Origin of the sequence: Streptomyces sp. S.PNR 29, from assembly GCF_030386795.1 — a bacterium.
In the GTDB taxonomy this organism is placed as follows: Bacteria; Actinomycetota; Actinomycetes; order Streptomycetales; family Streptomycetaceae; genus Streptomyces.
The window spans coordinates 683,991-799,333 of record NZ_JANUQM010000003.1 but is presented as its reverse complement, the minus strand read 5'-3'; the positions used below and the strand labels follow the sequence as shown (position 1 = coordinate 799,333).

At 73.8% G+C, this 115,343-nt stretch carries 31 protein-coding genes (2 of these 31 cut by a window edge); 7 read left to right on the top strand and 24 right to left on the bottom strand.

Features of this window, described 5'->3' with window-relative positions; genetic code table 11:
• Positions 1–73, top strand: partial view of a response regulator transcription factor gene (locus NW895_RS12115; protein WP_289935429.1) — the end only. Its footprint begins 578 nt before the window's first position; the window shows 73 of its 651 coding nt (coding positions 579–651); its start codon lies off the left edge, out of view; it ends in the stop codon at positions 71–73.
• A gap of 18 nt (positions 74–91) precedes the next feature.
• On the opposite strand, the gene NW895_RS12110 is transcribed toward NW895_RS12115, so the two are convergent.
• The 13 genes from NW895_RS12110 to NW895_RS12050 all read right to left on the bottom strand — a co-directional run bounded on the left by NW895_RS12110 (position 92) and on the right by NW895_RS12050 (position 12,390).
• A complete protein-coding gene (locus NW895_RS12110) occupies positions 92–538 on the bottom strand; it encodes a DUF2550 domain-containing protein (RefSeq protein ID WP_289935428.1) in 447 nt (148 codons plus the stop codon).
• 128 nt (positions 539–666) lie between these two features.
• On the bottom strand, positions 667–1,044 hold the full coding sequence (locus NW895_RS12105; protein ID WP_289935427.1) for a F0F1 ATP synthase subunit epsilon: 378 nt from the start codon (positions 1,042–1,044) through the stop codon (positions 667–669).
• A 130-nt stretch (positions 1,045–1,174) separates the two neighbouring features.
• Positions 1,175–2,611, bottom strand: coding sequence for a F0F1 ATP synthase subunit beta (gene atpD, locus NW895_RS12100; RefSeq protein WP_289935426.1), 1,437 nt, complete (start codon positions 2,609–2,611; stop codon positions 1,175–1,177).
• On the bottom strand, positions 2,611–3,528 hold the full coding sequence (locus NW895_RS12095) for a F0F1 ATP synthase subunit gamma (RefSeq protein ID WP_289935425.1): 918 nt from the start codon (positions 3,526–3,528) through the stop codon (positions 2,611–2,613). The genes atpD and NW895_RS12095 overlap by 1 nt, the downstream gene beginning before the upstream one ends.
• 21 nt (positions 3,529–3,549) lie before the next feature.
• Complete coding sequence (gene atpA / locus NW895_RS12090) at positions 3,550–5,142, bottom strand: F0F1 ATP synthase subunit alpha (RefSeq protein WP_289935424.1); 1,593 nt, start codon at positions 5,140–5,142, stop codon at positions 3,550–3,552.
• 120 nt (positions 5,143–5,262) lie between these two features.
• Positions 5,263–6,078 carry a F0F1 ATP synthase subunit delta gene (locus NW895_RS12085; protein ID WP_289935423.1) on the bottom strand — a complete coding sequence of 272 codons (816 nt, stop codon included), beginning with the start codon at positions 6,076–6,078 and terminating at the stop codon, positions 5,263–5,265.
• The gene (locus NW895_RS12080) at positions 6,075–6,626 is read right to left on the bottom strand and encodes a F0F1 ATP synthase subunit B (RefSeq protein ID WP_289935422.1); all 552 of its coding nucleotides are present in this window, start codon (positions 6,624–6,626) and stop codon (positions 6,075–6,077) included. Before NW895_RS12080 ends, NW895_RS12085 begins: the two co-directional genes overlap by 4 nt.
• A 42-nt stretch (positions 6,627–6,668) precedes the next feature.
• Positions 6,669–6,917 (bottom strand): ATP synthase subunit C, encoded by a 249-nt coding sequence (locus NW895_RS12075; RefSeq protein ID WP_029382919.1) that lies wholly within the window; start codon positions 6,915–6,917, stop codon positions 6,669–6,671.
• A 74-nt stretch (positions 6,918–6,991) separates the two neighbouring features.
• Positions 6,992–7,786 carry a F0F1 ATP synthase subunit A gene (atpB, locus tag NW895_RS12070; RefSeq protein ID WP_289935528.1) on the bottom strand — a complete coding sequence of 265 codons (795 nt, stop codon included), beginning with the start codon at positions 7,784–7,786 and terminating at the stop codon, positions 6,992–6,994.
• Between the two features lie 237 nt (positions 7,787–8,023).
• The gene (locus NW895_RS12065) at positions 8,024–8,437 is read right to left on the bottom strand and encodes a hypothetical protein (protein ID WP_289935421.1); all 414 of its coding nucleotides are present in this window, start codon (positions 8,435–8,437) and stop codon (positions 8,024–8,026) included.
• A 314-nt stretch (positions 8,438–8,751) separates the two neighbouring features.
• The gene (locus NW895_RS12060; RefSeq protein WP_289935420.1) at positions 8,752–9,684 is read right to left on the bottom strand and encodes a 3-hydroxybutyryl-CoA dehydrogenase; all 933 of its coding nucleotides are present in this window, start codon (positions 9,682–9,684) and stop codon (positions 8,752–8,754) included.
• 798 nt (positions 9,685–10,482) lie between these two features.
• Complete coding sequence (ccrA, locus tag NW895_RS12055) at positions 10,483–11,826, bottom strand: crotonyl-CoA carboxylase/reductase (protein WP_289935419.1); 1,344 nt, start codon at positions 11,824–11,826, stop codon at positions 10,483–10,485.
• A 60-nt stretch (positions 11,827–11,886) separates the two neighbouring features.
• Positions 11,887–12,390 carry a hypothetical protein gene (locus tag NW895_RS12050; RefSeq protein ID WP_289935418.1) on the bottom strand — a complete coding sequence of 168 codons (504 nt, stop codon included), beginning with the start codon at positions 12,388–12,390 and terminating at the stop codon, positions 11,887–11,889.
• Positions 12,391–12,633: 243 nt separating this feature from the next.
• On the opposite strand from NW895_RS12050, the gene NW895_RS12045 reads away from it, so the two are divergent.
• The 3 genes from NW895_RS12045 (at position 12,634) to NW895_RS12035 (ending at position 31,396) form a co-directional block, all read left to right on the top strand.
• Positions 12,634–24,369, top strand: coding sequence for a type I polyketide synthase (locus NW895_RS12045; RefSeq protein WP_289935527.1), 11,736 nt, complete (start codon positions 12,634–12,636; stop codon positions 24,367–24,369).
• A 45-nt stretch (positions 24,370–24,414) separates the two neighbouring features.
• Positions 24,415–30,021, top strand: a complete 5,607-nt coding sequence (locus NW895_RS12040; protein ID WP_289935417.1) for a type I polyketide synthase — start codon at positions 24,415–24,417, stop codon at positions 30,019–30,021.
• A gap of 160 nt (positions 30,022–30,181) precedes the next feature.
• Positions 30,182–31,396, top strand: coding sequence for a cytochrome P450 (locus NW895_RS12035; protein WP_289935416.1), 1,215 nt, complete (start codon positions 30,182–30,184; stop codon positions 31,394–31,396).
• Between the two features lie 388 nt (positions 31,397–31,784).
• Here NW895_RS12035 and NW895_RS12030 read toward each other — a convergent pair whose 3' ends face one another.
• The 9 genes from NW895_RS12030 to NW895_RS11990 form a co-directional block, all read right to left on the bottom strand.
• Positions 31,785–42,635: a type I polyketide synthase gene (locus NW895_RS12030; RefSeq protein WP_289935415.1), complete on the bottom strand. Its 10,851-nt coding sequence runs from the start codon at positions 42,633–42,635 to the stop codon at positions 31,785–31,787.
• Positions 42,636–42,682: 47 nt separating this feature from the next.
• Positions 42,683–56,683, bottom strand: coding sequence for a type I polyketide synthase (locus NW895_RS12025; protein WP_289935414.1), 14,001 nt, complete (start codon positions 56,681–56,683; stop codon positions 42,683–42,685).
• Between the two features lie 145 nt (positions 56,684–56,828).
• Positions 56,829–68,594, bottom strand: coding sequence for a type I polyketide synthase (locus NW895_RS12020; protein WP_289935413.1), 11,766 nt, complete (start codon positions 68,592–68,594; stop codon positions 56,829–56,831).
• A gap of 5 nt (positions 68,595–68,599) precedes the next feature.
• Positions 68,600–82,924 (bottom strand): type I polyketide synthase, encoded by a 14,325-nt coding sequence (locus NW895_RS12015; RefSeq protein WP_289935526.1) that lies wholly within the window; start codon positions 82,922–82,924, stop codon positions 68,600–68,602.
• 22 nt (positions 82,925–82,946) lie between these two features.
• Positions 82,947–101,501, bottom strand: coding sequence for a type I polyketide synthase (locus NW895_RS12010; protein ID WP_289935412.1), 18,555 nt, complete (start codon positions 101,499–101,501; stop codon positions 82,947–82,949).
• A gap of 280 nt (positions 101,502–101,781) precedes the next feature.
• Complete coding sequence (locus NW895_RS12005; protein ID WP_289935411.1) at positions 101,782–102,978, bottom strand: cytochrome P450; 1,197 nt, start codon at positions 102,976–102,978, stop codon at positions 101,782–101,784.
• A 76-nt stretch (positions 102,979–103,054) separates the two neighbouring features.
• On the bottom strand, positions 103,055–105,883 hold the full coding sequence (locus NW895_RS12000) for a LuxR family transcriptional regulator (protein WP_289935410.1): 2,829 nt from the start codon (positions 105,881–105,883) through the stop codon (positions 103,055–103,057).
• Positions 105,884–106,022: 139 nt separating this feature from the next.
• Positions 106,023–108,824 (bottom strand): LuxR family transcriptional regulator, encoded by a 2,802-nt coding sequence (locus NW895_RS11995; protein WP_289935409.1) that lies wholly within the window; start codon positions 108,822–108,824, stop codon positions 106,023–106,025.
• Positions 108,825–109,268: 444 nt separating this feature from the next.
• Entirely contained in the window at positions 109,269–110,027 is a 759-nt protein-coding gene (locus tag NW895_RS11990; protein ID WP_289935408.1) for an alpha/beta fold hydrolase, read from the bottom strand.
• A gap of 421 nt (positions 110,028–110,448) precedes the next feature.
• Here NW895_RS11990 and NW895_RS11985 point away from each other — a divergent pair, with 421 nt between their 5' ends.
• Genes NW895_RS11985 through NW895_RS11975 form a run of 3 tightly spaced genes read left to right on the top strand, consistent with a single transcriptional unit; the run spans position 110,449 to position 112,918 of the window.
• Positions 110,449–111,369: a metallophosphoesterase gene (locus tag NW895_RS11985; RefSeq protein WP_289935407.1), complete on the top strand. Its 921-nt coding sequence runs from the start codon at positions 110,449–110,451 to the stop codon at positions 111,367–111,369.
• 44 nt (positions 111,370–111,413) lie between these two features.
• Positions 111,414–111,779, top strand: coding sequence for a hypothetical protein (locus tag NW895_RS11980; protein WP_289935406.1), 366 nt, complete (start codon positions 111,414–111,416; stop codon positions 111,777–111,779).
• A complete protein-coding gene (locus NW895_RS11975; protein ID WP_289935405.1) occupies positions 111,776–112,918 on the top strand; it encodes a methylmalonyl-CoA mutase family protein in 1,143 nt (380 codons plus the stop codon). The genes NW895_RS11980 and NW895_RS11975 overlap by 4 nt, the downstream gene beginning before the upstream one ends.
• An 11-nt stretch (positions 112,919–112,929) precedes the next feature.
• On the opposite strand, the gene NW895_RS11970 is transcribed toward NW895_RS11975, so the two are convergent.
• Positions 112,930–114,288 carry an MraY family glycosyltransferase gene (locus NW895_RS11970; protein ID WP_289935404.1) on the bottom strand — a complete coding sequence of 453 codons (1,359 nt, stop codon included), beginning with the start codon at positions 114,286–114,288 and terminating at the stop codon, positions 112,930–112,932.
• A 129-nt stretch (positions 114,289–114,417) separates the two neighbouring features.
• Positions 114,418–115,343 carry the 3' portion of a serine hydroxymethyltransferase gene (gene glyA, locus NW895_RS11965; RefSeq protein WP_289935403.1) on the bottom strand. It continues 313 nt past the right edge of the window, so only the last 926 of its 1,239 coding nucleotides appear in the window; its start codon lies beyond the right edge, outside the window — the gene reads right to left on this strand; its stop codon occupies positions 114,418–114,420.

The following is a 115,343-nucleotide window of genomic DNA, read 5'->3' as shown; positions in this document are numbered from 1 at the left end:
CCGGCTGCTGGGGAAGCTCGGGTTGCGCAGCCGGGTGCAAGCGGCCGTTCTGGCGCAGGAGCTGGGGATCTGAACCGACGAGTGCCTGTGGCTACGCCACGTTCACTCGTTGTCCGGGCGGCGCCGCCTCCAGCCAGGCGAGGAAACCGGTCAGCGCGTCCTCGCTCATGGCGAGCTCCAGGCGCGTGCCCCGGTGCAGACAGGCGAGGACGATGTGGTCGGACAGCAGCGCCAGCTCCTCCTCGCCCTCGGGGACGCGGCGGCCGGCCACCTCGATCGCGGAGCGCTCCAGGACGCGGCGCGGGCGCGGGGAGTAGGAGAAGACGCGGAACCACTCGACGCGGTCGCCGTTGTACCGGGCCACGCCGTACGCCCACCCTTTGCCGTTGGTGTCGCCCTCCTTGGGGGCGTCCCAGCGCAGGCTGCAGTCGAAGGTGCCGCCGGAACGCTGGATCAGCCTGCGGCGCAGGCCGAAGACGAAGAGGCCCACCACCACGAGGGCCACGACGATTCCGCACACAGTCAGAGCGAGGACCATCGACACCGACCTCCTCGTCTCCTAGGTAACGGAACGGAAAAAACACCCACATCCGGCTCAGCCGCGGCCGGGTCCGGATCACTCCGGTCCCAGCCGCGGCTGAGTGACGTCATAGCACAGCGCGAGGGTCAGTGCCCCGCGGTCGCCGCCCGCAGACGGACATCCGCGCGGCGCTGGGCCTCGGCGTCGTCCTCCGCCTTCGCGCGCTCCAGTTCCTGCTCCGCGCGCTGGACGTCGATCTCGTCCGACAGCTCGGCGATCTCGGCCAGCAGCGAAAGCTTGTTGTCCGCGAACGAGATGAAACCGCCGTGCACCGCGGCGACGACCGTTCCACCTTCACTCGTACGGATGGTCACGGGGCCCGACTCCAGCACACCGAGCAGCGGCTGGTGACCGGGCATGACGCCGATGTCGCCGGAGGTGGTGCGCGCGACGACCAGGGTGGCCTCGCCGGACCAGACCTGGCGGTCGGCGGCGACCAGCTCGACGTGCAGCTCAGCAGCCAAGGGTGGCTCCTCGGGTCACCACCCGGCGGGGTCACCGGGTGTTGGTTACAAGTCTAGTAGGCGTGCATGAGGGGGCGGGACGCGCCCGCCCCCTCAGATGTGAGCACGAGGCTCACCATGAGCACGAGGCTCAGGAGACGCCCAGCTCCTTCGCGTTCTTCTTCAGGTCCTCAAGACCACCGCACATGAAGAACGCCTGCTCCGGGAAGTGGTCGTACTCGCCGTCGCAGATCGCGTTGAACGCGGCGATCGACTCGTCCAGCGGCACGTCCGAACCGTCCACGCCGGTGAACTGCTTGGCGGCGTGGGTGTTCTGGGACAGGAAGCGCTCCACGCGACGGGCACGGTGGACGACGAGCTTGTCCTCCTCGCCGAGCTCGTCGATACCGAGGATCGCGATGATGTCCTGCAGGTCCTTGTACTTCTGCAGGATGTTCTTCACGCGCATCGCGGCGTTGTAGTGGTCCGCCGAGATGTACCGCGGGTCGAGGATCCGGGACGTGGAGTCCAGCGGGTCCACGGCCGGGTAGATGCCCTTCTCCGAGATCGGACGGGACAGAACCGTCGTCGCGTCGAGGTGGGCGAAGGTGGTGGCCGGGGCCGGGTCGGTCAGGTCGTCGGCGGGGACGTAGATCGCCTGCATCGAGGTGATCGAGTGACCGCGGGTCGAGGTGATGCGCTCCTGGAGGATGCCCATCTCGTCGGCCAGGTTCGGCTGGTAGCCCACCGCGGAGGGCATACGGCCGAGCAGGGTCGACACCTCGGAACCGGCCTGGGTGAAGCGGAAGATGTTGTCGATGAAGAACAGCACGTCCTGCTTCTGGACGTCGCGGAAGTACTCCGCCATCGTCAGGCCGGCCAGGGCCACGCGCAGACGGGTGCCCGGGGGCTCGTCCATCTGACCGAAGACCAGCGCGGTCTTGTCGAGGACGCCGGACTCCTCCATCTCCTGGATGAGGTCGTTGCCCTCACGGGTGCGCTCGCCGACGCCCGCGAAGACGGAGACGCCCTCGTGGAGGTTGGCGACACGCATGATCATTTCCTGGATCAGCACGGTCTTGCCGACACCGGCACCACCGAACAGACCGATCTTGCCGCCCTTGACGTACGGGGTGAGGAGGTCGACGACCTTCAGACCCGTCTCGAACATCTCGGTCTTCGACTCGAGCTGGTCGAACGCGGGGGCCTTGCGGTGGATGGACCAGCGCTCGCCGTCGTAGGACTCGTCGACGTTCAGCACCTCACCGAGGGTGTTGAACACCTTGCCCTTGGTGAAGTCGCCGACCGGGACGGTGATGCCCGCGCCGGTGTCGACGACCGTGGCCTGGCGGACCAGACCGTCGGTGGGCTGCATGGAGATCGCGCGGACCAGGCCGTCACCCAGGTGCTGGGCGACCTCAAGGGTCAGCGTCTTCTTCTCGCCCGCGTTCGCCGGGTCGGCGACCTCGACGTGCAGGGCGTTGTAGATGTCCGGCATCGCGTCGACGGGGAACTCCACGTCGACGACCGGGCCGATGACCCGCGCGACGCGGCCCGTCGCCGTGGCCGTCTCAACAGTGGTGGTCATTAGTAGTCACTCCCCGCGGTCGCGTCGGCCAGGGCGCTGGCGCCACCGACGATCTCGCTGATTTCCTGGGTGATTTCGGCCTGGCGGGCCTGGTTGGCAAGCCGGGTGAGGGTCTCGATGAGCTCTCCGGCGTTGTCGGTCGCCGACTTCATCGCGCGCCGCGTGGCGGCGTGCTTCGAAGCGGCCGACTGGAGCAGCGCGTTGTAGATGCGGCTCTCCACGTAGCGCGGCAGCAGGGCGTCGAGGACGTCCTCCGCCGACGGCTCGAAGTCGTACAGCGGGAGGATCTCGCCCTTGGGCTTGCCCTCGTCCGCCACCTCTTCGAGGCTGAGCGGGAGCAGGCGGGCCTCTACGGCCGTCTGCGTCATCATCGACACGAACTCGGTGTAGACGATGTGGAGCTCGTCCACGCCGCCTTCCGCCGTCTCCGTCTCGATGGCCTCGATCAGCGGCGCCGCGACCTTCTTGGCGTCCGCGTACGTGGGGTCGTCGGTGAAGCCGGTGAACGACTCCGCGACCTTGCGCTCACGGAAGTTGTAGTGGGCCACACCGCGCCGGCCGACGATGTACGAGTCGACCTGCTTGCCCTCGCTTTCGAGCCGCTCGGTCAGCCGCTCCGCCGTCTTGATGGCGTTGGAGTTGAAGGCGCCGGCCAGACCGCGGTCGCTCGTCAGGAGCAGGACCGCGGCACGGGTCGGGTTCTCCACCTCCGTGGTCAGCGGGTGCCGGGTGTTCGAACCGGTGGCGACCGCCGAGACCGCGCGGGTGAGCTCGGTCGCGTAGGGCGTGGAGGCCGCCACCTTGCGCTGCGCCTTGACGACGCGCGAGGCGGCGATCATCTCCATCGCCTTCGTGATCTTCTTGGTCGCGGTGACGGATCGGATGCGACGCTTGTAGACCCGGAGCTGGGCTCCCATGAGTCAGGTCCCTTCCTTACGTCACTTGGCGGCAGCGGCCGGAGCGTCCTCGCCGAGCAGCTTGCCGTCGGAGGTCTCGAACTGCTTCTTGAACTCCGCGACGGCGTCGGCGATCGCCTGGATGGTGTCGTCGGACATCTTGCCGCCCTCCTTGATGGAGGTCATGAGGCCCTGCTCCTTGCGGTGCAGGTACTCCAGCAGCTCCTTCTCGAAGCGGCGGATGTCGGCGACCGGGACCTCGTCCATCTTGCCGTTGGTGCCGGCCCAGATGGAGACGACCTGGTCCTCGGTGGCCATCGGCTCGTACTGCGGCTGCTTCAGCAGCTCGACCATGCGCTGACCGCGCTCCAGCTGCGCCTTCGACGCGGCGTCCAGGTCGGAACCGAAGGCGGCGAAGGCCTCCAGCTCACGGAACTGGGCGAGGTCCACACGCAGACGGCCGGAGACCTGGCGCATCGCCTTGTGCTGAGCGGAACCACCGACTCGGGAGACGGAGATACCGACGTTCAGCGCGGGGCGCTGACCGGCGTTGAACAGGTCCGACTCCAGGAAGCACTGGCCGTCGGTGATGGAGATGACGTTGGTCGGGATGAACGCCGAGACGTCGTTGGCCTTGGTCTCGACGATCGGCAGACCGGTCATCGAGCCGGCGCCCATGTCGTCGGAGAGCTTGGCGCAGCGCTCCAGCAGCCGGGAGTGCAGGTAGAAGACGTCACCCGGGTAGGCCTCACGGCCCGGCGGGCGGCGCAGCAGCAGGGACACGGCGCGGTAGGCGTCGGCCTGCTTCGACAGGTCGTCGAAGACGATCAGGACGTGCTTGCCCTGGTACATCCAGTGCTGGCCGATGGCCGAACCGGTGTACGGCGCGAGGAACTTGAAGCCGGCCGGGTCGGACGCCGGGGCGGCGACGATGGTCGTGTACTCCAGGGCGCCGTTCTCCTCCAGCGCGCGGCGCACGCCGGCGATGGTGGAGCCCTTCTGGCCGATGGCGACGTAGATGCAGCGGACCTGCTTGTTCGGGTCGCCGGTGCGCCAGTTGTCGCGCTGGTTGATGATCGTGTCGACGGCCAGGGCGGTCTTGCCGGTCTGGCGGTCACCGATGATCAGCTGACGCTGACCGCGGCCGATCGGGGTCATCGAGTCGACGGCCTTGTAGCCGCTCTCCATCGGCTCGTGCACCGACTTGCGCTGCATGACCGTGGGGGCCTGCAGCTCCAGCGCGCGGCGGCCGTCGGTCTCGATCTCGCCGAGGCCGTCGATCGGGTTGCCGAGGGGGTCGACCACGCGGCCGAGGTAGCCCTCGCCGACGGGGACCGACAGGACCTCGCCGGTGCGCTGCACCGGCTGACCCTCCTCGATGCCGCTGAACTCACCGAGGACGATGGCACCGATCTCGCGCTCCTCCAGGTTGAGGGCGAGGCCGAGGGTGCCGTCCTCGAACTTCAGCAGCTCGTTGGCCATGGTCGAGGGAAGACCCTCGACCTTCGCGATGCCGTCGCCGGCAAAGGTGACCGTACCGACCTCCTCGCGCGAGGCCGCGTCCGGCTGGTACGCCTGGACGAAGTTCTCCAGTGCGTCCCGGATCTCCTCCGGCCGGATCGTGAGCTCCGCCATCTGGGTTCCCTGCTCTCCTTGTTGGGCCCGAAGTTTCTTTGGGGGTCTGGGGGCGACCCCCAGGAATCCTCTGCACGGCCCAACCAGGGCCGTCGTAAGTACGTACTTGTTGAGTTGCTGCTAGCTCGCCAGTCGGCGGGCGGCGTCCTCGATGCGGTCCGCGACGGAGCCGTTGATGACCTCGTCACCGACCTGCACCCGGATCCCGCCGAGGACCTCGGGGTCCACGTCCAGGTTGAGGTGCATCTGGCGACCGAAGAGCTTCGCGAGGGCGGCGCCCAGGCGCTGCTTCTGCTGGTCGCTCAGCGGCACCGCCGAAGTGACGACGGCGACCATGCGGTCCCGGCGCTCGGCGGCGAGCTTGGACAGGGACTCGAGTCCCGCCTCCAGGCTACGTCCCCGCGGCGCGGTGACAAGGCGCGTCACCAGACGCTCGGTGGTCACCTTGGCCCGGCCGCCGAGCAGGCTGCGCAGCAGTTCGCCCTTGGCCGAGGTGGTGGCCTTGCGGTCGGTCAGCGCGGCGCGCAGCTCGGTGTTCGAGGTGACGATCCGGCCGAACCGGAAGAGCTCGTCCTCGACGTCGTCGAGCGTGCCCGCCTGCTGGGCGGCGGTGAGGTCGGCGAGGTTCGCCAGCTCCTCCAGCGCGTCCACCAGGTCGCGGGACTGCGACCAGCGGGAGCGCACCATGCCGGACACCAGGTCGGCGGTCGGGCCGCTGACCTGGGCACCGAGGAGCCGCTGCACCAGTTCGGCCTTGGCCTCACCGGCCTGCGCCGGGTCGGTGAGGACCCGACGCAGCGACACCTCGCGGTCGAGCAGCACGGTGACCGCGGCCAGCTGGTCGGCGAGCTGCGCCGCGTCCACGGACGTGGAGTCCGTCAGCGCGTCGAGACGCTCACGTGCGGCTGCCAGGGCCTCGCGGCTCGCTCCGTTCATCGGGCGGCCTCGGCCTTCTCCTCGAGCTCGTCAAGGAAACGGTCGATCACGCGGCTCTGGCGGGCGTGGTCCTCAAGGGACTCCCCGACGAGCTTGCCGGCCAGTTCGGTGGCGAGCTTGCCGACGTCCTGACGCAGCGCGGACGCGGCGGCCTTGCGGTCGGCCTCGATCTGGGCGTGACCAGCGGTGACGATCTCCTCACGCTGCCGCTGGCCCTCCGCCCGCATCTCGGCGATGAGGGCGGCACCCTGCTCCTGCGCCTCCTGACGCAGGCGCGCGGCCTCGTGCCGGGCCTCGGCGAGCTGGGCCTTGTACTGCTCCAGGACGCTCTGGGCCTCGGTCCGCGCGGCCTCGGCCTTCTCGATACCGCCTTCGATGGCCTCGCGCCGCTGCTCCAGAACCTTGTTGATGTTCGGAAGGAGCTTCTTGCCCAGGACGAAGAAGACGATCGCGAAGGCGATCAGGCCGATGACGAGCTCGGGGATCTCCGGGATGAGAGGGTTCTGGGGCTCTTCCTCGGCCGCCAGCTGTACCAGGGGCGAGATCACATCAGTTCCTTCCGTCGAAGTTTCTCGTCGGCCGGGACCGGATCAGGAAGGAACCGGGTAGACGAAGCCCATGACCAGACCGATCAGGGCCAGGGCCTCACAGAGCACGAAGCCGAGGATCTGGTTCTGACGGATGAGACCGGCGGCCTCGGGCTGCCGGGCGAGGGCCTGCGTACCGTTACCGAAGATGACACCCACGCCGATACCCGGGCCGATGGCGGCCAGGCCGTAGCCGATCGCGGCGAAGTTGCCCTGGATGTTGGTCGCGGCGAGGGTCTGGAGAGCGGACATGCCGTTTCTTCCTTCTTGTTCAACGGGCCGGTGGGGGTTGGCCACCGGACGTACAGGGGAGGTTTGGGTGGTGCTCAGTGGTGCTCGGCGAGCGCGCCCTGGATGTAGCTGCAGGACAGGAGGATGAAGACGTAGGCCTGAAGCGCCTGGATGAACAGCTCGAAGACCGTCATCACGAGGACCATCAGGAACGACACGGCCGAGTATGCGATACCGATGCCGTTCAGCAGGTACCAGGCACCGATGGTGAAGATGAGCAGCAGGACGTGCCCGGCGAACATGTTGGCGAAGAGTCGCACCGCGTGCGTGAAGGGCCGGATGAGCATGTTCGAGAGGAACTCGAAGAGCATGACGACCGGGAACACCGGGCCGAGCGACTTGTCGTAGGCGGTGATGTTCTTGAAGCCGCCGACGAAGCCGTGCCGCTTGAAGGTCAGGCTCACCCACAGGATGTAGACGATCGCGGCCAGGCCCGCCGGGAAGGCGATGACCGAGGTGGCCGGGAACTGGGCGACCGGAATGATCGACCACAGGTTCATGATCCAGATGAAGAAGAACAGCGAGACCATGAGCGGGACGTACTTCTCGCCCTCGCGCTTGCCGATCGTCTCGTAGACGACGCCGCGGCGGACGAAGTCGTAGCCCGCCTCACCGATCATCTGGAGCTTGCCGGGGATCAGCTTCGGCTTGTTGAAGGCCGCCCAGAAGAACCCGATGACGATGATCGTGCTCAGCAGGGACAGCAGGATCGGCTTGTTGAACTCGATCCCGCCGACGGTGAACATCGGCTCGAAGAGAAAGGAGTGCAGGCCGGGGGTCGGGAAACCGCACCCTTCGAAAATATGACAATCCGTCTCGAAGGCGAGCATCTTGGCGTCACTCACCGCGAGCTCCTTCAGCGTGGCGCATGGGTACGGCAACCTCGATGTGTCGGCGCGGTGTGCGACCGCGGAACGGCACTGGACTGGACTTGCGGATATGGGGGCGGCGACTGGGCTCCGAGCCGTGAGGCGTCACAGGCACGGCTGCCACCCACGCCAGCTCTGCCGCAGTTGTGGCGAGACCATAGCAAATGAGCGGAAGCCTCTTTACACCAGCCCTACGGGTCACGACGGTGTCCGGGCGGAATCCGGCTCCACGTAGAGGACCTTGGCCTTCATATGCGAACGCACCTGGGCCGCGATCCACACCAGGGTGGCGGCGAGCAGGGTGAAGGCGAAGCACTTCGGGTTGAAGGCGGACGTACTGCGCAGGGCGGTCAGGACGACCATCAGCAGCAGGATCTGCGTGGTGTAGACCAGCAGCCCCATCATTTGGAAGAGGTGGGGCAGAGTGCGTGCCGTCCGTTGCAGCACCACGAGGCCGCTGGTCATGAACAGCACGACGAGAAGAGCGCCGAAGGCAGCGCCGAGCGCACCCTTGCCGCCGGCCACGGCGGCACTGACTGCGACTCCCACCACGCCCGCGGCAGCGGTCGGCAGTGAGCAGTGCAGGAGCGTTCGGACGTCGTTGGACTGCATGGCGGCAGCTCCTCCGGCGAAGTCTGGGTGGGACGGTGCGGGTCGTCGATGGACGACAGTATCCCGAGAGTGAGGGCGCATCTCTCACCCGGGTGGCCGGTCGAACTGGGGCCACCCGTATAAATCCCGGGTACTCGTGAACCGTATCACAAACTATTTGATGCAGTCTTTACCCGGAAGGGTGCCGACCGTCACACGGACGGGTCACAGGACAGTACGGCTGGGTGACTTTCGGTCACAAGGGTGGTATACGCGCCAGACCATTGTCGAGCCGGGGGCCGCATTTGCGGGTCAATACGCTCAAACCGATGCGATCAATACGTGTAGAAGCCTTGGCCGGACTTACGCCCCAGCAGCCCGCCGTCGACCATGCGCGACAGCAGTGGCGGCACGGCGTACGTGGGCTCCCTGAACTCCTCGTACAGGGCCGTGCCGATGGCCGCGACGGTGTCCAGGCCGATGAGGTCCGCGAGCGCGAGGGGGCCCATGGGGTGGGAGCAGCCCAGGGTCATGGCCTTGTCGATGTCCTCGGCGGTGGCGAAGCCCGACTCGTGCATCCTGACGGCCGCCAGCAGGTACGGGATCAGCAGGGCGTTCACCACGAAGCCGGAGCGGTCGGCGGCCTGGACGACCTGCTTGCCGAGCACCGTGGTGGCGAACTCCGCGGCGATACGGCGGGTGCGGTCGTCGGTGAGCAGTGAGCCGACCACCTCCACCAGGGGCAGCACCGGGGCCGGGTTGAAGAAGTGCAGGCCCAGGACCTGGCCGGGGCGGCCGGTGGCGCGGGCCAGCCGCATGATCGACAGGGCGGAGGTGTTGGAGGCCAGGATCGCCTGCGGGTCCTCCACGATCTCGTCGAGGGTGCGGAAGAGGCGCAGCTTGGTGGGCTCGTGCTCGGGGGCCGCCTCCAGGACGAGCTGGCGGTCGCGCAGGTCGGCGAGGTCGGTGGTGAAAGTGACCCGTGCCAGGGCGGCGTCGCGCTCCGCCTCGGTGGCCTTGCCGCGGCGGACGCCGGCGGCGAGGGAGCGTTCCAGTCGCGCACGCCCGCGCGCGAGCCCCTCCGGTCCGGAAGCGGCGACCAGTACGTCGCGTCCGGCCCGGGCGCACACCTCGGCCAGTCCCGCGCCCATCACCCCGCACCCGACCACACCGACGCGCCGGATCGCCAGGGCCGCCGCGGTCTCCTCCGCCAGGGCGGGCTCCGCCGCCGGGTCGGGCGTCACGGAAACAGCCGTCGCTGTGCTCATCTCACATCTCCTTCGAACCGGTCCCGACCGACGGCGACCGTGACAGCACTCGGCTCCGTCGCCGAGCGACCGGTGACCTGGCTCGGCCGTGGTGGTGGTATGCGGGGGTGGTGGGGCGGAATGGGGCTACGGGGCCGGGGGACGGTCCTGTGGGCTGGCGGCGAGTAGCCGGCTGTGCGTAGCGGGGCTGGGCGGTCCGGTGGGACGGGGGTCCAGCCGTACGGTGGTGCGGCGGGGCGGTCCGGTGGGACGGGAGTCCAGCCGTACGGTGGTGCGGCGGATGGGCGCGACGGGGCCGGGGGTGGTCGGCGCGGGCTGCGGTGCACCGGTCGCCGGGCTCCCTGTCGGGGCCCGGCGCGGGCTGCCGGGGGCGCGGGTGCGCGGCTCGGCTCGGCTCCCGTCCGGGGGCGCCGGGCGCGGGCCGCCGGGGTCGTGCGGCTGGCCGGGGTCACCGGCGCTGACCGCTGGAGGCGTGACTGCACGGGACGGTCGGCAGGCCGTGAGGGCCGTCCGGCGCGGGCCGCTGAGGGCGCGCGTGCACCGCCGGGTCAGGCCCCCGTCGAGAGGCCGCCCAGCGGACCGCTGGGTCGCTCGTACGCCGCTCGGTCGGCCCCGTCAGAGGGCAGGCCGGCGCGGCGGTGCTGCGGCCGGGCGGCCGGCCGGGGTCGCCGGCGCGGGCCGCTGGGGGCGTGTGGGTGCACGGCCCGGTCGGCAGGCCGTGAGGGCCGTCCGGCGCGGCGGTGCTGCGGCCGGGCGGCCGGCCGGGGTCGCCGGTGGCAGCCGCTCGGGTGGTGCGGGTCAGGGGGTCGGGGTGAGGTCGCGCAGGAGGTTGAGACGGTCCTCGCCCACGCGGGCGCGTTGGGCGGGGTCGGTGACGCCCTGGCCGGGGCCGTCGGCCAGGCAGAGGACGCCGACCTTGCCGATGTGACGGTTGGTCTGGACGGAGCGGGCGGCCTCGGCGATCTCCGTGAGGGGGTAGACCGCGGAGAGGGTCGGCACGATCCGGCCGAGGGACACCAGCCGGTTCAGCTCCCACTGTTCCTGGAGGTTCGCGGCGTGGCTGCCGATGATGCGCTTCAGCTTCATCCACAGGTACCGGTTGTCGTACCCGTGCTGATAGCCCGAGCTGGAGCCGCAGGTCACCACCGTGCCGCCGCGGCGGACCACGAACACGGAGATCGGGAAGGTGGCCCGGCCCACGTGTTCGAAGACGATGTGCGGGTCCTCCCCCACCTCCCGGCGGATGATGCGGCCGAGCCGCTTGCCCGCCTCGATCACCGCCGCCGGGTCGTCCGCCGTGCGGTCGTCGACGCCGATCTCCGCACGGTCGATCACCACGTCACAGCCGAGCCGCCGAGCCGCCTCCGCCTTCTCGGGCGAGCTGACGACACCGACCGGAATGCCGCCGCCGTTCTTGACCAGCTGCACCGCGTAGGCGCCGAGGCCGCCGGCCGCACCCCAGATCAGCACGACGTCGCCCTGCTTGAGCCGCGCGCCCCGGTCGCTGACCAGCATCCGGTACGCGGTGCCCGCGCACAGCGGACTGCAGGCCGCCTCCTCCCAGGTGAGGTGGCCGGGCTTGGGGATCAGCTGGCTGGCCCGCACCACCGCGTAGTGGGCGAGGCCGCCGAAGTTGGTCTCGAAACCCCAGATGCGCTGCTCGGCGCCGAGCATCCCGTCGGCCTGCGTGGCCGCCTCCTGGTCGTCGACCTGGACGCAGCTGACCACCACATGGTCGCCGGTCTTCCAGTGCCGCACGCCGGACCCGGTGCGCACCACCACGCCGGCGCCGTCCGACCCCAGCACGTGGTACGGCAGGTCGTGCCGCGCCGCCCAGCCTCCCTGCGCGGCGAACTGCTGCAGGAAGCGGAAGGTGGGCAGCGGCTCGAAGATCGCCGACCACACGGTGTTGTAGTTGACGGCGCTGGCCATGACGGCCACCAGCACCTCGTCCGGCGCCAGTTCGGGCATCGGCACCGGCCCGACCCGCAGTGACTTGCGGACGTCCTTGTCCGCCACGCCCTGGAACATCTCCGCGTCCTCGGCGCGCAGATACGCCGCGGTGTATTCCGCGGGCAGCGCCAGGCGCTCAAGCTCCTGCGGGGGCGCGCCCGCCCGGACCGCTTCCGACAGAGAGGTCATGGTTCGCCTTTCCCGGGATTCGCACGGCCCGGTACAGGTCCGTGCGCCGCATTGTCGGGCCTAGTCGCGGTAGCAGTGCACTTCGTCGGCGGGAATCCAGTCGCCGTTCTCCTCGAACTTGATGAAACCGCGCTTGACGTAGTGCTTCTCGTCGACGATTTCATACCGTTCTTTGAGCAGGAAGGACTTCCCGAAGCCGACGCATTCGCCGGTGAAAGCGAGATAGCCGTCCTGCCAGCCCTCGGAGGTGAGGAGGGTACGGTTGCCCCAGTCGTCGTAGTAGTAGCCGGAGAATGCCGACTCCGACTCGACCCACTGGACGATGAAACGGCCCGTGAGGTCGTGCTCGGCCACCCGCTGCGTCATTTCGTAGGCATGCCCGGAGAAGGTCGACGCCGTGTTCCAGGAGGCGGTTCCCTTGGTGGGCGGGTCGGCGGTGAAGTTCGTCCACTCCGCGCGGAAGTCACCGAGCAGGAAATCAAGGTCGCGCATCTTTTCCGGCGCCGGCGGCTTGACGAATTCCTGCTCCGCGGAAGGTGCGGATTCCTGCTCGGAAACACTCATTGCGGGACTCACTCCGATTCTGGATGGCACACACGGGAATTCTCTGCATGCTATGCACGGCGCGACCCCTAACGCCAACCCCTATCGTCTCCCCATTCCCCGTGGCCGGGCTTCTGGGGTGGCTACGGGGACGCGGCTAGGGGCGATCAGCGCCTACCTTCGGCGCCGAAGGGCGCGGTATGCCAATCTCTCGGGCGGGTTCAGGTGACGAACGAAGCGCAGCTGGTTGATTACCTCAAGAAGATGGCAGCCGATCTGCGGCAGGCTCATCGGCGGATCAGGAAACTTGAGGCAGACGGCGCCGAGCCCATCGCCATCGTAGGAATGGCCTGCCGGCTGCCCGGCGGGGTCGGCTCCCCCGACGAGCTGTGGGATCTCGTGCTGCGCGGCGAGGACGCCATCACCGGTATGCCGACGGACCGCGGCTGGGACCTCGGCACGCTCTACGACCCGGATCCCGACCACTCCGGCACCTCCTATGCCATGGAGGGCGGGTTCGTCGCCGAAGCCACCGAGTTCGACGCCGAGTTCTTCGGTGTCTCTCCGCGCGAGGCCCTCGCGATGGACCCGCAGCAGCGGTTGCTGCTGCAGACGGCGTGGGAGGCGCTGGAGAACTCCGGGCTGGACCCGCGGTCCCTGGCCGGCTCGCGCACCGGTGTGTTCACCGGCCTGATGTACCACGACTACGCCACCGGTCCGGGCACGCTGCCCGACGAGGTCGAGGGCTATCTGAGCACGGGCACGGCCGCCAGCGTGGCCTCGGGGCGGATCTCGTACTTCCTCGGCCTGGAGGGTCCGGCCGTCACCATCGACACAGCCTGCTCGTCCTCGCTGGTCGCCCTGCACCTCGCGGTGCAGGCGCTGCGGGACGAGGAGTGCGATCTGGCGCTGGCGGGCGGCGCGACGGTCATGTCCACCCCCGCCACTTTCGTGGAGAACTCCCGGCAGCGCGGCCTCGCGCGCGACGGCAGGTGCAAGTCGTTCGCGGCCGCCGCCGACGGTGTCGGCTGGGGCGAGGGCTCCGCGCTGCTCGTCGTGGAACGGCTCTCGGACGCCCGGCGCAAGGGCCATCAGGTCCTGGCCGTGGTGCGGGGCAGCGCGGTGAACCAGGACGGCGCGTCCAACGGTCTCACCTCCCCCAACGGCCCTTCGCAGCAGCGGGTGATCCGGCAGGCCCTGGCCTCCGCCCGGCTCGGCTCCGCGGACGTCGACGTGGTCGAGGCGCACGGTACGGGCACGACCCTCGGCGACCCGATCGAGGCGCAGGCGCTGCTGGCCACCTACGGCCAGGACCGCCCCGCCGACCGCCCGCTGCGGCTCGGCTCGATCAAGTCGAACATCGGCCACACCCAGGCCGCCGCCGGCGCCGCCGGGGTCATCAAGATGATCCTGGCGATGCGGCACGAACAGCTGCCCCGGACGCTGCACGTCGACCGTCCCACCCCCGAGGTGGACTGGTCGGCGGGCGCGGTGGAGCTGCTGACCGAGAACCGCGCCTGGCCGCGCACCGACCGGCCCCGGCGGGCCGGGGTGTCCTCGTTCGGGATCAGCGGCACCAACGCGCACGTCATCCTGGAGGAACCGGAACCGGCCGACCTCGCCCCGCGGCAGGCGCCGGACGAGGACACGGGCGCCGCCGCACCCGTCGCGCTGCCGGTGGTGCCGGTGCTGCTGTCCGCGGCCACCGCCGGGGCGCTGCCGGCGCAGGCCGCCCGGCTGCACGCGCATCTGCTGGACCGGCCCGAGCTGGCGCCGGCCGACGTGGCGTGCGCGCTGGCGACCACCCGCACCGCGTTCGAGCACCGCGCGGTGCTGCCGGTCGAGGACCGCGCCGGCCTGCTGGCCGCCCTGGCCGAGCTGGCGGCGGGCGGCAGCCCGGCCGGGCTGGTGAGCGGGGTCGCCGACGAGGTGCGCAGCGCCCTGCTGTTCACCGGGCAGGGCGCCCAGCGGCCGGGCATGGGCCAGGAGTTGTACGAGACGTTCCCGGCGTTCGCGCGGGCTCTGGACGAGGTGTGCGACGAGCTGGACACGCGGCTGGACCGGCCGCTGCGTCCGCTGCTGTTCTCCGCCCCGGACAGCGACGGGGCGCGGCTGCTGGACCGGACGCTGTACACGCAGTCGGCGACGTTCGCGCTCGGGGTGGCGCTGTTCCGGCTGCTTCAGGAGTGGGGCGTGCGGCCGCGGCTGCTGTCCGGGCATTCGGTGGGTGAGCTGACCGCCGCCCATGTGTCGGGGCTGCTGTCCCTGTCCGACGCCTGTGAACTGGTCACCGCCCGGGGCCGGCTGATGCAGGAGCTGCCCGAGGGCGGCGCGATGGTGTCGGTGGCGGCGACCCGGGAGGAGGTGCTGCCGCTGCTGGCCGGCCACGAGCCGGTGGCCGGCATCGCGGCGGTCAACGGGCCGGGATCGGTGGTGGTGTCGGGCGACGAGGATGTGGTCTCGTCGATCGCGGCGCACTTCACCGAGCTGGGGCGCAGGACCCGGCGGCTGCCGGTGAGCCACGCCTTCCACTCCCCGCTGATGGATCCGGTGGTCGAGGAGCTGCGGCAGGTCGCCGGGCGGCTGTCGTTCGGCGAGCCGGTCATCCCGGTGGTCTCCAGCGTGACGGGCACCGTCCTCGAACCGGCCGACTGGGCGGACCCGGCGTACTGGGCGCGGCAGGTGCGGGAGCCGGTCCGCTTCCACGAGGTGGTGCGCACCCTCGCCGCCGAGGGCGTGAGCGTCTTCCTCGAACTGGGCGCCGACGCCGCGCTGACCTCCATGGTGGAGGAGACGCTGACGGCGGACGCCGGCGCTGCGGACGCCGTCGCCGTGCCCGCGCTGCGCCGGCAGCGCTCGGAGGTCCGCACGCTGACGGCCCTGCTGGCGCACGCGCACACGGCCGGGGTGGACATCGACTGGGCGGCGTTCTTCGGCTCCCGTCCGACGCGGGTGCCGCTGCCGACGTACGCCTTCCAGGGCACGCGGTACTGGCTGCGGGGCGTGCCCGGGACGGGTGATGTGGCCGCGGCGGGTCTGGTCCCCGCCGAGCACCCCTTGCTGGGCGCCACGGTGGTCCCCGCCGCCGAGGGCGGCCGGCTGTTCACGGGGCGGCTGTCCGCCGACAGTCATCCGTGGCTTGCGGACCACGCGATCGACGGCACGGTGCTGCTGCCCGGCACGGCCGTGGCGGAGCTGGCGCTGTGGGCGGGCGGGCACCTCGGGCTGGACCGGGTGGCGGACCTCACGCTGGAGGTGCCGCTCGTCCTGCCGGCCGAGGGCGGACTGCGTGTCCAGCTCACGGTGGGTGCCGAGAACGCGGCGGGCGAGCGCGAGTTCGGCCTGTACGCGCAGCCCGAGCAGTCCGCCGAGGACGTGTGGACGCGGCACGCCGACGGCGTCCTCACCGAGGCCCGCGGCCTGCCGGACGAGGATCTGTCGGCGTGGCCGCCCGCGGGTGCCGAGGAGGTGGACATCGCCGGTCTCTACGCGGACTTCGCGGCGGCCGGCTTCCACTACGGCCCGGTGTTCCAGGGGCTGCGCGCGGTGTGGCGGCTCGGCGAGGAGGTGTACGCCGAGGTGCGGCTGCCCGAGGCGTCCGCCGGTGACGCCGGGGAGTTCGGGCTGCATCCGGCTCTGGCCGACGCCGCGCTGCACGCGTCCGCCTTCGTGCCGGGCGAGTTCGGCCGGGAGCAGCAGGGCAGGCTGCCGTTCGCGTGGCGCGGGGTGTCCCTGCACGCGGCGGGTGCCGATCGGGTGCGGGTACGGCTGACCCCGACCGGCCCGGACACGCTGGCGCTGCTGTTCGCCGACACCGCCGGCCGGCCGGTGGCCACGGTGGACTCACTGGTGGTGCGGCCCGCCGCCCGGCCGACGGCGCCGGACACCGCCCGCGACGCGCTGCTCGTGCCCTCCTGGGTGCCGGTCGGCCAGGTGGCACCGGAGGGCCGCTGGGCCGTGCTGGGCGCGGGGCCGCTGGCGGACCTCGCCGGTGCGGAGCGGTACGACGATCTCGCCGGGCTGGGCGCCGCGGTGGACGCGGGCGGTGGCGTGCCGGAGTGCGTCGTCGTCCCGGCCGGGGTGTCCGACGGCTCCGCTGACGCCCGGGCCGCGCACGACGCCGCCGCGCGGGCCCTTCGGCTGCTGCGGTCGTGGCTGGCCGACGAGCGGTTCCGGACGGCCCGGCTGGTGATGGTGACGTCGAACGCGGTGGCCACCGAAGAGGGCGCGGCCCCCGATCCGGCGCAGGCGGCCGTGTGGGGTCTGCTCGGCTCGGCCGTCACCGAGAACCCGGGCCGGATCGCCGTCGTGGACCTCGACGGCGCCGCCGAGTCCCTGGCCGCGCTGCGTGCCGCGGTCGGAGCGGAGGAGCCACGAGTGGCCCTGCGGGCGGGCCGGGTCCTCGCGCCGCGGCTGACCCGGGCCACGGGCACGCGGCCGCAGCGGGGGATCGATCCGGACGGCACCGCCCTGATCACCGGCGGCACCGGCACCCTCGGTGCCCTCCTCGCCCGCCACCTCGTCCATCACCACCACGTCACCCGCCTCGTCCTGACCAGCAGGCGCGGCCTCGACGCGCCCGGCGCCCGGGAGCTGCGCGACGAGCTCACCGAAGCCGGCGCCGACGTCACCGTCGCCGCCTGCGACACCACCGACGCCGGGCAACTGGCCGGGCTCATCGACTCCATCCCCGCCGACCACCCCCTGACCACCGTCGTCCACACCGCGGGCATCCTCGACGACGCCACCACCACCAACCTCACGGACAGCCAGCTCCACACGGTCCTGAGCGCCAAGGCCGACACCGCCCACCATCTGCACACCCTCACCCGGCACCACCCGGTCACCGCCTTCGTGCTCTACTCCTCCGCCGCCGGACAACTGGGCGCCGCGGGACAGGCCAACTACGCCGCCGCCAACGCCTACCTGGACGCCCTCGCCCAGCACCGGCGTGCCGAGGGCCACCCCGCCATCTCTCTCGCCTGGGGCTTCTGGGCGGGGCCCAGCGGCATGACCGGCCACCTCGACGACGAGCAGACCCTGCGCCGCCTGGCCGAGGCGGGCATGCCGGCGATCTCCGAGGAGCAGGGCCTGGCCCTGTTCGACGCGGCGGTCGCGCTGGACGCGCCGGTCGTGGCGCCGTTGCCGCTGGACCTCGGCGCGCTGCGCTCCCAGGCGGCCGCGGGCACGCTGCCCGCGCTGTTCCGGGGCCTGGTGCGGATCCCGGTGCGGCGGGCGGCCGGCGCGGTCGAACCGGCCGGTGCGGGCTCGGCGTTCGCGGCCCGGCTGCGGGAGCTGCCGGAGCCGGAACGCGCGCGCGTCCTGCTGGACCTGGTCCGCTCCAGCGCGGCGACCGCGCTGGGCCATGCCACGCCCGACGCGCTGGACGCGAAGCGGACCTTCCGGGAGCTGGGCTTCGACTCCCTGGCCGCCATCGAACTGCGCAACGCGGTGGGTGCCGCGACCGGGCTGAGGCTGCCCGCGACCCTGGTCTTCGACCGTCCGACGCCGTCGGCGGTGGTGGACTTCCTGCTGGACGAGCTGCTCGGCCACGGGCCGGCGGTGGACGTGCCGCGGCCGGCCGCCGTGGAGTCCGGGGAGCCGATCGCCATCGTGGGCATGGCCTGCCGCTATCCCGGCGGGGTGGCCACGCCGGAGGAGCTGTGGGACCTGGTGGCGGCCGGCCGGGACGTCATCGCCGGCATGCCCGACGACCGCGGCTGGGACGTGGAGGAGCTGTACGACCCGGAAGGGACCAGGCCGGGCACGTCGTATGTGCGCGAGGGCGGGTTCCTGCTCGACGCGGCCGAGTTCGACCCGGAGTTCTTCGGTATCTCGCCCCGCGAGGCACTGGCCATGGACCCGCAGCAGCGGCTGCTCCTGGAGACGTCGTGGGAGGCGCTGGAGCGGGCCGGGATCGATCCGCGCGCGCTGCGCGGCAGCCGGACCGGGGTGTTCGCCGGCGTGATGTACCACGACTACGGCGCCGACCGTGACGGGCTGCCCGAGGAGGTCGAGGGGCTCATCGGGACCGGCTCGGCCGGCAGCGTGGCCTCGGGCCGTATCGCGTTCACGCTGGGTCTGGAAGGGCCCGCGGTCACCCTCGACACGGCGTGCTCCTCCTCCCTGGTGGCCCTGCATCTGGCGGTGCAGGCGCTGCGCAGCGGGGAGTGCGACCTGGCGCTGGCCGGCGGTGTGACCGTCATGTCCACCCCGGGCGTGTTCGTGGAGCTGTCCCGGCAGGGCGGGCTGTCCCCCGACGGCCGCTGCCGGTCCTTCGCGGCGGGCGCGGACGGCACGGGCTGGGGCGAGGGCGCCGGTCTGCTGCTGGTCGAGAGGCTGTCGGACGCCCGCCGCAACGGCCATCCGGTGCTGGCCGTGGTGCGCGGCAGCGCGGTCAACCAGGACGGCGCGTCCAACGGCCTGACCGCACCCAACGGCCCCGCCCAGCAGCGGGTCATCGAGCAGGCGCTGTCCGCCGCGCGGCTCGGCTTCGCGGACGTCGACGCGGTGGAGGCGCACGGTACCGGCACGACCCTGGGCGACCCGATCGAGGCGCAGGCGCTGCTGGCGACCTACGGCCGGGCGCGGACCGCCGAACAGCCGCTGTGGCTGGGCTCGGTCAAGTCCAACATGGGGCACACGCAGGCGGCGGCCGGTGCCGCGGGCATCATCAAGATGGTCATGGCGATGCGCCACGGGGTGCTGCCCAGGACCCTGCACGTGGACCAGCCGACACCCGAGGTCGACTGGTCCCCGGGCACGGTGGAACTGCTCGCCGAGCAGCAGCCGTGGCCGGACACGGGCCGTCCGCGCCGGGCCGGGGTGTCCTCCTTCGGGATCAGCGGCACCAACGCCCACGTCATCCTCGAACAGCCGCCGGCCGAGGAGCCGGCGGAGCCTTCCGGGCCGGTCCCGGGCGGGGTGCTGCCGTGGGTGGTCTCCGCGCACAGCCGGTCCGCGCTGTACGCCCAGGCCGAACGCCTCGTCGCCCATGTCACGGAGCGCCCGGGGCTGGCCCCGGCGGACGTCGCCGTCGCCCTGTCGGGCAGGGCCCGGCTGTCCCACCGCGCGGTGGTGCTGGGCGGCGACCGGGAGGAGCTGCTGGCGGGTGCGGCCGGGCTGGCGCGCCTGGCCGAGGAGCCGGACGGGGCGCTGCCGCCGGGCGTGGTGACGGGTTCGGTGCTCGGTGAGAGCCGTGTCGTCTTCGTCTTCCCGGGCCAGGGAGCGCAGTGGGCGGGCATGGCGGCCGAGCTGCTGGACTCCGAGCCCGTCTTCCGGGACCGGATGCTGGAGTGCGAGCGGGCGCTGAGCCCGTACGTCGACTGGTCGCTGCTCGCCGTGCTGCGGCAGGAGCCGGGCACGCCGCCGTGGGACCGGGTGGACGTGGTGCAGCCGGCGCTGTGGGCGGTGATGGTGTCGCTGGCCGCGCTGTGGCGGGCGTACGGCGTCGAACCGGAGGCCGTGATCGGCCACTCGCAGGGCGAGATCGCCGCCGCCTGTGTCTGTGGGGCCCTGGGTCTCGACGACGGTGCCCGGGTCGTCGCGCTGCGGGCCAAGGCGATCGGGTCGACGCTGGCCGGGCGGGGCGGCATGGTGTCGCTGGCGCTGCCCGCTGCGGCGGCGCGGGAGCTGATCGCCGGCTGGCCGGGGCGGATTTCGGTGGCCTCCGTGAACGGGCCGTCCAGCACCGTGGTGGCGGGCGAGCCGGACGCGCTGGACGAGCTGCTCGCCCGGTGCGACGGCGACGGCGTACGGGCCCGGCGCATCCCGGTGGACTACGCCTCGCACACCGCTCAGGTGGAGGCGATCGAGGCCGATCTGGCCGCCGCGCTGGAGGGGATCAGGCCGCGCTCGACGACCGTGCCGTTCTTCTCGACCCTCACCGGTGCCCTCTTGGACACCGCGGAGCTGGACGCCGGGTACTGGTACCGCAATCTGCGGCACACCGTGGAGTTCGAGGCGGCGACGCGCGCGGCGCTCGACCAGGGCTGCACGGTCTTCGCGGAGATCAGTCCGCATCCGGTGCTGGTGCCCTCGGTGCAGGACACCATCGACGCGGCGGGACGAACCGCGGTGGCGGTGGGTTCGCTGCGCAGGGACGACGGCGGCGCACGGCGCTGGCGCACCTCGGTGGCCGAACTGGATGTGCTGGGCGTCGAGGTCGACTGGTCGCCGGTGCTCACCGCACCCGGCTCCCGGCCGCCGGTGGATCTGCCCACCTATGCCTTCCAGCGCCGCCGGTTCTGGCTGGAGTCCCGCCGCGGCACGGGCGATCTGACGGCGACGGGGCTTCAGGCGGCGGACCATCCGCTGCTGGGCGCGGCCGTGGCGCTGGCGGGCGGCGAGGGCGTGCTGCTCACCGGCCGGCTCTCCGGGCGCAGTCATCCCTGGCTGCTCGACCACGCCGTCTCGGGCACGGCCCTGCTGCCGGGCACCGCCTTCGTGGACCTGGCGATCCGGGCGGGCGACCAGCTGGGCCTGCCGCATCTGGAGGAACTCACCCTGCACGCGCCGCTGCTGCTGGCCGACGGCGCCAAGGACGAGGTGACGGTGCAGGTCCGGGCCACACCGGACGGCGACTCGGGCCGCTGCACGGTCACCGTGCACTCCCGTACCGGGGAGGGCGGCTGGGTGCTGCACGCGTCCGGTGCCCTGAGCCGGGAGACGGCCGGGGAACCCTCGCCGGACACGGCCTGGCCGCCGGCCGGGGCGGAACCGGTGGCGGCGGAGGGCGTCTACGAGCAGCTCGCCGAGGGGGGTTACCACTACGGTCCGGCCTTCCGGGGCCTGCACGCGGTGTGGCGGCGCGGTGAGGAGTTGTTCGCCGAGATCCGGCTGCCGGAGTCCGAGCGGGAGGAGGCGGCGCGTTACGGCGTCCATCCCGCGCTGCTGGACGCCGCGCTGCACGCCATGGCGTTCGCCGCGGATGCGGAGACGGGGGTGCGGCTGCCGTTCTCCTGGACCGGGGTGCATCTGTACGCGACCGGGGCGACGACGGCGCGGGTGCGGCTGACCCCGTCCGGTGAGCAGCTGTCGGTGCTGCTCACCGACGAGGCCGGGGAGCCGGTGGTGTCGGTGCGGTCGCTGGTGACCCGGCCCGCCGACCTGGGCCGGCCGGCGAACGCGGCGCTGGAAGAGGCGCTGCTCCATCTTGACTGGGCCGTCGTGCCCGCCGAGGCCGAGGACGGCGAGCCGGACGGGTCGTACGCGATCGTCGGTGACGACCCGTTCGGGCTGGCCGGTGCGGACGCGGGCGCGGTGGTGGTGTCCGGCCTGGACGAACTGGCCGCCCGCGGCCCCGTCCCGGACACCGTGGTCCGCTGCCTGGCGCCCGCTGCGGCGGACGATCCCGCGGCGGCGGCGCACGCGGCGGCGCAGGAGACGCTCCGGTGGCTGCGTGCCTGGCTCGCCGACGACCGGTTCGCGGACTCGACGCTGGTGCTCGTGACCTCCGGCGCGGTCGCCGCGGGCGACGACGAGGACGTCACCGACCTCGGAAACTCGGCGAGCTGGGGTCTGGTGACCTCGGCGCAGACCGAGAACCCGGGGCGCCTGGCGCTGGTCGACCTGGACGGGCACGACGAGTCCCGGGAGGCGTTCGGGGCCGCGCTGCGGTGTGCCGAGCCCCGGGTCGCGGTCCGCGGCGGCACGGTCAGGGCGCCGCGGCTGGCGCGGGCCGGTTCGCATCCGGCGCTGCTGCCGCCGCCCGGGCCGGTGCCGTGGCGGCTGGAGAGCACCGGCCGCGGCACGATCGAGAACGTGGCGCTGGTGCCCTGCCCCGAGGTCCTGGACCCGCTGGGGCCGGGGCAGGTCCGGATCGCCGTGCACGCGGTCGGGCTGAACTTCCGGGACGTCATCGTCGCCCTCGGCATGGTCGAGGGGCAGAACGGCATCGGCGGCGACGTGGCCGGCACGGTCCTGGAGGTCGGGGCCGACGTGACCAACGTGGCCGTGGGCGACCGGGTGCTGGGCCTGTGCTCCGACTCCTTCGGCCCGGTCGCGGTGTGCGACCACCGGTTCCTGACGCCGATGCCGGACGACTGGTCCTTCGAGCAGGGGGCGACGGTCCCCATCACCCATCTCACCGCGTACTACGGCCTGGTGGACCTGGGCGGCGTTCAGCCCGGCGAATCGGTGCTGGTGCACGCGGCGGCGGGCGGCGTCGGTGTCGCGGCCGTGCAGCTGGCCCGCCATCTGGGGGCGGAGGTCTACGGCACCGCCAGTCCCGGGAAGTGGGGGACGCTGCGGGAGTACGGGCTCGACGACAAGCACATCGCCAACTCGCGGACCCTGGAGTTCGAGCAGGCGTTCCTGGAGTCGAGCGGCGGCCGCGGCATGGACGTCGTCCTGGACTGCCTGGCCGGTGAGTTCGTCGAGGCCGGGCTGCGGCTGCTGCCGCGGGGCGGCCGGTTCCTGGAGATGGGCAAGACCGACAAGCGTGACCCGGAGCAGGTCGCCGCGGATCATCCGGGCGTGCGCTACCAGGCGTACGACCTGCTGGAGGCCGGGCCGGACCGGATCCAGGAGATGCTGGTCGAGGTGATGGCCCTGTACCGCGAAGGGGCCCTGCGCCGGCCTCCGGTCACCGTCTACGACCTGCGCCGGGCGCGTGAGGCGATGCGGGACCTGAGCCAGGCCAAGCTGGTCGGCAAGGCCGTGCTCACCGTGCCGCGCGGGATCGATCCGGACGGCACCGCCCTGATCACCGGCGGCACCGGCACCCTCGGTGCCCTGCTCGCCCGCCACCTCGTCCATCACCACCATGTCAGCCGCCTCGTCCTGACCAGCAGGCGCGGCCCCGACGCCCCCGGCGCCCGGGAACTCCGCGACGAACTCAGCGCCGCCGGCGCCGACGTCACCGTCGCCGCCTGCGACACCGGCGATCCCACCGAGTTGGAGAGCCTGCTCGCCACCATCCCCTCCGAGCACCCCCTCACCACCGTCATCCACACCGCGGGCACCCTCGACGACGCCACCACCGCCAACCTCACCGACGCCCAGCTCCACACCGTGCTGCGTCCCAAGGTGGACGCCGCGACCCTGCTGCACCGCCTCACCCTCGACCACCCCGTCACCACCTTCGTCCTCTACTCATCGGCGGCCGGGCAGCTCGGCACCGCGGGCCAGGCCAACTACGCCGCCGCCAACACCTACCTCGACGCCCTCGCCCACCACCGCCGCGCCCACGGCCTCCCCGCCACCTCCCTCGCGTGGGGCTTCTGGGCCCAGCGCAGCGGCATGACCGGCCACCTCGACGACGACGACGTCCAGCGCATGGAGCGGGCGGGCATGCGGCCGCTGGACGACGAGGAGGGGCTGGCCCTGTTCGACCTGGCCGTCGGGGCGGACGTACCGCTTCAGGTGGTCACCCGGCTGACCGCGGCGGCCCTGCGCGGCGGGGCGGACAGCGTGCCGCACCTGTTCCGGGGGCTGGCGCAGGGCACCGCCCGGCGGGTGGTGCGGTCCGGTGGGGACGGCTCCGAGCTGCGGACCCGGCTGGCCGGGCTGCCGCCCGCGGAGCAGCGGCGCAGGCTGCTGGACCTGGTCCGGTCGAACGCGGCCACCGTGCTGGGCCATGGGTCGGCCGAGGCCGTCACGGCGGAGCAGTCCTTCAAGGATCTGGGCTTCGACTCGCTGACCGCCGTGGAGTTCCGCAACCGGCTCGGGGCGGCCACCGGGCTGCGGCTGCCGGCCACGCTCGTCTTCGAGCATCCGACACCGGCGGCGCTCGCCGGGGAGTTGCTGACGGAGCTCGCGCCGGCCGGGCTGTCGGGTGTCGAGGCGGCGCTGATGGAGGTGGACGCGCTGGAGACCGCGCTGGCCGAGATCGCGGCGGCCGACGGTGACCACGAGCGGGTCCTGCGGCGGCTGCGCGGGCTGGTGTCCAAGTGGAGCGCGCCGGAGAGCGAACCGGCCGCCGGGAACGGGCTCGACGACCTCGACACGGCCACCACCGACGACCTCTTCGACGCGATCGACCAGGGCTTCGGTCTCTGACCGGCGCCGATCGTCCCGGGAACATCACCAAGGAGCTGCTACCGAATGTCCGACGAGGAGAAGTATCGCGACTACCTCAAGCGAGCCGTCGCTGAGGCACGCGGACTGCAGCGCCGGCTGCGTGAGGTCGAGGACAAGGCGCGCGAGCCGATCGCGATCGTCGGCATGGCCTGCCGGTTCCCGGGCGGGGTCGAGACACCGGAGGACCTGTGGCACATGGTCTCGGAGGGGGTCGACGCGATCTCCGGCTTCCCCGCCGACCGCGGCTGGGACGTGGACGTGCTGTACCGCTCCGACGCCCAGGAGTCCGGTGCCTCCACCACGCTGGAGGGCGGCTTCCTTCAGGGCGCGGGCGACTTCGACGGGGACTTCTTCGGGATCTCGCCGCGTGAGGCGATCGCGACCGACCCTCAGCAACGGCTGCTCCTTGAGACCTCGTGGGAGGCGCTTGAGCGGTCCCGGATCGACCCGCGTTCCCTGCGCGGCAGCGCCACCGGGGTGTTCTACGGCGGCACGGGCGGGGACTTCGCCGGTCTGCTGGCCGCGTCGCCGCAGGCCCTGGACGGCTACATGCTGACCGGCACGTCCAGCAGCGTGCTCTCGGGCCGGGTGGCGTATCTGCTGGGCCTGGAGGGCCCGGCGGTGACGGTGGACACCGCCTGTTCGTCCTCGCTGGTCTCCGTGCACCTGGCGGTGCAGGCGCTGCGCAAGGACGAGATATCGCTGGCGCTGGCCGGTGGTGTGTCGGTGCTGGCGACCCCGGGTGCCTTCCCCGAGTTCTCCCGCCAGGGCGGTCTGGCCTCCGACGGCCGGTGCAAGGCGTTCGCGGCCTCGGCTGACGGCACCGGCTGGGGCGAGGGCGTCGGCGTCCTCGTGCTGGAACGGCTCTCCGACGCGCTGCGCGCCGGACGCAGGGTGCTCGCCGTGGTCCGGGAGAGCGGGATCAACCAGGACGGGGCCAGCAACGGCCTGACCGCGCCCAGCGGCCCCGCGCAGCGCCGGCTCATCCTGCGCACCCTCGACAGCGCCGGTCTCGCCACCGATGACGTCGACCTGGTCGAGGCGCACGGCACCGGCACGAAGCTCGGTGACCCGATCGAGGCCCGGGCGCTGCTGGCGACGTACGGCCAGGACCGCCCGGAGGGCCGGCCGCTGTGGCTCGGCTCGGTGAAGTCGAACATCGGCCACACCCAGTACGCGGCCGGAGTCAGCGGCGTGATCAAGACGGTGATGGCGCTGCGGCACGGAGTCATGCCGAAGACGCTGCACGTGGACGAGCCGACGCCGCACGTGGACTGGTCGGCGGGTGCGGTGGAACTGCTGACCGAGAACCGGCCCTGGCCCCGGACCGGCCGTCCTCGCCGGGCCGCCGTGTCCTCCTTCGGCGTCAGCGGGACCAACGCGCACATCATCCTCGAACAGGCCCCGGAGGAGGAGCCCGCACCGGAGGGCGCCGCGGAAGCTCCCGCGCCGGCCGGCTCGGTGCCCTGGGTGCTCTCCGGTCGGGGTGAGGCGGCGCTGCGTGCGCAGGCGGCACGGCTGCTGGACCGTCTCGCGCCGGATCCCGGCGTGTCGCCGCTGGACGTCGGGGTGTCGCTGGTCGGGACGCGGTCGGCGTTCGAGCAGCGTGCGGTGGTGCTGGGCGCGGACCGGGAGGAGTTGCTGGCCGGGGTGCGTGCGGTGGCGGAGGGCGCGCAGGCGTCCGGTGTGGTCACCGGGCGGGCCGCCGACTGCGGTGTCGTCTTCCTCTTCCCCGGTCAGGGGTCGCAGTGGGTCGGTATGGGGCGGGAGCTGTGGGAGTCCTCGCCGGTGTTCCGGGCCCGCATGGAGGAGTGCGCTCAGGCGCTGGCGCCGTTCGTGGACTGGTCGCTGAAGGACGTGGTGTTCCGCGACGCCGAGGACCCGTTGTGGGCGCGGGTGGATGTGGTGCAGCCGGTGTTGTGGGCGGTGATGGTGTCGCTGGCTGCGGTGTGGCGGTCGTTCGGGGTGGAGCCGGCGGCGGTGGTGGGTCACTCGCAGGGTGAGGTCGCCGCCGCCTGTGTGGCCGGTGGGTTGTCGTTGGAGGACGGGGCGCGGGTGGTCGCGGTGCGCTCGCGGCTGGTGCGGGAGAAGTTGTCGGGCCGGGGTGGGATGGGTTCAGTGGCGCTTCCGGTGGCTGAGGTGGAGGAGCGTCTGGCCCGGTTCGAGGGCCGGATCGGGGTGGCGGCGGTGAACGGACCGGCCTCGGTGGTGGTGTCCGGTGAGGTCGAGGCGCTGGACGCGCTGCTGGCGGAGTGCGAGGAGGCGGGGGTGCGGGCCCGTCGTATCGCGGTGGACTACGCCTCCCACTCGGCGCAGGTCGACGCGTTGAACGAGGATCTGCTGGCGGAGCTGGCCGAGTTGAAGCCGCGGTCGTCGTCGGTGGCGTTTCACTCCACGGTCACCGGAGGGCAGCTGGACACCGCCGGGCTCGACGCCGGCTACTGGCTGCGGAACATGCGGGAGACCGTCGCCTTCGAAGGCGCCGTACGCGCCACGATCGACGAGGGACACCGGATCCTGCTGGAGATCAGCCCGCACCCCGTGGTCGTCATGGCCGTGCAGGAGATCATCGACGATGCGGGAGTCGCGGCCCACGTCTCCGGCTCCGTGCGCCGCGACGACGGAGGCGCCGGACGGCTGCTGGCGTCGTTCGCCGAGGCGTATGTCGCGGGCGCGCCCGTCGACTGGGCGAAGGCCTTCGAGGGCACCGGCGCGCGGCCCGTGGACCTGCCCACCTACGCCTTCCAGCGGCAGCGGTACTGGCTGCGCCCGCCGGCCTCCGGCTCCGGCGACGTGACCGCCGCCGGTCTCAGCTCCCCCGGGCACCCGCTGCTCGGGGCCGCCGTGGAGCCCGCCGAGTCCGACAGCCTGGTTCTGACCGGGCGCCTGTCGCTGCGCGACCATCCGTGGCTGGCCGATCACCGCGTCATGGGCACGATCCCGTTGCCGGGAACCGCGTTCGTCGAGCTGGCGGTGGCCGCGGGCGACCTCGTCGAGTGCCCGCACGTCGAGGAACTGACCATGCAGGCGCCGCTCGCGCTTCCGGAGACCGGCAGCGTGGACCTGCAGCTCACGGTGGGCGCCCCCGACGAGAGCGGGCGCCGCGAGATCGGGTTCTTCGCCCGGGCGGACGACGGGATCTCGGCCGGCTCCTGGATCCGGCACGCCACGGGTGCGCTCGCCCCGGCCGCTCCCGGCCCCGAGGACGCCCCCGCGGCCTGGCCGCCGCACGGCGCCGAGCGCATCGACGTGAGCGAGCTGTACGAGCAGTTGGAGGACGGCCCGTTCGCCTACGGACCGGCCTTCCACGGCCTGCGCGCGGCCTGGTCCCGCGGCCGCGAGGTCTTCGCCGAGGTCCGCCTCCCCCAGGAGCTGCACGAGGCGGCGGGCGACTACCTTCTGCATCCCGCCCTGCTGGACGCGGCACTGCACGCGGTCGGCCTGGGCGAGCTGCTGGACACCGGCGGAGGGCCGCTGCGCCCCTTCGCCTGGAACGCGGTGTCCGTGCACGCCACCGGGGCCACCACGCTGCACGTGACCCTCTCCCCCGCCGGCGAGAACGCCGTCGCCCTGCACGCCGTGGACGGCACCGGCGCGCCGGTCGTCACGGTCGGATCGCTGCTGCTGCGGCCGGTCGACGTCACGGATCCGGGCGCCGGGCGACCCGCCACCCATCCCTCGCTGTTCAGCATGGAGTGGACGCCCGTCCCGCTGCCCGCCCCCGACGCCGCCCCCTGGGCCGTCCTGGGTGCGGACCTGGCCGGCGAACCGCTGGGGGCGGGCCCCGGCAGCGGGGCCGAGCACCATGCCGACCTGGCCGCGCTGGCCGCGTCACTGGACGCGGGCGGCCCCGTGCCGGCGTTCGTGGTCCTGGATCTGACGGCGGGTGACCCGGACGGCCGGGGGCACGCCGTGCTCGCCCGGGAACGTGCCGGTGCGGTGCTGGCGGCGGCACGCGCGTGGGTCTCCGAGGACCTCGACGAACGGCTCGCGACGGTGCCGCTGGTGGTGGCCACCGCGCACGCCGTGGGCACCTCGCCCGAGGACCCGGTGACCGGGCTCGGCTCCGCCGCGCTGTGGGGCCTGGTGCGCTCGATCCAGTCGGAGAACCCCGGTCGTTTCGTGCTGCTGGACCTCGACGGCGCCCCCGAGTCCGTGCGGGCGGTGCCGGGCGCGGTCGCGGCCCGGGAGGCCGAGATCGCCCTGCGGCGGGGTGCCGGGCTGGTGCCGCGGCTGGCCCGGACACCCGTCGCCGAGACCCCCGGTGACGTGCCCGGCACGGGACTGGACGCGCTCGACCCGGCGGGCACGGTGCTGGTGACGGGGGCGACCGGTGGCCTCGGCGCACTCGTCGCCACACGGCTGGCCGAGCGGCACGGCGTACGGCACCTGCTGCTGCTCAGCCGGCGGGGCCCGGACGCGGACGGGGCGGACGAACTGCTCGCGCGGCTCGGTGAGCTGGGGGCGACAGCGACCCTGGTGGCGTGCGACGCGGCGGACCGCGAGGCACTGGCGGCGGTGCTGGGCCGGATTCCCGCCGAGCACCCGCTGACCGCGGTGGTGCACTGCGCGGGGACCGCCGAGAACGCGCTGCTGGCCGCGCTGACTCCCGAGCTGATCGACCGGGTGTTCCGGCCCAAGGTGGACGCCGCGGTACATCTGCACGAGCTGACGGCGGGCCTGGACCTGTCCGCGTTCGTGCTGTTCTCCTCGATCGCGGGCACCCTCGGCGGCACCGGTCAGGGCAACTACGCGGCGGCCAACACCTTCCTCGACGCGCTCGCCCGGCACCGGCGCGGGCGTGGGCTGGCGGCCACGTCGCTCGCCTGGGGGCTGTGGGAGGCCGAGCGCGGCATGGGCGGCGGTCTCACCGAGGCGACCTCGGCGGGCACGCCCATGCGCGGTGTGTCCGCGCTGCCCTCCGAGGAGGGCCTGGAGCTGTTCGGCCTCGGCTGGCACAGCGCCGAGCCGGTGCTCTTCCCGGCACGGCTGAACGGCGCCGCGCTGCGCGCGCAGGCCGCCGCCGGCTCGCTGCCGCCGGTGCTGCGCGGCCTGTTCCGCGTGCCGAGCCGACGGTCGGCGCAGGCCGGGAGCCAGGACGCGGGCAGCCGGCTGCGGCGCAGGCTCGCGGAGATGACGCCCGCCGAGCGGCAGGAGACCCTGCACGCGCTGGTGCGCGAGCGGATCGCCGAGGTGCTCGGGCACGGCTCCCCCGACGGGATCGAGACGGACCGGCCCTTCCGTGACCTCGGTTTCACCTCGCTGACCGCGGTGGAGCTGCGCAACCAGCTCAACGCGGCGACCGGTCTGCGCCTGCCCGTCAGCCTGGTCTTCGACTATCCGACGCTGGGTGCGCTGGTGGCGCTGCTGGTGGGCAGGTTGTGCCCGGACGACGCGGCGGAGGGGGCGGGGACGCCCGAGGGCGACCGGGAGGCGGCCGTGCGGCGCACCCTGATGTCCATCCCGCTGGACCGGCTGCGGGAGCACGGCCTCCTGGACACGCTGCTCGCCCTGGCGGGCGACGGACCGGAGGCGAAGCCGAAGCCGTCCGACCGCAGCGAGGAGATCAAGTCCATGGATGTGGCCGCGTTGCTGGAAATGGCCAGGAACACCAGCACCACCACGCAGTGACCGGGCGCCCTGCTCGGGCCGTGGGCGGGTGGGTCCGCGTCACGGCGAGTGGGGCGCCATAGGGGGCGGGTGTAGGGGCTGGGCGTGCATAGCCTGCGAGAAACCCGGCCGATCCGTCCCTTGGTCGTTCAGGAACCCTCACGAATCTGGAGAGCATGTCATGGCCGAAGCGCCTTCCGAGCCCGTAGCCTTCCCTTTCCCCGATCCGCCCTCGGTTCGCGAGCTTCCGCCTGAGCTGGCCGAGATCCGGGACGGCGAGGCCGTGGTGGAGGTGAAGTTCCCCGACGGCATCTCCGGCTGGATGGTGACCAAGCACGCCGATGTCCGCAAGGTGCTCGTCGACTCCCGGTTCAGCAGCAAGGTCATGGCCAGCGCGGCCGCGGCCATGTCGGAGACCGAGACCGGCAAGCTGATGAACGAGTCGCTCGTCGGCATGGACCCGCCGGAGCACACCCGGCTGCGCAAGCTGGTCACCAAGGCGTTCACCGCGCGGAACGTGGAGCAACTGCGGCCGCGTATCGCGGAGATGGTCGCCGAGCTCCTCGACGAGATGGAGACCATGCCCCGCCCGGTGGACCTGGTCAAGGCCTTCTCCGTGCCGCTGCCGGTCCGGGTGATCTGCGAACTCCTCGGGGTGCCGGCCGAGGACCAGGACACGTTCCACGCCTGGTCCAACTCGCTGCTCGGCGACTGGAGCCAGGTCGTGGAGAAGGAGGCCGCGACCGTCGCCCTGGTGAAGTACTTCGGTGAACTCATCGCCGGCAAGCGGGAGAAGCCCGCCGATGACCTGATCACCGCGCTGATCAGGGTGAGCGAGGAGGACCCCTCGCTCACCGACCGCGAGATCATCGCGCTGAGCATCGGCATCCTGAGCGCGGGCCATGAGACGACGGCCAACCAGATCAGCATGTTCCTGGTGCACCTGCTGCACCACCGCGACCAGCTGGAGGAGCTGCGCGCGAACCCCGACGGCATTCCGCGGGCCGTCGACGAGCTGCTGCGCTTCGTGCCCCTCACCACGACCGGCGGCATCATCCCCCGGCTCACCACCGCGGAGGTGGAGCTGAGCAACGGCACGGTGCTGCCCGCCGGGGCCGTGGTGCTGCCCGCGGTCGCCGCCGCCAACCGTGACCCCGAGGTCTTCGAGGACGGGGACCGGCTGGACCTGGCTCGTGAGCACAACCCGCACCTGGCCTTCGGTGCCGGCATCCACTACTGCCTGGGTGCCCAGCTGGCCCGCATCGAGCTGCAGGAGGCCTTCAAGGCGATCCTGGAGCGGATGCCGTCGGTGCGGCTCGCGGTGCCCGAGCCGGAGCTCCGGCTCAAGTCCGCCTCGATCATCCGCGGCCTCGAAAGCCTCCCCATCACCTGGTGACCGCCCCCAGCGGCGAAGGGCCCGGCAGGCCGATGAGCCTGCCGGGCCCTTTTGTATGTCCGCTTGTTTTGTATGTCCGCGCCGAGTCTGACGGTGTGAGCCGGCCGCCGCCGGGAGGGGATCGCCGTGTCATCGCCCATGGGCACAGACCGCGCCGCCCGGCGTCCGGCCGAGGCCCGGAACGATGCCCCTGACGGGCCCATGGCCACGCGGGCGAGCCGCTCGCCGCCCGCCCTCGACGGCGCCGCACGACGCGCCTCGCCGTACCGGACCCCGGCCCGCGTCCAGCGGTGAGCGGCGCGGGCCGCGGGCGGTGTCCTCCCCCGCGCGCGTGACGGGCCGTACTCCGCGGGTGCGGAGTACGGCCCGTCGGTGTGCGGTGTGCGGGTTACTGCGGGAGCTGGGTCAGCCACTTGTGTACGGCGGCCGCCGTCACGTCTCCGTGGCCTTCCAGCATGGTGTAGTGGTTGCCCGGTACGTCGATCGCGTCGTGGGGCAGCGGCCAGGCGGACTGCCACTGCTCGGCCGGCGGCTGCTCCTGCCCCGGTTCGACGCCGTAGCACTCCGAGGCGCGCACCAGCAGCGTCGGGGTGGAGATCTCCCTGGGCTGCCAGTGCTCGAACATTCCGAAGTACGCGGCCATCGCCGTCAGACGCGTCCCGGTCATCCGGCCGAAGTCCTTCTCCAGCTCGATGGCCTTCGACTCCATCACCGGGACGATGTACGAGGTGGCGTCGTAGCCCGCCAGGTAGCTGTCGATCAGCACCAGCCCCTGCGGTGCCCGGCCGCGCTCCTCCAGCCTGGACGTCACCTCGTGGGCGATCCGGCCTCCGGAGGAGCGCCCGGCCAGGACGAACGGCTCGTCCCCGACCAGGTCCTCGATGAGCCGTACGGCGAACTCCGCGGCCGCGTCCACGTCGGCGGCGACCGGCTGCCCGGTGACGAACCCGGGAAGCATCAGCGACCACACGTCCCGCACTCCGCGCAACGGCACGGCCATGCTGACCAGTTCCTGGTTGCTCGCCCACACCGACTGCGACGGGAACCCGATGATCTTGGGGTGCTGGTCTCCCTCACCGAGCCTGACCAGGGTCGGTGCGTTGCGCAGCTCGTCCGGGGTGGAGAAGCTCGTCCGCAGGTCGACCGAGTTGCGCAGCACGCTGTGTCCGAGGTCGAGCCGGCCCAGTTCGATGGAGCGCCGGTAGAGCGCCTCCACTCCGTTGATGACCGCGAGGTCGCTGACCGTGTCGTCGTCACTGGCGACGTCGGTGTCCTGGGCCTGAGCGGCCGCCGTGCCGGCCACCGCGGGCGCCGGCGCTGAGGCGGTGCCCAGCTGGCCGCTCAGTTCGGCGGCGAGGGCGGTGGGCGTCGGGTGGTCGAAGACGACCGTGGACGCCAGCCGCAGCCCGGTGCGCTCGTTGAGCCGGTTGCGCAGCTCGACCGAGGTGAGCGAGTCGAAGCCCAGCTCCACGAATCCGCTGTCGTCGTCGATCGCCTCGGCGCCACTGTGCCCGAGCACCTGGGCGACCTCGCCGCGGATCAGTTCGGTCAGGACGGCCAGCCGCTCGGGCTCGGCCGCCCGGGCCAGCCGCTCGTGCAGCTGGGAGGTGACCCGGGTGTCCGACCGGGTGGCCCGGCGGTGCGGGGCACGGACCAGCCCGCGCAGCAGCGGGGGTATCTGCTGCTCGCTGGCCGCCCGTGCGGCGGCGGTGTTCAGCCGCATCGGCACCAGGAGGGGATCGGTGCCCGCCGCGAGGGCCTGGTCGAAGGCCGCCATGCCGGACTCCGCGGTGAAGGGGCTGAGTCCGCCGCGGGCCATACGGGCGCGTTCGGCCCTGCCGAGGTCGGCGCCCATACCGCCGGTCTGCTCCCACCAGCCCCAGGCCAGTGCGGTGCCGGGCAGTCCGGCGTCGCGCCGGTGGGCGGCGAGGGCGTCCAGGAACGCGTTGGCGGCGGCGTAGTTGGCCTGCCCCTGGCTGCCCAGCAGCCCCGCGGCGGAGGAGAACAGGACGAACTCCCGCAGCGGTGCCCCCTCGGTCAGCTCGTGCAGGTGCCAGGCCGCGTCGGCCTTGGTCCGCAGCACCGTGTCGAGCTGTTCCGGGGTGAGCGACTCGACGGTGGCGTCGGCCAGAACGCCCGCGGTGTGGACGACTCCGGTCAGCGGACGGTCGGCCGGGATGTCCCGCAGCACCGCGGCGAGCGCTTCGCGGTCCGCGACGTCGCAGGCCACGATCCGTACGTCGGCGCCGAGTCCGGTCAGTTCGGCCAGCAGGCCGGCCGCGCCCGGCGCGTTCTCGCCGCTGCGGCTGGCCAGCACCAGGTGCCGTACTCCGTGGACGGCCACGAGGTGGCGTGCGGCGACGGCGCCCAGCGCCCCCGTGCCGCCGGTGATCAGCACGGTGCCGTCGGGCCCGAAGCCCGGGTCGGCCTGGGGGGCCGCGGTGTGCCGGGCCAGCCGGGGCACGCTCGCGGTGCCGGAGCGCAGAGCGAGCTGCGGTTCGCCGGTGGCGAGCGCCTTGGGCAGCGCCCGGTAGGTGTCCGCGTCGTCGTCGAGGTCGATCAGCACGATGCGGTCCGGGTGCTCCGACTGCGCCGCCCGCACCAGGCCCCAGACCGCCGCGGCCGCCGGATCGCCGGTACGGTCCGCGTCGGTGGCCGCGACCGCGCCCCGGGTCAGCAGCACCAGCCGGGACCCGGTGAGGCGGGCGTCCGCGAGCCAGTGGTGGAGCACCTCCAGCACCCGGCGCACGACGTCGTGGGTGGCCGCGACGATGCCGCCCTGGTCCCCGCCGAAGCAGCACATGGCCACCACCGCCGGGGCGGGCACGCCCGCTTCCAGACTGTCGGTCAGGGACTGCGGGTCGAGGTACGGGGTGCCGGTGAGGCCCGCCTCGACCAGGCGCGGACGGATCTCCAGCGGGTCGAATCCGAGCATCGCCCACTCTCCGGAGACCTCCTGCGCTCCCAGGGGCAGTGCGGTCCACTGCAGGTGGAACAGCGCGTCCTGGCGCGGCGCCGAGCCGGCGAACTGCTCCAGTGCGGGGTCGCGCATCGCCAGCGCATCGACCGTGGCGATCGGCAGGCCGGCGTCGTCGGTCACCACCACGGACACCTCGCTGCCGCGTCCGGTCGGGGCCAGGTGGACCCGTGCGACCGTGGCGTGGGTGGCGTGCAGCCGGACTCCGGTCCAGGCGAAGGGCATGCCCCCCTTGATCGGCTCGCGGTCGGCCGTGCGGCCCAGGACGCCGAGCGCCAGCGGCTGCAGGGCCGCGTCCAGCAGCGCCGGGTGCACGCCGAACCCGTCGTCCCCGTCACCCGCCTCCTCGGGGAGCCGGATCTCGGCGAACAGCTCACCCTCCCTGGTCCACAGGGCGCGCAGGCCCTGGAAGACGGGTCCGTAGGTGAAGCCGGCCTCGGCCATGGACGGGTAGAAGTCGTCGACCGCGATCTCCGTCGCGCCCGCGGGCGGCCATGCCGCCGGCTCGGCTTCGGGTTCCGCTCCCTTGTGTTCGCTCAGTACGCCGGTGGCGTTGCGCAGCCACGGCTGGTCGTCCCCCTCGTCGTCGGACCGCGAGTGGACGGTGATGCTCCGCCGGCCGGTCTCGTCGAGCCCGCCGACCACCACCTGGATGGCGCGCCCGCCCTGTTCGCCCAGGATCAGCGGGGCCTCCAGGGTGAGTTCCTCGATCCGTTCGCACCCCACCTGGCCGCCGGCGTGCAGCGCCAGCTCCACGAACGCGGTACCCGGCAGGAGGGCGGTGCCCAGCAGTGCGTGGTGGGCGATCCACGGCTGTGTCGCCAGGGAGAGGCGGCCGGTGAACAGGAAGCCGTCCGATTCGGGCAGCGGCACGCCGGCGCCGAGCAGCGGGTGTCCGGTCGCCGTGAGGCCGAGGGTGACGGGGTCACCGCTGCCGGTCGCGAGCGAGTCGAGCCAGTACCGCTTGTGCTGGAAGGCGTAGGTGGGCAGTTCCACCGTGCGGGCGCCCGTGCCGGCGAACAGCGCGGACCAGTCGACGGATGCGCCGGCCGCGTGGATCCGGCCGAGGGCGAGGGAGAGGCACTCCGCGTCGGGGCGTTCGGGGTGCAGGACAGGCACGCACACGGCCTGAGTCCCGGCGTGGTCGAGGACCTCCTCCACCATCGCGGTCAGCGGGCCCGACGGCCCCAGCTCCAGGAAGGTGTCCACACCCCGGCCCAGCGCGGTGGTGACGCAGTCGGCGAAGCGGACGGCCTCGCGGACCTGCCGTACCCAGTACCCGGGCGTGGTCAGCTCCGCGCCGGCGACCTCACCGGCCAGGTTCGACACGATGGGGATGCGTGGCGTACGGAACTCCACGGTCGCCAGCACCTGCTCGAACTCGGCGAGCATCGGCTCCATCCGCGCCGAGTGGAACGCGTGCGAGACCGTCAGCCGCTTGGTACGCCGCCCCTCCGCGGCCAGCTTCGCCGCCAGCTCCAGCACCGGCTCCTCGTCCCCGGACAGCACCAGCGACCGCGGCCCGTTCACCGCCGCCACCGACACCCCCTCCGGCAACTCCACCAGTTGGTCCTCGGCCACCTGCACCGCGACCATCGCCCCACCGGAAGGCAGCGCCTGCATCAGCCGGCCCCGCGCCGCCACCACCCGGCAGGCGTCCTCCAGCGACCACACCCCGGCCGCGTACGCCGCCGCCAGCTCACCGATGGAGTGACCCACCAGCACATCCGCCCGCACACCCCACGAGGCGACCAGCTCGAACAGCGCCACCTCCAGCGCGAACAACGCCGGCTGCGCCCATTCGGTGCGCTGAAGCACCGCGTCGTCACCGCCGAAGACGACCTCCTTCAACGGCCGCTCCAGCAGTACGTCCAACTGCCCGCACACCTCGTCGAAGGCGGCCGCGAACGCCGGGAACGCCTCGTACAGCTCCCGGCCCATCCCGGCGCGCTGCGCGCCCTGGCCGGTGAACAGCAGCGCCGCTCCCCCGTCACCGGCGACACCCCGCACCAGGCCCGGAGCGCTCGCGCCCTCGGCCAGCGCCTCCAGCCCGGCCAGCAACTCCTCGCGTTCCCGGCCGACCACGACCGCCCGGTGCTCCAGCACCGCACGCGTCCCGGCAAGCGACCACGCCACGTCCAGCGCGCCGAGGTCGGGCCGGCCGACGAGACGGTCCCGCAGTCGTGCGGCCTGGGCGCGCAGTGCCGCCTCACTGCGGCCGGAGATCACCCACGGTGTCACCGGCAGGGCCGCGGACGGCGTCGCCGGTCCGGTCCGGTCCTCCGCCGGAGCGGTCTCGGGGGGCTGTTCCAGGATGACGTGCGCGTTCGTCCCGCTGATCCCGAACGAGGACACGCCCGCTCGGCGCGGCCGTCCCGTCTCCGGCCACTCCCTGGCCTCGGTGAGCAGTTCGACCGCTCCCGCCGACCAGTCCACCTCCCGCGAGGGCGCGTCCACATGCAGCGTTCGCGGCATCAGTCCGTGCCGCAACGCCAGCACCGACTTGATCAGTCCGGCGACTCCTGCGGCGTACTGGGTGTGTCCGATGTTGGACTTCACCGATCCCAGCAGCAGCGGCCGGTCGTCCGGGCGGTCCTGGCCGTACGTCGCCAGCAGGGCCTGCGCCTCGATCGGGTCGCCCAGGCTGGTCCCGGTGCCGTGTGCCTCCACCATGTCCACGTCCGTCGGCGACAGCCCCGCCGACGCCAGCGCCTGACGGATCACCCGCTGCTGCGACGGACCGTTCGGCGCGGTCAGGCCGTTCGACGCGCCGTCGGAGTTGACCGCCGAGCCACGCACCACCGCCAGGACCGGGCGCCCGTCGCGCACCGCGTCCGACAGCCGTTGCACGGCCAGCACGCCGACGCCCTCTCCCCAGCCGGTGCCGTCCGCGCCGTCGGCGAACGCCTTGCACCGGCCGTCGGGAGCCAGACCGCCCTGCCGCTGGAACTCCACGAACGCGCCCGGCGTCGCCATCACGGTGACGCCGCCGGCGAGGGCCAGGTCGCACTCGCCGTTGCGGAGCGCCTGTGCCGCCAGATGCAGGGTCACGAGCGAGGAGGAGCAGGCCGTGTCCACGGTGACGGCGGGCCCTTCGAGGCCCAGCGCGTAGGCGACGCGGCCGGACATCACGCTGCCCGAGGCACCGGTGAGCGCGTATCCGCCGCCCGCCTCGGCCGAGTTCATCAGCACCGTCGTGTACTCCTGCGGGGTGCCGCCGACGAAGACGCCGGTACGGCTGCCGCGCAGGGCGACCGGATTGAATCCGGCGCGCTCCAGCGCCTCCCAGGACGTCTCAAGCAGCAGCCGCTGCTGCGGGTCCATCGCCAGCGCCTCACGCGGCGAGATCCCGAAGAACGCCGCGTCGAAGTCTCCGGCCTCCGCCAGGAAGGCGCCCTGCCGTGCTCCGCCGGACTCCTCCAGGAAGCTGTTCATGGCGAGTCCGTGCCAGCCCCGGTCGGCGGGGAAGTCCGTCATCTCGTCACGGCCTTCGACGAGGAGCTGCCACAGATCCTCGGGTCCGCGCACACCGCCGGGGAAACGGCAGGCCATGCCCACGATCACGATCGGGTCGTCGTCCGTCGCGCGCAGCACCGGCATCGCCGTTTCCGCGGCGCTGTCGAAGAGCTGCTCGTGGAGGTGGCCGGCGAGCCGGTGCGGTGTGGGATGGTCGAAGACGAGGGTGGCGGGCAGCCGCAGGCCGGTGGCCGTGTTGAGCCGGTTGCGCAGTTCCATCGCGGTCAGCGAGTCGAAGCCGAGGTCCCGGAACGGCTTCGCAGGGGTGATGTCGTCCGTCGTGCTGTGCGTGAGGACGGTCGCCGCCTCGGTGCGGACGAGTTCGAGCAGTCGGTCGTGCTGTTCGGGGACGGTGAGTGCGGCCAGGCTCTGGCGGAGGGCGGAGTCGGTGTCCGCTTCGCCGGTGGTGTCGTCGGATTCTTCGGCGAGTGCCCGCGCGGCCTCGGGAATGTCCTCGATCAACGGCCTGCGACGCGCCATGGCGTACCCGGGAGTGAACCTCCCCCAGTCCATGTCCGTCACCGTCAGCGCCGTCTCGTCCTGCTCCAGCGCCTGACGCAGCGCCTCCACCGCCAGTGCCGGCTCCATCGCCCGCACACCGCGACGCTCAAGCTGCTCGGCCGTGCTGTCCGTCGCCATGCCCGTGGCCTTCCAGCCACCCCACGACACCGACGTCGCCACCGCACCACGTGCCCGGCGCTCCCACGCCAGACCGTCCAGATAGGCGTTCGCCGCCGCGTACGCACCATTGCCCGCACTGCCCCACACCGCGGCGCCCGAGGAGAACAGCACGAACGCGTCCAGCTCCAGCCCGGCCGTCAGCTCGTCCAGGTGACGCGCGCCGAGGGTCTTCGCGGCCATCTGCGCATGCATGTCACGGGGGTCCAGCTCGTGGACAGTGCCGTAGCTGGCGACGCCGGCGGTGTGGAAGACGGCGGTCAGCGGATGCTCGGCCGGGATGTCCGCGATGACGCGGGCGAGGTCCTCCCGGTCGGTGACGTCACAGGCGACCACCGTCACCTCGGTGCCCAACCCGCGCAGTTCCTCGACCAGTTCGCCGACCCCGTCGGCCTCCGGGCCACGACGGCTCGTCAGCAGCAGACGGTCAACGCCCTCACCGGCCAGCCAGCGGGCGAGATGACCGCCGACACCGCCGGTGCCACCCGTGATCAGCACGGTGCCCTGCGGCTTGAACTCCCGCACCGGCACCGCACCCGCGCCCAGCGGCGCCCGCACCAGACGGCGCCCGTACACGCCCGAGGACCGCACCGCGACCTGGTCCTCGCCCTCACCGGCCGCCAGCACCGCCACCAGCGCGGACGACACCCGCGCATCCCACTCGACGGGAACGTCCACCAGACCGCCCCACACAGCGGGCAGCTCCAGACCGACGACCTGACCCCACGCCCACAACGACGTCTGCGCCGCGCGGACGGCATCGTCCGAACCCACGGCCGCGGCACCCCGCGTCAGCACCCACAGCGGCGCCGACAACCCGGCATCCCCATGCGCCTGCACCAGCGCGAGCGACGACGCCAACGCGGCGTCCTCGTCCCACGCCAGCAGCGACACGACACCCGCGATCTCACCCGCCCCGGCGAACCACTCCGCCAAAGCCCCACGATCCACAGGCGCGTCCAGCACCCGCACCTCGGCACCCGCCGCGGCCAGCGCCTGCGTGACCGGCTCCACCGGAGCCTCCGGACCGGAACCGACCACCAGCCACACACCACTCAGGGAAGCCGCCGACGGCACCGTCACCGAACGCCACACCGTCCGGTACCGCCACGAGTCGATGATCGTCTGCGTACGACGGCCGTTGCGCCAGGCCGACAACGCCGGAACCACCGACTCCCACGCCTCGGGGTCCGCCCCGTCGACGAGCGAGACCACGCTGTCGATGTCCGCGCGCTCCACCGCGACCCAGAACGCCGCATCCACCGGATCGGTCGTTCCACCGGCCTCCTGGCCGGGCTGCACGACGTCTTCGATCCAGTAGCGATCGTGCTGGAAGGCGTAGGTGGGAAGGTCCACCCGGCGGGCGCCGCTACCGGCGTACACCACCGACCAGTCCACCGGGACACCGGCGACGTACGCCTCGGCCAGCGATGCCAGCAGGCGCTGGACGCCGCCTTCGTCACGCCGCAGCGAACCCACGGCGGTCCCCGCGCCGTACACGCCCTCCAGGGTTTCCTGGACGGCCACGGTCAGGACCGGGTGGGGGCTGGACTCGACGAAGAAGTGGTGTTCCTGTTCGGCCAGCAGACGCGTCACCGGCTCGAAGTTGACCCGCTCACGCAGGTTCGTCACCCAGTACCGGGCATCCAGCCCGGCCGTGTCCAGCCGCTCACCGGTCACCGTCGAATAGAAGGCCACCGACGACGACTGCGGCTTCAACTCGGCCAGCTCCGCCAGCAGATCCTCGTTCAACGCGTCCACCTGCGCCGAGTGGGAGGCGTAGTCCACCGCGATACGACGGGCCCGCACCCCCGCCTCCTCGCACTCCGCCAACAGCGCGTCCAGCGCCTCGACCTCACCGGAGACCACCACCGAGGACGGCCCGTTCACCGCCGCCACCCCGATCCGGCCCTCGAACCGGGCCAGACGCTCCTCCACCTCAGCCACCGGAAGCGCCACCGAGACCATCCCGCCCCGGCCCGACAGCTTCTCCCGCACCAGCCGCGAGCGCACCGCGACCACCCGCGCACCGTCCTCCAACGACAACCCACCGGCCACACACGCGGCCGCCACCTCGCCCTGCGAGTGACCCACCACCGCGGCCGGCTCCACCCCGAACGACCGCCACACCGCAGCCAGCGACACCATCACCGCCCACAACACCGGCTGCACCACATCCACCCGCGCCCACAGCGGGTCCTCGGCGTCCCGGAACACCACGTCCTTCAGCGACCAGTCCACGAACGGCGCCAGCGCACGCTCACACGCCACCATCGACTCGGCGAACACCGGCGAGGCATCCCACAACTCCCGCCCCATACCGACCCACTGCGACCCCTGACCCGGGAACACGAACACCACGCCGTTCCCCACATCGCCGGTGCCCCGGACGAGGCCGGGGGCGTCGATGCCGTCGGCGAGGTCGGCGAGGGTGGTGGGCCGGTCCGCGTCCTGGTGGGTGAACAGCACCGCCCGATGGGCAAGGGCGGAGCGGCTCGTCAGCAGCGAGTAGCCGATGTCGGCGGTGCGGAAGCCGGGGTTCGCGTCGAGGTGTGCCTGGAGGCGTGCGGCCTGGGCACGCAGCGCGGCCTCGGTGTTTCCGGACAGCAGCCAGGGCAGCGGCACGGGCCGGACGGTGAACGGCGGCTCGGTGGTGTCCTCCGGCTGTGGCTCCGCGGCGTCGTCCGCCTCGGGGGCCTGCTCCAGGATGACGTGGGCGTTGGTGCCGCTGATCCCGAACGACGACACACCCACGCGGCGTGGGTGCCCCGTCTCCGGCCACTCCCGCGCCTCGGTCAGCAGTTCCACCGCACCCGCCGACCAGTCCACCTGCGTGCTGGGCTTGCCCACGTGCAGGGTCTTGGGCATGACGCCGTGCTGGAGTGCGAGGACGCTCTTGATCACGCCGGCGACCCCGGAAACCGCCTGGGTGTGCGCGATGTTGGACTTGAGCGAGCCCAGCCACAGCGGCCGGCCCTCGTGCCGGTCCTGGCCGTAGGTCGCCAGCAGCGCCTGCGCCTCGATCGGGTCGCCCAGCGTCGTACCGGTGCCGTGCGCCTCGACCATGTCGACGTCCGCCAGGGTCAGGCCGGCGTTGGCCACGGCGGCCCGGATCACCCGCTGCTGCGAGGGACCGTTCGGGGCGCTCAGCCCGTTCGACGCACCGTCCTGGTTCGCCGCCGAGCCACGGATGACCGCCAGCACGGGGTGACCGTTGCGGCGCGCGTCCGACAGGCGCTCCAGCAGGACCATGGCGACGCCCTCGCCCCAGCCGATGCCGTCGGCGTCGTCGGAGAAGGCCTTGCAGCGGCCGTCCGCGGCCAGGCCGCGCTGCCGGGCGAAGGTGACGAACGCCGACGAGGTGGCCATGACGGCGACGCCACCGGCGAGCGCCAGGGAACAGTCGCCCTGCCGGAGCGAGTGCACGGCGGAGTGCAGCGCGACGAGAGAGGACGAGCAGGCCGTGTCGATGGTCACCGCCGGGCCCTCCAGGCCCAGCACGTAGGACACGCGGCCGGACATGATGCTCGCGGAACCGCCCGTGATCGCGTACCCCTGGTCGGTCGGGGAGTTCATCAGCTTGACGGTGTGCTCGATGGCGGTGCCTCCGACGAACACGCCGGTGCGGCTGCCGCGCAGTGTGTGCGGGTCGATACCCGCGCGCTCCAGGGCCTCCCACGACGTCTCCAGCAGCAGCCGCTGCTGCGGGTCCATGGTCAGGGCCTCGCGGGGGGAGATCCCGAAGAAGGAGGCGTCGAAGGCGCCCGGATCGCGCAGGAACGCGCCCTCCCGGGTGTACGTCGTCCCCGGCCGGTCGGGGTCGCTGTCGAAGAGCGAGGACAGGTCCCATCCCCGGTCGTCGGGGAATTCGCTCACCCCGTCGACCTCATCGATCACCATCTGCCACAGCTGCTCGGGCGAGTCGACGCCGCCGGGCAGCCGGCAGGCCATTCCCACGATGGCAAGGGGCTCTCGCGCGCGGTCCTGACTGTCCTTGAGCTGCTGGCGGGTCTGCTGCAGTTCGGCCGTGACCCTGCGCAGATAGGTGCGGAGTTTGTCCTCAGTCATCGTGAAATTCCCACTCTGAAGCAGTTGAGAGCCCGGCTGGTACCTGTTCAGGACACGCCAAGGTCGCGGTCGATGAAGTCGAAGATCTCGTCGTCGGTGGCGGCTTCGAGATCGGTCGTCGTGGCGTCCTTCTCAGCGGTGCTGAGCTGGGTGATGAGGTCACGAAGGTGATCGACGATGTCCTCGCGTGCCTGCGGATCGGTGGCCACGCTGTCCAGCGCTTCGCCGATCCGCGTCAGCTCCCGCCTGATGTCGAGAACGTCGCTGATGCCCTGCTGCCCGTCCTCGGCGAGGTCGGTGTGCAGAAGGTCGGCGACGCGCTCGGAGTTGGGGTGGTCGAAGACGAGGGTGGCGGGCAGCCGCAGCCCGGTCGCCTTCTGCAGCCGGTTGCGCAGCTCCATCGCGGTCAGCGAGTCGAAGCCCAGGTCCTTGAACGGCCGGCTCGGCGTGATCTCCGCCGTGGACCCGTGCGCCAGCACCTGCGCGGCCTCCTGCCGCACCATCCCCAGCAGCAACGCCCGCTGCTCCGCCTCGGTCAGCCCCGCAAGCCGCTCCCGCAGCCCCGCACCGGCCGCCTCGTCCGCTGCCTCCGGCTCGGGGTCGGTCACGTCGCGCAGTGCCCGGGCGGCTTCGGGGACGTCCTCCAGCAGCGGCCGCCGCCGGGCCATCGCATACCCGGGGGTGAACAGCGCCCAGTCCATGTCGGCGACCGTCACCGACACCTCGTCCTGCTCCAGCACCTGACGCAGTGCTCGCACCGCCAGTGCCGGATCCAGCAACCGCACCCCGCGACGCGACAGCTGCGCCGCCGTCTCGCCCTCCGCCATGCCGGTGGCCTGCCAGCCACCCCACGACACCGAAGCCCCGGCGAGGCCCTGCGCCCGGCGCTCCCGCACCAGACCGTCCAGGAAACCGCCCGCAGCGGCGTTGGCCCCGTTGCCTCCGCTCCCCCACACGACCGCACCGGAGGAGAACACCACGAACGCGTCCAGCTCCAGCCCGGCCGTCAGCTCGTCCAGGTGACGGGCGCCGGCCACACGAGCCGACATCACTTCGCCGAAGTGTTCCGGAGTCGCTTCGGCGACCTGGGCGTAGCCCGAGGTGCCGGCGGTGTGGAAGACGGCGGTCAGCGGATGCTCGGCCGGGATGTCCGCGATCACCTGTGCTAGGGCTGCGCGGTCGGTGACGTCACAGGCGGCCACCGTCACCTCGGTGCCCAACGCCCGGAGTTCCTCGACCAGTTCACGTGCCCCGTCGGCCTCCGGGCCACGACGGCTCACCAGCAGCAGACGGTCAACACCCTCACCGGCCAGCCAGCGCGCGAGATGACCGCCGACACCGCCGGTGCCACCCGTGATCAGCACGGTGCCCTGCGGCTTGAACTCCCGCACCGGCACCGCACCCGCGCCCAGCGGCGCCCGCACCAGACGACGGGCGTACACGCCCGAGGACCGTACGGCGACCTGGTCCTCGCCGTCACCGGCCGCCAGCACCGCCACCAGCGCGGACGACACCCGCGCATCCCACTCGACGGGAACGTCCACCAGACCGCCCCACACAGCGGGCAGCTCCAGACCGGCCACCTGACCCCACGCCCACAGCGCCGACTGCCCAGCACGCACCACGTCCCCGGCACCCACCGCCGCCGCGCCCTGGGTCAGCACCCACACCGGCGCCGACAACCCGGCATCCGCGTGCGCCTGCACCAGCGCCAGCGACGACGCCAACGCGGCATCCTCGTCCCACGCCAGCAGCGACACCACACCCGCGATCTCACCCGCCCCGGCGAACCACTCCGCCAAAGCCCCACGATCCACAGGCGCATCCAGCACCCGCACCTCGGCACCCGCCCCGGCCAGCGCCTGAGTGACCCGCTCCACCGGAGCCTCCGGACCGGAACCGACCACCAGCCACACACCACTCAAGCGGGCCTGGAGGGACATGCCGTTGGCGCGCCATTCGGTGCGGTAGCGCCAGGAGTCGAGGGTCGTCTGCGACCGCCGGCCCTTGCGCCAGGCCGACAGCGCCGGCAGCCAGGCCTCGGCGGCCTCGATGGAGGCGGAGTCCATGCCGTCGGAGGCGTCGAGCACCTGGGCGAGATCCGCCAGGTCCTCCCGCTCGACGGCGTCCCAGAAGGCGGCATCCACCTCGTCCGTCGACGCGGTGTCGATCTCGCCGCCGATGGTGACGCCTTCGAGCCAGTAGCGCTGGTGCTGGAAGGCGTAGGTGGGCAGGTCCACCCGGCGGGCGCCGCTTCCGGCGAACGCCACCGACCAGTCCACCGGGACACCCGCGACGTACGCCTCGGCCAGCGACGCCAGGAGCCGCCGGGCACCGCCCTCCTCACGCCGCAGCGAACCCAGGGCCACGACCGGGCGGTCCGCCGCCTCGCCGGTCTCCGTCACCGCCACGGTGAGCACCGGGTGAGGGCTGGACTCGACGAAGACCCCGGCCCCCTTCTCCGCCAGCAGACGCGTGACCGGCTCGAAGTTGACCCGCTCACGCAGGTTCGTCACCCAGTACCGGGCATCCAGCCCGGCCGTGTCCAGCCGCTCACCGGTCACCGTCGAATAGAACGCCACCGACGACGACCGCGGCTTCAACTCGGCCAGCTCCGCCAGCAGATCCTCGTTCAACGCATCCACCTGCGCCGAGTGGGAGGCGTAGTCCACCGCGATACGACGGGCCCGCACCCCCGCCTCCTCGCACTCCACCAGCAGCGCGTCCAGCGCCTCGACCTCACCCGACACCACCACCGACGACGGCCCGTTCACCGCCGCCACCCCGATCCGGCCCTCGAACCGGGCCAAACGCTCCTCCACCTCAGCCACCGGAAGCGCCACCGAGACCATCCCGCCCCGGCCCGACAACTTCTCCCGCACCAGCCGCGAGCGCACCGCGACCACCCGCGCACCGTCCTCCAACGACAACCCACCAGCCACACACGCAGCAGCCACCTCACCCTGCGAGTGACCCACCACCGCCGCCGGCTCCACCCCGAACGACCGCCACACCGCAGCCAGCGACACCATCACCGCCCACAACACCGGCTGCACCACATCCACCCGCGCCCACAACGGGTCCTCCGCGTCCCGGAACACCACGTCCTTCAGCGACCAGTCCACGAACGGCGCCAGCGCACGCTCACACGCCACCATCGACTCCGCGAAGACCGGCGAGGCATCCCACAACTCCCGCCCCATACCGACCCACTGCGACCCCTGACCCGGGAACACGAACACGATGCGTCCGTGAGCCTCGGCCGTGCCCGCGATCACATCCGGGCTCGGCTCCTGGGCCGCCAAGGCGCGGACGCCCTCCGTCAGCGCCGCCAGGTCGCTGCCGACCACGACCGCGCGGTGCTCCAGGCCGGCGCGCGTCGTCGCGAGCGAGAACGCCACGTCGGCAGGGTCGAGGTCAGGTGTGCGCTCCACCAGGTCGCGCAGGCGCTGTGCCTGGCCGCGCAGGGCACCGCCGGATCGGGCGGAGATCACCCAGGGGACGACGGACGTCGCCAGTGCCGGGGTCGCCGGGCTGTCGGTGCCGGGCCGGGCCGGTGCCTCCTCGTCCGCCGGTGCCTCTTCGATGATCACGTGCGCGTTGGTGCCGCTGATTCCGAACGAGGAGACGCCCGCGCGGCGCGGCTGCTCCGTCTGGGGCCATTCCCGTGCGTCGGTCAGCAGCTCCACGTCACCCGCGGACCAGTCGACCTCGGGCGTCGGCTCGTCCACGTTGAGCGTCTTGGGCATCAGTCCGTTCCGCAACGCCAGTACGGACTTGATGACGCCCGCGACGCCGGCGGCGGCACCCGTGTGGCCGATGTTCGTCTTCACGGAGCCGAGCCACAGCGGCCGGTCGGCCGGGCGGTCCTGGCCGTAGGTGGCGAGCAGTGCCTGCGCCTCGATCGGGTCACCGAGCTTGGTGCCCGTGCCGTGCGCCTCGACCATGTCCACGTCCGCCGGCGTCAGGCCCGCGTTGGCCAGCGCGGCACGGATCACCCGCTGCTGCGACGGTCCGTTCGGGGCGCTCAGGCCGTTCGACGCACCGTCCTGGTTGATCGCCGAGCCACGGATCACCGCGAGCACCTCGTGACCGTTGCGGCGCGCGTCCGACAGGCGCTCCAGAACGATCATGCCGACGCCCTCGCCCCAGCCGATGCCGTCGGCCGCCGCCGCGAACGCCTTGGTACGTCCGTCCTGCGAGAGTCCGCCGAGCGTGTCGAACTCCGCGAACGCTCCCGGCGTGGCCATGAGGCCCACACCGCCGGTCAGCGCGAGGGAGCACTCCCCGTTGCGCAGCGCCTGGGCGGCGAGGTGCAGGGCGACCAGCGAGGACGAGCACGCCGTGTCCACGCTGACGGCGGGCCCTTCGAGGCCGAGGGAGTAGGAGATCCGCCCGGACATGACGCTTCCGGAGGATCCGGTGACGGCATAGCCCTGGCTGGTCGGCGAATTCATGAGCAGGGCGCCGTACTCGACCGCCGTACCGCCCACGAAGACGCCGGTGTCGCTGCCGCGCAGCGACTGCGGGTCGATGCCGGTCCGTTCCACGGCCTCCCACGAAGCCTCCAGCAGCAGTCGCTGCTGCGGGTCCATCGCCATGGCCTCACGCGGCGAGATCCCGAAGAAGCCGGCGTCGAAGTCGCCCGCCTCGTGCAGGAATCCGGCACGGCGGAGGCTGCCGAGGTTCCAGCGGTCCCAGCCTCGGTAGGAGGGGAAGTCGGACAGCCCCTCGCGGTTCTCCACCACCAGCTGCCACAGGTCCTCCGGGGAGGCCACCCCGCCCGAGTAACGGCAGGCCATGCCGACGATCGCGAGCGGCTCGTCGTCCGCGGCCCGGACGACCTCGGTGGGCCGTACGGCGTCGGCGTCGGTGCCGAGGAGTTCACCGCGCAGGAGGGCGGCGAGCTGTCGAGGGTTGGGGTAGTCGAAGACGAGGGTGGCGGGCAGCCGCAGTCCGGTCGCCTTCTGCAGCCGGTTGCGCAGCTCCATCGCGGTCAGCGAGTCGAAGCCGAGGTCCTTGAACGGCCGCTCGGGGGTGATCTCGGCGGTGGAGGAGTGAGCCAGGATGCCGGCGGCCTCGTCGCGCACGAGGTCCAGCAGCAGGTCGAGCTGTTCGGCCTGGCCGAGTGCCGCGAGCTCCGCCCGGAAGGCCGATCCGCCCGTGTCCTCGCCGGTGGTGTCGTCGGATTCTTCGGCGAGTGCCCGCGCGGCCTCGGGAATGTCCTCGATCAACGGCCTGCGACGCGCCATGGCGTACCCGGGAGTGAACCTCCCCCAGTCCATGTCCGTCACCGTCAGCGCCGTCTCGTCCTGCTCCAGCGCCTGACGCAGCGCCTCCACCGCCAGTGCCGGCTCCATCGCCCGCACACCGCGACGCTCAAGCTGCTCGGCCGTGCTGTCCGTCGCCATACCCGTGGCCTTCCAGCCACCCCACGACACCGACGTCGCCACCGCACCACGTGCCCGGCGCTCCCACGCCAGACCGTCCAGATAGGCGTTCGCCGCCGCGTACGCACCATTGCCCGCACTGCCCCACACCGCGGCGCCCGAGGAGAACAGCACGAACGCGTCCAGCTCCAGCCCGGCCGTCAGCTCGTCCAGGTGACGCGCGCCGAGGGTCTTCGCGGCCATCTGCGCATGCATGTCACGGGGGTCCAGCTCGTGGACAGTGCCGTAGCTGGCGACGCCGGCGGTGTGGAAGACGGCGGTCAGCGGATGCTCGGCCGGGATGTCCGCGATGACGCGGGCGAGGTCCTCCCGGTCGGTGACGTCACAGGCGACCACCGTCACCTCGGTGCCCAACCCGCGCAGTTCCTCGACCAGTTCGCCGACCCCGTCGGCCTCCGGGCCACGGCGGCTCGTCAGCAGCAGCCGGTCAACGCCCTCACCGGCCAGCCAGCGGGCGAGATGACCGCCGACACCGCCGGTGCCACCCGTGATGAGTACGGTGCCCTGCGGCTTGAACTCCCGCACCGGCACCGCACCCGCGCCCAGCGGCGCCCGCACCAGACGGCGCCCGTACACGCCCGAGGACCGCACCGCGACCTGGTCCTCGCCCTCACCGGCCGCGAGCACCGCCGCCAGCCACGACGCCGCCTTCTCGTCCCACACGTCGGGAACGTCCACCAGACCGCCCCACACAGCGGGCAGCTCCAGACCGGCCACCTGACCCCACGCCCACAGCGCCGACTGCCCAGCACGCACCACGTCCCCGGCACCCACCGCCGCCGCGCCCTGGGTCAGCACCCACACCGGCGCCGACAACCCGGCATCCGCGTGCGCCTGCACCAGCGCCAGCGACGACGCCAACGCGGCATCCTCGTCCCACGCCAGCAGCGACACCACACCGGCGATCTGACCCGCTTCGGCGAACCGCTCCGCCAAAGCCCCACGGTCCGCAGGCGCCGCCTCCAGCACGCGTACCTCGGCACCCGCCGACGCCAGCGCCTGAGTGACCTGCTCCAGGGGAGCGTCCTGGCCGGGGCTGACCACCAGCCACACACCACTCAGGGAAGCCGCCGACGGCACCGTCACCGAACGCCACAGAGTCCGGTAGCGCCAGGAATCCAGTACCGCTCGCTCCTGGCGCCCCTTGCGCCAAGCCGACAGCGCCGGGACGACGCTCTCCCAGGCCTGCTGGTCGACCCCGTCGACGAGCGAGGCCACGCTCTCGATGTCCGCGCGCTCGACGGCGCCCCAGAACGCCGCATCCACCGGGTCGGTCGTCCCACCGCTGTTCTGACCGGGCAGTACTGCGCCGTCGAGCCAGTAATGCTGGTGCTGGAAGGCGTAGGTGGGCAGGTCCACGGACCGGGCGCCGGTGCCGTCGTAGGCCTTGGCCCAGTCGACGGGCACCCCGGCGACGTATGCCTCGGCCAGCGAGGACAGCAGCCGCCGGGCGCCGCCCTCCTCGCGTCGCAGCGAACCCACGGCCACGACCGGGCGGTCCGCCGCCTCGCCGGTCTCCGTCACCGCGACCGTCAGGACCGGGTGGGGGCTGGATTCGACGAAGAAGTGGTGTTCCTGTTCGGCCAGCAGGCGCGTGACGGGCTCGAAGTTGACCCGCTCACGCAGGTTGGTCACCCAGTACCGGGCGTCCAGCCCGGCCGTGTCCAGCCGCTCACCGGTCACCGTCGAATAGAACGCCACCGACGACGACCGCGGCTTCAACTCGGCGAGCTCGGAGAGCAGTTCGTCGTTGAGAGCGTCGACCTGCGCCGAGTGGGAGGCGTAGTCCACCGCGATACGACGGGCCCGCACCCCCGCCTCCTCGCACTCCACCAGCAGCGCGTCCAGCGCCTCGACCTCACCCGAGACCACCACCGACGACGGACCATTCACCGCCGCCACCCCGACCCGGCCCTCGAACCGGGCCAGACGCTCCTCCACCTCAGCCACCGGAAGCGCCACCGAGACCATCCCACCCCGGCCCGACAGCTTCTCCCGCACCAGCCGCGAACGCACCGCGACCACCCGCGCACCGTCCTCCAACGACAACCCACCGGCCACACAGGCGGCGGCGACCTCACCCTGCGAGTGACCCACCACCGCCGCCGGCTCCACCCCGAACGACCGCCACACCGCAGCCAGCGACACCATCACCGCCCACAACACCGGCTGCACCACATCCACCCGCGCCCACAACGGGTCCTCGGCGTCCCGGAACACCACGTCCTTCAGCGACCAGTCCACGAACGGCGCCAGCGCACGCTCACACGCCACCATCGACTCGGCGAACACCGGCGAGGCATCCCACAACTCCCGCCCCATACCGACCCACTGCGACCCCTGACCCGGGAACACGAACACCACGCCGGATTGCACGGCGCGCCCGGTGACCATGCCGGACGCCTGCCCGCCTTCGGCCACCGCCCGCATCCCGGCCAGCAACTCCTCCCGGTCCGCGCCCAGCACCACCGCACGCTGCTCGAACGCCGATCGCGACCCCACCAGCGAGAAGCCCACGTCCAGCGGGCCCGCTTCCGGCCGCTGCGTCAGATGCTCCACCAGCCGCGTCGCCTGCGCCCGCAACGCGGTCTCCGAGCGGCCCGACACGACCCACGGCACCACCGGCGAGGACACCGGGGCCACGGATCCGTCCCGCTGCTCGACCACTGCCGCGGTCTGCGGAGCCTCCTCCAGAATCAGGTGCGCGTTCGTCCCGCTGATCCCGAACGAGGAGACGCCCACGCGGCGCGGCCGACCCGTCTGGGGCCACTCCCGTGCCTCGGTCAGCAGCTCCACCGCACCCGCCGACCAGTCGACCTCAGGCGTCGGCTCGTCGACATGCAGGGTCTTCGGCATCAGTCCGTTCCGCAGCGCCAGTACGGACTTGATGACGCCCGCGACACCGGCGGCGGCACCCGTGTGGCCGAAGTTGGACTTCACCGAGCCCAGCCACAGCGGCCGGCCCTCGTGCCGGTCCTGGCCGTAGGTCGCCAGCAGCGCCTGCGCCTCGATCGGGTCACCGAGCTTGGTGCCCGTGCCGTGCGCCTCGACCATGTCCACGTCCGCCGGCGTCAGGCCCGCGTTGGCCAGCGCCGTACGGATCACCCGCTGCTGCGACGGTCCGTTCGGGGCGCTCAGGCCGTTCGACGCACCGTCCTGGTTGATCGCCGAGCCACGGATCACCGCGAGCACCTCGTGACCGTTGCGGAGCGCGTCCGACAGGCGCTCCACGACGACCATGCCGACGCCCTCGCCCCAGCCGGTGCCGTCCGCCGAGGCCGCGAACGCCTTGCAGCGACCGTCACCGGCCATGCCGCCGAGCGTGTCGAACTCCGCGAAGGCACCCGGCGTGGCCATGATGGTCACGCCTCCCGCCAGCGCCAGGTCGCACTCGCCGTTGTGGAGGGACTGGGCGGCGAGGTGCAGGGCGACCAGCGAGGACGAGCACGCCGTGTCGACGGTCACCGCGGGGCCTTCGAGGCCCAGTACGTAGGAGACACGGCCGGACATGACACTGCCGAGCGCGCCGGTCATGCCGTAGCCGCCGCCCGCCTCGGAGGAGCCCATCAGCACCGCGGGATAGTCCTGCGGGCCGCCGCCGACGAAGACACCGGTGGCCGAGTTGCGCAGCGACTGCGGGTCGATGCCGGCCTTCTCCACGGCCTCCCACGACACCTCCAGCAGCAGCCGCTGCTGCGGGTCCATCGAGGTCGCCTCGCGCGGGGAGATGCCGAAGAAGGAGGCGTCGAAGTCACCGGCTCCCTGGAGGAATCCGGCCTGGTCGACCGCGGGCGCGCCCCAGCGCTCCCAGCCCCGGTCGGTGGGGAAGTCGGACAGTTCGTCCCGGCCTTCGGCCAGCACGCGCCACAGGCCTTCGGCGTCGAGCACGCCACCGGGGTAGCGGCAGGCCATGCCGACGATCGCGAGCGGTTCGTCGTCCGCGGGCCGGGCGGTGGGCACCACCGTGCCGGAACCCGGCTCGGTGTCGACGAGTTCGGCGCGCAGCATGGCGGCCAGTCGTTCCGGGTCGGGGTGGTCGAAGACGAGGGTGGCGGGCAGCCGCAGCCCGGTCGCCTTCTGCAGCCGGTTGCGCAGCTCCATCGCGGTCAGCGAGTCGAAGCCAAGGTCCTTGAACGGCCGGCTCGGCGTGATCTCCGCCGTGGACCCGTGCGCCAGCACCTGCGCGGCCTCCTGCCGCACCATCCCCAGCAGCAACGCCCGCTGCTCCGCCTCGGTCAGCCCCGCAAGCCGCTCCCGCAGCCCCGCACCGGCCGCTCCGGAGTCCTCCTCGTCCGCGAGCTCCCCGGCCTGCCGCAACGCCTGGGCGGCTTCGGGCACGTCCTCGATCAGCGGCCGCCGCCGCGCCATCGCATACCCGGGGGTGAACAGCGCCCAGTCCATGTCGGCGACCGTCACCGACACCTCGTCCTGCTCCAGCACCTGACGCAGTGCTCGCACCGCCAGTGCCGGATCCAGCAACCGCACCCCGCGACGCGACAGCTGCGCCGCCGTCTCGCCCTCCGCCATGCCGGTGGCCTGCCAGCCACCCCACGACACCGAAGCCCCGGCGAGGCCCTGCGCCCGGCGCTCCCGCACCAGACCGTCCAGGAAACCGCCCGCAGCGGCGTTGGCCCCGTTGCCTCCGCTCCCCCACACGGCCGCACCGGAGGAGAACACCACGAACGCGTCCAGCTCCAGCCCGGCCGTCAGCTCGTCCAGGTGACGGGCGCCGGCCACACGAGCCGACATCACTTCGCCGAAGTGTTCCGTGGTCGCTTCGGCGACCTGGGCGTATCCGGACAGGCCCGCGGCGTGGAAGACGGCGGTCAGCGGATGCTCGGCGGGAATGCCGGCGACCACCCGGGTCAGGGCTTCGCGGTCGGTCACGTCACACGCCGCGACCGTCACCTGCGCACCCGACTCCCGCAACTCCGCGACCAGCTCGGCCGCGCCCTCGGCGTCCTCACCGCGCCGGCTGACCAGCAGCAGATGCCCCACGCCCTCGCCCACCAGCCAGCGCGCCAGGTGCCCACCGAGACCACCCGTACCGCCAGTGATGAGTACGGTGCCCTGCGGCTTGAACTCCCGCACCGGCACCGCGCCCGCGCCCAGCGGCGCCCGCACCAGACGGCGCCCATAGACACCCGAGGACCGTACGGCGACCTGGTCCTCGCCCTCACCGGCCGCCAGCACCGCCGCCAGCCACGACCCCGCCTTCTCGTCCCACACGTCGGGAACGTCCACCAGACCGCCCCACACACCGGGCAGTTCCAGACCGACGACCTGACCCCACGCCCACAACGACGTCTGCGCCGCGCGGACGGCGTCGTCCGAACCCACGGCCGCCGCACCCTGAGTCAGGACCCATACCGGCGCCGACAGCCCGGCGTCCGCATGGGCCTGCACCAGCGCGAGCGACGACGACAGTGCCTCGTCCTCGTCCCACGCCAGCAGCGACACCACACCGGCGATCTCACCCGCCCCGGCGAACCATTCCGCCAAGGCCCCACGATCCGCAGGCGCCGCCTCCAGCACCCGTGCCTCGGCACCCGCCGACGCCAGCGCCTGAGTGACCTGCTCCACCGGAGCGCCCTTGCCGGGGCTGACCACCAGCCACCGGCCATTCAGTGAAACCGCCGACGGCACCGTCACCGAACGCCACACCGTCCGGTACCGCCACGAGTCGATGACCGTCTGCGTACGACGGCCGTTGCGCCAGGCCGACAGGGCCGGAAGCACCGACTCCCACACCTGCGCGTCCGCCCCGTCCACCAGCGAGGCCACACTCTCGACGTCCGCGCGCTCCACCGCACCCCAGAACGCCGCGTCCGCCGGATCGGACGAACCACCACCGCCCTGCCCCGGCAACACCACGTCGTCCAGCCAGTAGCGCTGATGCTGGAAGGCGTACGTCGGCAGAGCCACCCGGCGGGCGCCGCTCCCGGCGAACGTCACCGACCAGTCCACCGGGACACCGGCGACGTACGCCTCGGCCAGCGAGGTCAGGAACCGCTGAAGACCACCCTCCTCGCGTCGCAGCGAACCCACGGCCACGACCGGGCGGTCCGCCGCCTCGCCGGTCTCCGTCACCGCCACGGTGAGCACCGGGTGAGGGCTGGACTCGACGAAGACCCCGGCCCCCTTCTCCGCCAGCAGGCGCGTGACCGGCTCGAAGTTGACCCGCTCACGCAGGTTCGTCACCCAGTACCGGGCGTCCAGCCCGGCCGTGTCCAGCCGCTCACCGGTCACCGTCGAATAGAACGCCACCGACGACGACCGCGGCTTCAACTCGGCCAGCTCGGAGAGCAGTTCCTCGTTGAGAGCGTCGACCTGCGCCGAGTGGGAGGCGTAGTCCACCGCGATACGACGGGCCCGCACCCCCGCCTCCTCGCACTCCGCCAGCAGCGCGTCCAGCGCCTCGACCTCACCGGACACCACCACGGAGGACGGCCCGTTCACCGCCGCCACCCCGATCCGGCCTTCGAACCGGGCCAGCCGCTCTTCCACCGCCTCCACCGGAAGCGCCACCGAGACCATTCCGCCCCGGCCCGACAGCTTCTCCCGCACCAGCCGCGAGCGCACCGCGACCACCCGCGCACCGTCCTCCAACGACAACCCACCAGCCACACACGCAGCAGCCACCTCACCCTGCGAGTGACCCACCACCGCCGCCGGCTCCACCCCGAACGACCGCCACACCGCAGCCAGCGACACCATCACCGCCCACAACACCGGCTGCACCACATCCACCCGCGCCCACAACGGGTCCTCGGCGTCGCGGAACACCACGTCCTTCAGCGACCAGTCCACGAACGGCGCCAGCGCACGCTCACACGCCACCATCGACTCGGCGAAGACCGGCGAGGCATCCCACAACTCCCGCCCCATACCGACCCACTGCGACCCCTGACCCGGGAACACGAACACGATGCCGCCGCGGGCCTCGGCCGTGCCCGCGATCACATCCGGGCTCGGCTCCTGGGCCGCCAAGGCGCGGACGCCCTCCGTCAGCGCCGCCAGGTCGCTGCCGACCACGACCGCGCGCTGCTCGAACGCCGACCGTGTCCCGACCAGCGAGAAGCCCACGTCCTTCGGGCTCAGGCCGGGCTGCTGCGTGAGGTGGTCCAGCAGCCGTGCGGCCTGCTCGCGCAGCGCCGCCTCGTTCCGGCCGGTGACCACCCACGGCGTCACCGGCAGCTCCGCCGGCGCGTCCCCGTAGGCCTGTTCCTCCGGTGCGGCCTCGGGAGCCTGCTCCAGGATCACGTGGGCGTTCGTCCCGCTGATTCCGAACGAGGACACACCCACGCGGCGCGGCTGCCCTGTCTCCGGCCATTCCCGTGCCTCGGTCAGCAGCTCCACCGCACCCGCCGACCAGTCGACCTGCGGGGTCGGCTCGTCCACGTGCAGCGTCTTGGGCATGACGCCGTGCTGGAGCGCGAGGGTGGCCTTGATGACGCCGGAGATGCCGGCCGCGGCCTGAGTGTGGCCGATGTTGGACTTCAGGGTGCCGAGCCACAGCGGCCGGTCGGCCGGGCGGTCCTGGCCGTAGGTGGCGAGCAGCGCCTCGGCCTCGATGGGGTCGCCGAGTGTCGTGCCCGTGCCGTGCGCCTCCACCATGTCCACGTCCGCCGGCGTCAGGCCCGCGTTGGCCAGCGCGGCACGGATCACCCGCTGCTGCGACGGTCCGTTCGGCGCGCTCAGGCCGTTCGACGCACCGTCCTGGTTCACCGCCGAGCCACGGATCACCGCCAGCACGGGGTTGCCGTCCCGGAGCGCGTCGGAGAGGCGCTGGATGGCGACGACGCCCGCGCCCTCGCCCCAGCCGGTGCCGTCCGCCGAGGCCGCGAACGCCTTGCAGCGGCCGTCGCCGGCCGATCCGCCGGTCGCGGAGAACTCGGCGAAGATGGAGGGGGTGACCAGCACCAGGACGCCGCCCGCGAGGGCGAGGTCGCATTCGCCGGTGCGCAGCGACTTGATGGCGAGGTGCAGGGCGACGAGGGAGGAGGAGCACGCCGTGTCCACGGTCACCGCGGGGCCTTCCAGGCCCAGCACGTAGGACACGCGGCCGGAGAGCACGCTGCCCGGGGCGCCGGTGAGCGCGTAACCGCCCGCGGCTTCCTCCGAGTTCATCACCAGCGCGCCGTACTCCTGCGGGGCTCCGCCGATGAACACCCCGGTCCGGCTGCCCTTGAGCGTGCCGGGGTCGATACCGGCCCGTTCCAGTGCCTCCCAGGAGGTCTCCAGCAGCAGCCGCTGCTGCGGGTCCATCGCCCTGGCCTCACGCGGAGAGATGCGGAAGAAGGCGGGGTCGAAGTTCCCGGCGTCGTGGAGGAAGGCACCCGTCCGTGCGGTGGGCACGTCCCAGTTCTCCCAGCCGCGGTCGGTGGGGAAGTCGGACATGACGTCCCGGCCTTCGGAGACCAGCCGCCACAGGCCCTCGGTGTCGCGCACGCCGCCGGGGTAGCGGCAGCCGATGCCGACGATCGCGACGGGCTCCGAAGAGGCGGAGGCGAGTTGCTGGTTCTGCCGCCGCAGCCGCTCGTTCTCCAGCAGCGAGGCCCGCAGCGCGTCGACGACCTCCGACATGGAACTGCTCATGCTCAACTCCCACTCACGTGTTTCGTCAATGCGCGAAAGACAGGCCTGTTTGCAGGCTATGAGGCCGGGACCTGGATCCCGGCCCCAGTTCAGGACCACGAACACCCCTAAGTTCTGCGCCGGTGGTGCAGGTAGGGGCGGGGTTTCAGGACAGGCCGAACTCGTCGTCGAGCAGGGAGACGAGTTCCTCGGCGCTCACCGAGTCGAGGTCGACGTCCGTCGCCGACTGCTCCTCGCCGGTTTCCTCCAGCGTTGCCAGCAGCACCCGCAGCCGGGTCGCCATCGCCCCGCGGTCCTCGGTGCTGCCGGGCCCCATCGAGCGGACCGCGGTCTCCAGTTCGCGCAGGGCGAGCAGGGCCGGGTCGGTGGCGGTGACGGGGTCCAGCTCCATGCCGTCCAGCAGCCGCGCGGCCAGGGCCCGGGAGTTGGGGTGGTCGAACACCAGGGTCGCGGGAAGCCGTACCCCGGTGAGGGTGCTGAGGCGGTTGCGGAGGTCGACGGCCATGAGGGAGTCGAAACCGAGGCTCTTGAACGCCTTGGTGACCGGGACGGCGTCCGTGGACGGCAGGGCGAGCACCGAGGCGACCTCGGTCCTCACGAGGTTCTCCAGGGCGCCGATCCGGTCGTCGTGCGACAGGGGCCGCAGCCGCTCACGGAGCCCTGACAGGCCGGTGGCGGCCTCGTCGGCGCGGCGTCGGGGTGGGGGCACCAGGGCGCGCAGCGCGGCGGGCAGGGCCGCCCGGTCGGCCGTGGACAGCCCGCCCGGCTCGAACCGGAAGGGCAGCAGCACGGGTTCGCCGGTGGCGTGGGCCGCGTCGAACAGAGCCAGGCCTTCCTCCGGGGTGAGCGGCTGCATGCCCGAGCGTGCGATGCGCCGCAGGTCGGCGGCGGCCAGCTGGGCGGTCATGCCGGCGCTGCTCTCCCAGGGGCCCCAGGCGAGCGAGAGCGCGGGCAGGCCGTCCGCCCGGCGCTTCAGGCACAGGGCGTCCAGGTAGGCGTTGGCGGCGGCGTAGGCGGACTGGCCGCCGCCGCCGAGGGCTCCGGCGAGGGAGGAGCAGACGACGAAGGCGCCGAGGCCGAGGGGTGCGGTGAGGTCGTGCAGGTTCACCACGGCGTCGATCTTCGGCCGCAGGACGCGGTCGACCTGTTCGTCGGTGAGCGAGGCGAGCAGCCCGTCGTCGACGACGCCCGCGGCGTGCACGACGGCGGTCAGGGGTGCCGTCTCGGGGATCGTGTCGAGTACGGCGGCCAGGGCGTCCCGGTCGGCCGTGTCGCAGGCGGCGACCCGGACGTCGGCTCCCGCTTCGGCCAGTTCCCGGCGCAGGCCGGCCATGCCGGGCGCGTCCTCGCCGCGGCGGCCGAGCAGCAGCAGATGGCGTACGCCGTGCTGCTGGACGAGGTGCCGGGCGAGCAGCCCGCCGATCATGCCGCCCGCGCCGGTGACCAGGGTGGTGCCGTCGGCGGGCCACGGGCCGTCGGGCGCCGGGGCTTGGGCGGTGTGGCGGGACAGGACCGGTACGAGGGTCGCGTCGCCGCGGATCGCGAACTGGTCGGCTTCGGTGCCCTCGGCCCGGGCCAGTACCTGCGACCGGGTCAGGTCGTCGAGCGTGGTGCCGGTGTCGAGGTCGACCAGGAGCAGCCGGTCGGGGTGTTCGAGCTGGGCGCTGCGGGCCAGGCCCCACACCGCGCTGTGCGCCAGGTCCCGTACGCCGTCGCCGGGCCGGGCCTCGATGGCGCCGCGGGTGCACAGCACCAGCCGGCTCTTGACGAAGTGTTCGTCCTCCAGCCAGGTGCGCAGGGTGTCGAGGGCGGTGTGCACGGCGGTGCGTGCGGCGGCGGCGTCGATGCCGGTGGTGGGGGCGATCGGCAGGAGGACCTGGTCGGGTGCCGGGCCGCCGTCGGCGAGGTGCCGGCGCAGGGCGGCGAGGTCCGGGTAGTGGTCGATGTCGGGGCTCTGGGGTGCTTCGGGTCCCACCACGGCCCAGCGGACCGTCGGGGCGCCGGCGGCCTCCGGCCGGGCCGCGGGTGTCCAGTCCATGCGGAACAGGGACGAGGTCACGGACGTGCCCAGCTGGGCGCGGGAGACGGCGCGCAGGCTGAGTCCGCCCACGGACACGAGCGGCCGGCCGTCGCCGTCCCAGAGGGCGGCGGTCACCTCGTCGCCGCCGGCTGCGGCCGCGAGGCGGATCCGGCAGGTGGTGGCGCCCGGGGCCGGCACGGCGACGTTCCGCCAGGCGAACGGCAGGAACGGGCCGCTGCCGCGGTCGGCGGAGGGCAGGAACGCGAGGGTGTGCAGGGCGGCGTCGAGCAGCGCGGGGTGGACGCCGAAGGCCTTGGCGTCGTCGGCGGCCTGAGCGGGCAGCGCCACCTCGGCGTAGACCTCGTCGTCCAGCCGCCAGGCCGCGGTCAGGCCCTGGAACACCGGCCCGTAGGCGGTGCCGGCGGCGGCCAGGCCGTCGTAGAACTCGTCCAGCGGGACGGGTTCGGCGCCCTGCGGCGGCCACAGGGTGAGGGGGCCGGCCGGCTGGGGTGCGGGGCCGGCGGTGAGGAGTCCTTCGGCGTGCCGGGTCCACTCGGTGGTGCCGGCGGGGCGGGAGTAGACGGCGACCGGCCTGCGGTCCTCGTCCGTGGCCTCGCCGACGACGACCTGTACGGTGACGCCGCCGCGCTCGGGCAGGACGAGCGGGCTGTGGACGACGAGTTCGTCGACGTGGCCCGCGCCGAGGCGGTCGCCCGCCCACAGGGCCAGTTCGAGGAAGCCGGTGCCGGGGAAGAGGGCGGCGTCCAGGATCCGGTGGTCGGCCAGCCAGGGCTGCGCGGCGAGGGAGAGCTCGCCGGTGAACAGGGTGTCGCCGCCGGTGGCGGAGCGCACCATGGCGCCGATCAGGGGGTGTCCGGTGCCGTCCAGTCCGGCCGAGGACAGGTCGCCGCGTTCGGCGGTGGACTCGGCGGGCCAGTAGGCCGTCCGCTGGAAGGCGTACGTCGGCAGGTCCACCGGGCGGGCCCCGGTGCCTTCGAAGACGGCGTCCCAGTTCACGGCGGTGCCGTGCACATGGGCGCGGGCCAGGGCGGTGAGGAGGGTGTCCGGCTCCGCGCCGGTGCGCCGCAGCAGCGAGGTGCACACCCCGGCGGGGGCGGTGTCGAGGCAGTCCTCGGCCATCGTGGTGAGCGTCGCGTCCGGTCCCAGTTCCAGGAAGGAGGTGACGCCCGCCTCGGTGAGGGCCGCCACGCCGTCGGCGAAGCGGACGGTGTGCCGGGCGTGCCGCACCCAGTACTGCGGGTCGGCGTACTCGTCGGCGCCGAGGACGGCTCCGGTGAGGTTGGAGACGACGGGGATGCGGGGCGCGGCGAAGGACAGCCCGGCGACCAGTGCGGCGAACTCGTCGAGCATGGGGGCCATGAGCGGCGAGTGGAAGGCGTGGCTGACGCCGAGCCTGCGGGTGCGCCGGCCCTGTTCGGTGAAGTGCGTCTCGAGTGCGTCGACGGATGCGGCGGCGCCGGAGAACACCACACTGCGGGGGCCGTTGACGGCGGCGATGTCGACGGTGTCGGTGTGCTCGCCCAGCACGGCGGTGAGCGCCTCGGCGGCCTCTGTCTCCGCGGCCTGCACGGCCAGCATGGCTCCGCCGGCCGGCAGGGCCTGCATGAGGCGGCCGCGGGCGACCACGAGCCGGGCGGCGTCCGGGAGGTCGAGGACGCCTGCCGCGTGGGCGGCGGCGATCTCGCCGACGGAGTGCCCGAGGAGGTAGTCGGGGACGACGCCCCAGGACTCCAGCAGCCGGAACAGGGCCACTTCGAGGGCGAACAGGGCGGGCTGGGTGATCGAGGTCCGGTCGAGTTCGCCGGCCTCGGCGGTGAACACGGTCTCCCGCAGCGGCCTGCCGAGCAGGGGGTCGATGTGGGCGCAGACCTCGTCGAAGGCGCGGGCGAACGCGGGGAAGGCCGCGTACAGCTCGCGTCCCATGCCCGGCCGCTGGGAGCCCTGTCCGGCGAACAGCAGGGCGAGGCCGCCCTCGCCGGCGGTGCCGCGCAGCAGCCCGTCGGGAGCCTGACCGGCCGCGAACTCGGCGAGCCGGGCCAGGGCTTCGGCACGGTCGGTGACCGGCAGCGCGGCCCGGTGCTCCAGTGCGGTGCGCCGGGTGGCCAGGGTGTGGCCGATGTCGGTGACCGAGCCCTCCGGGTGCCGGCGCAGATGCGTCAGGAGGGTCTCCGCCTGGGCGCGCAGGGCGTGTTCGTCGTGCCCGGACAGCAGCCATGGGGTGACCGGCAGGGGCGCCTGGGGCGTGGCCGCGGGCTCCGGCTCGACGGCCTGTTCCAGGATGATGTGGGCGTTGGTGCCGCTGACGCCGAACGAGGAGACCCCGGCCCGGCGCGGGCGGCCGGTCTCGGGCCACGGCCGGGTCTCGGCGAGCAGTTCCACGGCGCCCGCGGACCAGTCGACGTGCGGGGTCGGCTCGTCGAGGTGGAGGGTCCGGGGCAGGACGCCGTGCCGCAGGGCCTGCACCATCTTGATCACTCCGCCGATGCCGGCGGCGGCCTGGCTGTGGCCGATGTTGGACTTCAGCGATCCGAGCAGCAGCGGCTCGGCCCCGTCGCGGTCACGGCCGTAGGTGGCGAGGACGGCCTGGGCCTCGATGGGGTCGCCGAGGGTGGTGCCCGTGCCGTGCGCCTCGACGGCGTCGACGTCGGCGGCGGTCAGTCCGGCCCGTTCGAGCGCCTTCCGGATCACCCGCTGCTGCGAGGGGCCGCTGGGCGCGGTCAGGCCGTTGGAGGCGCCGTCCTGGTTGATGGCGCTGCCCCGCAGGACGGCGAGCACGGGGTGCCCGTTGCGCCGGGCGTCGGAGAGCCGTTCGACCAGGACGACGCCGGTGCCCTCCGCCCAGCCGGTGCCGTCGGCCGCGGCGGCGAACGCCTTGCAGCGGCCGTCGGGCGCGAGACCGCCCTGCTTGGCGAAGTCGTCGAAGAGGAAGGGGCTGGTCATGACGGCGACACCGCCCGCGAGGGCGAGGTCGCAGTCGCCGTCGCGCAGCGCCTGGGCGGCGGTGTGCAGGGCGACCAGCGACGAGGAGCAGGCGGTGTCCACGGTCACGGCGGGGCCTTCCAGGCCCAGGACGTAGGCCACGCGGCCGGAGACCACGCTGGTGGCGGTCCCGGTGACGCCGTATCCGGCCAGGGCCTCGGAGCCGCGCCGGAAGAGGCTGGTGTAGCCGGAGGCGGCGGCGCCGACGAAGACACCCGTGCGGGTGCCGCGCAGCGTGCCGGGGGCGATACCGGCGCGTTCCAGGGCCTCCCAGGACGTCTCGAGGAGCAGCCGCTGCTGCGGGTCCATGGTCAGCGCCTCGCGGGGGGAGATCCCGAAGAACGCGGCGTCGAACTCGGCGACGCGGTCCAGGAATCCGCCCTGCTGCGGTACGGACCCGTCGGCGGGCGGCTCGCTGGTCCAGCCGCGGTCCGCGGGGAAGCCGGAGACGGCGTCCCGCTCGTCCAGGACGAAGTCCCACAGCTGGTCGGGCGAGGTGATGCCGCCGGGGTAGCGGCACGCCATGCCGACGATCACGAGGGGTTCGTCGTCGGTGCGGGGCGTGGCGGGGGTGGGCGCGGCGGCCGCGGGGCTCGCGGGCTCCTGGAGGTCGCCGAGGAGTTCGGCGGCGAGGAAGTCGGCCAGTGCGCCGGGGGTCGGGTGGTCGAAGACCACGGTGACCGGCAGCCGGAAGCCGACGGCGTTCGTCAGCCGGTTGCGGAACTCGACGGCGGTCAGCGAGTCGAAGCCCAGTTCGCGGAAGGGCGCCGTCGAGCCGACCGCGTCGGGGTCGGAGTGCCCGAGCACGGTGGCGGCGTGCGAGCGGACCAGCTGGAGCAGGATCCGCATGCGTTCGGTGCCGGTGAGCGGCACCAGCCGCTCCCGCAGCGAGCCGCCCTCGGCCTCGGCGGCCCGGCGGCCGGACCGGCGGGCCGGGGAGGGCACCAGGGCCCGCATGATGGGCGGGACGCGGCCGGAGGTTCCGGCGAGCGCGGCCGGGTTGAGCTTGGCGGGTACGAGCTGGGCCTGGTCGCCGCGGCACGCCAGGTCGAAGACGGCGAGGCCTTCCTCGCTGCTCATCGGGATGACGCCGCCGCGGCTCATGCGCTGCATGTCACGGTCGTCGAGGTGACCGGACATCTCGCTGCGCTGTTCCCAGAAGCCCCAGGCCAGGGAGAGGCCGGGCAGTCCCTGGGCGCGCCGGTGGGCGGCGAGGGCGTCCAGCATCACGTTGGCGGCCGCGTAGTTGCCCTGGCCGGGGGCGCCCATGGTGCCGGCCATGGAGGAGAACAGCACGAACGCGCTCAGGTCGAGGTCGCGGGTGAGCTCGTGCAGGTTCAGCGCGCCGGTCACCTTGGGACGCAGCACGGCCCTGGTCCGCTCGGCGGTGAGGGATTCGATCAGGCCGTCGTCCAGGGCGCCGGCGGTGTGCAGGACGGCGGTGAGCGGCTGTTCGGCGGGGATGCCCGCGAGGAGGGCGGCCACCTGGTCGCGGTCGGCGATGTCGCAAGCCGCGACGGTCACCCGGGCACCGGCCCGGGTCAGTTCCTCGGCGAGCTCCGTCGCGCCGGGGGCGTCCGGGCCGCGCCGGCTGGTCAGCAGGAGGCTGGTGACGCCGTGCCGGGTGACCAGGTGGCGGGCGAGCAGCGCGCCGAGGGTGCCGGTGCCGCCGGTGATCAGGACGGTGCCGTGCGCGGGGAACGGGTCGCCGGGGACGGTGAGCACGGCCTTGCCGATGAGGGCGGCCTGGCTCAGGGCCCGGAAGGCGGCGCGGGCCTCGCGGATGTCCCAGGTGTTGAGGTGCGGCGGGCGCAGGGTGCCGTCGGCGAACAGCGGGGTGAGCGTGGCCAGCATCTCGTGGATGCGGTCGAGGCCGGCTTCGGGCAGGTCGTAGGCCTGGTAGACGACGCCCGGGTGGGCGGCGGCGACCTGGTCGGGGTCGCGTTTGTCGGTCTTGCCCATCTCCAGGAAGTGTCCGCCGCGGGGCAGCAGCCTCAGGCCCGCGTCGACGAACTCCCCGGCCAGACAGTCCAGGACGACGTCCATGCCGCGCCCGTCGGTGGACTGCAGGAACCACTGTTCGAAGTCGAGGGTGCGGGAGTTGGCGATGTGCGCGGCGTCCAGTCCCCAGCCGCGCAGGGTGTCCCACTTGCCGGGGCTGGCGGTGGCGTAGACCTCGGCGCCGAGGTGGCGGGCCAGCTGGACGGCGGCGCTGCCGACACCGCCGGCCGCGGCGTGGATCAGCACGGACTGGCCGGGGCGCAGGCCGCCGAGGTCGACGAGTCCGTAGTAGGCGGTCAGGTAGGCGACGCAGACGGAGGCGGCCTCCTCGAAGGTCCAGCCGTCGGGTATGCGGTGCACGGTGCGTTCGTCGGCGACGGTCACCGGGCCGAAGACCTCGGTGGACAGGCCGAACACGCGGTCGCCGACCCGGTGGTGGGTGACGTCGGGGCCGACGGCGGTGATGACGCCGGCGATCTCGCCGCCCAGTCCGGTCAGTCCGGGCACCAGGTCGAGGGCGACGACCACGTCCTTGAAGTTGATGCCGGCGGCGCGGACGGCGATCCGCACCTCGCGCGGCTGGAGCGGTTCGAGGAGTTCCGGGCAGGGCAGCGCGGTCAGGCCCTCGATGGTGCCGGGCCTGGTGTTCTCCAGCCGCCAGGCGCTCTCCCCGGGCGGCGGCACGATCGCCGTGGCCGCGTCCCAGCGGGCCAGCCTCGGGGTGCGGGCCGCACCGGCCCGCAGGGCGATCTGCTCCTCGCCCGAGGCGAGGGCCGTGCCGAGCGCCGCCGCGGACTCGGCGGATTCGTCGAGGTCGACGACGCCGAAGCGGCCGGGGTGTTCGTTCTGCGCCGAGCGCAGCAGTCCCCACACACCGGCGGCGGCGAGGTCGGTGACGTCCTCACCGGCCGCGCTCGCCACGGCGCCGCGGGTGACCACGACGAGCCGGCTGTCGTCGAGGCGGCTGTCCGCGATCCACGTCTGCAGCAGGGCGAGGGTGTCGACGACGGTCTCGCCCGCGCCGCCCGCGGGTTCGCCGCCGCGGACGGGCAGCAGCGCGGTGACGGCGGTGCGGTCCGCGGCGACGCGCGCGGCGAGTTCCTCGATCCCGGCCACGGCCGTGGCGCCGGGCAGGGCGGCGCCGATCCCCAGCGGGTCGTCGCCGAGCACGACACAGCGGGGCGCGGTCTGCTGCTCGTCGGCGCGTACGGTCCTCCAGTCGAGCCGGTACAGCCCGTCGGTGCGTACGGTGCTCAGCGCGGCCTCGGTCATGCGGCGCACGACGAGGGAGTCGACCGACACGACGGGTTCGCCGGCCTCGTCCGCGAGGGTCACGGCGACCTCGTTCTCGCCGCGCCGGGACAGCCGTACGCGCAGCCGTGCGCAGCCGGTGGCGTGCAGCCGTACCCCGGTCCAGGAGAACGGCATGCCGACGCCGCCGCCGTCGTCGCCGTCCCAGGTGAACATGGCGTGCAGGGCGGCGTCGAAGAGCGCCGGGTGCAGGCCGAAACGCTCGGCGGCGGACGTCTCGCCGTCGGGCAGCGCCACCTCGGCGTACACCTCGCCGTCGAGGTGCCACACCTGGCGCAGGCCGCGGAACTCGGGACCGTACTGGTAGCCGGCCTCGGCCATGCGGTCGTACATCCCGGAGATGTCCACCGGCTCGGCGCCCTCGGGCGGCCAGGCCCCGGCGAGGGACTCGGGCTCCTCGCCGGATCCGGTGGTGAGGACACCCGAGGCGTGCCGGGTCCAGGGCGTGTCGGCGGCGGCGTCCTCCGGGCGGGAGTACACGCCGACCGCGCGCGCACCCGTCTCGTCGGCGGCCTCGACGTGCGCCTGCACGACCGTCGCGCCGGTGCCGGGCAGGACGAGCGGGGTGTGCAGGGTGAGTTCCTCGATGCGGCCGCAGCCGACCTGGTCGCCGGCGAGCACGGCCAGTTCCACGAAGCCGGTGCCGGGGAAGATCACCCGGTCGGACACGCCGTGCGCGGCGAGCCAGCTCTGGGTGTGCAGGGACAGCCGCCCGGTGAGCACGGCGCCGTCGCCGTCGGCCATCCGTACCAGGGCGCCGAGCAGCGGGTGGTCGACCGACGACAGGCCGACGGAGCCGACGTCGCCGGTGCGGGTCCCCGCCTCGACCCAGTACCGGGTGCGCTGGAAGGCGTAGGTGGGCAGGTCCACGGTGCGGGCGCCGGTGCCGGCGAACACCGTGGGCCAGTCGACGCGGATGCCGCCAAGGTGGGCCTTGGCCAGCGAGGTCAGCATCCGGCCGAGGCCGCCCTCGTCCCGCCGCAGGGACTCCACGACGACGCCGGGCACCCCGGTGGCGTCGACGGTCTGCTCGACGGCCATGGCCAGCACGGGGTGGGCGCTGGACTCGACGAAGGCGCTGTGTCCCTCGGCGAGCAGGGTGCGGACGACGGGTTCGAAGAGCACCGGCGCCCGCGTGTTGTCGTACCAGTAGTCGGCGTCCATGGTGGCGGTGTCCAGCAGGCCCCCGGTCACCGTGGAGTACAGCGGCACGGTGCCGGTGCGCGGCCGGACCGGCGCCAGCAGTTCCAGCAGCCGCTCGCGCAGCGGGTCGACGAGGGCGCAGTGCGTCGGCACGGTGGCGGCGACGATCCGGGCGCGGACGCCGTCGCGGGCGCACTCGTCGACGAACTCGGCGAGCGCGTCGTCGTCTCCGGCCACCGCGACGATCCGGGGGCCGTTGACGCCGGCGACGGACAGCCGGCCGTCCCAGCGCCGCAGCCGCTCGCGCACCTCGTCGGCGGGCAGCGCCACCGACGCGACGGCGCCCTTGCCGACCAGGGTCTCGGCCAGCAGTTGACTGCGCAGGCAGATCACCCGGGCCGCGTCCTGAAGGGTCAGCCCGCCCGCGACGTGGGCGGCGGCGATCTCGCCCTGGGAGCTGCCGACGACGGCGTCGGGCCGGACGCCGTAGGACTGCCACAGCTCGGCCAGCGACACCATGACGGTGAACAGCACGGGCTGGACGACCTCGATGCGGTCCATGGACGGGGCGCCGGGCTCGTCGCGCAGCACGTCGAGGACCTTGAAGTCGACGAACTCCTCGATGGCGGCGGCGCATTCGGCCGCCTTGGCGGCGAACACCGGCGAGGTGTCGAGGAGTTCCCGGGCCATGCCGGCCCACTGCGCGCCCTGGCCGGGGAAGACGAACACGACCTTGCCCTCGGCGGGGGTGCCGCGCAGTACCCCCTCGGCGGGGCGGTCGTCGGCGAGCGCGTCCAGGGCGGCGAGGAATCCGTCCCGGTCGGCGGCGAGTACGGCGGCCCGGTGCTCAAGACCGGTGCGGGTGGTGGCGAGCGAGAGCGCCACGTCGGCGTCGGCCGGTCCGGGGTGGGCCAGCAGGTGGGCGTGCAGGGCGCGGGCCTGGCCGCGCAGCGCGGGCTCGCTGCGCGCGGACAGCACCCACGGCAGCAGCGGCGGTACGGACGCCCCGGATGCCGCGGGTTCCTCGTCACCGGTCTTGGGGCGGGTGTCCTCGGGAGCCTCTTCGAGGATGACGTGCGCGTTGGTGCCGCTGATGCCGAAGGACGAGACGGCGGCCCGGCGGGGTGTGCCGGAGGCGGGCCAGTCGCGGGCCTCGTCGAGGAGTGCCACGGCGCCCGAGGACCAGTCGACGTTCGGGGTGGGTTCCTCGGCGTGCAGCGTCTTCGGCATCACGCCGTGCCGCAGGGCCTGCACCATCTTGATGACGCCGCCCACCCCGGCCGCGGCTCCGCTGTGGCCGATGTTGGACTTCAGCGAGCCCAGCCACAGCGGCCGGTCGGCGGGCCTGGCCTGGCCGTAGGTGGACAGCAGCGCGTCCGCCTCGATGGGGTCGCCGAGGCTGGTGCCGGTGCCATGCGCCTCGACGACGTCCACGTCGGCGGGGGTCAGGCCCGCGTTGGCGAGCGCCTGGCGGATGACCCGCTGCTGCGAGGGCCCGTTGGGCGCGGTCAGCCCGTTGGACGCGCCGTCCTGGTTGACGGCGCTGCCCCGCAGCACCGCGAGGACGCGGTGGCCGAGCCGGCGGGCGTCGGAGAGCCGCTCGACGGCGACGACGCCGACGCCCTCGCTCCAGCCGGCGCCGTCGGCCGCCGCCGAGAACGCCTTGGAGCGGCCGTCGGGGGCCAGGGCGCGCTGGCCGGACAGGGCCAGGTGGACGGCGGAGGTGGACAGCGTCGTCGCCCCGCCCGCCAGGGCGAGGTCGCACTCGCCGCCCCGCAGTGCCTGCACGGCGAGGTGCAGGGTCACCAGCGAGGAGGAGCAGGCGGTGTCGACGGTGACGGCGGGGCCCTCCAGGCCCAGGACGTAGGAGACACGGCCGGACAGGACGCTGTTGGAGGTGCCGGTGCCGCCGTAGGTGTCCAGCCCGTCCGGGGAGGCGGCGAGCAGGGTGCCGTAGTCCTGCTGGTTCAGTCCGGCGAACACGCCCGTACGGCTGCCGCGCAGCGCGTGGATGTCGAGGCCGGCCTGTTCCAGCGCTTCCCAGGAGGTCTCCAGCAGCAGGCGCTGCTGGGGGTCCATGGACTGTGCCTCGCGCGGGGAGATGCCGAAGAAGGCGGCGTCGAAGGAGGCGATGTCGTCGATGAACCCGCCGGCGCTGGCGTAGCAGGTGCCGGGGTGCTCGGGGTCGGGGTGGTAGAAGCCGTCCAGGTCCCAGCCCCGGTCGGTGGGGAAGGGCCCGATCGCGTCGGTCTCCTCGATCACGAGCCGCCACAGGTCCTCGGGGGAGCTGACCCCGCCGGGGAAGCGGCAGGCCATCCCGATGATGGCGATCGGCTCGGTGCTCTGCGCCTCCACGTCGGCCAGGCGCCGGCGCGTGCGGTGCAGGTCGGCGCTGACCCGCTTGAGGTAGTCACGCAGCTGCTGCTCGTTGGCCATCGGGCTCAGTCCTCTCCCAGTTCCGCGTTGATGAAGTCGAACAGCTCTTCATCCGTGGCGGAATCGAGCTTGCTGGTGATGTCGCCGTCGTCGGGGTGCGCGCTCCAGGCGGTGGCCAGGGCGCGCAGCCGGGCCGCGATCTGCTCGCGGGTGGCTGTGTCCGCCGGGGGTGCCGCGAGTGCGGCCTCCAGGTGGTCGAGCTGGGTGAGCACCGGCAGGGGTGCCCCGGCCACCGTCCGCAGGACCTTGCTCTGAAGGTGCTCGGCGAGCGCGGCCGCCGTGGGGTAGTCGAAGACCAGCGCGGCGGAGAGCTGGACGCCGGTCGCGGCGACCAGGTTGTTGCGCAGCTCCACCGCGGTGAGCGAGTCGAAGCCCAGCTCCCGGAAGGAGCGCTTGGCGTCGAGCGGGGTGTCGGCCCCGTAGTCCAGCACGGTGGCCACCTGCCGCTGGATCAGTTCCAGCAGCAGCTTCCGCCGGCCGCTCTCGGACTGCTCGGCCAGCCGCTGCGCGAAGGACTGTCCCGCCGTCTGCCCGGTGCCGGCCGCGGCGCGGCGCAGCGGCGTGGGCACCAGTGCGCGGAACGGGGCGGGCAGCGTGGCGTCGGCCGCCTTCCTGCGCAGGACGGCCGTGTCCAGGCCCATCGGCACCAGGGTGGCCGCGCCCGAGGTCCACGCCCGGTCGAACAGGGCGAGGCCCTGCCGCGGGGTGAGGGCGAGGACGCCCGCCTGGGCCATCCGGCGGCGGTCCACCTCGGACAGGCGCGCCGCCATGCCCGTGTCGGTCTCCCACAGGCCCCAGGCGAGCGAGGTCGCCGGGAGCCCGGCCGCCTGCCGGGTGTGCGCGAGCGCGTCCAGGAAGGCGTTGGCCGCCGCGTAGTTGGCCTGTCCGGCGCCGCCGAACACGCCGACGCCGGAGGAGAACAGCACGAAGTGGGTCAGCTCCAGGTGGGCGGTCAGCTCGTGCAGGTGGTGCGCGGCCTCGGCCTTGGGGCGCAGGACGGTGTCGACCCGTTCGGGGGTCAGGGTGGTGAGCACGCCGTCGTCCACGACTCCGGCGATGTGCACCACCGCGGTCACCGGATGCTCGGCCGGCACCTCGGCCAGGGCGGCTTCGAGGGCCGCGCGGTCGGCGATGTCGCAGGCCGTGAACGTCGCCTCGGTGCCGTACGCGGCCAGCTCACGGCCCAGTTCGGCCGCGCGGGGGTCGTCCGGGCCCTTCCGGCTGAGCAGCAGCAGCCTGCGCACGCCGTGTTCGGCCGCCAGATGCCGGACGATCTCGGTGCCGATGCCTCCGGTGGCGCCGGTGACCAGCACCGTGCCGTGCTCCTGCGCCCCGGGTGCGGGGGCCTGCGGCGGCTCGGTGACCCGGGCCAGCCGCGGCACGAGCAGCCGGCCGTCGCGGATCGCGAGGTGCGGCTCGGCCGCCGCCAGGGCGGTGCCGACGGCCGCCGCCAGCAGGTCGGCGTCCTCCTCCCGGCCGAGGTCGGCCAGGACGAACCGGTCGGGGTGCTCGGCCTGGGCGGAGAGCAGCAGTCCGCGGACCGCCGCCTGCGCCGGGTCGACGTCGGTGCCGTCGCCGGCGGACACGGCCGCCGTCGTGACGAAGACGATCCGGGTGCCGGTCAGCCGGGTGTCCGCGAGCAGTTCCCCGACCAGCTCCAGGGTGCGGTGCACGGTCCGTCGCGCGGACTCCACGGGGGCGCCGGGCTCCGTCTCCACGGGCAGGACGACGAGGCCGGGCCCGTCACCGCGGTCGGCCGCGCTGCCGAGGGACGCCAGGTCCGGGTGGGCGGCCACCTCGGCGCCCTCCGCCGCGAGGGCCTTGACGAGGCCGTCGGCGGCGGTGCCCACCACCGCCCAGCCCGGGTCCGGTGCGAGGGCCACGGCGTCCACCGGTGTCCAGGTCAGCCGGTACAGGGCGTCCGGTGCGGCGTCCGGTGCCGGGCGCACGGCCGCATCCCCGGCACGGACCTGGACCCGGTCCACCGAGAGGACCGGTTCGCCGTCCGCGTCCGTCAGCAGGGCGGTGACGGCGTCGGGGGCGCTCAGGCTCAGGTGGACGCGCAGCTCGGTGGCGCCGGTCGCGTACCGGGTCACCCCGGTGAAGTGGACGGGTTGGCCGGCCAGTTCGGCGATCAGCTCCGTCACTTCCGCCAGCAGCGCGGGGTGCACGCCGAACCGGTCGGCGTCCGCGGCGTCCCCTTCGGCCAGCGCGAGTTCGGCGAACAGCTCGTCCTCCCGGCGCCATACGAGGTCGGCGCCGACGGGCTCGGCACCGTCCGGCGGCCAGGCCGTGGTGCCGGACTCGGGCTGCGGCCGGGTGGAGGCGTCGCCGAGTACGCCGTGGGCGATCCGCGTCCAGGGGGCGTCGGCCGCTCCCTGCGGGCCGTCCACCGGGCCCAGGTGGAGCGTGAAGCCCCGGTTGCCGTCCTCGTCGGGCGCCGCCACGACCAGTTGCAGCGGCGCCTGGGGAGCGGACGGAACCGGCCCGGCGACCTCCAGTTCGGCGATCCGGTGGCAGCCGAGGCTCCCGCCCGCCCACAGCACCAGGTCGAGGATCTCGCCGCCGGACAGGGGCCGCTCGTCCGAGGCCCCGGGCAGGCTGCCGCTGAACAGGGACTCGCCCGTCCCCGGCAGCGTCACCGACGCCGTCAGCAGCGGGTGGCCGGTGCCCGCCAGGCCCGCCCCGGCCAGTGCCTCGGCACCGCCCGTCGGCGCGTCCAGCCAGTAGCGGCGGCGCTGGAAGGCGTAGGTGGGCAGGTCCACCCGGCGGGCGCCGGTGCCGCGGAAGAACGCGGCCCAGTCCACGCGTTCGGTGCGCACGTGGAGCCTGCCGAGCGCGGTGAGCAGGGTCCGTACCTGGTCGCGGTCGCGGCGCTGGGCGGCGATGCCGGTGGCCCGCTCCCCGGCCGACTCCTGCGCCATGGCGGTCAGGACGCCGTCCGGGCCCAGTTCCAGGAAGGTGGTCACGCCCTCGTCGAGCAGCGTGCGCACCCCGTCCGCGAACCGCACGGCCCGCCGCACCTGCCGCACCCAGTAAGCGGGGTCGCACAGTTCGGCGCCGGCCACCTCCCCGGTGAGGTCGGAGACGACGGGCAGCGCGGGCTCCGCGAAGGCGACCTGGCCGAGTTCCTGCTCGTACGCGGCGAGCATCGGCTCCATCAGCGGTGAGTGGAAGGCGTGGCTGACGGTGAGCCGCTTGGTGCGCAGCCCCGCCTCGGCGAGCCGGGCGCCGGCGGCCGTCACGGCCTCCTCGGCGCCGGACAGCACCAGCGACGCGGGGCCGTTGACCGCGGCGACGGCGACCTCGGCGAACGCGTCGCCGAGTACGGCGGACACCTCGTCCTCGGCCGCGGCGACCGACAGCATCGCGCCGCCTTCCGGCAGTTCCTGCATCAGCCGGGCGCGGGCGGCGACCACCCGGGCCGCGTCCGCGGTCGACCACACCCCGGCCACGTGCGCCGCGGCGAGCTCGCCGACGGAGTGACCGAGCAGGGCGTCGGGCCGTACACCCCAGTGCTCCAGCAGCCGGAACAGGGCCACCTCGACGGCGAACAGGCCGGTCTGGGTGTAGAGGGTCTGGTCGAGCAGCGCGGCCTCGTCCGTCCCGGGCTCGGCCCACAGCACCGTGCGCAGCGGGCGGGGCAGGTGCCGGTCGAGTTCCGCGCACACCTCGTCGAAGGCCGTGGCGAACGCGGGGAAGGCCTCGTACAGGTCGCGTCCCATGCCGGCGCGCTGGGCGCCCTGGCCGGTGAAGAGGAAAGCGAGGCCGCCCTCGGCCCGCTCCTCGGCGACCGCGCCCGTGGCCAGGTCGGCCAGGCTCCGCCGCAGTTCGTCCCGGTCCGCGGCGACGACGACCGCCGCCCGGTCCAGCACGCCGCGGGTCGTGGCCAGCGAGTAGGCGAGGTCGGTGACCGGGTGGTCCTCCCGGTCGAGGAGGGCGGTCAGGCGGGCGGCCTGGTCGCGCAGCGCGTCCTGGGTGCGGGCGGAGACGACGAGCGGTACGGGGTGCGCGACGCCCGGCGTCCCCTCGTCCCCGGCGGTGTCGCCGGGCACCGGCTCCTCGGGTGCCTCCTCCAGGACGACGTGCGCGTTGGTGCCGCTGATCCCGAACGCGGAGACCCCGGCGCGGCGCGGTTCCTCGCCCCGTGGCCACTGTTGTGCCTCGACGAGGAGTTCCACCGCTCCCGAGCTCCAGTCCACGTGCGGGCTGGGCTCGTCCACGTGCAGGGTGCGCGGCATCAGTTCGTGCCGCATGGCCTGCACCATCTTGATGACGCCGGCCATGCCGGCGGCGGCCTGCGTGTGCCCGATGTTCGACTTGACCGAGCCCAGGCGCAGCGGCCGGCCGGCCGGGCGGTCCTGGCCGTAGGTGGCGAGCAGCGCCTGTGCCTCGATCGGGTCGCCGAGCGTGGTGCCGGTGCCGTGCGCCTCGACGACGTCCACCGCCGAGGCGGGCAGGTCGGCGTTGACCAGGGCCTGCCGGATGACCCGCTCCTGGGAGGGGCCGTTGGGCGCGGTGATGCCGTTGGAGGCGCCGTCCTGGTTCACCGCGGAGCCGCGGATCAGCGCCAGCACGGGGTGTCCGCGCCGGCGGGCGTCGGACAGCCGCTCCACGAGCAGGACGCCGACGCCCTCGCCGAGGGAGAACCCGTCGGCGGCGGCGGCGAACGGCTTGCAGCGGCCGTTGGCGGCCAGTCCGCGCTGCCGGCTGAACGCCACGAAGGAGGTGGGGTCCGGCATGACGGTGGCGCCGCCCGCGATCGCGAGGTCGCACTCGCCGTCCCGCAGCGCCTGGGCGGCCAGGTGCAGGGCGACCAGCGAGGACGAGCAGGCCGTGTCCACGGTGAGCGCGGGGCCCTGCAGGCCGAGCGAGTACGAGATCCGGCCGGAGGCGAGGTTGGACGACGCGCTGACGAGGAAGCCCTCCATGCCGTCCGTGGAGCCGCGCAGCCGGGTGCCGTAGGCCTGGTCGGTCAGACCGACGTACACCCCGGTCCGGCTGCCCCGCAGGGACTTGGGGACGATGCCGGCGCGTTCCAGGACCTCCCAGGACGATTCGAGCAGCAGCCGGTGCTGCGGGTCCATGGCCTGTGCCTCGCGCGGCGAGATGCCGAAGAAGCCGGGGTCGAAGTCGCCCGCGTCGTGCAGGAATCCGCCGTGGTCCACATAGCTGGTGCCGGGCCGGTCGGGGTCGGCGTCCAGCAGCCGGCCGACCGGCCAGCCCCGGTCCGTGGGGAACGCGGTGATCAGGTCCTTCTCGTCGCGGACGGCGCGCCACAGTTCCTCGGCGGAGGAGATGTCGCCGGGGTAGCGGCAGGCCATGGCGACGATCGCGATCGGCTCGTCCTGGTCGACGCGTACGACGGTGGCGGGTGCGGTCTGCGGGGCGGTCTCCGGCTGGAGCCCGCGGTCCAGGAAGTCGGCGACCTCGGCGAGCGTGGGGTGGTCGAAGACGAGGGTGGCGGGCAGCCGCAGACCGGTCGCGGTGCTCAGCCTGTTGCGCAGTTCGACCGCGGTGAGTGAGTCGAAGCCCAGTTCCTTGAGCGCGCGGGCGGCGTCGACGGCCTGGGCGTCGTGGTGACCGAGTACGGCCGCGGCCTGCTCGCGCACCAGCTCGCGCAGCGCCGCCGAGCGCTGGGAGTCCGTCAGGCCGGCCAGCCGCCGGGCGAGCGGGGAGGCCGGATCGTCCGCCGCGGTGTCGTCGGCGGCCGGCTCGGGCCGGGCCTCGGGCAGTTCGGCCAGCAGCCGGCTGGGCCGTTCGAAGGTGAACTGCGGCGTGAACCGCTCCCAGTCGACGTCCACCAGCAGCAGCGAGGACTCGCCCTCGGCGAGCACCGCGGCGAGGGCGGAGACGGCGAGGTCCGGGTCGATGAGCGGCAGGCCCTTGCGGGCGAGAGTGTCGAAGATCGGGTCGTCGGCCATGCCGCCGCCCGCCCACGGCGCCCAGGCGAGGGACACCGTGTGCACGCCGGCCGCGCTGCGGTGCTCGGCGCGGGCGTCGAGGACACCGTTGGCGGCGGCGTAGACGCCGTGGTTGCCGGCGCCCCAGGAGGCGCTGATGGAGGAGAAGTAGACGACGGCGTCGAGCTGCGCGGGGTCCAGGGCCGCTTCCAGATGGGCGATGCCGCTCACCTTGGCGGCCATCGCCTCGGCCAGGTCGTCGAGCCCTGCCTCGGCCAGGGGGCCGAGTCCGCCGCCGGCGGCGGTGTGCACCACGGCGCCGATCGGGTCGCCGTCGCTCTGGGCCGCGGCGACCATCGCCGTCACCTGGTCCGGATCGGTGAGGTCGCAGGAGAGCAGGCTCACCCTGGCGCCGAGCGCGGTCAGTTCGGCGGCCAGTTCGTCCGCGCCGGGAGCGTTCGGGCCGCTCCGGCTGGTGAGGACCAGGTGTGCGGCGCCCTCGCGGGCGAGCCAGCGGGCGACCCGCCGGCCGAGCGCTCCGGTACCGCCCGTGACCAGCACGGTGCCGTGGGGCCGCCAGCCCGCGCCGGCCGCGGTGCGCGGGGTGGCGCGCAGCAGCCGGCGGCCGAACACGCCCGACGGGCGCAGCGCCACCTGGTCCTCGGCGTCCAGTCCCGTGAGGACCGCGGCGAGGCGGCTCGCCGTGTGCTCGTCGAAGGTGCCGGGGAGGTCCACCAGGCCGCCCCAGGTGTGCGGGAACTCCAGCGCCGCGACGCGGCCCAGGGCCCATACGGCCGCCTGCTCGGGGTGGGCGGGTCCGGCGTCGTCGTCGGTGGCGACGGCACCGTGGGTCAGGCACCACAGCGGCGCGGTGACCTCGGCGGTGGCGAGCGCCTGCAGCAGGGCGAGGGTGAGCGCCGTCCCGGCGGGAACGTCGGGCCGGTCCGGGTGCGGGGTGCCGTCGGTGGCGGTCAGCGAGACGACCCCGGCGGGCTCCCTGCCGTCGAGTGTGCCGCGGATCGCCGTGGCCAGGGCGGTGTGGTCCGCCGTGGTGTCGACGGCCAGCACCGCCAGGTCGTCCGCGAGGGCGCGCAGGGCCTCGGAGACGGCGGTGGCGACCGGGTCGTCCGTGACGCCGGCCGGCACCACGAGCAGCCAGGTGCCGGGCAGGGTGCGGGCCTCCGGCTCGGGCAGCCGCCGCCACTCGACGCGGTAGCGCCAGGAGTCGACGACGGCCTGTTCCCTGCGGCCGCGCCGCCAGGCGGACAGGGCCGGTACGACCGCCCGCAGCGGCTGTTCGTCGGCCATGCCGAGCGTGTCCGCCAAGGCGGGCAGGTCCTGCTGGTCCACGGCCTGCCAGAAGCGGTCGTCCTGCGGGTCCGCGGCCGTCGCCGGCCGGGGAGCCGGCCAGTAGCGGGTGCGCTGGAAGGGGTAGGTGGGCAGTTCCACGGGTGCGCCGCGGTCACCGTCGAAGGCGGGTGCCCAGTCGACGGGCACGCCGTGCACCCAGAGTTCGGCCAGGGCCGTGCGCACGCGCCGCAGCCCGCCCTCGTCACGGCGCAGCGTGCCGGTGACCACGGGGTCGGCGCCGGCCAGCTCGGCCGTCTCGGTGAGGGCGGCCTGGAGCACCGGGTGCGGGCTGACCTCGACGAAGACGTCGTAGCCCTGCTCGGCCAGGGCGGTGACGGACGGTTCGAGCAGGACGGGTTCGCGCAGGTTGCGGTACCAGTAGGCGGCGTCCAGGCCGGTGGGGTCCTGCCAGTTCGCGGTCACGGTGGAGAAGAACGGGATCCCGGCCGGGCCGGGGGTGACCGGGCCGAGGGCGGCCATGATCTCGTCCTCGATCCGCTCCACCTGCGCCGAGTGCGAGGCGTAGTCCACGTCGATGCGCCGGACCCGGACCTCCTGGGCGCGGGCGTGGGCCACGAGCTGGTCCAGCGCGTCCGGCTCACCGGAGAACACCACCGCGGAGGGCCCGTTGACGGCCGCCACGGAGACCCGTCCGTCCCAGCGGGGAAGCCACCGCTCGGCCTCGGCGAGCGGGATGCCGACGGAGACCATGCCGCCCTCGCCGATGAGCGCGCGGAGCGCCTGGGCGCGCAGCGCGACCACGCGGGCCGCGTCGTCCAGGGTCAGCGCCCCGGCCACGCAGGCCGCGGCGATCTCGCCCTGGGAGTGCCCGATCACCGCGGCGGGCTCCACCCCGTGGGAACGCCACAGTGCCGCCAGCGACACCATCACGGCGAACAGCACAGGCTGGACGACGTCGACCCGTTCCAGGACCTCACCGGAGCGTACGAGGTCGGTCACCGAGAAGCCGGTGTGGGGCGCGAGGGCGCGCTCGCACTCGGCCCAGCGGGCGGCGAACACCGGGGAAGTGTCCAGGAGTTCGGCCGCCATGCCGGGCCACTGCCCGCCCTGCCCGGGGAAGACGAAGACCGGGCCCCGGCCCGCCTGGCGGGCCACTCCGGTGACCGTGCCGTCGGCGGGGCTGCCCGCCGCGACGGCGCGCAGCGCCTCGGTGAGTTCGCCGTGTTCCGTGCCGAGCACGACGGCCCGGTGCTCGAAGGCCGAGCGGGACGTCAGCAGGGCGTGCCCGACACCGGCGACGGGCAGGTCCCGCTCGGCCAGGTGGGCGTCCAGGCGGGCGGCCTGCGCGCGCAGCGCCTCCGGGGTACGGGCGGACAGCAGCCACGGCACCACGGCTGCGGGAGCGGGCTCCGGCCGCGCGGTTTCGGCGGGGGCCGGGCCCTGTTCCAGGACGACGTGCGCGTTGGTGCCGCTGACGCCGAACGCCGACACGCCCGCGCGGCGCGGCCTGCCGTTCTCCGGCCAGTCACGGTTCTCGGTGAGCAGCCGGACCGTGCCCGCCGACCAGTCGACCTCGCCGGTCGGCTCGTCCACGTGCAGCGTGCGGGGCAGCACACCGTGCCGCATGGCCTGCACCATCTTGATGACACCGCCGACACCGGCCGCCGCGCCGCTGTGCCCGATGTTCGACTTCAGCGAGCCCAGCCACAGCGGCTGCTCCGCGGACCGGTCCCGTCCGTAGGTGGCCAGCAGCGCCTGGGCCTCGATCGGGTCGCCGAGGGTGGTGCCGGTGCCGTGCGCCTCCACGGCGTCCACGTCCGCGGCGGACAGTCCCGCGGTGGCCAGCGCCTGCCGGATCACCCGCTGCTGTGCCGGGCCGCTGGGGGCGGACAGCCCGTTGGAGGCTCCGTCGGAGTTGATGGCGGTGCCCCGGATCGTCGCCAGGACCCGGTGCCCGTTGCGCTGTGCGTCGGAGAGCCGCTCCACGATCAGGACGCCCGCGCCTTCGGCCCAGTTGGTGCCGTCGGCGCTCGCGGCGAACGCCTTGCAGCGGCCGTCGGCGGCCAGCCCGCTCTGCCGGCCGAAGTCGACGAACGCGCCGGGCGTGGAGATGACGGAGACGCCCGTGGCGAGCGCGAGGTCGCACTCGCCGCGGTGCAGGGCGCTGACCGCGGTGTGCAGGGCCACCAGCGACGAGGAGCACGCCGTGTCCACGGTGACCGCGGGCCCGTGCAGGCCGAGGGTGTAGGCGATGCGGCCGGAGATGACGCTGGTCGCGGTGCCGGTCGTCAGGTATCCGTCCGCCTCGGGCGCGCCGTCCAGGGCCGCGCCGTAGTCCGAGCCCGCGGCGCCGGCGAAGACTCCGGTGCGGCTGCCGCGCAGGCCGGCCGGGTCGAGGCCGGCGTTCTCCAGGGCTTCCCAGGACACTTCCAGCAGCAGCCGCTGCTGGGGGTCCATGGCGGTCGCCTCGCGGGGGGAGATGCCGAAGAAAGCCGCGTCGAAGTCGGCGGCGTCGGGCAGGAATCCGCCCTTCATGGCGAGGTCCGGCTCGGCCCGGCGCAGGGCGGGCAGGTCCCAGCCCCGGTCGGCGGGGAAGTCCCCGACGCCGTCGCGTCCCGAGTGGACCAGGTCCCACAGGCCGTCGGGGTCGTGGACGCCGCCGGGGTAGCGGCAGGCCATGCCGATGATGGCGATCGGGTCGTCGTGGTCGGCCGTGGGCGCCGTGTCGTCCTCGTCCTGGCTCGCCCCGGACAGTTCGGCCATCAGGTGCGCGGCGACCGCCTGCACGGTGGGGTGGTCGAAGACGAGGGTCGCCGGGAGCCGCAGCCCCGTCTCGGCGGCGATCCGGTCCCGGAACCGTACGGCCGCCAGGGATTCGAAGCCGAGGTCGCGGAACGGCAGGGCGGGATCGATGGCGTCGGCGGACGCGTGGCCGAGTACGGCGGCGGCCTGGGCCCGCACGAGTTCCAGCAGGTCGTGTTCCTGGTCGGCGGAGTGCGGCAGGGCCGCCTCGGCCGCCCGGGGGGCGGGCAGGGCCCGGACGGCGGGCAGGTCGGCGACGAGCGGGCGGGGGCCGCGGCCGGTGAGGACCGGGTGGAACAGCGTCCAGTCGATGTCGGCGATCGCGCAGACCGCGTCGTCGGCGTCGAGGGACGCCGTCAGCGCGGACATCGCCAGCCGTGCGGGCATCGGCAGCAGGCCGGGAACCGCCGGGTTCCCGGTGTCCGTGGCGGTCGCCCAGGGGCCCCACCCGACGCAGGTGCCGGTGCGGCCGTCGAGCGCGCGGCGCCCGGCCAGGGACTCCAGGGCCGCGTGCGCGACGGTGTGCACGACGTCCTCGGTGCCGCCCCAGGTACCGGCGACGGTGGACAGCAGCAGGAAGGCGTCCAGGTCCGCGTCCAGGAACAGCTCCTGGAGCCGGACGACGGAGCGCAGCCGGTCCCGCACCGCGCGGGCGAGGTCGGCGGGGCTGAGCTCGTCCACCGTGGAGGGGCCCGCCGGGTCGATGCCGCTGAGGTGCACCACGGCGGTCACCGACGCGGGGTCCACCGGCGGCTGCCCGCCGTCCGGGTCCCATGCGGTGAGGGTGCAGGGGCCGCCCGCCGCGTCCAGGACGGCGGCGTCGGGCAGGGCCGCACCCGGGCGGTGCGCCAGCAGCAGCTCGCGGGCACCGTCGGCGGACAGGAACCGCAGCAGGTCCGGCGTCACGTCGGCGACATCGCCGGTGACCAGGACGGTCCCCGCGGTGCGCCACTCACGGGCGGGCCGGGGTCGCTGGGCCGGCAGCAGCTTGCGGGCGAACACCCCGCCGGGCCGTACGGCGAGTTCGTCGCGGTCGCCGGGTGCGGCCAGCGCGGCCGCCAGCAGGCGCAGCGAGCGGGCGTCGAGGTCGGCCGGCAGGTCCACCACGCCGCCCGCGCCGGGCAGGACCCGGCCGAGCCCCCACAGGGCGGCCTGCGCGGCTCCGGGCGCCGGCTCGGCGTCGACGGAGACGGCGGCCCTGGTCGCGTACCACACCGGGGCGCTCACGTCGGTGTCGGCGAGCGCCTGACGCAGGGTCAGGGCCGCTTCCAGCGGGTCGCCGGACTCCGCGGGCAGCACGAGGACGCCCGCCAGGCCGGCGGGCAGCGTCGCGCGCAGCCGCTCCGCGAGGGCGGCCCGGTCCTCGGTGGGCCCGGCGGTCAGCAGGACCGCCCCCTCCCCCAGGGCTTCGGCCACGGTGGCGCCGTCGCCGTCCTCCGGGGCGACGACCAGCCAGGGGCCGGCCGGGCGGGCGTCGGGGTCGAGGGAGGTGTCGGGCGTCCAGCGGACCCGGTAGCGCACACGTGCGGTCTCGTCGGCCGGTTCGGTGGTGCGCGGTGCCGTGGGGGTGGCGGGCAGCCAGTAGCGCTCGTGCTGGAAGGCGTAGGTGGGCAACTCGGTGCGGGCCCCGCCGCGTGCCGCCAGCATGGTGTCCCAGTCGACGCCGACGCCGTGCACGTGCAGTTCGGCCAGCGCGGTGAGAACCGTGTCCGGCTCGGGCCGGTCGTGCTGCAGGGTGGGCACCAGGGCCATGTCGCGGCCCTGCTCGCCGAGGCCGTCGCGTGCCATGGCGATGAGCGCTCCGCCGGGCCCCAGTTCCAGGCAGGCGGTGACCGACCGTGCGCCGAGCCAGCGGATGCCGTCGTGGAAGCGCACGGTCTCGCGGACCTGCCGGACCCAGTACTCCGGCCAGCTGATCGACGCGGGGTCGAGGGGGGCGCCGGTCAGGTTGGACACCATGGGGATGCGGGGCTCTTGGTGCCGCAGCCCCTCGGCCACCTCGCGCAGCGGCTCCAGCATCGGCTCCATGTGGACGGAGTGCGCGGCGTGGCTGATGGGCAGCTTGCGGGTCTTGTGTCCGCGCTCCTCACAGAGTTCCCGGACCCGTTCGACGGCGTCGGCGTCGCCGGAGACGACCACGGCGCGGGGCCCGTTCACCACGGCGATGGTCGCCCGGTCGCCGACGTCGGAGTCGGCGATGGCGGCGGCCAGTTCCGCCTCGGACGCCTCGACGGCGACCATCGCGCCGTCGGTGCGCAGGGTCTGTACCAGCCGGCCGCGCGCCGCCACGAGGGTGCAGGCGTCGTCCAGGGAGAGCACTCCGGCGCAGTGCGCCGCGGCCAGTTCGCCGGTGGAGTGCCCGAGGACGTAGTCGGGGGTGACGCCGGCGTGTTCGACGAGCCGGAACAGCGCCACCTCCAGCGCGAACACCGCGGGAAGCGCGTACCCGGTCTGCTCGATCAGCGGCAGCCCGTCCACGACGCGTCCGTCGAGGATGTCGTCGAGCGGGTGGGCGAGTTGCGGGTCGAGCCGCTCGCGCACCTCGTCGAAGGCGCGGGCGAACACGGGGAAGGTGTCGTACAGTTCCCGCCCGATCCCCGCCCGCTGCGAGCCCTGCCCGGTGAACAGAAAGGCGACCGGCCCGGCCGGTGCGGTCCGGCCGCGTACCACGCGGGGGTCCGCCTGGCCCGCGCCGAGCGCTGCCAGGCCGGCGAGGAGTTCGTCGCGGCCGGAGCCGAGGACGACGGCGCGGTGCGCGAGCCGGGCGCGGCCGGACGCCAGGGACCGGGCGACGTCCAGGGGACGCTGCTCCGCGTCCGCGGCCACGTGCCCGTGCAGCCGCCGGGCCTGGGCGCGCAGCGCGGCCTCGCTCGCGGCCGACAGGGTCCACGGGACGGCGGCCGACGGCGAGGGGTCGGGCTCCGGCCCGTCCGCGCTGTCCCGTCCGCTCGTCTCGGGGTCGTGTTCGAGGACGACGTGCGCGTTGGTGCCGCTGATACCGAAGGAGGAGACGGCCGAGCGGCGCGGCCGTCCCGTCCGCGGCCACTGCCGCTCCTCGGTCAGCAGCCGTACGTCACCCGCCGACCAGTCGACCTGCCCGGTGGGCTCGTCCACGTGCAGGGTGCGCGGCAGCAGTCCGTGCCGCATCGCCTGCACCATCTTGATGACACCGGCCATGCCGGCGGCGGCCTGGGTGTGCCCGATGTTCGACTTGACGGAGCCGAGCCACAGGGGCTCGTCACCGGCCCGGTCCTGGCCGTAGGTGGCCAGCAGCGCCTGCGCCTCGATCGGGTCGCCGAGCGCGGTGCCGGTGCCGTGGGCCTCCACGGCGTCGACCTGGCCGACGCCGAGCTGGGCGTCGGCGAGCGCCTTGCGGATGACGCGGCGCTGGGCGGGGCCGTTGGGGGCCGACAGGCCGTTGGAGGCTCCGTCCTGGTTGACGGCGGAGCCGCGTACGGTGGCCAGGACGGGCAGGCCCTGCTCGCGTGCGGTGGACAGCGGCTGGAGGAGGAGCACGCCGACGCCCTCGCCCCACCCGGTGCCGTCCGCGGCGGCGGCGAAGGCCTTGCAGCGGCCGTCACCGGCCATGCCTCCCTGCTCGGCCATCTCCGCGAACAGGGTGGGCTCCGCCATCACCGCGGCGCCGCCGACGAGGGCGAACGAGCATTCACCGGCGCGCAGGGAGCGCACCGCGAGGTGCAGCGCGACCAGCGAGGACGAGCAGGCCGTGTCGATGGTGATCGCGGGCCCCTGCAGACCGAGCGAGTAGGCGATCCGGCCGGAGGCGACACTGCTGGTCGTGCCGGTCAGGACCAGTCCCCTGACCTCGTCGAGCAGTTCGTCGTCGCGGGGGCCGTACTTCTGGTCGGCCATGCCGATGAACACGCCGCCGTCGGCGCCCCGCACCGAGGTGGGGTCGACGCCGGCCCGCTCCAGGGTCTCCCAGGCGGTCTCAAGCAGCAGCCGCTGCTGCGGGTCCATCGCCAGCGCCTCACGCGGCGAGATCCCGAACAGGCCCGCGTCGAAGTCGCCCGCGTCGTACAGGAATCCGCCGGCCCGCCGGAAGTTCCCGCGCAGCTGGTCGGTGTGCCAGCCGCGGTCGGTGGGGAACGCCGAGATGGCGTCGCCGCCCAGGCGCACGAACTCCCACAGGTCCTCCGGGGACGTGATGCCTCCGGGGAAGCGGCAGCCCATCGCCACGACGGCGATCGGTTCGGCGCTGCCCGACTCCAGCTCGTGGACCCGCTGCCGGGTCCGCTTGAGGTCCGCGGTGACCCGCTTGAGGTAGTCGACGAGCTTGTCGTCACTGACCACTGCGATCAACTCCGTACGTGTACTAGGCGAGATCGCCGAATTCGCTGTCGATGAAGGCGAGGACTTCCGCCGCCGAGGCGGTTTCGAGGGAGGTTTCCTCGGTGCCGGAGTCGGCGGCCGCCGGGCCCGTCTCCAGATGGCGCAGGATGCGGCGCAGCCGCGTGACGACCTCCTCGTGGTGCCCGGTGTCGCCGGAGGCCAGAGCCTCCACGCCGGCTTCGAGCCGGTCGAGTTCGCCCATGACCCGGAGCACCGGGTCCCGCTCCGGCGGGGCGGCGAGTTCCAGGAGGTGTCCGGCGAGCGCGGCCGGTGTCGGATGGTCGAAGACGAGGGTCGCGGGGACGGCCAGCGCGGTCGCCGTGCGCAGGTGGTTGCGCAGCTCGACCGCGGTGAGCGAGTCGAACCCGAGGGCCTTGAACGCCTGGTCGGGGTCGATCTCGTCGGCCGAGCCGTGGCCCAGTACGGCCGCGGTGTGCCGGCGCACCAGGTCCAGGACGTGCCGCTGCCGCTCCGGGGCGGCCAGTCCTTCGAGCCGCTCGGCCAGCGTCGTGGCCCCGGACGGTCCCGGCGCGGTCGTCGTGTCCGGGGCCGCGGCCGGCCGGACGCGGACGAGTTCCCGCAGGAGCGCGGGCACCGGCTCGTGCGCGTACCGGGCCCGCAGCCCGGCCAGGTCCAGGCGCGCCGGGGTGAGCGCGGCCAGGCCGGTGAGCCGCGCGGTGTCGAACAGCGCGAGGCCGTGCGCGGAGCTGAGCGGCGCGATGCCGGAGCGGCTCATCCGCTGCCGGTCGCGGTCCCGCAGCCGGCCGGTCATACCGCTGGCCTGCTCCCACAGCCCCCAGGCGAGGCTGGTGGCGGGCAGCCCCTGGGCGTGCCGGTGTTCGGCGAGCGCGTCGAGGAAGGCGTTGGCCGCGGCGTAGTTGCCCTGTCCGGCCGCGCCCAGGGTGGCCGAGGCGGAGGAGAACAGGACGAACATCCGGAGCCCCAGGTCCGCGGTGAGCCGGTGCAGGTTCCACGCTCCGCGCACCTTCGGATGGAGTACGGCGGACAGCCGCCCGTGGTCCAGGGCGGACACGACCCCGTCGTCGGTGACGCCGGCGGCGTGCACGACGCCCGCGAGGCGGTGCTCGGCGGTGAGGGCGTCCAGCACCCCGCGCAGCGCCTCCTCGTCCCCGGCGTCGCAGGCCACCACGTCGATCCGCGCGCCGAGTCCCGCCACCTCGTCGCGCAGCTGCCGTATCTCCGCGGTGTCGGTGCCGCGGCGTCCGGCCAGGGTGACGTGGCGCAGCCCGTGCCCGGTCACCAGGTGCCGGGCCAGCAGCGTGCCCAGGGTGCCGGTGCCGCCGGTGATCAGCACCGTCTCGCCGGCCTCGAAGGAGACGGCGGGGACGGTCAGTACGGCCTTGCCGGTGAGCGTCGCCTGGCTGAGCGCGCGGAAGGCGGCCGGGGCGTCCCGGACGTCCCAGACGGTCACGGGCAGCGGGGTGAGCGCACCGGAGGTGAAGAGCTCGACGAGGTGGGTGAGGATCTCGGCGATGCGGTCCGGGCCGGCCTCGCCCAGGTCGAACGACCGGTAGCGGACGCCCGGGTGCTCGGCGGCGACCCGTTCGGGATCGCGCAGGTCGGTCTTGCCCATCTCGATGAACCGGCCGCCTCGCGGCATGGCCCGCAGCGAGGCGTCGGTGAACTCGCCCGCGAGCGAGTTCAGCACCACGTCCACGCCCGCGCCCCCGGTCGCCTCCAGCACCGAGCCGGCGAAGGCCGTGGTCCGTGAGGAGGCGATGTGCGCGCGGTCCAGGCCGCCGTCGAGCAGCGTGCCCCACTTGGGCTCGCTCGCGGTGCCGTACACCTCGGCGCCCAGGTGCCGGGCCAGCTGGACGGCGGCCATGCCGACCCCGCCGGCGGCGGCGTGCACGAGCACCGACTCCCCCGCGCCCAGCCCGGCCAGGTCGACCAGGCCGTAGTAGGCGGTGAGGAAGGCGACCGGGGTGGCCGCCGCTGTCTCGTAGGACCAGCCGTCCGGCATCCGCGTCAGGAACCGGCGGTCGGCGACGGCGGTGGGCCCGAACGCCCCGGCGACCATGCCCATCACCCGGTCCCCGGGGGCGAGTTCGGTGACGCCGGGTCCGGTCTCCACCACGACTCCGGCGCACTCGGTGCCCAGGTCCGCGTGGCCGGGGTACATGTCCAGGGCGATCAGGACGTCCCGGAAGTTCATTCCGGCGGCGCGTACGGCGATCCGCACCATGCCCTCGCCCAGCGGCTCCCCGGCCTCGGGGCACGGAACCAGCGCCAGGTTGTCCAGGGTGCCGCGGCCGGTGCTGTCCAGCCGCCACGGGCCCGGCTCCGGCGGCACGGTCAGGGCGCGGCCGGTGTCCGGGCGGGTGAGCCTGCGGGCGTACGTCTTGCCGGCGCGCACGGCGATCTCCGGCTCCGCCTCCCGTACGGCCAGGGCGAGGTGCTCCGGGTCGGGTGCGGTGCCGTCGAAGTCGGCCAGGGTGATGCGGCCGGGGTTCTCGGTCTGGGCCGAGCGGACCAGGCCGAGGACCGTGGACTGGGCGAGCCCGGCCGGGCCGGTCGGGGCGTCGGCCTCGTCCCCGGCGCCGGTGGTCACCGCGCGCCGGGTGCCGATCACGAGGTGGCTGTCCGTCAGCCGGTCGTCGGCCAGCCACCGCTGGAGCAGGTCGAGTGCCCACTCGGCGCAGCGCCGGGCCGCCTCGGCGGGGTCGCCGCCGTCCGCGGTGTCCTCCGGGCAGCGGGCGAGCACCGTGCCCGGCTCCTCCTTGCCGTCCGCGAGGGCCTCGGCGAACGCGTCGAGGTCGGGGTGGTGCCGCCAGGCGCCGTCCAGGGGATCGCCGAGCAGTACGCAGTCGGCGGCGGGGTGCGCGGTGGCGTCGGCGCCGCTCAGCGGCACCCAGCGGGTGGTGAACAGCGCGTCGTCGGACGCGGGGGCGGCGCCGCGCAGCCGCTCCGGGGAGAGCGGGCGCAGGACCAGCGAGCCGACCGAGACCACCGGGCGGCCCGCGGTGTCCACGCCGTGCAGGGTGACGGTGCCGTCCTCGGCGCGGACCAGCCGGACCCGCAGCAGGTCGGCGCCGGCCGCGTGCACCCGGATCTCCCGCCAGGAGAACGGCAGCCGGGCCGAGCCGGGCTCGTCCGTGGCCTCGGCGGCCGGGCCCAGCGCGTGCAGGGCCGCGTCGAGCAGGGCCGGGTGGACGCCGAAGCCGCCGGTGCTGTCCGCGGGCAGGCTCACCTCGGCGAAGACCTCGCCGCCGCGTCGCCATGCGGCCTTCAGGCCCCGGAAGACCGGCCCGTAGGAGAAGCCCGCGTCGGCGAGCCCGTCGTAGAACCCGTCGAGGGGGATGGGTTCGCCGCCCGCCACCGGCCAGGTCCCCCAGTCCGCGGGCGGCGGGACGGACGCGTCGTCGGCCGGGGCCAGCAGGCCCTCGGCGTGCCGGGTCCAGCCCGTCCCGTCCGTCGCCTCGTCCGCGCCGTCCGGCTGTGAGTACACCGCGACCGGGCGGCAACCGGTGTCGTCGGGCGCGCCGAGCACCAGCCGCAGCCGCACCGCCGCGTCCTGTGCGAGCGCCAGCGGCGTGGCCAGGGTCAGTTCGCGCAACGCGCCGCAGCCGACCCGGTCGCCCGCCCAGCAGGCGAGGTCGACGAACGCGGTGCCGGGGACGAGCACGGTGCCCAGCACCGTGTGGTCGCCCAGCCAGGGGTGCGTCGCCAGGGAGACCCGGCCGGTGCACAGCACCTCCTCGCCGGCCGGCGAGGGGAGCCAGGCCGTCAACAGCGGGTGTCCGGCCTCGGCGAGCCCGGCCGCGGCCAGGTCCCGTGCGGCGGTGCCCGGCTGCGGCCAGAAGCGCCGGTGCTGGAAGGCGTACGTCGGCAGGTCCACGGCCCGCGCTCCCGTACCGGCGAGCAGAGCCGTCCAGTCGACGGTGGCGCCGGTGACGAAGACGGTCGCCAGCGCGTGCAGCAGGGACGCGTCCTCGGGACGCCCGGCGTGGAGCACGGGGGCGCAGACCGCGCCGGTGCCGGTGTGGTCGAGGACCTCCTCCACCATCGCGGTCAGCGCGCCGCCGGGGCCCAGCTCCAGGAGCTTGTCCACGCCCCGGCCGAGCACGGTGCTCACCCCGTCGGCGAAGCGGACGGCCTCGCGGACATGACGCACCCAGTAGTCCGGGGTGAGCAGTTCGGGGCCCGCGATCCCGCCGGTCAGGTTGGAGACCACCGGGATGCGCGGCGTACGGAACTCCACGGACGCCAGCACCTGCTCGAACTCGGCGAGCATCGGCTCCATCCGCGCCGAGTGGAACGCGTGCGAGACCGTCAGCCGCTTGGTACGCCGCCCCTCCGCGGCCAGCTTCGCCGCCAGCTCCAGCACCGGCTCCTCGTCCCCGGACAGCACCAGCGACCGCGGCCCGTTCACCGCCGCCACCGACACCCCCTCCGGCAACTCCACCAGTTGGTCCTCGGCCACCTGCATCGCGACCATCGCCCCACCGGAAGGCAGCGCCTGCATCAGCCGGCCCCGCGCCGCCACCACCCGGCAGGCGTCCTCCAGCGACCACACCCCGGCCGCGTACGCCGCCGCCAGCTCACCGATGGAGTGACCCACCAGCACATCCGCCCGCACACCCCACGAGGCGACCAGCTCGAACAGCGCCACCTCCAGCGCGAACAACGCCGGCTGCGCCCACTCCGTACGGTCCAGGACCCCCTCTTCGCCGCCGAAGACGACCTCCCGCAGCGAGCCGGGCAATAGCCCGTCGAACCCGGCGCACACCTCGTCGAAGGCGGCCGCGAACGCCGGGAACGCCTCGTACAGCTCCCGGCCCATGTCCGCGCGCTGGGACCCCTGACCGGTGAACAGCAGCGCCGTCCCTCCGTCGCCGGCCACACCGCGCACCGTCCCCGTGCCGGTCCCGTTCTCGGCCAGCACCTCCAACCGGTCCAGGAACTCCTCCGGTTCCCGCCCGGTCAGCACCGCCCGGTGTTCCAGCACCGCGCGCGTCGCCGCCAGCGACCAGCCCACGTCCACCGGGCGCAGCGCACGCCCCCGCAGATGCTCCGCGAGCCGCCGCGCCTGTGCCCGCAGCCCTTCCTCCGACCGCGCCGACACCACCCACGGCACCACGCCGGCGGCCCGGTCCGGGGTCTCGGGGGAAGCCGTCTCCACCGGCTCCGGCGCCTCTTCCAGGATGACGTGGGCGTTGGTGCCGCTGATCCCGAACGCCGACACACCCGCACGCCGCGGACGGCCGGTCTCCGGCCACGGGCGTGTCTCGGTGAGCAGCTCCACCGATCCCGCCGACCAGTCCACCTCGCGCGAGGGCGCGTCCACGTGCAGCGTCTTCGGCAGCACTCCGTGCCGCAGCGCCAGCACCGACTTGATCACACCGGCCACACCGGCTGCCGCCTGCGTATGACCGATGTTCGACTTCACCGAGCCGAGGTACAGCGGCCGGCCGTCCGCGCGGTCCTGGCCGTACGTCGCCAGCAGCGCCTGCGCCTCGATCGGGTCGCCCAGGCTGGTCCCGGTGCCGTGCGCCTCCACCAGGTCGATGTCCGCGGGCGACAGTCCGGCACCGGCGACCGCCTGACGGATCACCCGCTGCTGCGAAGGACCGTTCGGCGCGGTCAGGCCGTTCGACGCGCCGTCGGAGTTCACCGCCGAACCGCGCACCACCGCCAGCACGGTGTGACCGCGCCGGCGTGCCTCGGACAGCCGGGAGAGCACCAGCACGCCGACGCCCTCGCCCCAGCCGGTGCCGTCCGCGCCGTCGGCGAACGCCTTGCACCGGCCGTCGGGAGCCAGACCGCCCTGCCGCGCGAAGGCGTCGAAGGCGTTGGGGGTGGCCATCACGGCCACGCCGCCGGCCAGGGCCAGGTCGCACTCGCCGCCCCGCAGCGCCTGCGCCGCCAGATGCAGCGCCACCAGCGAGGAGGAGCACGCCGTGTCCACCGTCAGCGCCGGGCCCTCCAGGCCCAGCGCGTAGGCGATGCGGCCGGACAGCACACTGCCGACGGCGCCGGTGAGGGCGTAGTCCTGGCCTCCCTCCAGGGACGCGACGAGGGTGCTGTAGTCGTGCGAGCCCGCGCCGACGAAGACGCCGGTGCGGCTGCCGCGCAGCGACAGCGCGTCCACCCCGGCCCGCTCCAGCGCCTCCCACGAGGTCTCAAGGAGCAGCCGCTGCTGCGGGTCCATGGCCAGCGCCTCACGCGGCGAGATCCCGAAGAACGCCGCGTCGAAGCCGGTGGCGTCCGCGAGGAATCCGCCCGTCTGGGAGAAGGCGGCGTCGGGGGCGACGTCCCAGCCCCGGTCGGTGGGGAAACCGCCGATCGCGTCGTCGCCCGCGGCGAGCAGCTCCCAGAACTTCTCGGGAGTCGTCGTGCCGCCGGGATACCGGCAGGCCATCGCCACGATGACGACCGGGTCGTCGTCCGCCGGAGGGGCGGGTGCGGTGAGCGCGGGTGCGGCCGTCTCGGCCGGCGTGTCCGCGCCGAACAGCTGGGTCCGCAGGGCGTCGGCCGCCGCGCGGGGCGTGGGGTGGTCGAAGACGAGGGTGGCGGGCAGCCGCAGCCCGGTGGCCGCCGTGAGCCGGTTGCGCAGGTCGACGGCGGTCAGCGAGTCGAAGCCGAGTTCCTTGAAGGGCTTCGACGGTGCGATGGACTCGGCGCTCGTGTGCCCGAGGGCGAGCGCCGCGGTGGTCCTGACCAGGTCCAGCAGTTCCCGGTCGCGCTCGCCGTCGGGCAGCTGCGCCAGCCGCGCGGCCAGGCCGGGCACGTCGGCGGCCGGTTCGGCCGGGGCGGGGGCGGCCTCCGGGATGCGGTCGATCAGCGGGCGCGGGCGGGCCGCGGTGAACGTCTCGGCGAAGCGCGCCCAGTCCATGTCGGTGACCGTCAGCGCGGTCTCGTCGTGGTCGAGCGCCTGCTGGAGGGCGGCGATCGCCCGGTCGGGGTCCATCGAGCGGACGCCGCCGCGGGCCAGCTCGCGCGCGAGGTCGTCGTCGACCATGCCGCCGCCGGCCCAGCTGCCCCAGGCCACCGAGGTGGCGACGAGGCCGCGCCGGCGCCGGTCCGCCGCGAGGGCGTCGGCGTACGCGTTGGCCGCGGCGTATCCGCCCTGGCCCGCGCTGCCCCAGATCGCGGCGCCGGACGAGAACAGCACGAACGCGTCGAGGTCGTGGCCGGCCAGCAGCTCGTCCAGGTTGCGGGCGCCGGCGGCCTTGGCGGCGACGACGTCCGCCAGTTCGGCGAGGGTGGTTCCGTCGAGCGGGGCGTTGCGGCTGACCCCCGCGGTGTGGATGACGGCGCTGACGGGGAACGCCTCGGGAACGGCGGCCAGCGCGTCGGCGAGCTGTGCGCGGTCGGCGACGTCACAGGCGGTGACCGTCACCTCGGTGCCCAGGGCGCGCAGTTCCTCGGCGAGTTCGGTGGCGCCCTCGGCCGCCGGGCCGCGTCGGCTGGTCAGCAGCAGGTGCCCGGCGCCCGCGCGGGCGAGCCAGCGGGCCACCCGGGCGCCCAGCGCTCCGGTGCCGCCGGTGACGACGACGGTGCCGTCGGGCCGGGGACGCCAGATGCGCGGCGCCGTCACGCCCGCCAGGGGTGCGCGGACCAGGCGGCGTACGTACGGTCCGGAGGACCGCAGGGCGTACTCCTGCTCGGCCGAGTCGGCGGCGAGCACGGCCCGCAGCAGGGCCGCGGTGCGCTCGTCTGGTTCGGCGGGCAGGTCGACGAGTCCGCCCCAGGTCGCGGGGGTCTCCAGGCCGGCGACCCGGCCCAGCCCCCAGAGCTGGGCCTGGCCGGGTGCCGTGACCTGGTCGGAGCCGCCGGTGCCGACGGCGCCGCTGGTCAGGCACCACAGGGGTGCCTCGATCCCGGTTTCCCGCAGTGCGGTCAGCAGGTCGACGGTGGCGGCCAGCCCCGTCGGCAGGGCGGTGTGCTGCGGGTGCGGGCGGTCGGTGAGGCCCAGCAGGGACACGACGCCCGTCCAGGCGGTGTCCTGCGGTGTGCGCGGATGGGCGGGCACGTCGGCCGACCGCACCACGGTGGCGGCGCCCTCGCCGAGGGCCGCGCTCACCCATCGGGTGAGTGCCGCGTCCGGGTCGTCGGTCACCAGCAGCCAGTCGCCGGCCGGGGCGGTGGGCGCGGGCGGGTTCACCGGCGTCCAGGTGACGCGGTAGCGCCAGGTGTCGAGCGTGGCGGAGTCCCTGCGGCGGCGGCGCCAGCCGGACAGCGCGGGCACCAGGTCGTGCAGCGACCGGCCGTCCGGCAGGGCCAGTTCGGCCGCCACGGCGTCCAGGTCGCCGCGCTCCACGGCCTGCCACAGCGGGGCGTCGTCCTCGCCGCCGCCGGCCGCGGTGGGCGGTGTGACGGGCTCGGGCCAGAACCGGGTGCGCTGGAAGGGATAGGTGGGCAGCTCGACCGGGCGGGTGCCGGTGCTGCCCAGCACGGCCGCCCAGTCCACGGGGGCGCCGCGGACGAAGGCCTCGGCCAGCGAGAGCAGGAACCGCTCCGGGCCGCCCTCGTCCCGGCGCAGGCTGCCCACCGCGGCGGCCGTCGCCGTGACGGCGTCGGCGGCGTCCTGCACGGCCGGCACCAGTACGGGGTGCGGGCTCATCTCCAGGAACACGTCGTGGCCCTGGGCGAGGAGTTCCTCGGTGACCGGCCCGAACAGCACGGGCCTGCGCAGATTGCGGTACCAGTACCCGGCGTCCAGATCCGCGGTGTCGAGCCTGCCGCCGGTCGTGGTGGAGTGGAAGGGGATCGTCGCGGAGCGCGGCACGATCCCGGCCGCCAGCTCGGTCAGCTTCCGCTCGATCCGCTCCACCTGGGGTGAGTGGGAGGCGTAGTCGACGGGGATACGGCGAGCCCGCACACCGTCCGCCTCGCAGGCGGCGAGCAGTTCGGCCAGCGCCTGGGGTTCGCCGGCGACGACGGTGGAACGGCGGCTGTTGTGGGCCGCGACCGAGATCCTGCCCTCCCAGCGGGCGATGCGGTCCGCCGTGTCGGCCGGGGACAGGGCCACCGACATCATGCCGCCGTGCCCGGACAGCTCCTCGCCGATGAGCCGGCTGCGCAACGTCACGAGCGCGGCGCCGTCCTCCAGGGACAGGGCGCCCGCCACGCACGCCGCGGCGATCTCGCCCTGCGAGTGCCCGACCACGGCGGCCGGTTCGACCCCGCAGGAACGCCACAGTGCGGCCAGCGAGACGCTCACCGCCCAGGACGCGGGCTGGAGCACGTCCACGCGGTCCAGTCCGGGCGCTCCGTCCGCCTGGTGGATCACCTCCGCGAGGGACCAGTCGGTCAGGTCCGCGAGGGCCTTGGCGCAGCGGTCCATCCACTGCGCGAACTCGGGCGAGGACTGCCACAGCCGGGCGGCCATGCCCGCCCACTGCGCGCCCTGGCCGGGGAAGACGAAGACGACCCGGCCGCGGGTGTCTGCGGTGCCGCGCACCACCCGCGGGTCGCCCTCGCCGCCGGCCAGCGCGGCGAGCGCGGAGGTGTACTCGTCACGGCCGTCGGCGAGCAGCACGGCGCGCTCCGCCCAGATCGTCCTGGTCGCCACGAGGGAGCGGGCGACGTCGGCCGGTTCCGCGGCGGGCGCCGCCTCGCGCAGACGGTCCGCCAGCGCGCCCAGCGCCTGAGGGGACCTGGCGGTCAGCACCCACGGCTGGACGGGGCTGTCCAGCGCGGGCAGCCGCACGGCCGGTGCCGGGTCGGGGGCGGCGGGCGGGGGCGCCTGCTCCAGGATCACGTGGGCGTTGGTGCCGCTGACGCCGAAGGCGGAGACGCCGGCGCGGCGCGGCCGGTCGACGGCCGGCCAGGGCCGGTCCTCGGTGAGCAGGGCGACCGCGCCCTGCGACCAGTCGACCTCCGGGGTCGGCCGCGGGGCGTGCAGGGTCTTCGGGAGCCGGCCGTGCCGCAGGGCGAACAGCATCTTCAGTACGCCGGCCAGGCCGGCGGCGGCCTGGGTGTGCCCGATGTTCGACTTGATGGAGCCGAGGTACAGCGGCCGGCCGTCGGGGCGGTCCTGGCCGTAGGTGGCGAGCAGGGCCTGCGCCTCGATGGGGTCGCCGAGCCGGGTGCCCGTGCCGTGCGCCTCCACCGCGTCCACGTCGGACGGCGCGCAGCCGGCGTCGGCCAGCGCCTGACGGATCACCCGCTGCTGCGCGGGCCCGTTGGGCGCGCTGAGCCCGTTGGAGGCGCCGTCCTGGTTGACGGCGGTGCCGCGTACGACGCCCAGCACCTCGTGGCCCAGGCGGCGGGCGTCGGAGAGCCGCTCCAGGACGACGGTGCCCACGCCCTCGGCCCAGCCGGTGCCGTCCGCGTCGGGGCCGAAGGCCTTGCAGCGCCCGTCGGCGGACAGGCCGCGCTGCCGGGAGAACTCCACGAAGATGTCCGGGGAGGACATCACGGTCACGCCGGCGGCGAGCGCGAGGTCGCACTCGCCCGCGTCGAGCGCCTGGACGGCGAGGTGCAGGGCGACCAGCGCCGAGGAGCAGGCGGTGTCGACGGTCAGCGCGGGGCCTTCGAGGCCGAGGGTGTAGGCGATACGGCCGGACAGCACGCTGGAGGCCGTGCCGGTCAGCACATGCCCCTCGACGTCGGAGGAGTGCGGCAGGTTCGCGTAGTCCTGGCCGTTGGAGCCGACGAACACGCCGGTCCGGCTGCCGGCCAGGGAGCCCGGGACGATGCCCGCCCGCTCCAGCGCCTCCCACGAGGTCTCAAGCAGCAGCCGCTGCTGCGGGTCCATCGCCAGCGCCTCACGCGGCGAGATCCCGAAGAACGCCGCGTCGAAGTCCGCCACGTCGGTGAGGAAGCCGCCCTCACGGACGTAACTCGTGCCGGGCGTGCCGGGGTCGGGGTCGTAGAGGCGGTCGAGGTCCCAGCCCCGGTCCACCGGGAAGGGCCCGATCGCGTCGCCGCCGTCGAGGACGAGCTGCCACAGGTCCTCCGGGGTGCGCACGCCGCCGGGGAACCGGCAGGCGGCGGACACGATCACGACGGGGTCGTCGTGGGTGCGTGCGGGGGCGGCCGGCCGCGCGCCGGCGGCCGCGGGCCGGTCACCGGCGCCGTCCGACGCGGCGGCCAGGTGCTCGACGAGCCGGCCCGGCGTCGGGTGGTCGAAGATCAGACTCGGCGGCAGCCGCCTGCCGAGTGCGGCGGCGAGCCGGTTGCGGAACTCGACGCCGATCAGCGAGTCGAAGCCGAGCGACTTGAAGGTGCGGTCGGCCGGCGCCCGGTCGGTGGCCGGGAGTCCCAGGACGGCGGCGACCTCGGCGCTCACCATGTCGTCGAGCGCCTGGCGCAGTTCGTCGCCCGCCAGTCCGGCGAGGCGGTCCGCCGGTCCGGCGGTGACCTGGCCGGTCTCCTGCGGCCGGGCCTGCCGTACCTCGGGGATCTGCGTGAGCAGTGGGTGCGGCCTGCCGGGGCCGAACCCGGCCGCGAACCTCTCCCAGTCCACGTCGGCGACCGTCACGGCGGTCTCACCGTCGGCGATGGCCCGGTCGAGCGCGGCGAGGGCGGCGGCCGGGTCGAGGGGCACCAGACCGGTGCGCGCCAGCCGGTCGCGGGCGACCTGGGTGTCACCGGCCATGCCCGCGCCGGACCAGGAGCCCCAGGCCACCGCCGTCGCCGGCAGGCCGAGCTGGGCCCGGTGCACGGCGAGGGCGTCCAGGTAGGCGTTGGCGGCCGCGTAGTTGCCCTGCCCGGCCAGGCCGACCGTGCCGGCGACGGACGAGAACAGCACGAACAGGGACAGGTCGAGGTCGCGGGTGAGTTCGTGCAGGTGCCGGGCGCCGGTCACCTTGGGTCCGGCGACGGCGGCGAACCGGTCGGGGGTGAGCGAGTCGAGCACTCCGTCGTCGAGGACACCGGCCGCGTGCACGACGCCGGTCAGCGGGCGGTCGGCGGGCAGCGCGGCGATCAGGTCCGCCAGGGCGTCCCGGTCGGCCACGTCACAGGCGGCGACCGTCACCTCGGTGCCCGACTCCCGCAGCCGCGCGGTGAGTTCGGCGGCGCCTTCGGCATCAGGGCCACGCCGGCTGGTGAGCAGCACGTGCCGGGCACCGGCCCTGGCAAGCCATCCGGCGATGTGCGCACCCAGCGCACCGGTGCCGCCGGTCACCAGCACGGTGCCGTCCGCGATCGACCGGCGCCGACCCGCCCCCTGACCGGAGCCGGAGCCGGTGCCTGCGTCGGCGTCGGCGCCGGCGTGGGCGTCGCCCAGTGCACCGGTCACCGGCACGGCGCCGTCCGCGTACGACCCGCGCTCACCCGCGCCCTGACCGGACGCGGTCGCGGGCACCCGCGGCGTCGCGCGGTGCAGCCGTCGGGCGTACAGGCCCGCCGCCCGGACGGCCACCTGGTCCTCGCTGGTGCCGCCCGACAGGACGGCGCACAGGCGGGCACGCGCCCGGGCGTCCAGTTCGGTGGGCAGGTCGAGGAGGCCTCCCCAGCGCTCGGGGTGCTCCAGCGCGGCGACCCGGCCCATGCCCCACACCTGGGCCTGTGCGGGGGCGGAAAGCGCGTCGGAGCGGCTCACCGACACCGCGCCGCGCGTCAGCGACCACAGGCGGCCGCCGCCGCCGAGCCCGGTGAGGGCCTGCAGCAGCACGGCGGTCGCGGCGGCGCCCGCGCCGGGCCCGCGGTCCAGGGCGAGCAGCGACACCACGCCGCGGCCCTCCTCGCCGAGCGCCGCGCGCAGGGCGTCGGCGATCTCGGCGCGGTCGGGCCGCTCCGGGTCGACCTCGACCACCACGGGAGAGGCACCGTGCTCCCGGAGGGCGGCCGTCACGTCCGGCAGGACATCCGGCCGGCCCTCGCCCGTGGGGACGACGACGGCCCAGACACCGCTCAGCGACGGCGTGGCGCCGTCCGGCACGCTCGCCCACTCGGCGCGGTAGCGGAGGGGGTCCGCGGGCGCCGAGGACGGCGTGACGGGCTCCATCCAGTAACGGCGGCGCTGGAACGCGTAGGTGGGCAGCTCGACCGTGCGGGCGCCGTACGGCGCGAAGAAGGCCGCCCAGTCCACGTCCAGGCCGGTGGCGTGCAGCCGGCCGAGGGCGGTCAGCAGCGCGCGGGACTCGGGCTGGTCGCGGCGCAGCGCGGGTACGGCGACCACGTCCCGGTCGATGCCCTGCTCGGCCAGGGTGTCGTGGGCGAGCGAGGTCAGGACGCCGTCGGGTCCGAGTTCGAGGTAGCGCCGGACGCCCGCGCCGTGCGCGGTGGTGACGCAGTCGGCGAAGCGGACCGCTTCGCGGACCTGACGGACCCAGTACTCCGGTGTGGTCAGCTCCCCGCCGGCCATCTCACCGGTGAGGTTCGAGATCACCGGAAGGGCGGCGGGCCGGAACTCCACGGTCTCCAGCACCTGCTGGAACTCGGCGAGCATCGGCTCCATCCGCGCCGAGTGGAACGCGTGCGAGACCGTCAGCCGCTTGGTGCGGCGGCCCTCCCCGGCCAGCCGCGCCGCCAGCTCCAGCACCGGCTCCTCGTCCCCGGACAGCACCAGTGCCCGCGGCCCGTTCACCGCCGCCACCGACACCCCGTCCGGCAGCACGCCCAGCTCGTCCTCGGCCGCCTCCACCGCGACCATCGCCCCGCCGGAGGGCAGCGCCTGCATCAACCGGCCCCGCGCCGCCACCACCCGGCACGCGTCCGCCAGCGACCACACCCCGGCCACATGGGCCGCGGCCAGCTCGCCGATGGAGTGCCCCAGCAGCACATCCGGCCGCACACCCCACGCCTCCAGCAGCCGGAACAGGGCCACTTCCACCGCGAACAGCGCCGGCTGCGCCCACCCGGTGCCCTCCAGCAGGTCCGGGTCACCGCCGAAGACGACCTCCTTCAGCGGCCGCTCCGTTTCGGCGTCCAGGTGCGCGCACACCTCGTCGAACGCCGCCGCGAACACCGGGAAGGCGGTGTACAGCGCCCGGCCCATGCCCAGGCGCTGCGCCCCCTGACCGGTGAACAGGAAGGCCAGGGAGCCCTCACCGGCCACACCCCGTACGACACCGGCCGCCGACGCGTCCTCGCAGAGCGCCCGAAGACCGGCCAGCAGCTCGTCCCGGTCCGCGCCCAGCACAACCGCGCGGTGCTCCAGCGCCGCACGCGACCGGGCCAGCGTCAGCCCCACGTCGGCCGGTTGCAGCTCGGGCTCGCTCGCCACACGGTCCAGCAGCCGGGCCGCCTGGGCGCGCAGCGCGGCCTCACCACGGCCGGACACCACCCACGGAACCACCTCGGCGGACTGCTCCGCGCTGGTCCGTGTCTCTGCCGGCGTCTCTTCCGGCGTCTCTTCCGGTGCTTCTTCCACGATCACATGGGCGTTGGTGCCGCTGATCCCGAACGAGGAGACGCCCGCACGGCGCGGACGGCCGGTCTCCGGCCACGGACGGGTCTCGGTGAGCAGCTCCACCGATCCCGCCGACCAGTCCACCTCGCGCGAGGGCGCGTCCACGTGCAGCGTCTTCGGCAGCACTCCGTGCCGCAGCGCCAGCACCGACTTGATCACACCGGCCACACCGGCTGCCGCCTGCGTATGACCGATGTTCGACTTCACCGAGCCGAGGTACAGCGGCCGGCCGTCCGCGCGGTCCTGGCCGTACGTCGCCAGCAGCGCCTGCGCCTCGATCGGGTCGCCCAGGCTGGTCCCGGTGCCGTGCGCCTCCACCAGGTCGATGTCGGCGGACGACAGCCCCGCCGACGCCAGCGCCTGACGGATCACCCGCTGCTGGGAAGCACCGTTCGGCGCGGTCAGGCCGTTCGACGCGCCGTCGGAGTTCACCGCCGAACCGCGCAGCACCGCCAGGACCGGGCGCCCGTCGCGCACCGCGTCCGACAGCCGCTGCACCGCGAGCACGCCGACGCCCTCGGCCCACCCGGTGCCGTCCGCGCCGTCGGCGAACGCCTTGCACCGGCCGTCGGGAGCCAGACCGCCCTGCCGCGCGAACTCGGCGAACATGCCCGCGGTCGCCATCACGGTGACACCGCCGGCGAGGGCCAGGTCGCACTCGCCGCCGCGCAGCGCCTGCGCCGCCAGATGCAGCGCCACCAGCGAGGAGGAGCACGCCGTGTCCACCGTCAGCGCCGGGCCCTCCAGGCCCAGCACGTAGGCGACCCGGCCGGACAGCACACTGGGCGCCGTACCGGTCAGCACGTGTCCGTCGGCTTCCGAGGGCTCGTGGAGCCTGGGGCCGTATTCGGAGGGGCTCGCCCCGACGAAGACGCCGGTGCGGCTGCCGCGCAACGACAGCGCGTCCACCCCGGCCCGCTCCAGCGCCTCCCACGCCGTCTCAAGCAGCAGCCGCTGCTGCGGGTCCATGGCCAGCGCCTCACGCGGCGAGATCCCGAAGAACGCCGCGTCGAACTCGGCCGCGTCCGCGAGGAAACCGCCCTCGCCGGGGAAGTTCCCGGAGAGGGTCCAGCCGCGGTCCACGGGCAGCGGGGCGACGGCGTCGCCGTCCTCCGACACGAACTGCCAGAACTCCTCGGGCGACCGGATCCCTCCGGGCAGCCGGCAGGCCATGCCCACGATCACGACGGGGTCGTCGGTGTGCACGGCCGCCGGAGCCGTGGTGAGCGCCTCGGGCCGGTCGGCGCCGTCGGACGACAGCCGGCGCGCGAGGGCGTCCGGCGTCGGGTGGTCGAAGAGCAGGGTGGTGGGCACCCGCCGTCCGGTGGCCTCGGTGAGCCGCTCACCGAGTTCCGCCAGCATCAGGGAGCTGAACCCCAGCTCCTTGAACGGCGTGTGCGCGGCGATGTCGTCCGGGGAGTCGTGCCCGAGCACCAGGGCCACGGCTGCCCGGACGGTCTCCAGCGTCGTACGGTCGCCGCGCGGTGCGCGCACCGGCGGTACCGGCTCGTCGACGGGACGGGGCCGGTGTCCCAGGTCCCGGCGGGGGGCCGGTCCGGGAGCCGCGTCGGGCAGCCAGTGGCGCCGCCGCTGGAACGCGTACGTGGGCAGCGGCACCCGCCGGGCGCCCGCCTCGGTGGCCAGCCGCTCCCAGTGCATCGGCACGCCACGGACCTGCAGGGCGGCCAGGGCGGCGACCACCGCCTCCGGTTCGGTGCGGTCACGGCCGCGCAGCAGGGGCACGGACACGGTGTCGTCGCCGCGCAGGCAGTCCCGGGCCATGGACGACAGCGTGCCGTCCGGGCCGAGTTCGAGCAGGGTCGTCGCGCCCTGCTCCTCCAGCAGGCGCACTCCGTCCAGGAAGCGCACGGTGGCGCGGGCGTGCCGTACCCAGTACTCCGGGGAACACGCCTCGGCCTCGGTGAGCAGGGCGCCCGTCTCGTTCGACACGATCGGGATGCGCGGGGCCGCGAAGGTCAGCCGCTCGGCGATCCCGCGGAACTCCGCGAGCATGCCGTCCATGTGCGGCGAGTGGAAGGCGTGGCTGACCCGCAGCCGCTTGGTCTTGCGGCCCTGGGCGGCCCAGTGCGCGGCGACGGCCAGGACGGCGTCCTCGTCGCCCGCGAGCACCGTGGAGGCCGGGCCGTTGAGCGCGGCCGCCGCCACCGACTCGCCGAGGAACGGGGCGAGTTCCTCCTCGGTGGCCTGGAGGGACACCATCGCCCCGGTGGCCGGCCGGCCCTGCATGAGCCGGCCGCGCGCGGCGACCAGGGTGCAGGCGTCGGTGAGGGACAGGACTCCGGCGACGTGCGCCGCGGCCAGCTCGCCGACGGAGTGGCCGAGCAGCAGCCGGGGGGTGAGGCCGCAGTGTTCCGCGAACCGGAAGAGGGCGACCTCGACGGCGAACAGCGCGGGCTGGGTGAACTCGGTACGGTCCAGCAGGGCCGCCTCGGCCGTGCCTTCCGCGGCGAAGAGCACCTCCCGCAGGGGCACCGGCAGGTGGGGGTCCAGGTGGGCGCACACCTCGTCGAGGGCGGCCGCGTACGCCGATGACGACCGGTACAGCTCGGCGGTCATGCCGGGGCGCTGGCTGCCCTGCCCGGTGAAGAGGAAGGCGAGCGAGCCGGGGGTCACGGTGCCGCGCACGAGGTCCGCGCCGGGCGTGCCGTCGGCGAGCCGGGCGAGGCCGTCGGTCAGGTCCTGCGGTTCGCGGGCGAGCAGCACGGCACGGTGTTCGAAGGCGGTGCGGGCGGTGGCCAGGGTGTGGGCGACGTCCTGGACGCGCTGCGGGCCGTGCTCGTCGAGGTGCCGGCGCAGGTGGTGCGCCTGGTCGCGCAGCGCCTGCTCGTCCCGGCCCGTGACGAGGAGGGGCACCGGCGTCCCGGTGGGCCGGATGCCGGGTGCGGTCGCCGGTGCGGCGCCGTCCCATTCGGTGAGGACGACATGGCAGTTGGTGCCGCCCATGCCGAAGGAGCTGACGCCCACGACCAGCGGGCCGGCCTCGCTCGGCCAGGGACGCAGTGCGGTGTTGACGCTCAGGCCCAGCTCCGTCAGGGGGATGCGGGGGCTGGGGGTGTCGAAGTTGAGGCTGGCGGGGATCTCACGGTGGCGCACGGCCAGCACGGCCTTGAGGAGTCCCGCGATGCCGGCGGCGCCCTCGAGGTGGCCGATGTTGGTCTTCACCGAACCGACCAGCAGCGGTCGTTCGGCATCGCGGCCCGCTCCGAGCACGGCGCCGACGGCCGCGGCCTCGACGGGGTCGCCGGCGGGGGTTCCGGTGCCGTGCAGTTCCACGTATCCGACGGCGTCCGGGGAGATCCCGGCCTGCTCGTACGCGGCGGTCAGCACCGCCTCCTGGCCCTCGCGGTCGGGGACGGTCAGGCCCTCACCGCCGCCGTCGTTGTTCACCGCGCTGCCCGCGAGCACGCACAGGATGTCGTCGCCGTCGGCGATCGCCTCGGCCAGCGGCTTGAGGACGACCACACCGCCGCCCTCGCCGCGCACATAGCCGTTGGCGCGGGCGTCGAAGGTGTAGCAGCGGCCGTCCGGGGAGAGCGCCCCGAAGCGTTCGACGGCGGCCGTGCTGTCCTCGGCGAGGATCAGGTTCACCCCGCCCGCGAGGGCCAGGGAGCACTCGCCCCGGCGCAGGCTCTCGGCGGCCAGGTGCACGGCGACCAGGGACGACGACTGTCCCGAGTCGACGGTGAAGCTCGGCCCGTGCAGGCCCAGCGTGTAGGAGACCCGGTTGGCGATCATGCCCCGGTTGAGGCCGGTGGTCGTCTCCGGGGTGGTGGCGTCCGCGCCGGCCGCCCGGGACAGCGCGGCATAGTCGTCGGCGATGGCGCCGACGAAGACACCGGCGTCGCCACCGTCGAGGCGGGCGGGCACGATGCCGGCGTTCTCCAATGCTTCCCAGCACAGTTCCAGCATCAGCCGCTGCTGCGGGTCCATGACCGCGGCCTCACGCGGTGAAATACCGAAGAAACCGGCGTCGAAACGGTCGACCGAATCCAGGAAGCCGCCCCGTCGCGGTGCGTACGGGCGGTCCGGTGCGGCGGCGCCGACGGCTTCCGTACCGTCGCGGAGAATGGCGCGGAATTCGGCCGGTCCTGCCGCACCGGGCAGTCGGCACGCCATTCCCACCACCGCGATCGGCTGGGCGGATCGCGCCGTGAATTCAGCGACCTCTGACTCGGATCCACCCGCCATGCGTTTCCCTTACGTCGCTAGGAATCTACGAAGCGCGCTCAATGCGGCGCGACGGCCGCAGGTCACACCGAATATCCGATCGGACGGCCCCTAGCCTCAACCACTAGGCGACCCCTTAGCCGGGACCGCCGTAAGGCTTCCGCCCCTGCTGACTTGCGCTTTCCGTGTCCAGGGGCGGGGTTGTCGCCCTAGGGGTACGGGTCGCGGGCAGCGGTGCGGCGGCAGCCCTGTGCCGGGGTGCCGCCGCGCCTGTTCCCGCCGCTGCCGTACCGGCCGCGGTTCACCACTCGACGGGCAGTTCCTCCACGCCGTAGAACCCGACTCCGTCGCGGAACCGCAGGTCCTCGACGGGGACGGCCAGCCGCAGCGTCGGCAGCCGGCGCAGCAGGGTCTCCAGGGCGATCTGGAGTTCGGCGCGGGCCAGGGACTGGCCGACGCACTGGTGGATGCCGAATCCGAAGCTCAGATGGCTGCGGGCGTCGCGCCGCACGTCCAGGTCCTCGCCGCCCGGGAAGACGCTCTCGTCACGGTTGGCGGTCGACACCATGCACAACACGCCCTCCCCGGCCCGGATCAGCTGTCCGCCGACCTCCACGTCCTCCAGGGCGACGCGTCCCACGCCGTTCTGCACGATCGTGATGTAGCGCAGCAACTCCTCGACGGCACCCTTGATCAGGGACGGATCCTCACGCAGCAGGGCGAGTTGCTCCGGGTGGCGCAGCAGGGCGAGCGTGGACATGGCGAGCATGCTGGACGTCGTCTCGTGGCCGGCGAGCAGCAACAGCAGCCCGGTTCCCGCCACTTCCTCCTCGGGCAGCGCACCGCTGGCCAGGAGATCGCTGATGAGCCGGTCGTCCGGCTGCTGCTTCTTCTCGGCCGTGAGCCGGTTCATGTACTCCATGAGGTCCAGCCGCGCCTTCATCATGGCCTCGGGGCCGGCCCGGAAGTCCAGCATGGTGTGGCTGCGGTCCATGAAGAAGTCATGGTCGCCGGCGGGTACTCCGAGCAGGAGGCAGATGACCGCGGACGGCACGGGCAGCGCGAACCGGGAGACCAGGTCGGCCGGAGAGCCGGCGGTGATCATCTCGTCCAGGGCGTCGTCGACCGTCTGCTGGATCTGCGGGCGCAGGGCCTCGACCTTCTTCGCCTTGAACTCCGCGGTCAGGATCCGCCGGCGCCGGATGTGTTCCTGGTCGTCGATGACCTCCGTGGTGGAGCGGGACTCGGAGACCATCTTCCTGAGTTCCTCGGTCATGAGGGGGAAGTTGTCCAGCATGGCGTCCGAGCTGAAACGCCGGTCCCCCAGCACCGCGCGAGCCTCTTCGTGGTGGGTGATCAGCCAGCACTCGCCGCCGGTCGCGGTGGCGACCCGGACGGCCGGTCCCTGGACGGCGGCCTGCTGATAGGCCTGTGGCAGGTCGAAGGGGCAGCCCGCCGCACGGGGGGCGGGCACAGTCAGGGCATGCTCGGTGGTCACGGTCGGGTCTCCTCGTGTCGGTTGTCGTGACGGTTGTGGGGGCGGTCGTCGTGACGGGTGTGGGGGGCGTGCTGTCTCAGCCGACCGCGGCCGAGGACGCCCTGCCCATGACCTGGGCCTGGGCGGTGAGGTTGGTCCCGGCGAGCAGGTCGCCGAGATCAGCCCGGTTGCGTACGCCGAGCTTCCGGTAGACCCGGGTGAGGTGCTGCTCGACGGTGCTCTTGGTGATGAACAGCTTGCGGCCGATCTCCCGGTTGGAGTGGCCGAGCGCGGCCAGCGCGGTGACCCGCCGCTCCGCGGCCGTCAGGCTGGCCGAGCCGTGGTGGTCGCCGGCCAGGGGCACCGGTTCGTCGGCGCTGTCGGACGCCTCCTCCTTGAAGAGCCTGCGGAACAGCGCGTCCCCGCCGCAGGCGTCGGCGACGGTCCGGGCATGACGGGCGGTCATCCGTGCCTTCGCGGGGGCGCCCATCTGGTGCAGGGCGTCGGACTGCCCGGCCAGGGAGCGCAGGAGTTCCACCCGGTCGCCGCAGCTCTCCAGCAGGCTGACGGACTCGCGCAACAGGGCGGGGCGGCGGGCGAGTTCGCTCGTGGCGGCGAGGATGCGCAGCGACACACCCCGGCATCTCGCGGTGCTGCCGCCGGGCCGCGCCAGCTGCTCCCGCACCAGCGTGCGTGCCTGGCCGGCATGGCCGAGGGCCAGGTGCGCCTGCGCGGCGGAGGTGCGCCAGGGAAGGAAGGTGGGCACGTCCATGCCCCACTCCTTGGCGAGCCCGCCGCAGGTCAGGAAGTCCTCCAGGGCGGCGGCGGGACGGTCCACGGCGAGGTGGTAGTGGCCGCGCGCATGCATGTAGAGCAGCCCGTGGCGGGTGCGGAACATGCCCTCGGGCACCTCCTGGTTCAGCCACGCCCCGGCCTCTCCGGTCCTGCCCGACTCCGTGGCGGCCCGCACCAGGGCGGCCAGGGGGGAGCCGATGGCAACGCCCCAGCCGGGCAGGGAGATCGCCTCCAGGGCACGGCCCGCGTACTGCTCGGCGGTCTCCAACGCGCCTTGCCTGAGGGCCACTTCGGCGCGGATGGCGGAGAGGATCGCCACCTGCGTCCCCGTCGGCCGGTCGTCGGCCTGGCGCAGCAGGGTGTCGCACCAGAACAGCGCCCGTTCGGGGCGTTCGGCGTAGACGAGAACCAGCAGTGCCGCCTCCAGGGCCTCCACGGCCGTCTCGCCGAACCGGCAGCCGCGCAGGATCTCCTCGGCCATGGCGACGGCACGGTCGCCCGGTCCCTCGGTCAGCACCCTGCCGAGCATCTCCACGGCGTACGAGGCCGGGCTGAGGCGGCTGGGCTGCGGGGTGGTGGCCTGAGCGGTGGCCGTGGCGGGGTCCGCGGCACCGACGTCCAGTGCGGGGCAGGTGTGCCGCAGCCACTGCCGCACGACGTGGAGTTCGGCCTGCGCCCACGGTTCGCCGCCGGAGTTCCCGGCCAGCGCGGACATGCTCTGAGCCGCTTCCTGGAAGCGGTCCTGCCAGGCGAGGTGTTTGACGATCCAGGCGGCGTCCGCGCCCTGGACGAGGCCCCGCCCGAGGGCGGTGCGCAGTTCGTCGAGCCACGGGGTGACCAGGCGGGGGTCGATCTCCCAGCCGATCCGTACCCGCGCCATGACGACGGCGGCGCGTTCGGCCTCGGTCGTCGCGTGATGACCGGCCAGCCGGAGGCAGTCGAGGCTGAACTCCTCCTGTCCGTCGCGTACGGCCTGTTCCGCCGCGGTGATCAGGGTGCGGCCCGCCCAGGGCTCGTCCACCGGGGCGGCGAGCAGATGGTGCGCGACGTCGACCGCCGACGCGCCGTCGTCGTGGAGCAGCCGGGCGGCGCGCCGGTGCAGTTCCGCCCGGACCTCCACGTCCACGTGCTCCAGCAGGGCCTTGCCGACGAGGGCGCTGCGGAAGGCCGTGCCGTGCAGCAGGCCCGCCGTGTCCAGTGCCGTCATGACCCGGGCGACCGCGTCGGCTCCCCGGTCGACCAGACAGGCCACCAGGGCGGGGGTGGCGTTCCGGCCGAGTACGGCGAAACCGCAGGCGACGTCGAAGAGCACGGGCTCGTCCCGGTAGGCCCAGGCGAGGGCGGCGTGGGCGAAGGCCGCACGGCCGGCGGGCTGCACAGCCGGGCCCCGGCCCTGCCGCTCCCCTCGCCGCGCGGCCTGGTGGTCGGCCAGGAGTCCCCGCAGCAGGAGGGGGTTGCCGCCGCTGATGGCGTGGAACTCCGCCGCCAGCCGCGGGGCGTCGGCCTCGTCCACGTACGGCGCGATCATCCGGGTGACGCCGTCCGGGGACAGCGGCAGCAGGCCGAGGCGCCGGCAGCTCGGATGCCGCAGCAGCTCCGCCTGGAAGGCCGGCGGCAGCGCGTCCGGCCCGGTCGGTTCGGTGAGCACGACCAGGACCGGGGCGGTGCGCAGCCGGCGTACCAGGTACAGCAGGAACCGCAGGGACGCGGCGTCGGCGAGCTGGACGTCGTCGACCGCGAGGACCACCGGACCGCGCCGGATCTCCTGGCACAGCTCCTCGAAGAGCCGGCCGGCGTCGGGCGAGGGGGCGCCGTCGCGGCCGCCGATCGCCCGGGCGAACCGGAGTCCGGCGGCGAGCGGCCCGTCGGAGGGGAAGAGCTGTGTGACGACGCCGAACTCGACACCGGTCTCCGCGGACGACCCCGTGGCGGCGCACACCCGCGCGCCGCGGTCGGCGGCCTTCCTCAGAAATGCGTCGAGCAGTGTCGTACGGCCGACTCCCGGCCCAGAATTGACCAGGATCACGCCGCCTTCGCCGCGCTCGGTGTTTGCCAGCGCATGTGCGAGCACCGACATTTCCTCGGCGCGTTCGACGATTTCCGAAAAGCCGCTGGAATCTCCCAGTCCCACTCGTTCTCCCCGTGTCCGACCGAAGCTGGTTCCGCTCGTCGCCGTTCAGGCAACTTCAGACTATCCAGCGCCGGACCGGGGGCCCACCCCTATATTCACACCCCCCCTATTCACAGCTTTCTCCGCCGAGCTCGCCGGGTCATGCGGAGTTCTCGAAGTCGTAAGTTCGGGGAGTGGCCAGCAATTCCTCCCGGCCGCTTATCTGCAACTTTCGGTATACACGAGTAAGGTGTTGTTCAACCGTGCTCATGGTGATGTAAAGCCGCACCGAAATCTCACGGTTGGTGTATCCGCTGGCGGCCAGGCTCGCGACCTTGCGCTCCGACTCGCTGAGGTGCCCCCAGTCGCTGTGCTGTTCGGGCGCCGTCCCGAAGATGCGCTTGCCCGTCGCCGCGCCGCCGGACGGGCCGATCCGGTCGGGGGACGGTCGCATCCCGCAGCTCTTGGCCACCTGCCGCGCCCTGCGCAGCACCATCGCCGCCTGCCGGGCCTGGCGGGCCTGCCGGTGGGCGTCCGCCAGGTCGAACAGGGCGCGGGCCAGTTCCAGCCGGTCGTCCGCCCGGTCCAGCTCCACGACGGCCCGGTTCAGCAGGCCCAGCCGGGCGTCGGGTTCCGAGGCGAGCCCCTGCAGGCGCAGCGAGATGCCCCGGACGCGGGGGGCGTCGTCCTGGACCATGGCCAGTTGCTCGGTGGCCAGTCTCAGTCCCTGCTCCCGCTCCCCGAGGAGCAGCAGCGCCTGTGCGCAGTCCGTGCGCCACGGCAGCAGGGCGGGCCGGTCCGCGCCCCACCGTCCGGCGATCCGGCCCACCTCGTGGAAGTCCCGCAGTGCCGCGTGGTGCTGCTGGGTGGCCAGGTAGTAGAGCCCGCGGGCGCGCAGGTAGTCGAGCCAGTGGATGGTGCCCGACAGGGAGTCCGCCATGGGCCGGCTCAACTGCCGGGCGGCCTCCTTGCCCTCGCCCCGCGCCACCAGGACCGTCACCAGGTGCGAGACCGCGCTGGCCTCCAGGGCGGCAGGGTGCCGCCCCGACAGCAGCGCCAGGCAGCGACGCGCGTCGCGCTCCACCTCGGCGAGGTTGCCTCCGTGCAGGGCTCCTTCGGCCCGTACGGCCGTGAAGGCCGCCTCCCACCCCGGCGCGCCGCGCAGCGCCGACTCCCGCACGAAGTGGTCGCACCAGTACCGCACCCGCTCGACAGCGCCGAGCGACAGCAGCGTCCAGACGGCGTCGAGCAGCAGGTCGAAGGTGCCGTCGGTGAGCCGGGTGATCTCCAGCAGGCCGTCGGTGTCCGCCACGCGCTGGGCGAGCCGGCCGGGGTGGGGCGGGGCGAGCCGGGTGAGGACGGGGGTTCCCGCACGGCGGACCGGCAGGCAGGCCATGGCGGCTTCCTCGGCGCCGGCCGGCCGCTCCGTCACGTCGTACGGCCGGGCGGCCACCGCGGCCTCGCACGGCTCGGGGATCCGCCGACCGGCCACCGCCCGGGGGGTCTCGGTCTCGGCGGGCGGCCACCCCGGGCCGAGCAGGGCCTGTGCCTGGTCCAGCCGGCCGTGGGCGAGGAGCGCGGCGGCGAGCCCGCGCGTGTCCGCCGGGTCGAGCCGGTCGGCCCTCAGACCCCGCAGGGCCTCGTCGACGTGGGTTTCGGCCTCGCCGACGCTGATCCGCCGGGTGACCATGCCGAGCTTCATCTTGATCTCGGCCCGCACCAGCGGGTCGGCGGCCGCGCCGTGCGCCAGTTCGAGGTAGGAGACGGCACATCGCACCTCGTCGGCCGACAGTGCCTGGTCGGCGGCCTCCCGCAGCACCCCCACGGCCCAGGTGCCGTCGGCCCGGCCGGCCTCCCGCAGGTGCTCGGCGGCCAGCGCCGCCGGTGCGCCGGAGGCGTGCAGCAGCTGCGCGGAGAGCGCGTGCAGGTCCCGACGGGAGGACGGCTCCAGGGAGTCCAGCACCGCCGCCTTGACCGCCGGGTGCTGGAAGGTGCTGCCGGTGACGATGCCGGAGCCGCGCAGGGCCCCCAGGTTCTCGGCGAGTTCGACGAGCGAGACGTCCAGGAGCCGGGAGAGCAGTTCGTCGGTGCACGCCTCGCCGAGCACCGCCAGGCCGGCGGCGACCTCGCGGGTGCGCTCACCGCCGCGGTCCAGGCAGGCGAGGACCGCCTTGCCGTACGCCTGTCCCGGCCGGGGGCCGGCGGGCGAGGCGCCGGCGTCGCCCTCGGGCTCGCCCTGCGTGTCCTCCAGCAGCGCCCCGAGCAGCAGCGGGTTGCCGCCGCTGACCGCCAGATAGCGTTCCCCGGCGGCGTCCGGCCGGCCCAGATGGCCCAGGATGTCGGTGACGTCCTCAAGGCGGAGCCTGGGCAGCTGGATGCGTTCGAGGTTCGGGTGCCTGAGCAGCTCGGCGCCGACGGTCCGGTCGGCCGGGCCGCTGACGGGCGAACGCGTGAGCACCAGCAGCAGGGGGACGTTGCGGCAGTGCCGGGCCAGATGGACCAGTTGCCGCACCGAGTCGGGGTCCGCGTGGTGGAGGTCGTCGACGGCCACCACGACGGGAGCGCGCCCGGCCAGGGTCCGCACCTCGCCGCAGAAGGTCCGCGTCAGGTCGTACCAGGCGGCGTCGTGCCGCGCCCGCTCGCGGCCCTCGGCCGAGATCTTCCGGATCGTGGCGTCGCTCATGGTCTGGAACCGGCGCACCACGTCGTCCGGGAAGGGCGCGCCGTTGACGAGGCTGCGCAGGACGCTCAGCGGAGTGCCGCGCTCCTCGGCGATCGCGGTGGCGTGCAGCAGGCTCGGGCCGTGGGATTCGAGGCGGCCCACGAACTCCTCCAGGAGTTCGCTCTTGCCGCACCCCGCGGCGGCCTCGACGACCACGACATGGGATCTACCGGTGGCCCGGACCGAAGAATAGGCCGCGTGCAGTCGCGCTGTTTCCAGACGTCGCCCAGTCAGAACCATGAATCGCTGTACACCCCGTATCGATCCAAGCCAAGCCGGGGCCACGGCGCACAACGACAGACGAAACGGGGGAAGACAAACCCCCCGATTCAACCACTCGTCATGCCTCTGGTCAAGACTTTCGGACCCCGAATACTGTACGAGTAGAACACTTGCACGCAACGCATGTCAACGACGAAAAGCTTTGGCCAAGGGAGAGTAAGAATCGGCCAAGGCCAGGACTCATCCCGCCCGAAGGAGTCACATACCCGCAGGTCCCGCATGGGACGGAGGGAGTGACTCACAGGCATCCGCAGGGAGAATCACCGTCATTCGACCCGCCGCACAACGCTCGGCAAAAAACTCGAAATTACACGCTGAATCGCTTGCGGACAAAAAGAGAAATGCTGCCGCAGTTTCACGGCAGCACCCCATCGAGCCGCCCGTCCCCCGCAGCGGTGCGCCTTATGTCGTGACGGTCGAACAGACGCGGGAAATCGCCTCGATCACACGCGGTCCCTCGTCGTTGAGGTAGAAGTGCCCGCCCGGATGAGGCTGGATCTCGAAGCGGCCTTCGGTGTGCTCGGCCCAGGCCTCCGCCTCCTCGCGGCTGACCCGCGGATCCTCCGTGCCGTAGTGCACGTGGATCGGCGCGGCGAGCCGCGCCCCGTCGGTGTGCCGGTAGGTCTCTGCGGCCGTGTAGTCCCCGCGGATGGCCGGCAGCGCCATGCGCAGGATCTCCTCGTTGCCGAGAACCTCGGAGCTGGTCCCGCTCAGGGTCTTCAGCTCCTGGATGATCTCGTCGTCACTGCGCTGGTGCACTCGCTCGTCGCGGTACCGCGAGGGCGCCCGCCGGCCGGAGGCGAACAGCGCGAGGGGCACGATGTCCTTGCGCTCCAGCCGCAACGCCACCTCGAAGGCGAGCGTGGCCCCCATGCTGTGCCCGAACAGCACCAGCGGCCGGTCGGCCCAGGGCAGCAGTTCGGCCGTCACGGCGTCGGCCAGGTCGGCGATGTTGTCGATGCACTTCTCCTGGCGGCGGTCCTGCCGGCCCGGGTACTGGATGGCCAGTACGTCGACTCCGGGGCTCAGAGCCTTCGACACCGGGAGGTAGTAGGGGGCGGATCCACCGGCGTGAGGGAAACAGACGAGCCGGGTCGCCGCGGCCGGAGCCGGGTGGAACTGACGTACCCACAGATTCTCGCCGACGTGGGGGGCACTCACGATAGAACCTTTCATTCGTGGCTCGCGGGCTGACACAGAAGGCCGTTGACTCGCACAACCATGCTTGGCCGCCCCGTAAGGCCCCCACAACCCCTAACCGGAACCGCACCCCCCTACTCCGCTCGGGGCCGGGGTGACCGAGACAGTCAAGGCCAGCACCGCGGGCGCCGACCCGGTACGGGAGGTGACGGACGTCTCACCGCAGGATGTGGCCCACAGCACACTCCGACCGAAGCCCGGCACGCCCCGCCCCACGCCCTGTCAGGGGGACCCGTACCGGCCACCCCGATGCCCGGGGGACGCGGGGCCCGGCACGCGGGCACGTGGTTTAGGGGTTCCCGCCGGCCGGGCGGGTGGCTCAGGCTGTGAGCCGTGCGGTCGCCATCAACGGCGGCCCCGTCCGTCACAGGGGGGTGGAGCAGTGAGCCGAGCCCACCTCGTCGATGCCGGCGACGCTCCCGCCTCCTCCCCCCGTGACGGCCGGCTGCTGGCCGTCAGCGACCTGCACGTACGCCACGAGCAGAACCGCGACGTCGTACGGAACCTGCGCCCCGGGTCCCCCGACGACTGGCTGCTCGTCGCCGGTGACGTGGGCGAGTCCGTGACAGACGTCACCTGGGCGCTGTCCCTGCTGCGTGACCGGTTCGCCCGCGTGGTGTGGGTCCCCGGCAACCACGAACTGTGGACCGCGCCCGGTGACCCGGACGAGCTGTGCGGTGAGCGGAAGTACCGGCATCTGGTCGACGTCTGCCGCGAGTTGGGCGTCGATACCCCCGAGGACCCCTACCCCGTGTGGCACGGCGCGGGCGGCCCCGCCGTCGTCGTCCCGCTCTTCCTGCTCTACGACTACAGCTTCCTGCCCCCGGGCGCCTTCTCCAAGGCCCACGCACTGCGCCTGGCCGACGAGGCGGGCGTCATCTGCACCGACGAGTTCCTGCTGTCCCCCGACCCGTACCCCAGCCGCGAGGCCTGGTGCAGGGCCCGGATCGCCGGGACGCGCCCCCGGCTCGACGCGCTGCCCGACGGCCTGCCGACCGTGCTCGTCAACCACTTCCCCCTGGTCCGCGATCCGCTCCACATCCTGCGCCACCCCGAGTTCGCCCCGTGGTGCGGCACCACCGCCACCGCCGACTGGCACCTGAGGTACCGGGCGGCCGCCGTGGTCTACGGCCACCTGCACATCCCGCGCACCCTGCGCTGCGACGGCGTACCGCACCACGAGGTGTCCCTGGGCTACCCCAGGGAGTGGCAGCGCTTCCCCCGCCCCGCCCAGTGGCCGGTCCCCGTCCTGCCCGCCGCGCCGACCGCCGTCCGCCCCGCCCCGGCCACGACGACCTCCTGAGGCCCCGCTCGCGCCTGCACCCCGCCGGACCCCCATCTGGAGCCATGACCGAGCACACACCACCGCCCCACCACCGGGCACCCCGGCTCGCCAGACACCCAGCGAAACGTGGCGCCCTGGAGCCTCCGCACACGCCTCCCACAGCTCTCGCCCTCACCACCAGGCCCCCGAACGTCCCGCACGCCGGCACCGCCGGTCTGCACGCCCCCGGCACCACCACAGGCGCCCCGGCCCACCCCTTCACCACCCCCAGACCCACCACCACCGACACCCTCGCGCCACGCCCAGTCACCGGCGCCGCATCCCACCCCACCGCCGACGCCGCGCGTCACCCCGTCACCGCCCCCGGCACTCCGCCCGCCGGCGCCGCCGCTGCCCGCCCAGGCGCCCGCAGGCCGGGCGGGCCGTGAGGGGGTGCGAGGGGGCTGCGCAGGTCAACGCCCGGCTGCGGGGGCTGGTCGATGGCGGTGCCCGGAAGCTGGCGGTCTCCTTCGATCCGCCCACGCGGACCGGCCTCGACTCCGCCGCACCGGCCGCCTGGGGACTGGTCGGTCACCGGGGTGTGCCCGTCGACTCCATCGACGACATGCGCGTACTGCTCGGCGGGCTGCCGCTGGACCGGATCGCGGTGTCCCTGGCCGCCGACACCTGCGCCGCGCCCCTCCTCGTCCTGTACCGGCTCGTCGCCGAGGAACACGGGGCGCCGGCCGGCCGACTGGCGGGCAGCGTCGGCAACGACGCCCTGACGGACCTGCTGCTGTCCGGCCCCGGCCCGTTCCCGCCGCGCGCGTCCCTGCGGCTCGTCCGGGACGTGTGCGCCTACGGCCTGGCCGAACTGCCCCGCTGGCGGTGCCTGACCGTCCGTGGCCACCGGCTCACCGACGCCGGAGCGGACCCCGCCCAGGAGATCGCCTTCACCGTGGCCGCCGGCACCGAGTACCTGCTGACCGCGGCCGCGGCCGGCCTGGACCCCGCCGCCGTCGCGGCCCGCACGGCCCTGTGCGTCTCCGCCGCCCGCACCGGGCGCGACACCCGGGCCAAGCTGCGCGCCGTACGCCGGCTGTGGGCCCGTACGGTCCACGCCCGCCTCGGCCCGGGCCCCGCCCCACGCCTGCACACGGCCGTCCCCGCCCGCCACCAGGCCGCGACACCGTCGGCGGACGGCCTCGAAGCAGCCGCGGCCGCCCTGCTGGACCGCGTCGCACGGCTCGGCGGGCTGCCGACGGTCCTGGAGGGGAGCCGGGGCCCCGAGCTGTTCGGCGTCCACGGCACCGGCGGGCCCGTGCACCACCGCCCCCGACTGGCCCGCCCCTGGGCGGCGTCGCACGCCGTCCGGGCCCTTCAGACCGAGCGTCTGGCCAAGCTCCGCGCCTGGCGCGTCCAGCCGACCGTGGACAAGGCCCTCCTGCGGCTGTGCGAGGCGGCGCAGGGCGACGACAACGTTCTCCACCCGCTACGAGACGCCCTGGCCTCCCGGGCCACCCTCGGCGAGGTCTGCACGGCGCTGCGCGACACCTGGGCCGCGAGCCCCCCGGTCACCCCCCACTGACCGCCCAGCCCCTACGCCCGCTCCTTCTCGTGCGCCCTGAAGCGCGCTCCCGCGGCGGCGTTCTCCGTCAGCTCCGACAGCGCGGTGCTGCCGTGCAGCGTCCTGCCGCCCGCCTCGCGGACCGCGCCGTTCGGCGGGGCCGTCGCACGGGGGGCGTGGGCGGACGCCGTGAGGGCCGGCTCGACGGCACCGGCGGGCGAGCCCCGGCGCCGGTAGCGCGGCGGCACGAAGTGCTCCGCCCAGCGCGGGGCACGCGGCGTGAACCGCGGCAGCAGGAGCAGCACGAGGCCGATCGCGCTCAGGAAGACGATGCCCAGCACGATCCACATGGACGCCGAGTTGACGGAGTAGGCGAGCGCGCCGAACGCGATCAGCGCCGACCAGAAGTACATGATCAGCACGGCCCTGCTGTGCGAGTGGCCGATCTCCAGCAGCCGGTGGTGCAGGTGCCCCCGGTCGGCGGCGAACGGCGACTGGCCGCGCCAGGTGCGCCGCACGATGGCCAGGATCAGGTCGGCGGCCGGCACCGCGATGATGGTCAGCGGCAGCAGCAGCGGGATGTAGACGGGGACCGTCTGGTGCACGGCCTCCTTCTCGGACCCGACGTACAGGTTGAGCGCGTCCGGGTCGACCTGCCCCGTCACCGAGATCGCGCCCGCGGCGAGAACCAGGCCGATGAGCATCGAGCCGGAGTCGCCCATGAAGATCCGCGCCGGGTGCATGTTGTGCGGCAGGAAACCCAGGCACATGCCCATCAGGATCGCCGAGAAGAGCGTCGCCGGGGCCGCGGCCTCGACGCCGTAGGAGTACCAGATGCGGTAGGCGTACAGGAAGAACGCCGTCGCCGCGATGCACACCATCCCGGCGGCGAGACCGTCGAGGCCGTCCACGAAGTTCACCGCGTTGATGGTGATGACGACGAGCGCCACCGTCAGCAGGGTGCCCTGCCACTGGGTGAGCGCCACCGAGCCGACACCCGGGATCGGCAGCCATAGGATCGTCAGACCCTGGACGACCATCACACCCGCGGCGATCATCTGGCCGCCCAGCTTGATCAGGGCGTCGATCTCGAACTTGTCGTCCAGGACGCCGATCAGCCAGATCAGGGCCGCGCCCGAGAGCAGGGCCCGTGGCTCGTTGGAGTTCTCGAAGACCTGGTTGAGGTTGGTCAGGTGGTCCGCGACCAGCAGGCCGGCGCACAGCCCGAAGAACATCGCGATACCGCCGAGCCGCGGAGTCGGTTCCCGGTGCACGTCCCGGGCCCGGATCTCCGGCATCGCCCCCGCCACGATCGCGAACTTCCGTACCGGCCCTGTCAGCAGATACGTCACCGCGGCCGTGATGCAGAGCGTCAGCAGGTATTCACGCACGGGCTTCCCCACAGGTCTCGCTGGCCATTCCAGCCTCACACCCTAGCGACGCACGCATACGGATGAGGACTTCCGGGTAGCGAAGATGGTTGCATGCGTGCCTGTGTCCGCGAGTGCGCCTACCCAGACTCAGCGTGGATACGGCGGAAATCCACCGGCCAGCTCCCGTACTTCTTCACGCGCCGTTGTGGCATCGATCTCACCCCTGAGGACCCCCGCGAGCAACGCGGCGATCTTGCCCATCTCCCCCTCGCCCATGCCCTGCGTGGTCACCGCCGCCGTGCCCAGGCGCAGCCCGCGCGCGTGGGCGTGCGGCAGCGCACAGCAGTCCAGGACCATCCCGGCGGCCGCCAGCCGTCCCCGCGCGGCCCGCCCGTCCACGCCGAGCGGCCCAGGGTCGGCGGTCAGCAGGTGGGTGTCCGTCCCGCCGGTCGTGACCACCAGCCCCTCGTCGGCCAGCCCGGCCGCCAGGGCCCTCGCATTGGCGACCACCTGATGGGCGTACGCGGCGAACGCCGGTGTCGCCGCCTCCCCGAACGCGACCGCCTTCGCGGCGATGGTGTGCATCTGCGCGCCGCCCTGCGTGAAGGGGAAGACGGCCCGGTCGACCCGCTCGGCCAGCTCGCTGCCGCACAGGATCATCCCGCCGCGCGGCCCGCGCAGCACCTTGTGCGTGGTCGCGCACACCACATCGGCGTACGGCACCGGAGAGGGCGCCGCTCCTCCGGCCACGAGCCCGATGGGATGCGCGGCGTCGGCGATCAGATACGCGCCGACCTCGTCGGCGACCTCACGGAAGAAGGCGTAGTCGATGTGCCGGGGGTAGGCGATCGACCCGCACACGATCGCCTTGGGGCGGTGCGTACGGGCCAGGGTGCGCACCTGGTCGTGATCGATGAGCCCGCTCTCGGCATCGACCCCGTAGCCGACGAAGTCGAACCAGCGGCCGGAGAAGTTGGCGGGCGAGCCGTGCGTGAGGTGGCCGCCGTACGGCAGGCCGAGCGCCAGCACGCTGTCGCCGGGGCGGAGCAGGGCGGCGTACGCGGCCAGTACCG

What these genes read in the sequence shown, in the direction of transcription:
- NW895_RS12110 (WP_289935428.1), bottom strand. Translation starts at nt 538, where the DNA reads ATGGTCCTCGCTCTGACTGTGTGCGGAATCGTCGTGGCCCTCGTGGTG.
- atpD (WP_289935426.1), bottom strand. Translation starts at nt 2,611, where the DNA reads ATGACCACCACTGTTGAGACGGCCACGGCGACGGGCCGCGTCGCGCGG.
- NW895_RS12095 (WP_289935425.1), bottom strand. Translation starts at nt 3,528, where the DNA reads ATGGGAGCCCAGCTCCGGGTCTACAAGCGTCGCATCCGATCCGTCACC.
- atpA (WP_289935424.1), bottom strand. Translation starts at nt 5,142, where the DNA reads ATGGCGGAGCTCACGATCCGGCCGGAGGAGATCCGGGACGCACTGGAG.
- NW895_RS12085 (WP_289935423.1), bottom strand. Translation starts at nt 6,078, where the DNA reads ATGAACGGAGCGAGCCGCGAGGCCCTGGCAGCCGCACGTGAGCGTCTC.
- NW895_RS12075 (WP_029382919.1), bottom strand. Translation starts at nt 6,917, where the DNA reads ATGTCCGCTCTCCAGACCCTCGCCGCGACCAACATCCAGGGCAACTTC.
- atpB (WP_289935528.1), bottom strand. Translation starts at nt 7,786, where the DNA reads ATGCTCGCCTTCGAGACGGATTGTCATATTTTCGAAGGGTGCGGTTTC.
- NW895_RS12065 (WP_289935421.1), bottom strand. Translation starts at nt 8,437, where the DNA reads ATGCAGTCCAACGACGTCCGAACGCTCCTGCACTGCTCACTGCCGACC.
- NW895_RS12060 (WP_289935420.1), bottom strand. Translation starts at nt 9,684, where the DNA reads ATGAGCACAGCGACGGCTGTTTCCGTGACGCCCGACCCGGCGGCGGAG.
- ccrA (WP_289935419.1), bottom strand. Translation starts at nt 11,826, where the DNA reads ATGACCTCTCTGTCGGAAGCGGTCCGGGCGGGCGCGCCCCCGCAGGAG.
- NW895_RS12050 (WP_289935418.1), bottom strand. Translation starts at nt 12,390, where the DNA reads ATGAGTGTTTCCGAGCAGGAATCCGCACCTTCCGCGGAGCAGGAATTC.
- NW895_RS12045 (WP_289935527.1), top strand. Translation starts at nt 12,634, where the DNA reads ATGGCAGCCGATCTGCGGCAGGCTCATCGGCGGATCAGGAAACTTGAG.
- NW895_RS12040 (WP_289935417.1), top strand. Translation starts at nt 24,415, where the DNA reads ATGTCCGACGAGGAGAAGTATCGCGACTACCTCAAGCGAGCCGTCGCT.
- NW895_RS12035 (WP_289935416.1), top strand. Translation starts at nt 30,182, where the DNA reads ATGGCCGAAGCGCCTTCCGAGCCCGTAGCCTTCCCTTTCCCCGATCCG.
- NW895_RS12030 (WP_289935415.1), bottom strand. Translation starts at nt 42,635, where the DNA reads ATGACTGAGGACAAACTCCGCACCTATCTGCGCAGGGTCACGGCCGAA.
- NW895_RS12025 (WP_289935414.1), bottom strand. Translation starts at nt 56,683, where the DNA reads ATGAGCAGTTCCATGTCGGAGGTCGTCGACGCGCTGCGGGCCTCGCTG.
- NW895_RS12020 (WP_289935413.1), bottom strand. Translation starts at nt 68,594, where the DNA reads ATGGCCAACGAGCAGCAGCTGCGTGACTACCTCAAGCGGGTCAGCGCC.
- NW895_RS12010 (WP_289935412.1), bottom strand. Translation starts at nt 101,501, where the DNA reads ATGGCGGGTGGATCCGAGTCAGAGGTCGCTGAATTCACGGCGCGATCC.
- NW895_RS11995 (WP_289935409.1), bottom strand. Translation starts at nt 108,824, where the DNA reads ATGGTTCTGACTGGGCGACGTCTGGAAACAGCGCGACTGCACGCGGCC.
- NW895_RS11980 (WP_289935406.1), top strand. Translation starts at nt 111,414, where the DNA reads ATGACCGAGCACACACCACCGCCCCACCACCGGGCACCCCGGCTCGCC.